This window comes from Paenibacillus hamazuiensis (assembly GCF_023276405.1).
Lineage (GTDB): Bacteria > Bacillota > Bacilli > Paenibacillales > NBRC-103111 > Paenibacillus_AF > Paenibacillus_AF hamazuiensis.
The window spans coordinates 6,942,748-7,058,090 of the sequence record NZ_JALRMO010000001.1 but is presented as its reverse complement, the minus strand read 5'-3'; the positions used below and the strand labels follow the sequence as shown (position 1 = coordinate 7,058,090).

90 protein-coding genes and 1 pseudogene (2 of these 91 only partly in view) are annotated in these 115,343 nt (G+C 49.4%); 16 read left to right on the top strand and 75 right to left on the bottom strand.

Features of this window, described 5'->3' with window-relative positions; genetic code table 11:
• Nucleotides 1–1,176, bottom strand: the start of a protein-coding gene (locus tag MYS68_RS30910; protein ID WP_248929479.1) for a U32 family peptidase. The gene continues 1,344 nt to the left of window position 1, outside the view; only the first 1,176 of its 2,520 coding nucleotides appear in the window; the start codon lies at nt 1,174–1,176; its stop codon lies off the left edge, out of view.
• A gap of 202 nt (nt 1,177–1,378) precedes the next feature.
• Between MYS68_RS30910 and MYS68_RS30905 the strand changes: the two genes are divergently transcribed.
• From MYS68_RS30905 to MYS68_RS30870, 8 genes are all read left to right on the top strand, one after another.
• Nucleotides 1,379–2,866, top strand: a complete 1,488-nt coding sequence (locus MYS68_RS30905; protein WP_248929478.1) for a diguanylate cyclase — start codon at nt 1,379–1,381, stop codon at nt 2,864–2,866.
• Nucleotides 2,867–2,980: 114 nt separating this feature from the next.
• Nucleotides 2,981–6,172: an FG-GAP repeat domain-containing protein gene (locus MYS68_RS30900; protein ID WP_248929477.1), complete on the top strand. Its 3,192-nt coding sequence runs from the start codon at nt 2,981–2,983 to the stop codon at nt 6,170–6,172.
• A gap of 77 nt (nt 6,173–6,249) precedes the next feature.
• A complete protein-coding gene (locus tag MYS68_RS30895) occupies nt 6,250–6,495 on the top strand; it encodes an acyl carrier protein (RefSeq protein WP_248929476.1) in 246 nt (81 codons plus the stop codon).
• A 6-nt stretch (nt 6,496–6,501) separates the two neighbouring features.
• Nucleotides 6,502–7,698, top strand: a complete 1,197-nt coding sequence (locus MYS68_RS30890; protein ID WP_248929475.1) for a class-II aminoacyl-tRNA synthetase family protein — start codon at nt 6,502–6,504, stop codon at nt 7,696–7,698.
• Nucleotides 7,699–7,710: 12 nt separating this feature from the next.
• Nucleotides 7,711–8,688, top strand: coding sequence for a hypothetical protein (locus MYS68_RS30885; RefSeq protein ID WP_248929474.1), 978 nt, complete (start codon nt 7,711–7,713; stop codon nt 8,686–8,688).
• A gap of 120 nt (nt 8,689–8,808) precedes the next feature.
• Complete coding sequence (locus MYS68_RS30880) at nt 8,809–9,957, top strand: MBOAT family O-acyltransferase (RefSeq protein ID WP_248929473.1); 1,149 nt, start codon at nt 8,809–8,811, stop codon at nt 9,955–9,957.
• Between the two features lie 402 nt (nt 9,958–10,359).
• Entirely contained in the window at nt 10,360–12,564 is a 2,205-nt protein-coding gene (locus tag MYS68_RS30875) for a methyl-accepting chemotaxis protein (protein ID WP_248929472.1), read from the top strand.
• A gap of 190 nt (nt 12,565–12,754) precedes the next feature.
• The gene (locus MYS68_RS30870; RefSeq protein WP_248929471.1) at nt 12,755–13,723 is read left to right on the top strand and encodes a sugar phosphate isomerase/epimerase family protein; all 969 of its coding nucleotides are present in this window, start codon (nt 12,755–12,757) and stop codon (nt 13,721–13,723) included.
• A gap of 88 nt (nt 13,724–13,811) precedes the next feature.
• Here MYS68_RS30870 and MYS68_RS30865 read toward each other — a convergent pair whose 3' ends face one another.
• On the bottom strand, nt 13,812–14,027 hold the full coding sequence (locus MYS68_RS30865; RefSeq protein ID WP_248929470.1) for a hypothetical protein: 216 nt from the start codon (nt 14,025–14,027) through the stop codon (nt 13,812–13,814).
• Nucleotides 14,028–14,275: 248 nt separating this feature from the next.
• On the opposite strand from MYS68_RS30865, the pseudogene MYS68_RS30860 reads away from it, so the two are divergent.
• Nucleotides 14,276–15,532: pseudogene (locus MYS68_RS30860) on the top strand (nitrite/sulfite reductase); the annotation flags it as partial.
• A gap of 1,004 nt (nt 15,533–16,536) precedes the next feature.
• Here MYS68_RS30860 and uvrA read toward each other — a convergent pair.
• Both uvrA and uvrB read right to left on the bottom strand, forming a co-directional pair.
• Nucleotides 16,537–19,419, bottom strand: coding sequence for an excinuclease ABC subunit UvrA (gene uvrA / locus MYS68_RS30855; RefSeq protein ID WP_248929469.1), 2,883 nt, complete (start codon nt 19,417–19,419; stop codon nt 16,537–16,539).
• A 67-nt stretch (nt 19,420–19,486) separates the two neighbouring features.
• Nucleotides 19,487–21,484: an excinuclease ABC subunit UvrB gene (gene uvrB, locus MYS68_RS30850; protein ID WP_275983563.1), complete on the bottom strand. Its 1,998-nt coding sequence runs from the start codon at nt 21,482–21,484 to the stop codon at nt 19,487–19,489.
• A 221-nt stretch (nt 21,485–21,705) separates the two neighbouring features.
• Between uvrB and MYS68_RS30845 the strand changes: the two genes are divergently transcribed.
• Complete coding sequence (locus tag MYS68_RS30845; protein ID WP_248929468.1) at nt 21,706–22,491, top strand: flagellar motor protein; 786 nt, start codon at nt 21,706–21,708, stop codon at nt 22,489–22,491.
• Nucleotides 22,475–23,248 carry a flagellar motor protein MotB gene (locus tag MYS68_RS30840; RefSeq protein WP_248929467.1) on the top strand — a complete coding sequence of 258 codons (774 nt, stop codon included), beginning with the start codon at nt 22,475–22,477 and terminating at the stop codon, nt 23,246–23,248. The genes MYS68_RS30845 and MYS68_RS30840 overlap by 17 nt, the downstream gene beginning before the upstream one ends.
• 51 nt (nt 23,249–23,299) lie before the next feature.
• Here the strand turns inward: MYS68_RS30840 and MYS68_RS30835 are convergent, their stop codons facing one another.
• The 5 genes from MYS68_RS30835 to ftsE form a co-directional block, all read right to left on the bottom strand.
• Entirely contained in the window at nt 23,300–24,586 is a 1,287-nt protein-coding gene (locus tag MYS68_RS30835) for a PDZ domain-containing protein (RefSeq protein ID WP_248929466.1), read from the bottom strand.
• A gap of 112 nt (nt 24,587–24,698) precedes the next feature.
• Nucleotides 24,699–26,144 (bottom strand): S41 family peptidase, encoded by a 1,446-nt coding sequence (locus MYS68_RS30830; protein WP_248929465.1) that lies wholly within the window; start codon nt 26,142–26,144, stop codon nt 24,699–24,701.
• Nucleotides 26,145–26,251: 107 nt separating this feature from the next.
• A complete protein-coding gene (locus tag MYS68_RS30825) occupies nt 26,252–27,442 on the bottom strand; it encodes a murein hydrolase activator EnvC family protein (RefSeq protein WP_248929464.1) in 1,191 nt (396 codons plus the stop codon).
• A gap of 314 nt (nt 27,443–27,756) precedes the next feature.
• The gene (gene ftsX / locus MYS68_RS30820; RefSeq protein ID WP_248929463.1) at nt 27,757–28,674 is read right to left on the bottom strand and encodes a permease-like cell division protein FtsX; all 918 of its coding nucleotides are present in this window, start codon (nt 28,672–28,674) and stop codon (nt 27,757–27,759) included.
• Nucleotides 28,664–29,350 carry a cell division ATP-binding protein FtsE gene (gene ftsE / locus MYS68_RS30815; protein WP_248929462.1) on the bottom strand — a complete coding sequence of 229 codons (687 nt, stop codon included), beginning with the start codon at nt 29,348–29,350 and terminating at the stop codon, nt 28,664–28,666. Before ftsE ends, ftsX begins: the two co-directional genes overlap by 11 nt.
• Before the next feature lie 258 nt (nt 29,351–29,608).
• Between ftsE and MYS68_RS30810 the strand changes: the two genes are divergently transcribed.
• Complete coding sequence (locus tag MYS68_RS30810) at nt 29,609–31,054, top strand: VanW family protein (protein WP_248929461.1); 1,446 nt, start codon at nt 29,609–29,611, stop codon at nt 31,052–31,054.
• 728 nt (nt 31,055–31,782) lie between these two features.
• Here MYS68_RS30810 and argH read toward each other — a convergent pair.
• The 7 genes from argH to argC all read right to left on the bottom strand — a co-directional run bounded on the left by argH (nt 31,783) and on the right by argC (nt 40,255).
• The gene (gene argH / locus MYS68_RS30805) at nt 31,783–33,198 is read right to left on the bottom strand and encodes an argininosuccinate lyase (protein WP_248929460.1); all 1,416 of its coding nucleotides are present in this window, start codon (nt 33,196–33,198) and stop codon (nt 31,783–31,785) included.
• Between the two features lie 235 nt (nt 33,199–33,433).
• The gene (locus tag MYS68_RS30800; protein ID WP_248929459.1) at nt 33,434–34,672 is read right to left on the bottom strand and encodes an argininosuccinate synthase; all 1,239 of its coding nucleotides are present in this window, start codon (nt 34,670–34,672) and stop codon (nt 33,434–33,436) included.
• A gap of 36 nt (nt 34,673–34,708) precedes the next feature.
• Complete coding sequence (gene argF / locus MYS68_RS30795; protein ID WP_248929458.1) at nt 34,709–35,668, bottom strand: ornithine carbamoyltransferase; 960 nt, start codon at nt 35,666–35,668, stop codon at nt 34,709–34,711.
• A 36-nt stretch (nt 35,669–35,704) separates the two neighbouring features.
• Nucleotides 35,705–36,895, bottom strand: a complete 1,191-nt coding sequence (locus tag MYS68_RS30790; protein ID WP_248929457.1) for an acetylornithine transaminase — start codon at nt 36,893–36,895, stop codon at nt 35,705–35,707.
• Between the two features lie 97 nt (nt 36,896–36,992).
• Entirely contained in the window at nt 36,993–37,784 is a 792-nt protein-coding gene (gene argB / locus MYS68_RS30785) for an acetylglutamate kinase (RefSeq protein ID WP_248929456.1), read from the bottom strand.
• A gap of 163 nt (nt 37,785–37,947) precedes the next feature.
• Nucleotides 37,948–39,168, bottom strand: coding sequence for a bifunctional glutamate N-acetyltransferase/amino-acid acetyltransferase ArgJ (gene argJ, locus MYS68_RS30780; protein WP_248929455.1), 1,221 nt, complete (start codon nt 39,166–39,168; stop codon nt 37,948–37,950).
• 37 nt (nt 39,169–39,205) lie between these two features.
• Complete coding sequence (gene argC, locus MYS68_RS30775; RefSeq protein ID WP_248929454.1) at nt 39,206–40,255, bottom strand: N-acetyl-gamma-glutamyl-phosphate reductase; 1,050 nt, start codon at nt 40,253–40,255, stop codon at nt 39,206–39,208.
• Between the two features lie 328 nt (nt 40,256–40,583).
• On the opposite strand from argC, the gene MYS68_RS30770 reads away from it, so the two are divergent.
• Nucleotides 40,584–41,510: an IS110 family RNA-guided transposase gene (locus MYS68_RS30770; protein WP_248925012.1), complete on the top strand. Its 927-nt coding sequence runs from the start codon at nt 40,584–40,586 to the stop codon at nt 41,508–41,510.
• 834 nt (nt 41,511–42,344) lie between these two features.
• On the opposite strand, the gene MYS68_RS30765 is transcribed toward MYS68_RS30770, so the two are convergent.
• The 5 genes from MYS68_RS30765 to MYS68_RS30745 all read right to left on the bottom strand — a co-directional run bounded on the left by MYS68_RS30765 (nt 42,345) and on the right by MYS68_RS30745 (nt 48,198).
• Complete coding sequence (locus MYS68_RS30765; protein WP_248929453.1) at nt 42,345–43,217, bottom strand: YitT family protein; 873 nt, start codon at nt 43,215–43,217, stop codon at nt 42,345–42,347.
• Nucleotides 43,218–43,314: 97 nt separating this feature from the next.
• Nucleotides 43,315–44,434 (bottom strand): peptide chain release factor 2 gene (prfB, locus tag MYS68_RS30760; RefSeq protein ID WP_248929452.1). Its coding sequence is split into 2 segments (ribosomal slippage): nt 43,315–44,361 and nt 44,363–44,434, totalling 1,119 coding nucleotides; the frame shifts between segments, so codons are not numbered across the junction.
• Between the two features lie 93 nt (nt 44,435–44,527).
• Nucleotides 44,528–47,032 (bottom strand): preprotein translocase subunit SecA, encoded by a 2,505-nt coding sequence (gene secA / locus MYS68_RS30755; protein ID WP_248929451.1) that lies wholly within the window; start codon nt 47,030–47,032, stop codon nt 44,528–44,530.
• A gap of 180 nt (nt 47,033–47,212) precedes the next feature.
• Nucleotides 47,213–47,755, bottom strand: a complete 543-nt coding sequence (gene hpf / locus MYS68_RS30750) for a ribosome hibernation-promoting factor, HPF/YfiA family (RefSeq protein WP_248929450.1) — start codon at nt 47,753–47,755, stop codon at nt 47,213–47,215.
• A 245-nt stretch (nt 47,756–48,000) separates the two neighbouring features.
• Nucleotides 48,001–48,198 (bottom strand): cold shock domain-containing protein, encoded by a 198-nt coding sequence (locus tag MYS68_RS30745; protein ID WP_248929449.1) that lies wholly within the window; start codon nt 48,196–48,198, stop codon nt 48,001–48,003.
• Nucleotides 48,199–48,537: 339 nt separating this feature from the next.
• Here MYS68_RS30745 and MYS68_RS30740 point away from each other — a divergent pair, with 339 nt between their 5' ends.
• The 3 genes from MYS68_RS30740 to MYS68_RS38695 all read left to right on the top strand — a co-directional run bounded on the left by MYS68_RS30740 (nt 48,538) and on the right by MYS68_RS38695 (nt 52,179).
• Nucleotides 48,538–50,154 (top strand): flagellinolysin, encoded by a 1,617-nt coding sequence (locus MYS68_RS30740; protein ID WP_248929448.1) that lies wholly within the window; start codon nt 48,538–48,540, stop codon nt 50,152–50,154.
• A 185-nt stretch (nt 50,155–50,339) separates the two neighbouring features.
• Nucleotides 50,340–51,986 carry an IS1634 family transposase gene (locus MYS68_RS30735; protein WP_248924599.1) on the top strand — a complete coding sequence of 549 codons (1,647 nt, stop codon included), beginning with the start codon at nt 50,340–50,342 and terminating at the stop codon, nt 51,984–51,986.
• Nucleotides 51,987–52,062: 76 nt separating this feature from the next.
• Entirely contained in the window at nt 52,063–52,179 is a 117-nt protein-coding gene (locus MYS68_RS38695) for a flagellin (protein ID WP_275983561.1), read from the top strand.
• Nucleotides 52,180–52,253: 74 nt separating this feature from the next.
• Here MYS68_RS38695 and fliT read toward each other — a convergent pair whose 3' ends face one another.
• From fliT to MYS68_RS30460, 54 genes are all read right to left on the bottom strand, one after another.
• Nucleotides 52,254–52,589 (bottom strand): flagellar protein FliT, encoded by a 336-nt coding sequence (gene fliT, locus MYS68_RS30725; RefSeq protein WP_248929447.1) that lies wholly within the window; start codon nt 52,587–52,589, stop codon nt 52,254–52,256.
• The gene (gene fliS / locus MYS68_RS30720; RefSeq protein WP_248929446.1) at nt 52,582–52,977 is read right to left on the bottom strand and encodes a flagellar export chaperone FliS; all 396 of its coding nucleotides are present in this window, start codon (nt 52,975–52,977) and stop codon (nt 52,582–52,584) included. Before fliS ends, fliT begins: the two co-directional genes overlap by 8 nt.
• 31 nt (nt 52,978–53,008) lie before the next feature.
• Nucleotides 53,009–54,538 (bottom strand): flagellar filament capping protein FliD, encoded by a 1,530-nt coding sequence (fliD, locus tag MYS68_RS30715; protein WP_248929445.1) that lies wholly within the window; start codon nt 54,536–54,538, stop codon nt 53,009–53,011.
• 27 nt (nt 54,539–54,565) lie between these two features.
• Nucleotides 54,566–54,973, bottom strand: coding sequence for a flagellar protein FlaG (locus tag MYS68_RS30710; RefSeq protein ID WP_248929444.1), 408 nt, complete (start codon nt 54,971–54,973; stop codon nt 54,566–54,568).
• 109 nt (nt 54,974–55,082) lie between these two features.
• Complete coding sequence (gene pseC / locus MYS68_RS30705) at nt 55,083–56,273, bottom strand: UDP-4-amino-4,6-dideoxy-N-acetyl-beta-L-altrosamine transaminase (protein ID WP_248929443.1); 1,191 nt, start codon at nt 56,271–56,273, stop codon at nt 55,083–55,085.
• A 39-nt stretch (nt 56,274–56,312) separates the two neighbouring features.
• Complete coding sequence (locus tag MYS68_RS30700; RefSeq protein WP_248929442.1) at nt 56,313–57,260, bottom strand: dTDP-glucose 4,6-dehydratase; 948 nt, start codon at nt 57,258–57,260, stop codon at nt 56,313–56,315.
• 29 nt (nt 57,261–57,289) lie between these two features.
• Nucleotides 57,290–58,024, bottom strand: a complete 735-nt coding sequence (locus tag MYS68_RS30695) for a formyltransferase family protein (RefSeq protein WP_248929441.1) — start codon at nt 58,022–58,024, stop codon at nt 57,290–57,292.
• A gap of 68 nt (nt 58,025–58,092) precedes the next feature.
• Complete coding sequence (locus MYS68_RS30690; protein ID WP_248929440.1) at nt 58,093–59,421, bottom strand: DUF4910 domain-containing protein; 1,329 nt, start codon at nt 59,419–59,421, stop codon at nt 58,093–58,095.
• A 46-nt stretch (nt 59,422–59,467) separates the two neighbouring features.
• Nucleotides 59,468–60,520: a pseudaminic acid synthase gene (pseI, locus tag MYS68_RS30685; protein WP_248929439.1), complete on the bottom strand. Its 1,053-nt coding sequence runs from the start codon at nt 60,518–60,520 to the stop codon at nt 59,468–59,470.
• 30 nt (nt 60,521–60,550) lie between these two features.
• Nucleotides 60,551–61,213 (bottom strand): HAD family hydrolase, encoded by a 663-nt coding sequence (locus tag MYS68_RS30680; RefSeq protein WP_248929438.1) that lies wholly within the window; start codon nt 61,211–61,213, stop codon nt 60,551–60,553.
• Nucleotides 61,210–63,120, bottom strand: a complete 1,911-nt coding sequence (locus MYS68_RS30675) for an NAD-dependent epimerase/dehydratase family protein (protein ID WP_248929437.1) — start codon at nt 63,118–63,120, stop codon at nt 61,210–61,212. Before MYS68_RS30675 ends, MYS68_RS30680 begins: the two co-directional genes overlap by 4 nt.
• A complete protein-coding gene (locus tag MYS68_RS30670) occupies nt 63,107–63,682 on the bottom strand; it encodes a GNAT family N-acetyltransferase (protein WP_248929436.1) in 576 nt (191 codons plus the stop codon). Before MYS68_RS30670 ends, MYS68_RS30675 begins: the two co-directional genes overlap by 14 nt.
• 16 nt (nt 63,683–63,698) lie before the next feature.
• On the bottom strand, nt 63,699–64,421 hold the full coding sequence (locus tag MYS68_RS30665; RefSeq protein WP_248929435.1) for a glycosyltransferase family protein: 723 nt from the start codon (nt 64,419–64,421) through the stop codon (nt 63,699–63,701).
• Entirely contained in the window at nt 64,418–65,590 is a 1,173-nt protein-coding gene (glf, locus tag MYS68_RS30660; protein ID WP_248929434.1) for a UDP-galactopyranose mutase, read from the bottom strand. Before glf ends, MYS68_RS30665 begins: the two co-directional genes overlap by 4 nt.
• Nucleotides 65,591–65,605: 15 nt before the next feature.
• On the bottom strand, nt 65,606–66,091 hold the full coding sequence (locus MYS68_RS30655) for a glycosyltransferase family 9 protein (protein ID WP_248929433.1): 486 nt from the start codon (nt 66,089–66,091) through the stop codon (nt 65,606–65,608).
• A gap of 19 nt (nt 66,092–66,110) precedes the next feature.
• On the bottom strand, nt 66,111–67,010 hold the full coding sequence (locus MYS68_RS30650; RefSeq protein WP_248929432.1) for a glycosyltransferase family 2 protein: 900 nt from the start codon (nt 67,008–67,010) through the stop codon (nt 66,111–66,113).
• A complete protein-coding gene (locus MYS68_RS30645; protein WP_248929431.1) occupies nt 67,007–69,448 on the bottom strand; it encodes an HAD family hydrolase in 2,442 nt (813 codons plus the stop codon). Before MYS68_RS30645 ends, MYS68_RS30650 begins: the two co-directional genes overlap by 4 nt.
• A 16-nt stretch (nt 69,449–69,464) precedes the next feature.
• Entirely contained in the window at nt 69,465–71,105 is a 1,641-nt protein-coding gene (locus MYS68_RS30640) for a glycosyltransferase (protein ID WP_248929430.1), read from the bottom strand.
• The gene (locus MYS68_RS30635; RefSeq protein WP_248929429.1) at nt 71,102–72,775 is read right to left on the bottom strand and encodes a glycosyltransferase; all 1,674 of its coding nucleotides are present in this window, start codon (nt 72,773–72,775) and stop codon (nt 71,102–71,104) included. Before MYS68_RS30635 ends, MYS68_RS30640 begins: the two co-directional genes overlap by 4 nt.
• Nucleotides 72,776–72,794: 19 nt before the next feature.
• Nucleotides 72,795–73,790 carry a UDP-N-acetylglucosamine 4,6-dehydratase family protein gene (locus MYS68_RS30630; protein WP_248929428.1) on the bottom strand — a complete coding sequence of 332 codons (996 nt, stop codon included), beginning with the start codon at nt 73,788–73,790 and terminating at the stop codon, nt 72,795–72,797.
• A gap of 162 nt (nt 73,791–73,952) precedes the next feature.
• Entirely contained in the window at nt 73,953–75,299 is a 1,347-nt protein-coding gene (locus MYS68_RS30625) for a glycosyltransferase family 2 protein (protein WP_248929427.1), read from the bottom strand.
• 17 nt (nt 75,300–75,316) lie between these two features.
• Nucleotides 75,317–76,207 carry a transketolase family protein gene (locus MYS68_RS30620; protein WP_248929426.1) on the bottom strand — a complete coding sequence of 297 codons (891 nt, stop codon included), beginning with the start codon at nt 76,205–76,207 and terminating at the stop codon, nt 75,317–75,319.
• Complete coding sequence (locus MYS68_RS30615) at nt 76,188–76,991, bottom strand: transketolase (RefSeq protein ID WP_248929425.1); 804 nt, start codon at nt 76,989–76,991, stop codon at nt 76,188–76,190. Before MYS68_RS30615 ends, MYS68_RS30620 begins: the two co-directional genes overlap by 20 nt.
• Nucleotides 76,973–77,881, bottom strand: a complete 909-nt coding sequence (locus tag MYS68_RS30610) for a class I SAM-dependent methyltransferase (protein ID WP_248929424.1) — start codon at nt 77,879–77,881, stop codon at nt 76,973–76,975. The genes MYS68_RS30615 and MYS68_RS30610 overlap by 19 nt, the downstream gene beginning before the upstream one ends.
• Before the next feature lie 199 nt (nt 77,882–78,080).
• Complete coding sequence (locus MYS68_RS30605; RefSeq protein ID WP_248929423.1) at nt 78,081–79,010, bottom strand: NAD-dependent epimerase/dehydratase family protein; 930 nt, start codon at nt 79,008–79,010, stop codon at nt 78,081–78,083.
• On the bottom strand, nt 79,007–80,224 hold the full coding sequence (locus tag MYS68_RS38960; protein ID WP_248929422.1) for a class I SAM-dependent methyltransferase: 1,218 nt from the start codon (nt 80,222–80,224) through the stop codon (nt 79,007–79,009). The genes MYS68_RS30605 and MYS68_RS38960 overlap by 4 nt, the downstream gene beginning before the upstream one ends.
• The gene (rfbG, locus tag MYS68_RS30595) at nt 80,193–81,344 is read right to left on the bottom strand and encodes a CDP-glucose 4,6-dehydratase (protein WP_248929421.1); all 1,152 of its coding nucleotides are present in this window, start codon (nt 81,342–81,344) and stop codon (nt 80,193–80,195) included. Before rfbG ends, MYS68_RS38960 begins: the two co-directional genes overlap by 32 nt.
• Entirely contained in the window at nt 81,310–82,080 is a 771-nt protein-coding gene (gene rfbF, locus MYS68_RS30590) for a glucose-1-phosphate cytidylyltransferase (protein ID WP_248931064.1), read from the bottom strand. The genes rfbG and rfbF overlap by 35 nt, the downstream gene beginning before the upstream one ends.
• Before the next feature lie 241 nt (nt 82,081–82,321).
• The gene (locus MYS68_RS30585; RefSeq protein ID WP_248929420.1) at nt 82,322–84,187 is read right to left on the bottom strand and encodes a motility associated factor glycosyltransferase family protein; all 1,866 of its coding nucleotides are present in this window, start codon (nt 84,185–84,187) and stop codon (nt 82,322–82,324) included.
• Entirely contained in the window at nt 84,174–84,779 is a 606-nt protein-coding gene (locus MYS68_RS30580; protein ID WP_248929419.1) for a hypothetical protein, read from the bottom strand. The genes MYS68_RS30585 and MYS68_RS30580 overlap by 14 nt, the downstream gene beginning before the upstream one ends.
• 164 nt (nt 84,780–84,943) lie before the next feature.
• A complete protein-coding gene (locus MYS68_RS30575) occupies nt 84,944–86,173 on the bottom strand; it encodes a flagellin N-terminal helical domain-containing protein (RefSeq protein WP_248929418.1) in 1,230 nt (409 codons plus the stop codon).
• 179 nt (nt 86,174–86,352) lie between these two features.
• Nucleotides 86,353–86,586 carry a carbon storage regulator CsrA gene (gene csrA, locus MYS68_RS30570; protein ID WP_248929417.1) on the bottom strand — a complete coding sequence of 78 codons (234 nt, stop codon included), beginning with the start codon at nt 86,584–86,586 and terminating at the stop codon, nt 86,353–86,355.
• Between the two features lie 20 nt (nt 86,587–86,606).
• The gene (gene fliW, locus MYS68_RS30565) at nt 86,607–87,047 is read right to left on the bottom strand and encodes a flagellar assembly protein FliW (protein WP_248929416.1); all 441 of its coding nucleotides are present in this window, start codon (nt 87,045–87,047) and stop codon (nt 86,607–86,609) included.
• 83 nt (nt 87,048–87,130) lie between these two features.
• On the bottom strand, nt 87,131–87,697 hold the full coding sequence (locus MYS68_RS30560) for a DUF6470 family protein (protein ID WP_248929415.1): 567 nt from the start codon (nt 87,695–87,697) through the stop codon (nt 87,131–87,133).
• Between the two features lie 14 nt (nt 87,698–87,711).
• Nucleotides 87,712–88,626, bottom strand: coding sequence for a flagellar hook-associated protein FlgL (gene flgL / locus MYS68_RS30555; RefSeq protein ID WP_248931063.1), 915 nt, complete (start codon nt 88,624–88,626; stop codon nt 87,712–87,714).
• 35 nt (nt 88,627–88,661) lie between these two features.
• Nucleotides 88,662–90,266, bottom strand: a complete 1,605-nt coding sequence (flgK, locus tag MYS68_RS30550; RefSeq protein ID WP_248929414.1) for a flagellar hook-associated protein FlgK — start codon at nt 90,264–90,266, stop codon at nt 88,662–88,664.
• 46 nt (nt 90,267–90,312) lie between these two features.
• Nucleotides 90,313–90,810 (bottom strand): flagellar protein FlgN, encoded by a 498-nt coding sequence (locus MYS68_RS30545; protein WP_248929413.1) that lies wholly within the window; start codon nt 90,808–90,810, stop codon nt 90,313–90,315.
• Nucleotides 90,811–90,846: 36 nt separating this feature from the next.
• Entirely contained in the window at nt 90,847–91,116 is a 270-nt protein-coding gene (gene flgM / locus MYS68_RS30540) for a flagellar biosynthesis anti-sigma factor FlgM (protein WP_338043632.1), read from the bottom strand.
• A gap of 91 nt (nt 91,117–91,207) precedes the next feature.
• On the bottom strand, nt 91,208–91,534 hold the full coding sequence (locus MYS68_RS30535; protein WP_338043631.1) for a flagellar protein: 327 nt from the start codon (nt 91,532–91,534) through the stop codon (nt 91,208–91,210).
• A 213-nt stretch (nt 91,535–91,747) separates the two neighbouring features.
• Complete coding sequence (locus MYS68_RS30530; RefSeq protein ID WP_248929411.1) at nt 91,748–92,518, bottom strand: ComF family protein; 771 nt, start codon at nt 92,516–92,518, stop codon at nt 91,748–91,750.
• Nucleotides 92,519–92,522: 4 nt separating this feature from the next.
• Nucleotides 92,523–94,361: an ATP-dependent helicase ComFA gene (locus MYS68_RS30525; RefSeq protein ID WP_248929410.1), complete on the bottom strand. Its 1,839-nt coding sequence runs from the start codon at nt 94,359–94,361 to the stop codon at nt 92,523–92,525.
• A 27-nt stretch (nt 94,362–94,388) separates the two neighbouring features.
• Complete coding sequence (locus tag MYS68_RS30520) at nt 94,389–94,790, bottom strand: hypothetical protein (protein ID WP_248929409.1); 402 nt, start codon at nt 94,788–94,790, stop codon at nt 94,389–94,391.
• Between the two features lie 97 nt (nt 94,791–94,887).
• Nucleotides 94,888–95,610, bottom strand: coding sequence for a response regulator (locus MYS68_RS30515; RefSeq protein WP_248929408.1), 723 nt, complete (start codon nt 95,608–95,610; stop codon nt 94,888–94,890).
• Nucleotides 95,582–96,772, bottom strand: coding sequence for a sensor histidine kinase (locus MYS68_RS30510; RefSeq protein ID WP_248929407.1), 1,191 nt, complete (start codon nt 96,770–96,772; stop codon nt 95,582–95,584). The genes MYS68_RS30515 and MYS68_RS30510 overlap by 29 nt, the downstream gene beginning before the upstream one ends.
• 93 nt (nt 96,773–96,865) lie before the next feature.
• Nucleotides 96,866–99,505: a stalk domain-containing protein gene (locus MYS68_RS30505; RefSeq protein ID WP_248929406.1), complete on the bottom strand. Its 2,640-nt coding sequence runs from the start codon at nt 99,503–99,505 to the stop codon at nt 96,866–96,868.
• Between the two features lie 156 nt (nt 99,506–99,661).
• Nucleotides 99,662–100,867, bottom strand: coding sequence for a methionine adenosyltransferase (gene metK / locus MYS68_RS30500; protein WP_248929405.1), 1,206 nt, complete (start codon nt 100,865–100,867; stop codon nt 99,662–99,664).
• A 161-nt stretch (nt 100,868–101,028) separates the two neighbouring features.
• Nucleotides 101,029–101,301, bottom strand: coding sequence for an alpha/beta-type small acid-soluble spore protein (locus MYS68_RS30495; RefSeq protein WP_248929404.1), 273 nt, complete (start codon nt 101,299–101,301; stop codon nt 101,029–101,031).
• 91 nt (nt 101,302–101,392) lie between these two features.
• Entirely contained in the window at nt 101,393–101,917 is a 525-nt protein-coding gene (locus tag MYS68_RS30490) for a hypothetical protein (protein ID WP_248929403.1), read from the bottom strand.
• Nucleotides 101,918–102,026: 109 nt separating this feature from the next.
• Nucleotides 102,027–105,332 carry an S-layer homology domain-containing protein gene (locus MYS68_RS30485; RefSeq protein WP_248929402.1) on the bottom strand — a complete coding sequence of 1,102 codons (3,306 nt, stop codon included), beginning with the start codon at nt 105,330–105,332 and terminating at the stop codon, nt 102,027–102,029.
• A gap of 532 nt (nt 105,333–105,864) precedes the next feature.
• Nucleotides 105,865–108,708, bottom strand: coding sequence for an S-layer homology domain-containing protein (locus MYS68_RS30480; protein ID WP_248931061.1), 2,844 nt, complete (start codon nt 108,706–108,708; stop codon nt 105,865–105,867).
• Nucleotides 108,709–110,048: 1,340 nt separating this feature from the next.
• Nucleotides 110,049–111,152, bottom strand: a complete 1,104-nt coding sequence (locus MYS68_RS30475; RefSeq protein WP_248929401.1) for a glycosyltransferase family 4 protein — start codon at nt 111,150–111,152, stop codon at nt 110,049–110,051.
• Between the two features lie 249 nt (nt 111,153–111,401).
• The gene (gene csaB / locus MYS68_RS30470) at nt 111,402–112,538 is read right to left on the bottom strand and encodes a polysaccharide pyruvyl transferase CsaB (protein WP_248929400.1); all 1,137 of its coding nucleotides are present in this window, start codon (nt 112,536–112,538) and stop codon (nt 111,402–111,404) included.
• Nucleotides 112,511–114,583: a DUF5693 family protein gene (locus tag MYS68_RS30465; protein ID WP_248929399.1), complete on the bottom strand. Its 2,073-nt coding sequence runs from the start codon at nt 114,581–114,583 to the stop codon at nt 112,511–112,513. The genes csaB and MYS68_RS30465 overlap by 28 nt, the downstream gene beginning before the upstream one ends.
• A gap of 75 nt (nt 114,584–114,658) precedes the next feature.
• Nucleotides 114,659–115,343, bottom strand: partial view of a phospho-sugar mutase gene (locus MYS68_RS30460; RefSeq protein ID WP_248929398.1) — the final stretch only. The gene runs 1,022 nt beyond the window's last position; only the last 685 of its 1,707 coding nucleotides appear in the window; its start codon lies off the right edge, out of view — the gene reads right to left on this strand; the stop codon is at nt 114,659–114,661.

Below are 115,343 nucleotides of genomic sequence, written 5' to 3'. Positions count from 1 at the left end.
ATCGACGTCGCTTCGCCCCGGCACAATCTCCACCAGACCTCCGGGCGCCTCGCCCTCCAGCTTTTGCCCTTTACGGCGCAGGTCGTAGACGCGACCGCCTTCTTCCTTCTTCGTCGGATCGCCCGCGTCGAAAACGATGCCGTCCCCGCGCTTCAGCGGCGATTCAAGCTCGCACAGCACCGCATCCCGCAGCACCTGCTTCACCCGGCCGAGGAAGACGCCGCGGCTTTTCGGATACGTTCCTTCGACCAGCTGCTTGTTGTTCGTCCCTTTCAGGAAGCCGTACGTGAAGCCGCGCGAGAAGCTTTGCTCCAGCTCCCGCAGCTCCTCCTTCGACGGCTGCGGATCCTGCCCTTCGAAATAACGGTCGATAGCCCGGCGGTACTTGCTAACCACGTTGGCCACGTATTCCGGGCTTTTCAGCCGCCCTTCGATTTTAAACGAAGTGACGCCCGCTTCGATCAGCTCCGGCACGAGCTCCAGCGCGGCCAAATCCTTCGGTGACAGCAAATAAGCGATGTCGCCCATCGGCTTGTGCACGCCGTCCACCATCAAATCGTAAGGCAGCCGGCACGCCTGAGCGCATTCGCCCCGGTTGGCCGAGCGGCCGCCCCACATTTCCGAGGTGAGGCATTGTCCGGAATACGAGACGCAGAGTGCGCCGTGTACGAATACCTCCATCGGCAGCTTGGCCTGCTCGCCTATTTGCCTGATCTGCTTCAGGTTGTTTTCCCGGCCGAGCACGACGCGCTCCAGATCGAACGGCTTCGTAAACTCCACCGCCTCCGGCGACGTAATCGTCATCTGCGTCGAGCCGTGAATCGGAAAATCCGGCGAAATGTCGCGAATCATTTTGACCAGGCCCAAATCCTGCACAATGACCGCATCCACACCCGCTTCGATGCACGCCTCCACCAGCTTTTTCGCGTCCTCCAGCTCGTCTTCGAACACCAGAATATTAAACGTCAAAAAACCTTTAACCCCATAGAGATGAAGGAACGACATAATGTCGGGAAGCTCGTCCGTGACGAAATTTTTGCTCCGCGCCCGTGCATTGAATTTCTCCACTCCGAAAAAAACCGCATCGGCACCGTTCGCAACCGCCGCCCGCAGGCAGTCCCAATCCCCAGCCGGGGCGAGCAATTCGATATCTTCCTTGCGCAATCGCTGCGTCATGTAAAATCCTCCGCTTTTCTTTCATGATAATCGTAGTGTACCAGAAACAGGCGTCTCGAATCCAATCGAAAACGGGTTTTAAAGCAATTCGATGTAAGGAAAATCTTACAACCTGCCGATCGCGCGAAAAACAGGAACTATGTCATACGATGTCGAATATAATCGAATACGATGTTTTTTGGGGCAAAAGGAGGTCAAGAGCTTGCTTCGCGACTTCATCGTTAACATCTCGCTGCTCGTCACGTCTTTTTTTATCATGGGACGCATCTATAAATTGAAGCTTTTTTCCAAAACGCTGTATCCCCGTTTAAGCCGTCTGCTCGCCGGTCTCGTTTTCGGGCTCCAGGGACTTCTGCTCCTGGCATTCAGCATTAATATTGCGCCGTCGGTCATCGTCGACTTGCGGCATCTCTCCATTATCGTCGCGGCTTTGTACGGCGGGCCGGCTGCGGCTATCGCATCGGCCGTTGTGATTGCGGCGGGAAGACATCTGTTATTCGGCATGAACGTCTCGACGTTAATTGCCGCAGCGGGCGTTCTGGCTTGCGGCGCGGCATGCGCCCTGCTTTCGCTGCGTCCGATGCATTATATGTACAAGATGCTGGTCATGAACGTGGCCTGCCTCGCTTGCATCTCCTTCGTCATGTATACGATAACTCCGGACAAATCCACCGCCTTCGAAGCCATCGGCTTCCATTGGTCGGTTTCGATCCCGGGCGGCATCCTCGCCTTGTTTTTAGCGCATTACATCCATCTATCCAACGAAGCGATAGAACGTCTTGAGCAGAGCGAGGAGCGGTACAAGCAATTAATCCTGAATTCGCCGGATGCCGTGCTGGTCCATTCCGGGGGGGTCATCCGGTTTATCAACGAAAAAGGGGTTAAGCTGCTGGCGGCGGAATCGCATAAAGACATCGTCGGCAAGCCTGCGCTGAGCATCATTTATCTGCCTAACGTGAGGCAGGCCCAGGAACGGTTTCAATATATCATGGAGAACCAGAAGCCGCTGGAGGCGGTGGAGGAAAGATTTGTCCGCATGGACGGCAAAATCGTCGATGTCGAGCTGTCGACATCCCCTATCGTATATAAAAACGAACCCGCGATCATGACCTCGTTTCGGGACATTACCGATCGCAAACAGACCGAGTACAAGCTGCAGGAAGCGTTGGAAGCGCTGCAGCGGCTGTCCGAACAGGACGGCTTGACCGGTGTGGGCAACCGGAGAAGCTTCGACAGGAAGCTTGCGGAGGAATGGCGAAAAAATGCCCTGCAAACCAGCCATCTTTCGCTCATCCTGTTCGACGTGGACGGGTTCAAAGCCTATAACGACGCTTACGGCCATCAACGCGGCGACGACTGTCTCAAAGCGATCGCCTCGACCGTAGACGAAATGCTTCAAGGCTCGAACCGTTTTTTGGCCCGTTACGGGGGAGAGGAATTTGCGGTGATTTTGCCGGATACGGGGCGGCAAACGGCGGCGGCCGTTGCGGAAAGCGTCCGGAAGAAGGTCGAATCGATGCGAATTCCCCACGAATATTCCCCGGTGGGCCCGCATATCACCATAAGCCTCGGCACCGCCTCGTTGATTCCCGTATCGGTCGCCGGACAGAAGGAGCTCGTGGAGATGGCCGACCGGGCGCTTTATAAAGCAAAGGCGGAAGGCAGGAATCGGATTGTCAGCGTCCCCTAGTCCGGTCGTGCTTACGGCGGCACGCCGGTGGGGCGGCCGACAAAAGTTAACAAAGATCGGCATCCATGCTATAATGTCTGGGGTAGACCACCTTAATAACAGAGGGATATTCGCTTGAAACGGACATCGAAACTATTTCGTCTATGGATATATGTGGCCTGCGTCATTGCTATCGTAGGGGCCGCTTCTTTTTTTATCGAAAGGGACGAATCGGTCCGTTTGCTCTACGCCACGAACGGCGCTGATGCGGATCCGTCCGCATACGACCATTTCCGGCAGTCGCTCGTCGCCAATGTCCGGACGGACAAGGCGAGTCTGGAGGGCATGAGCTTAAGCCAGCTTCAGCGCTACGATGCCGTCTATCTGGACCCCGGCCTGCACGAGGCGGGCGCGAAATACAGCGCTTTGCTGCAGAGCTACGTCGAAAAGGGCGGCTATCTGTTCTTGGAAAACGTGTTCGCCGCCGACTTTCCGCCGGCTTTTCTCGGGGGACAAGCTGTCGTGAATGCGCCGGCGGTCAGCGGCAAACCTCAGTTCGCCTATCCCGAAACGGATGCCAATTTGCGGGGCTTGCAGGACGTATTTCGCCGGTTTGCAGCCGATTATTTCAAACGGACGGATATGAGCGCAATGCCCGGGTTTACTTTGGGCCAAGGCCTCGTCCCGTCGACGGCGCAGACGCTCGTTTCGCTGCAGGACGTCTCCCTGGTTACGATGAACCGCTATGGAAAAGGCTCCGTGCTGCTCAGCAGCGCTTTTTTGCCGAACCGTTACTTCATCACGGGCGCCGATTTGAAAAGCGGGATGGACCCGAAGCTCGGTTTCTCCCTGCTGGCGCAGCAGGTAAATGCGGCGAAAAAGCCGGTTCCCGGCGCGCTGTACTTTAACCGCGAGCAATTGCCGCTGGAGCCGTATTACAACTACTCTTTTGCGGCGGCCAATGCGCTGTTCCGCGACGAATTCGCCGCTTACGTCTCCAAACGCAAGCTGGGCTACAGCATCAAAAAGGTGCTCGGCCCGTACGGGCGCCCCGCGATGGCGCATCAAAACCATTTCGAGGCGATCCAGGCGATCCGCGACGGAGAAGGCATTCAGTGGGCGGAGCTGCTGAAGAAGTATCATCAGATCCCGTCGTTTTCGCTGGTCCGCTCCGCCTTCACATGGGGCCACTGGCAGGAAAGCATCGTCGTGCACCTGAATGCGGGAAGCTCAGCCGAGCCCAAATTCGCCGGAGAAACGCCGAATTCGTTTTACTCGAGCGGGACCCGGCTAATGGCGGGCGGCAAGGAGGTCGCGCTGGCCGATTATCCGGAGTACAAGTCACTCGGCGATCCGATCGACAAGCCCTACCGCGCGGCGCCGGCAATGGCCGATGCGGATGGCGACGGTCGGCCGGATCTGATCGCAGGCTCGGCGGACGGCCGCGTCATGGTGTACCGGAACGCGGGCGTTCAGCCGGACGCCTACCGCGGCCAGTCGCTGCCGCCGGGCCTTGCGGCGCCGGATGCGTTCGAGCCGCCGCAGCCGCTGCGTCTCGCCGGCGGTGCGGCGCTTACCGCCGCAGGCGGCTTTGCCGCGGTCGCCGCGGGCGACTTAAGCGGTGACGGCCGCGCCGACCTGGCCCTCGGCGACGGCACGGGCGCCGTCACGGCGCTGCTCGGCGGCGCAGACGGCTTCGCGGCGCCTGCCGCGCTCACCGCCGGCGGCGCGCCGCTGCGCGTGGCGGGGCCTGCGGCGCCCGCGATTGCCGACGTCGATGGGGACGGAGTCCCCGATCTCGCCGTCGGCGGCGGGGACGGCCGCGTCACATGGTTTCGCGGCATCAAGGGCAGGCCCCTCGCTTTCGACGAGGGGCGGGAGCTCGCGCGCGTGGGGGCGGCTTTCGCCGCGCCTTCGCTGCGCGACATGAACGGCGACGGACGGCCCGACCTCGTCGTCGGCACCGTCGAAGGCGACCTGCGCGTGTTCCTGCAGGAAGCCGGCGGCACCTGGAAGCCCTCCGGCGTGGTGGAGGGCGCCACGACGAACCAGCTCGGCAGCAAGGCGCTCGTCGGCGGGCATAATGCGGTGCCGCTCTGGTACGATCTGAATCACGACGGCAAGGACGATCTGATCGTCGGCCAGCTCGAATTCGGCATGCCGGTGACGATCGACGACCCGCAGTTTCCTTATAAAGAGCAGCTGAATGCGTTTATTCAATACAGCAAGGACAACCATCTGGAGCTTTATCCGCACGTATTCGTCCACAACTTCACAGGCGACGAGCAGGAAAAGCAGGAAATCGCGCTGCAGCGGAAGGCGTTCGACACGCTTGGCATCCCTTGGGGAACGCCGGGCACGAACCAGCATACGTGGCGCATCAATCATCCGGACCGGACGCAAACGTTCCGCAACGAGCGGGACGCCGGCATGTGGTTCAACTTCGGCTATCGGCCGTCGTTTGCGCCGAACGATCCGAGGCTCGGCACAACGCCGGAATATATATGGGGATTGCCGTTTCTGCTGAACGATCCGGCAGTGAAGCAGCCGATGCTGCTGTATACGCCGGCGCCGGTGCTGCGGCTCGATCCGACGTATTCGACCACCGATCTGTATAATACCTATGCGGCGTTCGATCTGCCGGTCGATTACTTCGAGCATATCGAATACCATTTCCCGACACGGGTCGGCGAATTGCTCGAATTCGTCAAATTTCTGGACACGATGCGAAATAAAGAAGACTATAACTTTATGACCGAGCCGCAAATGGCTCAGTCGTTTCTCGCGGCGCTCACCTCCGAAGCGAAGGTGACCCGTTCCTGGGGCGCGGTCGCCTGGGAAAAGCTGAAGCGGCTCGCCGGGAGGAATCCGGCGCGCACGCTGACGATCACGGCCCGGACGGACGGCGTGCCCGACCAGGCCGGCGGCTACAAGCGCGCCCTCGGCTACGTCATCGAGCCGGGGGCCGCTTTCGCGGACCGTCCGCTGTCGACCGACGCGGACGTGTGGCTCTCGCGCGGAGGCCGGCTGTACGCCGGCGCCTTGGACGGCTCCGCGCGCGTGCGCTTCGGCGCGGCGCTGGAGGCGTCGCGCGGCCCGCACCTCGTGCGCGCGAACGTGCCCGTGCGGCTGACGCGCAGCGGCAGCCGCTGGACGCTCGAGCTGCAGGCGGCCGGCCTGCAGCAGGTGAAGCTCGCGAGCGCACGGCCGATCGCCGTGCAGGGCGACGGCGTCGAAGTCGAACGCGACGACGCGAGCGGCACGTATACGCTCACCCGCTATGGCGCGGAAACGACTATCACGATTGATTTTGCGGCATCGCCATAAGGAAACGAACTTTATACGAAAAGTCTTGCAGACGTTGACTGACTTTGAATGCTACGTTTAAAAACAGGAGGTAACCCATGTCTATCCTCGCAGAGCTGGAGCGGCATATCCGCGACCGTTACGAAATCGAAGAAGACGATGACGACTTTACGGTCGACGTCCATTTATTCGACTACGGCTACATTGATTCGATCGGCGCGACGGCGCTGATTGCGCATATCGAGAAAACGTACGGCATCCAGGTCACCAATCAGGACCTGATGCTGTATCCGCTGAACACCGTTCGGGAAATCGCCGATTTTATCGAAAAGAAAAAGGGGTAACGAAGGATGGAATGCGTTATATCTTTGGAGGGACTTCCCGAAAGCCAGCACGGACAAGTCAAATACGCCGCCGCATTTGTCGATGAGCACATTCAGGAGATCCGCCTGGAGGGCGGCCAGCTGCACATCGTGCATACTTCCCCGAAGCCTGAGGAAGTAATTCGGGAGCGCGTACAGCGGCTCATCGACCGTTTTTCCCACGGCGACTTCGGCTTTAAGGAAAACGTGCTGTTCGAGCATCGCGGACCGAAGCCTTACGAGGGCGACATTATCGCCGAGCTCGTGGAGAAAAAAATCATCAAGGTGCTCGAGCCGGGCCTGTTTATTTTCCGCGAGCCGTTTTCGAGCCTGATGCGCTTTTTCGATTATTCGTTCGTCACCCGCATTGCCGGCAAATTTGCCGGTTTGACCGAGGAGCAGTACCCGGCGGTCATTCATGCCGATACGCTCAACAAGACGAATCACTTCACGTCGTTTCCCGAGCATATCCACTTTTTGACCCATCTTCGCGAAGACCTCGACATCATCGAGACGTTCTCCCAATCAATCCGCGAAGCGGGCGGTTGGAGCGGCGACGCGCCGCTCGATCTGAACGCAACGATGCCGAAGCCGCGTTTTACGATGAACCCTTCGACCTGCTACCACTGCTACGAAGGGCTGCAAAACGAAACGCTCGAGGGCGAAGGCCGCGTCGTGACGGCGATTTCCAAGTGCCACCGCTTCGAGTCGAAAAATCACGGCGACTTCGGCCGCCTGCTCGATTTCAGCATGCGCGAGATTATTTTCGTCGGCAAGCCGGATTTCGTGAAGGAAAACCGGCTGCGGTCGATCGAGTACTTGAAGGAGCTGGCCGTCGAATGGAACGTGGACAGCATGCTGGAGATCGCCAACGATCCGTTTTTCACGAACGATTTTCAGGTTAAAGCTTCGTTCCAGCGCAACCAGGAGATGAAATACGAGCTCAGACTGACGGTCCCTTACGTGAAAAAATCGATCGCCTGCAGCTCCGTCAACTTCCACAGCAACACGTTCGGCAATGCGTTTAATATTAAAATGGGCAAGCGCCCCGCCGTTACCGGCTGCGTCGGCTTCGGCATCGAGCGCTGGACGTTCGCGTTCCTCGCCCAGTTCGGACTCGACGAGGCGCAGTGGCCGGCATCGTTCCGTGAGCAGTATCACGCCTGGCAGCAAAAATCTTTGTAAGATGTGATGAAGATGAATGTAGCGAGCGCTTTGCGCCGAAACGGCTTCGTGCTGCTGCTGCTTGCAGCGTTCGTCCTGTCGGACCTCGCGATTTCGTGGTGGAACCCGATGGTGACCTCGCGCCGTTTTTATAAAAACGACTTTACCAAAACGCTGTACCACCACAACTGGGCCGATTCCGGCCCGGTTTTCTTCGGCAATTCGGCGGTGACCGGCGCTTATATCGAGGAAGAATCGAAGGTGCCTCTTGTCGAAATGGGGCTTTCTTACGGCAAGCTGACCGATTTGAAGGAAATTTTGGACAGGCAGCTCTACCATGTGGAAGGCCAGCTGGTGGTCGGCATCGACGTGCATACGATGATCGACAGCCTGCAGACCGATCCGACATACCAATGGTTCAAGCCGTGGTATCAGCCTTACGTGTACGCTTACCGCGATTATTTTCGCGATACGGGCACCGAGTTTGCCTGCGCGCTTTATCAAGGGCTGCTGGGGCAGGACGCCGCGAAGTTCGAGGCGTGCGCCAAATTTCCCGGAACGCTGAAGCTGAGCACCGCCAATCCTTTCGCCTACGAACCCAGATGGATCGATAAAGAGCTGTATTTCGGACAGCAGCCGGCGGATAAGCTCAAAGAGAAGGAAGCCGAGTACGACAGCCGGTTCGGCTGGATGTCGGTGCAGCGGGATTTCAAGGAAAACCTCGCGGCGCTCGATTGGATTTTGAATTATGCCGAGCAGCGACATCTGCCGCTTCGCGTCGTCTGGATGCCGTGGAACCGCTCCTACGAGCTTCCCCGCTATATGCCTGCGCTGAAAGCGGAGGTAGACCGCCGGCTGCAGCAGCACGGCGTGCCGACGCTTGATTTGCTTACGGCGTACGACTCGAAATATTTTCACGATCTCGTGCACTTAAGCCGCAAGGAAGGGGCCCCGGTGTTTACGAAGGAGGTGGACACATGGCTCCAAAAGCTCGCAAGCTCCTCGAAGTGATCGTATATTTGGCCATGCTGATCATGGTCCTCATTTATTTTACCGGCAAAGGCTTGTTCATTTATGAAGGTTTCTGAATGAAGTCAGCTTTCCTGCGGAAAGCTCTAAGGAGTCCTCTCTATGTGGTACTTGAATATGAACGCGGTTGTGGCGATGATCGGCATGGCCGTCGTTCTCGGCATCACCCGCCGCTGGACGCTGAACAAGCGGGTTTTGCTGCTGCTGTTCAACCTCGGTTTTATCGCCCTATTCAGCAAGCAGCTGTTCGTCTTTCACGTTCTTTATACCGCCGTGAACTTTATCGGCTTTCGCTATTTGTGCGGCGCGTCGGCCGGACGCAAACCTGCCTTTATCTCGCTAATCGCTCTTAATGTAGCCGGAGTATCGCTGCTGCGCATTTACGGCATGCTGAAGCTGGAACACCCGCTGTTCGACACGGTGATGCTGCTCGGCTTGATCTACAACGTGCTCAAGGTGATCGACGCCTATTACTTCGCTTATTACCTGGGTAAGGACGCCAAAGCGCCGGCCATCGACTATGCGAACTATATTTTATTCGTACCGACCTTCACCTCGGGTCCGATTTTGAAATTCCGCGATTTCATGGCGGATACGAAGCAGCCCTACAAGGTGGATGCCGCAACCGTCGAAGCCAGCGTCAAGCGGATCATTCTCGGCATGTTCAAAAAAATCGTCGTCGTCACCTGGATGACCGATGTGTTTAACGTCATGCAAAAGCAGGAGCTGCATACGCACGAATCGCTGTTTTTGATGGTCTGGTTTTATGCGTTGATCTTTTTCGATTTCTCCGGCTACTCGGACATTGCGATCGGCTTCGGCCGTCTGATGGGGTACAACATCCCGGAAAACTTCAAAAAACCGTTCCAGTCGCCGACTTTAACGCAATATTGGCGCAATTGGCACGCAACGCTCGGAGACTGGTTCCGCGATCATATCTTTATGCTGTTCTCCCGGCAAACGCCGACCAAATGGACCGCCTCCGGGCTGTCGATCCTGATTATGGTGCTGATCGGTTTGTGGCACGGCTTCAGCTGGCTGTACGTGCTGTGGGGCGTGTATCACGGCATCTTTCTTGCTTTGGAAAACCTGCTCGGCAAATCCACCGTCAACAAGAAAAAAGTATCGCGCGGATACTTCTACGCCCGCTGCGCTCTGACCCAGCTGATTGTAACGATGGCCGTCATCGTCTACAGCGGCAGCTCCGAAACGGTGCTGCACATCTACCGCGGGTTGCTGAACTGGCCTTGATTACCCTTCCGTTTTTCGGGAATGCCTCCGATACGGGACGGGTAATTTTTTTTTCGCAGGATAAACGCCTACTACGCTTTATGACTCAAGCTATCTTCGCTCAAAATTTCCCAGATTATCCCGAATTGCCCCCTTTTTCCGAACATCAAGCAGCCGCTGTCTTCCAAGCCAAATGAAATGTAATTTTCTCTTACACATTTCACGAACATTGAAATATTTTTTTTGGAATTTTGTTCGCATTTCTATGAAAATTCAACATTTCCGCTCGAAATATAACACATATTGACATTTTTATTTACGTTTAAGTACAATATAATCCAAGCTCACACGAATAATACATAGATAGATTACATTAATCATTCGGAAAATGGGCTAAATTCGGAAAAATGGGGTGGGGGCGTCATGTTCGATTGGTTAGGTTTCAAAAAGGGGCTGCCCTTATGGTGGTCGTACCGACTAAATCGTCATCAGAAGCCGGTTGTGGAAGATATTTTCGAAGGGATCGCACAAACGCGCCTTGACCTGATGAACAGCTGGGCAATGGAATATTGGTCCCATTTGGGCCGGCTTCGCCAGCAAATTGAAGCTCATTTAACCGCTCCTTTCGGCGAGGAGGCCGTGAAAAACGCAGCGACTTTGTTTGAAGCGGCACTAACCCGCGGCAGCGACTTTTCGGAGCTTTTTTTGCTGAATGAGCAGGGTCATGTCATCTTTTCTACCTATTCGCCGCATATCGGCCGTGCACACTCCTGGGAATCGCCGATGTATTTGGGCATCTACCAGGCTGGCAAAGGGGGACGCTGCCTGTTCGGTCCTTACGCGGACCCGCTCACGCTCGAAATCGGGCCAAGCACCTCCAAGTTTCACGATGAGATGACTCTGATGTACATTGAACCGGTTGCGGGGCCTGAGGGGCTGGCTTATTTGCTTTGCGGCCGCGTGCCGAACGATGTGATCGGCGATTTGATCCAGCGCGAGTCCGGCCATGTTTATCCCGATTCGGGAGACAACTATTTGTTCATGGCCAAACCCGTGCTTTGCAAGCATATCCAGCCCGGAACCGCGCTTTCCCGCAGCCGTTTCGAGGATTTTACCTTTACTCATGGCGAAAACCTGAAGGACGGCGTCAAGACGGACTGGGGCGTTGTCCGTGTAAGGGAACATACCGAACTGGAGCTCATGTTTACCGACCCGGCGACCGGCGAGCTGCATCCCGGAGTCGCCAATACGATCGCAAACGGAAGCAATTTGTTCGTTCAATTTCCAGGCTACTCGGACTATCGGCATATTCCCGTTATCGGCAAAGGGGTAACGTTCCAGCTCCCCCATTGCCCCGACGTGTGGGGGATGATGTGCGAGGGCGATCTGGAGGAAGTGTACCGCATCCGCAGCATTCATCTGCGCCTTGTCCGCATTTATTCCTTGATCTCGGTTTTTACGGCGTTGTCCAGCGGTATCGTGCTCGGCCTCGTCGCCGCGAAATGGGGGGCCGGCCCGACCGCCGCCGCTGCCGTATTATGGATTCTTTTGCTCGGATGGATCGGCTCCCGCGTTTTGACGCAAAAAGGTACACGTCCCGTCAGCTTGGCTATTCACGCGATTCATGAATTCATCCGCAAAGTGGCCGAAGGCAAGGGAGATTTGACCCAGCGGCTACCGCTCTCCGATTTCAATAACGACGAGCTGAAAGAAATCGCTAAATGGATCAATAATTTTATCGACTCGCAGGAAGGGATCATTTCGCAAGTCAAGCTCGCTACGCTGGATGTGCAGACCAGCCAAACCGCACTTCGCGGGAACACGTCCTCCTCCGAACGATCGAGCCACCGGGTGAAAAGCAAAATCGACGATATGATCACGGGTACATTGAGCCAGCTGAAAGATATCGATTCCGCCAAAGATGTCGCCCAGCAAATGAGCGTCACGCTCGAATCGCTGGAACAGGCGGCCTCAAACCAAATCGTGGTCGCCCAATCGGAGGTCGGCCATATCGGTGAAAAGATGAGGCAGATTCAAGATAAAGCGCTTGAGACGAACCGTACGATCAGCGCATTTCTCGAATCGACGCAAAAGATTACCGAGTTCCTGCAGGTCATACGCGAAATCTCCGCGCAGACGAATTTGCTGGCGCTTAACGCTTCCATAGAAGCGGCCCGGGTCGGTGAGCATGGCAAAGGTTTTTCCGTCGTCGCCGGCGAAATCCGTAAGCTGGCCGATATGACAGGCCATTCCGCCGCTGTTATCAATGATACGATCGCAGGCATCCAGCAAAATGCCGCCGTCGCCCTTGCTTCCATGGAGGAGGGAGACCGGGCGGTTACCGAAGGCGCTCGCCTTGTGGCGGCCACGACGGAGCTGCTGCAGCATGCCGGTCAGCAGGACACCGTCAGGCTGCAGGTGGTGCAGGACATGGTGAAGCTGATCGAACAGGTCGCCGCCGTCAGCATCGAAAACCGCCAAATCTCCACCGATGTGGAGAAGACCGTTCAGGAGTTGATCAGCGATATGTCAGCCGTACGGCATACATCGACCGATGTGGAGGCGATCACCGATTCGCTGCTGCAGCTTGTGAACCAGTTCCATCTCACCGAGAGTCGCAGACGTTAACCGGTCTTACCCACCGGTTTTCCCTTAGTTGCGGTTAAACATGGCATCCGTCAACCGGGTACGCATTTCTTATCCGATTTTGCCTTATTTGTATACGATCTCGCACTTTCTCCTTATCCTCAAATAATGGTATAATTCGGAATGACTGCACGTACACGCGTACAGTCTTACCTATTACGGAGGTGTACCTATGAAGTTAGGCGTTTTTACCGTACTGTTCGGACAAAAACCATTGGAGGAAGCGCTCGATTACATCGCATCCAAGGGACTTGACGCCGTCGAGATCGGTACCGGCGGGTACCCCGGCAACTCGCACTGCAATCCCGACGTGCTGCTTGCCGACGAAAGCAAGCTGAAAGCGTTTAAGCATGCGGTCGAATCCCGCGGCCTTATGATCAGCGCCCTGAGCTGTCACGCCAATCCGCTTCACCCGCAGAAGCAGATCGCCAAAGACTTCCACGATACGATTATAAAAACGATCGACCTGGCGCAAAAACTGGAAGTGCCCGTCGTCAACACCTTCTCGGGCTGCCCCGGCGACCATGAGGACGCGAAATACCCGAACTGGCCCGTCGCTCCTTGGCCTCCGGATTACCAAGAGATTTTGAAATGGCAGTGGGAGCAAAAGGTGATCCCTTATTGGACGGAAACCGGTAAATACGCATCGGACCGCAATGTCAAAATCGGCCTCGAGCTTCACGGCGGCTTTTCCGTGCATACTCCGGCGACGCTGCTCCGTCTGCGCGAAGCGGCCGGCGAAGTGATCGGCGCCAACCTCGATCCGAGCCACATGTGGTGGCAGGGCATCGATCCGGTGCAGGCGGTGCAAATTTTGGGCCGCGCCGGTGCGATCCACCATTTCCACGCCAAGGATACGTCGATCGATCCGATCAACGTCAACAAACACGGCGTCACCGACATGCAGTCATATACGCAAATGCTCGACCGCGCCTGGCAGTTCCGCACGGTCGGCTACGGCCACGATCTTAAAACGTGGGCGGACATCATCAGCGCGCTCCGTCTCGTCGGCTACGATTATGTCGTCAGCATCGAACATGAGGACGGCTTGATGTCGGTCGACGAAGGTTTTACGAAAGCCGTGCAAAACCTGCAGCAAGTGCTCATCCGCGAACCTCTGACGGAGATGTGGTGGGTGTAACAGGTTCGTTCGGAACATTATAAACAGCGAAAAGCCCTTTCTCGCTCTGCGGAGCGGTAAAGGGCTTTTAGTTTGATATCGTATGCAATTAAATCCGATCCATCCAGTGCATCACCATAACAACATCCATGAACAAGAACGTTGCCAGACTGACCAACCCGAAACCGATGGCAAAAGGATTTTTCTTCGAGGCCGCCAGCAATCGAATTACGCCGATCGCGATAACTATCGTAAACAGAATGACAAACACGTCAAAACCGTTGAAATTGCTGGCTGTTGCCGCCGCTTCTGCAGCCAAAAACATCGGTAGACCTCCTTTTGTGTACAAAAATGCCTAGTATCAATCTTACCTTGACTTGTAGGCTTATGCAAGTCATCCTCGCCAAGTGTAACAACTTTGTCACCAATTGCAGGCAGGATATCCATATTGCCCGAATCCTTTTGCGGGATGGACCGGATTTCTCATTTACGCTAGCCCACAAAAGTGGTACTATGATGATAGTTTTTCTTACTAATTTCATCGGAATAATAATAGATTGAGGGGGAAATGCACCGGACATTTTCAAACGTCTGGAAGCGGTCGGTTTATATTCATGGGAAGCTTGCGGCGACTGCCCGCGTACGATTGTCGGTAACCGGCTGGCCGGTATCGACAAAGACGAATTGATGGACACGACCGACATCGTGGACCAGGTCAACGATTTCTTCCTGCTGAACCGGGATTTTTCCAACTTGCCGCGCAAGTATAAAATGTCCATTTCTTCGAATATTTATAACTCCGGCCATGCCGAAATTCTATGCCTGGCCTTCACTCCGGCCACCAAGGTACTTGACGGACAAGAAGCGCTCGGCTTCCACGTATGGGTTGGCGGTGGATTGTCTGCCAAACCTCATTTGGCAAAACGGCTGGATATGTTCGTTCGTCCGGAAGACGTGCTGAAAGTTGCTGTCGGCGTTACGACCATTTACCGCGACTACGGATACCGGGAGAAGCGCCATCATGCCCGCTTGAAATTCCTCGTTGCCGACTGGGGCGCGGATAAATTCCAAGGGAAGCTGATTGAGCTGATCGGCGATATGCCGACTTCCGGTGAAGATAAAATCGTCGGCTGGACAGCCGCTTATTTCGACGGCGTTCATCCGCAAAAGCAAGAAGGCTTGAGCTATATAGGGCTTAACGTTCCGGTAGGCCGTCTGAGCGGCGACGCATTCATCGACCTTGCGAGAATTGCCGATGAGTACGGGGACAAAACGATCCGCACGACCGTTTCGCAAAAAATCATCTCCGGCGTTAAAAATGAAAACATCGACAAGGTGCTTGCCGAACCTTTGCTGCAGCGCCTAAGCCCAAATCCGAACCGTTTCATGAGCCGTACCGTTTCCTGTACAGGCAACGAGTTTTGCAACCTGGCGGTTGTCGAAACGAAGGAACGCGCTCGCCGCGTTGCCGAATATCTCGATTCGCAAATCGAGCTGGACGAAGACATTCGCATCCACTTTATCGGCTGCCCGAACTCCTGCGACCAGAAGCATATCGCCGACATCGGACTGCAAGGCGCACTGGTGAAAACGCCGGAAGGGATGGTCGATGCTTTCGATCTCGCGATCGGCGGCACTCTCGGTCCGAACGCCAAGTTCAACGAAACGCTTAAAGGCCGTGTTAAAGGCGATGACGTCGGACCGGTGCTCGCCCAACTGATCCTGTTCTACAAGGAAAACCGCAGCGTGGAAGAAACATTCCACCAATTCGTACAGCGCGTCGGCGTACCTGCGTTTCAGGAGAAGCTGAATCAAATTCTTGCATCGTAATAATAAAGGAGCCCCAATGCTTACTGGATGGAATGATCGTATCTGCATTTAGCGTGCCAGGTGTGGTTTTTGCATTTGCAAAAACCTACGCCGGGCACTTTTTTTACGCTGCAAATAGTTCGCTTTACTGGCAGTCTACTCATCCAACTTAGCTGCCTTTCCCCTGTGCCTCTCTTTTTTCCAAGGATTATCCACACGATTTTTGTTTTATCCACTGGAATAACGCAAGTTATACACAAAGTATCCACATGCTCCACAATTTCATCTCACATTTATAAAAGAATCCGCAGCATTCTGCACAATATTCAGACATTTCTGTGATTATTTTTGCGAATTATGCACATATCCGCTCGCTTTATCCACAGATTGCGCACAGTTTCCAATGAGATTATCCACAGCCAATGATTAGAACAGCGGTTTTGATCCGCCTGCGATCGCATAAGCAAAATAAAAAATAAATATTGTGGAAATACTCACATCTTTTTGTTGAATAATGCCATATAATAAGTGGCGTTGTGATTTTGGCGCTGCAATCGACTACGTCATTTGAAATTGAATTATGGGAGAAATGGGCTTTGGAACAACAAGTTTTAGTGGATTGTAACACATGCGAATTTTTGGTGGAAGGTATTTGTAGAAATCATAACGGGGTTCATGGACATGGATGGAGACCTGCAAAAACGGATCGTCCCAAAATATGCTGGTCCATCTCTATGACTTATTTCATAGAGCTCGTTTCACAGCTTCCGGAGAACGAACGGAAATGGATGCGCGACAACGAAAATATTACGGTTAACGATCTTCTCCATAGAGTGGAGTCAGGATATTGGCGTCCCAGCGTACTTAAGAAAACTCGAATCAACAGCTACGATTCATTCTCTTGTGTATATCCGGATTTGCCTTCTTATATTTGACAGGCCATAACCTGACAAGCAAAGAGAGCTTGCCGCAACGGGCAAGCTCTCTTTTTGCATATATCAGGGCCATTTAAAATCGGCCTTCACTTACACTGCAGCGTTTTCGATCTGCTTGAGACGGGATTCGTAGTCTGCCGAGCGGGCTTTGTCGCGCTCCAAAATCGGCTTCAGGTAATGTCCGGTGTAAGAAGCCTCGACTTTGACCACCTCTTCCGGCGTTCCCGTTGCGACGATCGTACCACCTCGGCTGCCGCCTTCCGGTCCGAGATCGATGATATAGTCGGCCGTCTTGATCACATCGAGGTTGTGCTCGATAACAAGCACACTTTCGCCGTTTTCGACCAATCGATGCAGCACCTTCAGCAAACGGTCAATATCGTCGATATGCAGACCTGTTGTCGGCTCGTCGAGGATGTAGATCGTTTTGCCGGTGCTGCGGCGGTACAGCTCGGCCGCGAGCTTCACGCGCTGCGCTTCGCCGCCGGACAGCGTCGTTGCCGGCTGGCCCAGGTTCATGTAGCCCAAGCCTACATCAAGCAGAGTGCTGAGCTTGCGATGAATGCGCGGGACATTTTTGAAAAACTCGCATGCGTCCTCGATCGTCATCTCCAGCACTTCGGCAATGTTTTTGCCTTTGTAGCGGATTTCGAGCGTTTCGCGGTTGTAACGTTTGCCTTTGCACACCTCACAAGGTACGTATACATCGGGCAAAAAGTGCATTTCGATCTTGATGATACCGTCGCCGCGGCAGGCTTCGCAGCGTCCGCCCTTGACGTTGAAGCTGAAGCGGCCTTTTTTGTAGCCGCGTACCTTGGCTTCGTTCGTCGCTGAGAATAAGTCACGAATATCATCGAACACCCCGGTGTAGGTGGCCGGATTCGAACGCGGCGTGCGGCCTATCGGCGATTGGTCGATATCGATGACTTTATCGAGATGCTCCAGTCCGCGGAACTCCTTGCATTCGCCCGGTCGAACCTTTGCACCGTTTAATTCGCGGGCCAGCATCTTGTACAATATTTCGTTGATCAGCGTACTTTTGCCGGAACCGGAAACGCCGGTCACACAGGTGAATACGCCGAGCGGAATCTTTACATTGACGCCTCGCAGATTGTTTTCTTTCGCCCCTTTGATCTCCAGCCACTTGCCGTTCGGCTTGCGGCGTTCCGGAGCGATCGGAATAAACCGGCGGCCGCTCAAATATTGCCCGGTGAGCGAGTTCGGATCCTCCATAATTTCCGCGGGCGTGCCTTGAGCGATCACCCGACCGCCGTGAATGCCGGCTCCCGGCCCGATATCGATAATATAATCGGCCGCCATCATCGTATCCTCGTCATGCTCGACGACAATCAGCGTATTGCCGAGATCCCGCATATGCTCAAGCGTCTGGATCAGGCGGGTATTGTCCCGCTGATGAAGGCCGATGCTCGGTTCGTCCAGAATGTACAATACACCCATGAGGCTGGAGCCGATCTGCGTCGCCAAACGGATGCGCTGGGCTTCTCCCCCGGAAAGCGTTCCTGCGGAACGATGCAACGTCAAATAGTCCAGTCCGACATTGACGAGGAACCCGAGTCGGGCGTTAATCTCTTTCAAAATGAGATGCGCAATCGTCATCTCGCGCTCCGTCAGCTTCATCTGATTGAACCATCCTTGTGCTTCTCCGATCGAAAGCGACGTGATGTCAGCGATGTTCCTTTCATTGACGGTGACCGCAAGCACTTCCGGCTTGAGCCGCTTCCCTTTACACTTGCCGCAAGGCTTCGCGCTCATATACGATTCGATATGCTCGCGAATGCCATCCGAGAACGTATCGCGGTAACGGCGCTCCAGGTTGTGGATGATGCCCTCGAACGGAACGAGCGCTTCCTTCGATTGCCCGAAGTCGTTTTCGTAGCGGAAGCGCACCTTTTCGCCCCCGGTACCGTACAGCAGCTTTTTCATATGCTCTTCCGGAAGCTCGCTCACCGGTACGTTGCGCGGAATGCCGTAATGCTCGCAAACCGCCGCCAAAAACTGCGGGTAATAGTTGGACGTGCTGCCTGCCCAAGCTTCAAAAGCGCCTTCCTCAATCGTCAGCTTCGGATTCGGAACGAGCAGATCCGGGTCGACGATCATTTTCGCGCCGAGACCGTCGCACTCCGGACACGCCCCAAACGGGCTGTTGAACGAAAACATGCGCGGCGCCAGCTCCTCCATGCTGAATCCGCATTCCGGACAAGCGAGGTTTTGGCTGAACAGCAGCTCTTCCTTCTCCATGACATCGACGATAACTCGGCCATTGCCGAGTTTCAGAGCCGTCTCCAGCGAATCGGCGACCCTCGTTTGCACGTCGTCCTTGATTACGATCCGGTCGACGACAACCTCAATGGAATTCTTTTTGTTTTTCTCGAGCTCGATTTTCTCGGAGAGATCCATTACTTCGCCGTTAACCCGCACGCGGACAAATCCCTGCTTGCGGATGTCGTCCAGAAGCTTCGTATGTTCCCCTTTGCGTCCGGAAACGATCGGAGCGAGAATTTGCAGCCTCGTGCGCTCCGGATATTCCATAACCCGGTCGACCATCTGCTCGACGGTTTGCGACGTAATTTCGATCTTGTGCTCCGGACAATGCGGACGGCCGATCCGTGCGAACAACAGACGCAAATAGTCGTAAATTTCGGTCACGGTGCCGACCGTCGAACGCGGATTGCGGCTCGTCGTCTTCTGATCGATGGAAATGGCCGGAGACAATCCTTCGATCGAATCCACATCCGGCTTGTCCATTTGCCCCAAAAACTGACGGGCATAAGCGGACAGCGACTCCACGTAACGGCGCTGCCCTTCCGCATAAATCGTATCGAACGCCAGCGACGATTTTCCCGAGCCGCTGAGCCCTGTCAGCACGACAAATTTATCGCGGGGGATCGTAACGTCGATATTTTTCAAATTGTGCGCTCTTGCGCCTTTTATGACGATTTGGTCGCGTGCCATCGGTTCCACCCTTCGTCCCTTCGGTCTGGGAATTTCTTTTCAACGATAATCCGGCTGCTGCCTCGCCTTACAGCTCCGCTTTCATTTCCAAAATGGCGTCGCGCAGCTCGGCGGCCCGCTCGAACTGCAGGTTCTTCGCCGCTTCTTTCATCTCCTGCTCCAAACGTTCGATCAGAGACAGGCGATCCTTCTTCGACATCTTTGCTTGCTTGACTTCCGTCAAATAATCCGCCTTTTGCTCGGCCACCTTGGTCGCTTCGATCACGTCGCGAACTTTCTTTTGAATCGTTTGCGGGGTGATGCCGTGCTTCTCGTTGTAAGCAAGCTGAATCGTGCGGCGGCGGTTCGTTTCCTTGATCGCCTTGTCCATCGACTCGGTAACCTTGTCGCCATACATGATAACGCGGCCGTTCGCATTCCGGGCGGCGCGGCCGATCGTCTGGATCAGCGAACGCTCGGCCCGCAGGAAGCCCTCTTTATCCGCGTCAAGTATCGCCACCAGTGACACTTCCGGCAGATCGAGACCTTCACGAAGCAGGTTGATGCCGACCAGTACATGGAAAGTGCCGAGCCGAAGCTCGCGAAGAATTTGCATCCGCTCCAGCGTCTTGACGTCCGAGTGCATGTACCGTACTTTGATGCCAACATCTTTCAAATAGTCGGTCAAATCTTCGGCCATCTTCTTGGTGAGCGTCGTGACGAGCACACGTTCGTCCTTCTTGATGCGGTCGTGAATTTCCCCGATCAGATCGTCGATCTGACCTTTGGTAGGCCTTACTTCTATTACAGGATCGACCAAACCGGTCGGTCTTATAATCTGTTCGATCATTTTCGGGCAATGCTCCAGCTCGTAAGGTCCCGGCGTCGCCGAAATATATACCACCTGCTTCACCTTCTGCTCGAATTCATCGAACTTGAGCGGCCGGTTGTCAAGCGCCGACGGCAGCCGAAAACCGTGCTCCACGAGCACTTCTTTCCGGGCGCGGTCCCCGTTGTACATCGCGCGAATCTGCGGCAGCGTCGCATGGGATTCGTCGATCATGAGCAGCATGTCGTCCGGAAAATAGTCGAACAGCGTATAAGGCGTTGCGCCTCTCTCCCGGAAGGTGAGGGGCCCCGAATAGTTCTCGATGCCGGAGCAAAAGCCCATCTCCTGCATCATCTCTATGTCATAACGTGTCCGCTGCTCCAGCCGCTGTGCCTCCAAAAGCTTGCCTGCGCCGCGCAGCTCCTCGAGCCGCTCTTCAAGCTCACGCTCGATGTTGACGAGCGCCCGCTTCATCGTCTCTTCCTGCGTGACGAAGTGAGAAGCCGGGAAGATGGCCACATGATCGCGCTCGCCCAGTATCTCGCCCGTCAGCACGTCGATTTCGGTGATCCGCTCGATCTCGTCGCCGAACAATTCGACGCGAATCGCCTGTTCCCCACGCGAAGCCGGGAAAATCTCAACGACATCCCCGCGAACGCGAAACGTGCCGCGAACGAAGTTCAGATCGTTGCGCTGGTACTGGATATCGATCAAACGGTGCAAAATTTCGTTGCGCGGCTTTTCCATGCCTTTGCGCAGCGACAGCACGAGGCTGCGGTATTCCATCGGCGAACCTAAGCCATAAATACAGGATACGCTTGCCACAATGATGACGTCCCGCCGTTCGAAGAGCGAACTTGTCGCGGAATGCCGCAGCTTGTCGATCTCTTCGTTGATGCTGGAATCTTTCTCAATGTAAGTATCCGAAGACGGTATATACGCCTCCGGCTGGTAGTAGTCGTAATAGCTGACAAAATACGAAACGGCGTTGTTCGGGAAAAACTCCTGAAACTCGCTGCACAATTGTGCGGCGAGCGTCTTGTTGTGCGCGATGATGAGCGTCGGTCGGTTCAGCCTGGCGATGACTTGCGCCGCCGTAAACGTTTTGCCCGTTCCCGTCGCTCCGAGCAGCGTCTGGTGTCTGTTGCCTGCCTCAATGCTGCGCACCAGCTCGTCGATCGCTCTGGGCTGATCGCCCTGGGGTTCGAACTCCGAAACGAGCTCGAACTTCCTGTTCATTTGAACGACTTCATTCATGTAATCACCTTCGAAAAGTGGATTTTCCTCTAAACTTTTGCAATCCGGTGTCCGATATATATAGAGTCATCTGTCTCTCAGGATTCGACTTGGTTCGACGCGAGGGATAAGAATATTTGTTCCCATATATTATACCTTTTTTGGAGCAGCGTTGCAAACATATAAAGTTTCCTGCACCTGCGGCAAGCTGACCTTTTAAAGACGATCTAGGGGTGGTTCTAATGGATTTGACAACAATTATCGGCATCTTATTCGGCTTAGGCGCACTGGTCGGCGGCTATGTGTGGGACGGCGGCCACGTTAGCGCACTCATCGTGCCAAGCGCCGCCTTGATCGTTCTCGGCGGTACGATCGGAGCGGTTGCCGTCAGCTTCCCGCTCGCCCGCTTGAAGGAAATCGGCAAAGCGCTCAGCATGGGCTTTAAAGAAACGAAGCGCGATCCGGCCATCATCATCGAGGAACTGGTCGACATGGCCACCATCGCCCGCCGGGAAGGCGTTCTTGCCTTGGAACAGCGCGCGCAGGAGCATTCAAACGCCTTTTTGAAGGACGGCCTAATGATGGTCGTGGACGGAACGGATCCGGAGCTGACGCGGCAAATTCTCGAGCTCGAAATGGACGCTCTTGAGCATAAGCATGAAGGCTACGCCAAAATATTCGAAGCCGCGGGCGGCTATGCACCGACGATGGGGATCATCGGTACAGTTATGGGTCTGATTCACGTGCTCGGCAATCTGTCCGACCCGTCCAGCCTCGGTCCCGCGATTGCGGTCGCTTTTACCGCTACATTATACGGCGTATCCACGGCTAACGTGATCTATCTGCCGCTGGCCAACAAAATCAAAATCCGCAGCAAGGAGCAAATTTCCGAAATGGAACTGATGCTCGAAGGAATTCTCGCTCTGCAGGCCGGAGAAAATCCGCAGCTGATCAAGAAAAAGCTCGCTTCGTTCCTGCACGACAAGCATAAAGAAGGCGAGGTTGCTGACAGTGGCGCGGAAGAATAAAAAGCACGGAGCTCATGAAAATCACGAACGCTGGCTGATTACATACGCGGATCTGATCACGCTGCTTCTCATCTTTTTCGTCATCATGTACGCCATGAGTAAAATCGACGTCGATAAATATTCCGTTCTCGCGCAGGCGCTCAATATGACGTTTCAAAAGGCGGACTCCCCGCTTCCGCAAGGCGAAGGCGTACTCGGCCGGGTGAATGTGGCGAAGTCCAAAGAAGAAGGCAACAAGCCGAAGAGCGACCAGGCCGAGAAGGAAAAACGCGAAAAGGAAGAGCAGCTGCAAAATCTTTTGCAAAAGGTACAAGAATACATACAACAGGAAAATTTGTCCAGCCAGGTTTCGGCAACGAACACCCCCCGCGGCGTGGCGGTTACGCTCAACGATTTGTTCCTGTTCGACCTGGGAAGGGCCGATCTGAAGCAGGCGTCCTACCCGATTCTGAACAAGCTGGCGTCTCTGTTCCCTACGCTGAACACGACGATCAGCATCGAAGGCCACACCGACAATTTGCCTTTATCGACAGGTTCCGTTTATAAAGATAACTGGGGTTTGTCCAACGAACGGTCTTTATCCGTACTCCGCTATTTTATTTATAACGCCGGCCTGGATCCGAAAAAGTTTATCTCCACCGGATACGCCGACACCCGTCCTGTTGCCGACAACAATACCGCCGAAGGCCGTTCCAAAAACCGCCGCGTGGAAATCGTCGTGCTCCGGGAAGACGGCAAAAGCACTCCATCCAATTGAGAAAACCTTGTCCTCCGCGGCATGCCGCCGGAAGACAAGGTTTTTCTTTGCCTACGCGCTGTGGCTCGGCGGCTGTTTGCTGATGAGCCCGACCAGCTTGCGGCGTACATATGCGATGATACCAGGGGGCCTTTCCTCGGCAAAATAAAGCGCGTCCTGGTCCGGCGCCAACACGATGCCGAGCTGGTGATGCTCTCCGGCATAAAGCGGCTTTTGCAAAAATTTGCTCTGGCCGTCCAGATTAAGAACCTCGAGCTTGCAAAACGCCGAATTTTGCCGCATGGCGAAATGCAAATCCTGCTTGCTGAGTACCGGGAATCCGTTCACTTTATGGATGATTTCGCCGGTTTTCAGTCCGAGCTGCTCCGCGGCGGAATCCGGCAATACCGCGAGAATCATCAAACCTTTGCGGTTATGCACGAAATAAGGGCTGCGGTCCGCCTCATCCATCCGGCTCAGCGCAAGCATCGCCTCATGCAGCCCGATGCAGAGCAGCGAAGCGGCGATCGTCAGCACGCTCATCCATTCCGCCGCCAGTGCGCCAAGAAAGACGAGCAGCGCGTAGGCTATGAGCAGGGTCGAGCTCCATCGCACTTTATCCTGCGGCAGCCGGGTGACGGTCCGCTCGGCAAACCCCAGCATGAATGGGAACCCGGCGACGGCCCAGCCGTACTGCCAAAGCTCTCCTCCGAGCAGCGGCTGCCAGGGAAGCTCCATCCCGCCGCCCTGCAGCGGAACGACCAAAAACAACGGAACCGGCCAAAATCCTTGCAGTTGGTACCCTCCGACAATTTTCCCCCGCTTGCTCTCATAAAACATCGGACTTCCCGATCTTGCCCCCTGCAAACGAACAAGCAGCGCCTCCAGCAGGTGCAGCACCGCGACCAAAGCAAGCAGCGGCGGCATATCCACACTCAGCAGAACGTTAACGAGCCATTTCAAAGGCTCGACGGTTTGCAGCTGCGGCACCCAGATCAGCACCGTTTGCAATATACCGATTACGCCTACGGCATAAGCGAGGCACAAATACCGCACCCTGACGAATACGAGCAGCAGCGAAATAACCCAAAGCAGCAGGAGCGCCTCCGGCTGCAGCGTTGCACCGACAAAGGCGAGCACGACCGAAGCGCACAATCCTCCGACCAATCCCCAAAGCACGGCGCGCCACGTCTCCGGAACGATGGAGTGCAGCTTGACGGAAAACAGCTTCCGTTCGAACATGATTTGCCTGCGGTATTGCAGGATCACAAATAAAATGCCTACGTAATAAAAAGGATGCGTAATGAGCTGCACGACGGCGGAAAGCAGTTTCTTCCCTATTTCAACGGCCACATCCATCCAAATGACTCCTTAAAATAAAAGAATAAGAAGGCGAGACCTTGCAGCCTGCCTTCTTATTCTCATTCGACGCCGCTTTGCCGGAATCCTGCTCCGGACGCCAATTTCCAGTTTATTTCACTGCCGTCTGCATGTATTGGACGGCCGCCTTCAGCTGAAGGTCGTTTTTCGGATCGCGGATTAAAGCAAGGATCCCCTTCTCTACCTTGTTCGCCGTATCCGTATCGACTTCGCCTGTCATCGGCAGCCCGTTTACACGCTGGAACGCTTTGACCGCCGTGGCCGTTTGTTCACTGAAATAGCCGTCCGTCCGGCCCGGATCAAAGCCGAGACCCGTCAGCATCAGCTGCAGGTTTTTCACATCGTCTCCGGTCGTATCCGGCTTCAGCGTCGCTTTTTTGCTGAGCGGAAGCACCTTGTAGTAAGCCGGCTGCTCAACCGGAATGTCCGGCTCGATGCCTTTTTTATGAATCCATGTGCCGTTGGGAGTGAGCCATTTGTAGACGGTCATCTTGATATTGCTTCCGTCGCCCATCTCCTTCTCGAACGTCACCTGGACGGTACCCTTACCGAACGACGTTTCCCCGATCAGCTTGCTGCCGGCCGAGTCATGCAGCGCCCCCGCCAAAATTTCCGACGCGCTGGCGCTCCCCTTGTTGATGAGCACGGACACCGGATAATTTTTCGTGCCGCCGTTCGAAGGGGTTTGCTCCCGCTCGCCCTTCCGGTTCTCGATCTGGACGATCGGCTTGCCTTTCGGCACGAACGGCTCGACGATCTCCACCACGGACGACAAAAGTCCGCCCGGATCGTTGCGCACGTCGATGATCAGACCTTTCATGCCCTTATCCTCGAGAGCCTTTAACTGCTCCTTGAACCGCTGCGCGGTATTGCTCGAGAACTGGCGGATTTCGATTTTGCCGATGTTATTGTCCAGCATTTCGCTGAATACCGTCTCCACATCGATGTCGTCGCGCACGACGATGAACTGGATTGGCTCCGTCGACCCCGCGCGAATCACTTCCAGCTTCGCTTGCGTGCCTTTCGGGCCGCGGATTTTCATGACCGCCTGATTGAGCGTCAAGCCGTCCAGCTTCTCTCCGTTGATGGAAACGATGATATCGTTGGCATGAAGCCCCGCCTTGTCGGCCGGCGAGCCTTTGATCGGCGAAACGATGGTCACCTTACCGTCTTCCAACGATACCTCCGCCCCGATGCCCTGGAACGAAGACGTGATGCTTTCGTCAAATTGCTTCGCTTCCTTTTGATCCATATAGACCGTAAACGGATCGTCCAGCGTAGCAAGCATTCCGTTAATCGCGCCGTTGATCACCTTATCATGATCGACCTCGCTCAAATATTTGCTTTCGATGAGCTGAAACGTGGTCGACAGCTTGCCGATGTCTTTGGAGGTGAGCCCTCCCGATCTGACCGCCGCCGACACTTGGCCTCCTTTTTCCGCAAGAAAGGAAGGCTGCACCAGCGTCAGCGTCATGATGCTGCTGGCAAACATCGCCAGTAAAATAAATGCCAATACCGTGCGACCTTTAAATGTCATTCAAGTTCCACCGCCTTTTGCTTAGCCCGTCAAGCTATCGTCCTTTTAGTATATGACAAGCTGTACCCATTTATTAACTGGAATACGGCCCGCTTCTCGAAAAAAGCTTATCGCAAATAAGGCTTAGGGTCAACCGGCTCCTCATTGATGCGCACCTCGAAGTGCAGATGATACCCGGTCGAACGGCCCGTGGAGCCGACTTCGGCGATTTTTTGCCCCCGTTTGACGGTCTCGCCTTTCTCGACAACGATGCCGTCATTGCGGATATGGCCGTATAGCGTCCAGACGCCTTTGCCGTGGTCGATGATGACGGTATTGCCGTAACCGCTCCACCAACCGGCCATAATGACGACGCCGCCTTCCGCCGCCAAAATGTCCGTACCCTGCGGAGCGCCTAAATCGATGCCGGTATGTCCGGCTTGTTTGCCCGTAAACGGATCCTTTCGAACTCCGAAGTCCGAGGTCATCGGTGCCTGTTTGACGAGCGGATAGCCGAATTTTCCGCCGCTGTATGTAAAATTGACCGTTTTCTTTTTTGATTTCACCTGTTCGGCAAGCAGCTGCGATTCCTTCTTGGCGAACTGCATGAGGAGACGTTCCTGCTCCTCGGAAATATCTTCGAGGTCCTTTTCCTTTTTGGAAAGGCTCGCGATCTTAACCTCTTTTTCCTTTTCCTTCGCAGCCAGATCGCTTCTGACCGCCTCGGCGTCGCTGTACAGCTGCTTGACTTCAGCGAGCTGAAGCTCGACCGCCTTCTTTTTCTCGGCGATCAGGTCGCGGTCCCGCTGGTTTGCTTCGAGTATTTCCTTATCCTGACTTACGATCGTCTTCAACGCGTTCAGACGATCGAGAAAATCGGTGAAGCTGGTCGAGCTGAGCAGTACGTCGGCGTACGAGACGACGCCGTTCATGTACATCAGGCGAAGCCGGGACTTCAGCATCTGATCGCGCGCGGCTACCCGGCCCTCGGCATCCTCGAGGTTTTTCGCGCTTTCTTTCAGCTCGGCCGTCGTGTCCTCTACTTTTTTATTCAACTCGGCCAGCTTTTGATTCGTCTCGTCGAGCTGATCCATAATCGTATCGATATCTTTGGCAGCTTGCTGCTTTTCCTGCTGCACTTTATTGATTTGGCTTTGCGCTTCGTTCGCTTTTTGCTGAGCGGCCGCCTTCTGCTTCTTGAGCTGGGCCAGTTCCTGATCGATTCGCGCCGATTCCGACAAGGCAAGCCCGAGCTGCGGCGCTATCAGCGTTCCTACTAATGCTGCCGTAACCGCCCAGGGCAGTATGGACTTTTTCACGGTAATAATACCTCCCCCTAAAGGTTCGTCCCCCCTAAATCCCCCAAAGGGGGACCCCAGGCGCTCGGGCGCCCCGGACCCGCCCGATTGGAGCGGCAGCTCGCTTCTAGTCCGCGTTTGTCAGGAATGGACTTTTACCTTCGGGTAAAAATCCCATGCCTGACACGCTTTACTTTTGGTGCGATGCCTCGGGAGCTATAATGTGACTCAACCTCGCGCCGGTCGTCACACATTTTGCTTGTGCAAAACGATGTGTCTCCGCGCTCCACTGTCTGCTAATGTGAAACTTGAAAACCTTCAACCACTGTTGCCTATCACACCCGCAAATACTTGCGTACCGACAGCAGACTGCCCCAGATGCCGATCATGATGCCGATGCCAAGCAGTAGTCCCGTCAGCACGTATCCGATTTCCTCAAACGGCTTCAGCTTGATGAGCAGCAAGCTGAGCTCGAGCTCGGTTGCGTTCATCAGCTCCCAGTAGCCGTAAAGCAGCGCGCCGGCGGGAATGATCGAGCCGATCGTGCCAAGCAGCGCTCCTTCGATGAAAAAAGGCCAGCGAATGAACTGGTTGGTCGCGCCGACCAGCTTCATGATGGCGATTTCACGGCGGCGGTTTAAAATCGTCAGCTTGATCGTATTCGCGATCAAAAACATCGCCGTCAACGCAAGTCCCGCGACCAGCACCAGGCCGATATTGCGGACGATGCCGGTTATTTTGAACATCGTTTCGACCGTGCCTTGTCCGTAGCTGACTTTATAGATCGGCTTCGGGTTTTTGCCGTTGTTCAGTTCGGTGATTTTTCCGGCTACGGCAGCCACTTCCCGCGGTTCGGTCACCTCGATCGTAAACGAATCGTTAAGCGGGTTGTTTTCACCTTCGAAGCCGTCCAACAGCGCCTTGCCGCTTTCGCCAAGCTTTTCCCGCAGGAACTTTAAGCCTTCTTCTTTGGAGACGAAGGTGACCTTGGCCACATTGGGTATCGCGGTAATATCGCTTTGCAGCGATGCGATCTGCTCTTTCGGCGTGTTGACTTCCAAATAAACGCGGATCTCGACCTGGCTTTCGATTTGCTGCGCCAAGTAGTTCACATTCAGCGTCAAAAGCAAAAACACGCCGAGGATGAACAAGGATATCGAGATCGAGCTGATCGAGGCAAACGACATCCAGCCGTTGCGAACGACGTTTTTGCAGCCTTCGCGGACGTGTCGGGCGGCGGTGCTAATCCTCATAACCGTAGTCACCCCGGATCTCGTCGCGAACGATCTTTCCCTGCTCGATGGCGAGTACCCGCTTGCGCATCGTGTTCACGATTTCTTTGTTGTGCGTTGCCATGATGATCGTCGTTCCGCGGAAGTTGATCTCCTCGAGCAGCTTCATGATGCCCCACGAAGTTTCGGGGTCGAGGTTGCCTGTAGGCTCGTCCGCGATAATAACGGACGGGTTGTTCACAATTGCCCGGGCAATAGCGACCCGCTGCTGCTCGCCTCCGGACAGCTGCGTCGGCAGCGAATTTGCCTTGTCCTTCAGCTTGACAAGCTCCAGCACCTCGGCCGTGCGCTTCTTGATGATTTTCTTCGGAGCCTCGATCACTTCCATCGCAAAAGCGACGTTTTCATATACCGTCAGCTTCGGCAGCAAGCGAAAATCCTGAAAAATAACCCCGATATTTCGGCGCACGTAGGGGATTTTGCGCTGCTTGAGCTTTTCCAGGTTGAACCCGCTCACGAAAATGCTTCCTTTTGTCGGGCGCTCTTCCCTATATATCAATTTCATAAATGTCGATTTTCCGGCACCGGAAGGGCCAACCACATATAAAAATTCGCTCGGATCGACTTTCACGCTGATTCCTCTGAGCGCATGAGTCCCGTCGGAATATGTCTTCCATACGTCCTGCATCTCAATCACAGTATCACATCCTGTATTTAGGCCATTATTTCGCTGTCGTCGCAACCGAAAAAATTGTTTAGTCAGCCTATATAAGTTCGACACTCATCCGCAAAATCCTTTAAATCCGACGGGTTTTCCAAATCTTTTCACAATTTCGCCGGCCCGTGTAGAAATCGGTCTTATTTTTACAGACAACTATTGTCCGGTGCCCGCATATATTTAGCTCGTACCGTTTGTTGGGACATCCATCCGCATGAAAAAAGGAGCCTGAGTACGATGCTGGGTCTGCGCAAACCTGAAACGGCAGCGATCCTGATTCTTTTGGTCGTTGTGTTTTCCGCGGCTGTGGCGCTGATCGTTTACGGGGGAAGCAAGTCGATGCCGGCAGGGGTCACGATATCCGGCTGGTCCGTTAGCGGGATGAACATCGAGTGGGTGGAAAAAAAGCTGGATGAGCATGCGGAGGCGCTGCGCAGGCAGCGAGTCGTTTTGCAAATGGAACGGGCAGATCCGAATGAGGCAGCTTGGCTTATGGAACAGCTCGGACTGACGACGGGCACGGATCAGGTGCTCTCCGCCCTACGCCCGCTCAAGGAAGGATCGTTATGGTCCCGCGCGAAGTATCGCTGGCAGATGCAGGGGCGCGAGCTTATCTTTGCTATCTCTATAGACGAATCAGCGCTGAAGCAAACGCTGCTTCGCGTCTGGGCCAAGGTGTACGATGCGAAACCTGCGAACGCCCAGCGGATTGTCGAGGGGGACGACACCATCCGCTACGTCCCTGAGCAAAATGTCGAACGCATCGATGAAAGCAAGCTGGCCGCGCTTCTTAAAGATCAGCTGCCTCCTCCGGGCCAGGCGCCTCCGTCCGCTTCGATTGCCGTTAAAGTGCCGGTGATCGCGGTATCCCCCGAAGTCACGCTGCAGAAGCTGAAGGCGGAGAAAATCGAACGCAAGCTGGCCGAGTTTACGACCGTGTATCCGCTTCTGAACAACAGCGAAGGCCGCATTCATAACGTGCGCTCCACCGCCGCCTCGATTCACGATGTTGTCTTGCAACCGGACGAAATATTCGACTACGGCAAGTTCATTCAGCTGACCGAAGCCAAATACGGGTATAAGGATGCTCCGGTCATTCTGAACGGAAAGCTTGTACCAGGCATCGGCGGCGGCATTTGCCAAGTTTCGTCAACGCTGTACAACGCGGTGCTGCGCAGCGGCCTCAAAATCGTGGAGAGGCGCAACCATTCGCTTCCAGTCAGTTACGTGCCGCTTGGGCAGGACGCTACCTTTGCGAGCGGCTACATCAATTTCAAGTTCCGGAACACAACTGGCGCCCATCTGCTTATCCGCACTTCGACGACCGATTCTCAGGTGACCGTCAAGCTGTTCGGCAGTGCACCGGAGAACATCACCTACGACGTCGAGTCGAAAACGATCGAAACCCTTGAGCCGCCGGTTAAATACGTGCACAACCCGCAGCTGCCGCGCGGCAAGACCGAGCTGCTCAGCAAAGGCAAGCCGGGCTATAAAGTCGAGACTTACCGGATTAAAAAGGTGGACGGCCGCATCGTCGGCCGCGAGCTTGTGTCCAAAGACACGTATTCGGCTCAACCGACACTGGTGGCTGCCAATCGAGGAGGACAACCGGAGGATATCCGGCAGGGCGAGGAGACGCGGCCATTCGTGGAGGATGGAGTGAAGGGGCCGATATTCCGCTGAGGCGTAGGCCCCTTAAATCGCTGGAGCCCCCCTAAGTCCCCCCCACCGGAGGGACCCAGGCTTCCGAAGCTGGCTTCGCTCCGCAAAGCTCTCAAGTCGCCCGGGCAATGTTGTCAGGTTAACGCTTTCGATGGATCTGGGTCCGAATCTGATAGGTCTTGCTTCTAAAACAAGCAGCTTATAGCTTCTGAAAATAGCGGAACGCATGTTCTCTATTCTCGAAAAAATTGCTGCATCGGAAAAATAAAGGAACTGAGATGCGCTAAATCGATGGAAAACGGCATTTATATCGGACGAACAGGCAAATAGAACACCTGAGTTCCGCTAATTTCCAAAAATACCTGAAATGGACCGATATAGCGCACCACAGTTCTGTTATGGTCGCACTTAACTTGCGCAGCATTGGGCGCTCGGGCGTCCCGGGCCCGCCCGTAATGCAGGACTGCTCGCTTCTAGTTCGCGTTTGTCGGGACACGGCTTTTTCCTTCGGGTAAAAAGCCAGTCCCCGACACGCTGTACTTTTGGAGCGACGCCTATGGAGCGACCGAGTGCCTCTTGCCCGCGTTTGGCGGCATGGGTTTGCTCACGCAAAATCTCATGCCGCCACGCGTTGCTGTACCCGTTGGAGGGCGGATACTTCTTGGAGAAATGCCGATATGCACAAAATCCCCCAAGCGCCTTGCCAGCGAGGCAATGCGGCTTGAGGGATTTTTTTATTAATCTGCTGATTAACGGCTTTTTTGGTAATACTGCTCAAACCACGCTTCATTCTGCTCCAGCTGCTTCTCGGCGCGGCCGATCGCGGCCTCCACTTGATTCGCAGCGGTGCCGCCGTAAACGTTGCGCGCGTTGACGACGCGTTCCGGCTGGAGCACATCGTAGATGTCGGCTTCGAACATCTTCGAGAACTGGTGGAACTCGTCCAGAGTGAGATCGAGCAGGAACTTCTTTTGCTGGATGCAGTACAGCACCGTTTTACCGATCACCTCGTGCGCCTGGCGGAACGGAAGTCCTTTGTTCACCAGGTAGTCGGCGATATCGGTCGCGTTGGAGAAATCCTGGTTGACCGCCTGGCGCATCCGGTCCTTGTTCACCTTCATCGTGCTGACCATCGGCGCAAACAGCTGCAGCGCTCCCTGCAGCGTGCGAACGGTGTCGAACATGCCTTCCTTATCCTCCTGCATGTCCTTGTTGTACGCCAGCGGCAGCGATTTAAGCACGGTCAAGAGGCCGAACAGGTTGCCGTACACCCGGCCTGTTTTGCCGCGCACGAGCTCGGCCACGTCCGGATTTTTCTTTTGCGGCATAATGCTGGAGCCGGTGCAGAACGCATCGTCCAGCTCGACAAAGTGAAACTCCGTGCTCGACCACAGCACCATTTCTTCGCAAAAACGCGACAGGTGCATCATGATCATCGACGCGTTCGACAAAAATTCGAGGATGAAATCGCGGTCGCTCACCGCGTCCAGCGAGTTTTCATATACGCCGTCAAAGCCGAGCTGCTGGGCTACAAAATGACGGTCGATCGGGAACGTCGTCCCGGCTAAAGCGCCCGCTCCGAGCGGCAGCACATTGATCCGCTTGTAGCTGTCGATGAGACGTTCCGCGTCGCGCTGGAACATCGAAACGTACGCCATCAGGTGATGGGCGAAAAGAACCGGCTGCGCCCGCTGCAAATGCGTATAACCCGGCAAAATCGTATCGAGGTTGTTTTTCGCTTGTCCGATCAAAGCTTCCTGCAGCTTGTTCAGCAGCCCGACGAACTCCACCACCCGCTTGCGCAGGTACAAGTGCATGTCCGTCGCCACCTGGTCATTGCGGCTGCGGCCCGTATGCAGCTTGCCGCCGACCGGTCCGATCTCGTCGATCAGCGCTTTCTCGATGTTCATGTGGATGTCTTCATCGCCGATGGTAAACTCCATCTCTCCGCGGCGGATCATCCCCTGCACCTTATGTAAGCCGTCTTTGATTTTCTCTACATCGTCCGCCGGCAGTATTCCGCACTTGCCCAGCATCGTCACATGCGCCAGACTGCCCTGAATGTCCTCTTCGGCGAGCTCCTTATCGAACATGATCGATGCGGTATATTCCTCCACCAACTGGTCCGTCTTTTTCGTAAAACGTCCACCCCAAAGCTTTGACACCGAAAATTGCCCCTTTCTCTTTAAAAGCACACTACCACTAACTATACCATAATGCTGCATAAAAGGGCAGGCTTTCCCATCGGTTGGGAAAGCCTGCTTGTGAAGGCAAGAACGGTATCCGCCGCCTTAATTCGCTGATGGTCCGGCTACGCGCGTGCCACGCGCCGGAGAAGCTCATTGTCGGAATGCAGCTTCAAAATCGCCGATTCCCGCTTGCCGCTATCCTGCATACGTATTACTTGCCTGCGTTCTGCTGCACGCCGGAAGCGACCTTGAGACGCAGCGCATTCAGGCGGATGAAGCCCGTTGCGTCGTTTTGATTGTACGCCTGCGTCGGATCGGCTTCCATCGTCGCGATGTTCGGGTTGTACAGGCTGACCGGGCTTTTGACGCCGGCGCCGATCACGTTGCCTTTGTACAGCTTCAGACGCACGACGCCGGTTACGTTTTTCTGGCTCTCCGTTACCAGAGCTTGCAGCGCAAGGCGTTCCGGCGCGAACCAGAAGCCGTTGTACACGAGCGACGCGTATTTCGAGATGAGCGAGTCGCGCAGGTGCATGACGTCGCGGTCCATCGTCAGCGACTCCATTTTGCGATGGGCGGTAAATAAAATCGTGCCGCCCGGTGTCTCGTACACGCCGCGGCTCTTCATGCCGACGAAGCGGTTCTCGACCATATCGACGCGGCCGATGCCGTGTTTGCCGCCGATTTCGTTCAGCTTTTCCATCACGGTCAGCGGGTCCATCCGGTCGCCGTTAATGCCGACGCAGTTGCCTTGTTCGAACTCGAGCTCGACGTATTCCGCTTGATCCGGCGCATCCTCGGGAGCAACGCTCAGCACGAACATATCCTTGTTCTCATCCGCGCTCGGATCGAACCACGGATCCTCCAAAATGCCGCTTTCGAAGCTGATGTGCAGCAGGTTGCGGTCCGTCGAATACGGCTTCGCCGCGGAGGCTTGGATCTTGATGCCTTGCTTCTCGGCGTAAGCGATCATTTCGGCGCGGCCCGGGAACTGCTCGCGGAACTCATCCAGACGCCAAGGGGCGATCACTTCCAGCTCCGGAGCGAGCGCCGCCGCCGTCAGCTCGAAGCGCACTTGGTCGTTGCCTTTGCCGGTAGCGCCGTGGGCGATGGCAAAAGCGCCTTCCGCGCGGGCGATCTCGACCATCCGTTTGGCGATCAGCGGGCGGGCGATCGACGTGCCGAGCAGATATTGCCCTTCATAAAGCGCCCCCGCCTGGAACATCGGGAAAATGAAGTCTTTCGCGAATTCCTCGCGCAGGTCGTCGATGTATACTTTCGAAGCGCCGGTTTTGAGCGCTTTTTCCTCAAGCCCGTCGAGCTCGTCTTTTTGTCCGATATCTGCGGTAAACGTAATGATCTCCGCGTCGTATTTTTCCTTCAGCCAGGCCAAAATGACCGACGTGTCCAAGCCGCCGGAGTAGGCCAGTACGATTTTTTGCTTAGCCATGTGCTCTCTCCTCTTCCCTCGTTAAATCGTTTCAAATTACATGATCGCCGCCATGACCGCTTTTTGCGCATGCAGACGGTTTTCCGCCTGGTCGAAAATGATCGAATTCGGTCCGTCGATGACACCCTCGCTCACTTCTTCGCCGCGGTGCGCCGGCAAGCAGTGCATGAACAAGTAATCCTGCTTCGCGTATTTGACGAGCTGCTCGTTTACCTGGTAGTTCTTGAACGCGATTTCCCGTTCCTTCTGCTCCTCTTCAAAGCCCATGCTCGCCCATACGTCCGTATAGACGACGTCGGCTTCGGCGATCGCTTCCTTCGGGTCGCGCAGCAGCTGGATCGTTGCTCCCGTCTGGCCGGCGACATCCCGGGAAATTTGCAGCACTTCCGGATCCGGATCGTAACCTTCCGGCGTCGCCGCCGTGAAGTGAAGCCCGAGCTTCGCCGCGCCCATCATCAAAGAGTGAAGCATATTGTTGCCGTCGCCGATAAAAGCGAACTTTAACCCGCGCAGCCGGCCTTTTTTCTCGAAAATCGTCTGATAATCCGCCAGTGCCTGGCAAGGGTGAGATAGATCCGTCAGCCCGTTGATGACCGGGATCGTCGCTCCCCGAGCGAGCTCGACAATCGTTTTATGCGCGAATGTGCGGATCATGATGCCGTCGAGATACCGCGACATCGTTTGCGCCGTATCCCAAATCGTCTCGCCCCGGCCGATTTGCAAATCGTTGCGGCTTAAGAACAGCGCATGCCCCCCGAGCTGATACATGCCCACTTCAAAGGAAACGCGCGTCCGTGTGGACGATTTTTCGAAAATCATGCCGAGCGTCTTTCCCTTGAGCGGCTGGTACACCTCGCCCGCTTTTTGCTTCCGTTTCAGCTCGATGGCCAAATCGATCAAATATTGAATCTCTTCCGGTGTATAGTCCACCAAGCCGAGAAAATCGCGCCCTTTCAATTCCAACGCCATATCCTGTTGTTCTGCGGTACCTGCCAATACGTCCCTCCCCTTTCTTCCGTGCAAAAATAAGAGCTAAACGGCCGCTGTCGCCTTTTTCGCGAGCACGCCGCAAATCACTTCGATCCCGCGGTCGACGTCCGCCTTGTCGATGACAAGGCTAGGCGCGAGGCGGATGTTGTTCGGTCCGGCCGGCACGACGAGCACGCGCTGCGCGTGAATCTCGGCGATCAGCTCCGCCGCCGGCTGGTGGCACTCGATCGCGATCAGCATGCCGAGCCCGCGCACTTCCTTCACCAGCGGGTTGCCGGCGAGCTTCGCGGTAAGCGTGCTGACGATGTACTGCCCCATCTCGGCGGCGCGCTCCACGACGTTTTCGCGGAGGATCGTCTCGAGTGTGGCGAGCCCTGCCGTCGACGCCAGCGGCGTTCCGCCGAACGTGGAGCCGTGGCTGCCTGCCGAGAACGCCTCGGCCAGCTTTTCCTTGCCGAGCATCGCTCCGATCGGGAAGCCGCTGCCCAGCCCTTTGGCCAATGTAAAAATATCCGGCTCGATGCCGTAATGCTCGTACGCGAACAGCTTGCCCGTGCGGCCCATACCGGTTTGAATCTCGTCGACGATGAGCAGCAGTCCGTGCCGGTCGCACAGCTCGACGAGCCGGTTTACGAAATCGCGGTTCACCGGATTGACGCCGCCTTCGCCCTGCACCATCTCGATCATGATCGCGCACGTTTTGTCGCCGATCAGCTTTTCCACGGCTTCCGCATCGTTGTATGGAGCGTAAACGAACCCTTCCGGGAGCGGATAAAATCCTTCCTTTACCTTGTCCTGACCGGTCGCGGTCAACGTAGCCAGCGTCCGCCCGTGGAACGACATGTGAAATGTAATAATTTCGTAGCGCTGCGGTTGGTTCAGCACCTTCGCATAATACCGGCGCGCCAGCTTGATCGCCGCTTCGTTCGCCTCGGCCCCGCTGTTGCAGAAAAACACCCGGTCCGCACAGCTGTTGTCCGTCAGCAGCTTGGCGAGCTTTTCCTGCTGCGGAATGTGGAACAGGTTGCTCGTGTGCCACAGCGTATCGAGCTGTTCCTTGAGCCGGTCAGCCACCTGCTTAGGCGCATGCCCGAGGTTCGTCACCGCAAGCCCGCACATCAAATCCAAATATTCGTTGCCGTCCTCGTCCCACAGCTTGCTGCCTTCCCCTTTCACAAACGCTTGCGGGTATCTGCCGTAGGTCGGGAACAATGAGCTTTTTCCGTCTCCCATCTGATTCACTCCTTAACGATAAAATCAAACACCTCTGCCACTCACGGAAACTTACTTTCCGCCAAAGCGATCAGATCAGCCTGCAGCGAACGGGCGTCTATCTGACAATCCGGGTGCCGACCGTTCCTTCCTTCAGCACCTTGCTGAGCACTCCGGGCTCCGCTCCGTTGACGATGACGACTTCCCGCACCTTGCCCTGGATGCACTGAATCGCTGCGCGCACCTTCGGGATCATGCCTCCGTAAATTTCGCCGGAAGCGATCATCTCTTCTATCTCCTGTACCGTCACGGACGGCAAAACGACCTTTTCCCCGTCCACCGTCTTCATGATGCCCGGCACGTCGGTCACGACGATCATCCGTTCGACGCCAAGATGAGACGCTACCGCGCCGGCCGCCGTATCCGCGTTGATGTTATATCGCTGACCGCCGTCGGCGCCGAGGCCTACCGGTGCAATGACCGGCATGTAGCCCATCTTGACGATACCTTCGATCAGCTTCGCATTGACGTGGGTCACGTCGCCGACAAGGCCGACTTCGTGGGCATTGGCGACCGGCTGCGCCTGGATCAGATGTCCGTCGACACCGGACAGCCCCAGCGCTTTTGCGCCGGACAGCTGGATTTTGCGGACGATCTCCTTGTTGATCTGGCCCGACAGCACCATCTCGACGACGTCGAGCACCGCTTCGTTCGTTTTGCGCAGGCCGTTTACAAACTCCGTCTCAATGCCGAGCTTCTCAAGCGTCGACGAAATCGCCGGACCTCCTCCGTGCACGATGACCGGGATGAGACCCTCGTCCTGCAGCCTTTTCATATCGTCAAAAAACGCATCGGGCAGCGCCGCCAGCGTGCTGCCGCCGCATTTCATCACAAAACAGTTTCCATTCATCCGTTCGTTTCCCCTTTGGCTGACCCGGAGCTAAGCTATTTCCCGCAGCAGGTACCTCTCCGTTCCTTTCCCTGTCCCGGGTGAGGATCGTACCCGGCTGCCGCCAGCCCGGATTTTTATATCTATCTGAATCGATCGCGGCTTATTCCGATTGTTATGTCCGTTACGTCCGGTATGCCGCATTAATGCGGACATAGTCGTAAGTCAGGTCGCAGCCCCAGCCGGTCGCTTTGCCCGAACCCATGTTCAAATTCACATGAATGTGGACGAAGTCGCCCTTCAAGTATTCTGCGGCCTTTTCTTCGTCGAACTTCACCGGTCGCGACTGCTCCAGCGTCACGATATCTCCGAGCCGGATATCCACCGTCTCGGTGTTCACAGGCTGTCCGGCACGGCCAACCGCCGCGATGATGCGGCCCCAGTTGGCATCGGCGCCGAAGCAGGCTGATTTTACGAGGCTTGAGCCGATAACCGTCTTGGCGATCGCCTTGGCCGCATCGTCGGACACGGCGCCGACCACGGTCACCTCAATCAGCTTCGTCGCGCCTTCGCCGTCGCGGGCGATCGCTTTCGCCAAGTACTCCGCGACATATTGGAACGCAGACTCGTAAGCCGCCCAGTCCGGATGAGCCGACGTCAGCGGGTCGTTCCCGGCAAAACCGCTCGCCATCGCCACAACCATATCGTTCGTGCTTGTGTCGCCGTCCACGGTGATCATGTTGAACGTGGAATCGGTCACGCCGCTCAGCAGCTTTTGCAGGTTCGCGCTGTCGATGTTCGCGTCCGTCGTAATAAACCCGAGCATCGTCGCCATATTCGGATGAATCATGCCCGAGCCTTTGGCCGCTCCCGCGATATGTACCGTTTTGCCGCCTACGGTCAGGCTCACGCACGTTTCTTTCTTCACGAGGTCTGTCGTCAAAATCGCCTGGCTGAAGTCGTCCCCGCCGGCTTCACTTACATGCTCCGGCAGCCGCTCGATGCCGGCCGTCACCTTGCCCATCGGCAGCAGCTCGCCGATCACCCCGGTCGACGTCACGCCGACGTGGTGCTCCGCGACGCCGAACGCCTTGGCACAGGCGGCGCGCATCGCCCGGGCGTCGTCTTCGCCCTGCTTGCCCGTGCACGCGTTGGCGTTGCCGCTGTTGACGAGCATCGCCTGCAGCTTGCCGCTTGCGGCGATGCTTTCCTGCGTCACGCGCAGCGGCGCCGCTTGAAATGCGTTGAGCGTGTAAACGCCGGCCGCCGCTGCCGGCACCTCGCAAACGATGACGCCGAGGTCATGGCGCTCCGTTTTTTTCAGTCCGCAGTGCAGTCCGCCTGCCTTAAACCCTTTCGGCGTCGTGACCGAACCGCCTTCCACTACCGTAAACTGCTTGCTCACCTTGTTTGTCTCCCTCCCATGGTTTTGCGCCGACCGATTATGGATATACCGGGGTCAACTTCAGCCCTTCCGTTTCGTCCCAGCCCATCATTAAATTCAAGTTTTGCACGGCCTGCCCGGCCGCGCCCTTCATCAAGTTGTCGATTACGGAGATGATCGTCAGCCGTCCCGTCCGCTCATCGAGCGAGAAGCCGATATCGCAGTAGTTCGAGCCCCATACTTCCTTCGTCGCCGGGTACTTGCCCTTCGGCCGAATCCGCACGAACGGACGCCCTTCGTAATACTGGCGGTACAATTCGATCACTTCATCTTCGGAGTGCCGCTCCTTCATGTTCACGTAGATCGTGCTGAGAATGCCCCGCGTCATCGGAACCAAATGCGTCGTGAACGTCATCACGATATCTTCGCCCGCGATGCGGCTCAGCGTTTGTTCGATCTCCGGCGTATGCTGGTGTTTGTTCACTTTGTACGCCAGGAAGTTTTCGTTGATCTCCGAATAATGCACAAGCAGGCTGAGTCCGCGTCCCGCGCCGGAAACGCCGGATTTGGCATCCACGATGATCGATTTCGGATCGATCCAGCCCGCTTTGACGATCGGCACGAGACCGAGCGACGTAGCTGTCGGATAGCAGCCCGGGTTCGATACGAAATCCGCGCCGCGCACCTCGTCGCCGAATACTTCGGACAAGCCGTAAACCGCCTTTTCCACATAGGAAGCGGCCGCCGGCTTATGTTTGTACCATTTTTCATGGACCTCCGCATTTTTCAAACGGAAATCTCCCGAAATATCTATCACTTTCAGTCCGGCATCGACCAGCTTCGGAGCGAGCTCCGTGCTGACGCCATGCGGCGTGGCGAGAAAGACGACATCCGCCTTTTGCCGCATCAGCTCCACGTCGACGCCATCCAAATGATCCAGCAAAATTTGATTCAAATGCGGATACCCGTCCGCAATCGGAGTTCCTGCGCTGGATGACGATACCACCGATGTGATCGTCACCTTCGGATGCGTCAAAAGCAGCCGAATCAGCTCCACTCCGCCATATCCCGTCGATCCGACGATCGCCGCGCGCAACTGTTGAGACATACCGTTCCCCTCCCGAATCATACGAAAAACTATGTATTATTATACAGTCGTTGGAATAATAATTCAATGACTTTTTCCCCCTAAACAAGATGACAGAGCGTCACAATAAGATATGAAAATGTTCGAGCGGTTCACGGTTTAAACTCTGTTTAAACCGTGAATTCTTTTTACTACACAGTGCAGGTAAGTCGCCGGGATTTTGAGTGTACGACCTCGCCCCCTAAACTGACTTACCACACCCTGAGAACAAATCTTTGTCGCCACGAGCACACCCATCAAATTTCGGTCTGGGAGGGTGTTGGTAGCCTGTGTAGAAAGGATGATCTATTTGGATGCGATTCGTACTTGCTGCGCCGGCCTCGATGTTCATCAGGCCAACGTTGTTGTTTGCTTGTTAAAAGGCCCTCTTCATCAAAAGCCGACGAAAGTGATTCGGGAGTTTTCTACGGTACTCTCCGGCCTGCTCGAACTAGCCGACTGGCTCACTGAAGAAGGATGCACAGAGATCGCCATGGAAAGCACCGGCATCTTCTGGCAACCTGTTTACAATGTACTTGAAGCTTCTTGCACCATCACTCTGGCCAACGCTGCCCATATTAAAGCCATCAAAGGCCGTAAAACCGATATGAAAGATGCCCAATGGATCGCAGAACTTCATCGGTGCGATTTAATCCGCGGCAGCTTTGTGCCTCCTGTGGAAATCCGCGAATTGCGAGATTTGACGAGATACCGCAAAAAACTCGTTGGGCACGCTACCGCCGAAAGAAACCGCATCTTGAAGGTTCTCGAGATGGCTAACATTAAGCTCTCCACCTTTATGAGCGATGTTTTTGGCGTTTCCGGCCGTCTCATGCTTCAAGCTCTTGTGAATGGCGAAGTTATTGAACCCGCGCAAATCGCCGATCTTGCCAAAGCCTCTCTGCGCTCCAAGATTCCGCAACTCGTTTCTGCTCTCAATGGTCGCGTCACCAAACACCATCGTTCCATGATCGCTAGATCGCTCAAACATCTCGAATTTCTCGAACAATCCATCGCTGAGTTAGAGGCCGACATGGAAGTATACTTCGCACCGTATCAGCGGCAATTAGAGCTATTGGATAGTATTCCTGGTGTTGGCGAGCATACCGCCAAGATCATCTTGGCTGAACTGGGAACGGATATGTCTGTATTTCCCACGGAGATGCACCTATCTTCTTGGGCAGGGCTTAGTCCGGGCAATAATGAGAGTGCCGGTAAAAAAAAAGTACTACCATAACCAAAGGCGATAAAATTCTTAAGTCTGCTCTCACAGAAGCAGCCTGGGCCGCCAGCAACACGAAATCCTACTTAGGTGCAAAGTTCTGGTCCATTACAAGTCGGCGCGGGAAAAACAAGGCTGTCATTGCGATCGCCCATAAGATTCTAGTCATTGCGTACCACATCCTATTGAAGAACGAACCGTACAAAGAACTTGGTGCGGACTATTTAGAGAAACGACGAAGCATTTCCAAGGAAGAGCTAATGATTCGTAGGCTACAAAAATTAGGTTACTCGATACAAAAAGTAGACGAACTTCCCTCAACCAGTTAGGCTCTTTTAAAAAATATTCATTATGGGGACCGGGCATCCTATTGCCTTTTTTCGGCTTTTGACCTCATTTCAATCCATTTTCTCTTCGAAGTGACCTCGAGCTAAACGTTATTTTCCCATCAAATCCCCCAAGGGGGGGGACCCCGGGCTTCCGAAGCCGGCTTTGCTCCGCAAAGCCCTTAAGGCGCTCGGGCGCCCTGGACCCGCCAGCCGGGAGTGACTGCTCGCTTCTGGTTCGCGTTTGTCGGGGCATGGCTTTTTTGCCTTCGGGTGAAAGCCTATGCCCCGACACGCTGTACTTATGTAGCGATGCCGTTGGGAGCTTCTTTATGCCTCGTACCCGCGCCTGTTGTGCATGGATTTGCTGGCGCAAATCCTATGCACGCCGCGCTTCACAAACCCGCACCAAAGCAGTGTCGTAAAACCATCCTGCTTGTACATGAGCTTAAAGCCTCATTCGTACCCCAAGGCTGTCGCACCGACGCCTGACCTTCACCACAGCGAGACCGCCTTGCTTTACTCACACCGGCCCGTGAAGCTTAAAGCCTTCCCCGAGCACTTCGTTCGTATCGCTCAGGATGACGAAGGCGCCTGGATCGCTGGCTTTCACGAGATCCTTCAGCTTGCTTACCTCAGCTTGGTTGACGACCACCATCAGCACGGTGCGCTCTTCGCCGGTGTAGCCACCGGTTCCTTTCAGCCGGGTTAAGCCGCGGTCCAGCTCGTGCAAAATCGCTTCATGGATGGCATCCGTATTTTTCGAAATGATAAAAGCGACTTTCGAGTAGCTGAAGCCGATCTGCACGACATTGATCGTTTTGCTCGTTACATAAAGGCCGATCAGTGCGTAAAGCGCCTTTTCCGCCGAAAAAACGAGCCCTGCGGAAAGGATGACCAGACCGTCCAGCATCGCCACGGACAGCCCCAGGCTGAGGCCCGTATATTTATGAATAATTTGCGCCGCCAGATCCAGCCCTCCGGTCGACCCGCGTCCGCGGAACACGATGCCGAGCCCCACGCCGATCAAAATGCCCCCGTAAATGCTGGCCAGCAGCACGTTTTGCGTTGGAGAGGGAAGTCCTTTGGTGAGCAGCACGAAAAGAGGAAGAACGACGGAGCCGACCGCCGTCTTCAATCCGAACTGCCCGCCAAGCAGCCAGGTTCCCGCAATAAACAGCGGAATATTGAGCGCCCATTGGGTCAACGCCGGTTCGATGCCGAACAATTGGTTAATAATAATCGAAATGCCGGAAACGCCGCCGGAGGCAACCTGGTTAGGACTCAGGAACATATTGAAGCTTACGGCAATCAGCAGCGATCCCATGAGCAGCAATCCATACTCGCTCCACTTGCGCATCGGACGAGCCGTTCTGCGGTTTTTGCCCACCCTCATCCCCCCTGACGTGAAAGAAAAACATCCTATTCCGCCGCTTGATTTCGCTTAAGAATAGGATGGGCTTGTCGTCATGGATTTATTTATCCGGGTTGGTTTATTGTTCCTGTCCTTGCCCCTTGATCTGCCATCTCAAATACGCATCGATGAACATATCGAGATCTCCGTCCATCACCGCTCCGATATTGCCGGTTTCCGCACTTGTCCGGTGATCCTTGACCATGCTGTATGGATGAAACACATAGGAGCGGATCTGGCTGCCCCAGGCGATGTCGCTTTGCTCTCCGCGCAGTTCGGCCAGCTCCTTCTCATGTTCCGCAATTTTCAGCTCGTAGAGCTTGGAGCGGAGCATTTTCATCGCGCGGTCGCGGTTCTGGATCTGGGAACGTTCCGTCTGGCATGCCACCACGATCCCTGTCGGGATATGGGTGATCCGGATGGCCGATTCCGTCTTGTTGACGTGCTGACCTCCAGCGCCGCTGGAACGGTACGTATCGACCTTCAGGTCCTCCGGACGAATTTCGATTTCAATATCGTCATCGATTTCCGGCATAATGTCGCACGATACGAACGACGTGTGGCGTCTGCCGGAAGCGTCAAACGGGGAAATCCGCACGAGCCGGTGCACCCCTTTTTCCGCCTTCAGATAGCCGTATGCGTTGTAGCCTTTGATCAGCAGCGTCACGCTTTTAACCCCGGCTTCGTCGCCTGGCAAATAGTCGATCAGCTCGACCTTGAAGTCCCGCTTCTCGGCCCAGCGCCGGTACATCCGGAGCAGCATTTCCGCCCAGTCCTGGGACTCGGTGCCGCCCGCTCCGGGATGCAGCTCCAGAAACGCGTTCATCCGGTCATACGGCTGATTGAGCAGCAGCTGCAGCTCGAAGTCTTCGAGTTTTTTGACAAGCGCTTTCGTGCCTTCCTCGATATCGGCCGCCATGCTCTCGTCCTGCTCTTCCTCCATCAGCTCGATCATGACCTCGAGGTCGTCATATTCGCCGGACAGCTTCTGAAACTGCTCCACGACGGCCTTGACCGCGTTCGCCTCGCCGATCAGCTTCTGCGCTCTTTCGTTGTCGTCCCAAAAATCGGGAGCGGTCATTTTTTCCTCAAAATCGGCAATTTGCTCCAGCTTGAAATCTAAGTCAAAGAGACCCCCTGAGGGCTGCGAGTTTCTTCGACATCTCTCGCAAATTTTGCTTCACTACCGGATCCAGCATCTTTTTCCACACACCTTATCGCAATATTGTTGGGATAAATATAGACAAAAGGAAGACCAGCTTCATGGACTGGCTGGCCCCCTTCTAAAAAACTTATTTGCCGTGGCAGTTCTTGAACTTCAGCCCGCTGCCGCACGGACAGTCGTCGTTCCGACCGATTTTGTCCGGCACCAGAACCGGCTTCTTTGGCATCGCCTCTCCGCTCGAATCGACCGCTTGCCCTTCCGCCACCGCCTGACGCTCCAGGTTCATTTCCACATGCGCCTTCATAATGTATGTCGCGACTTCCTCCTGAATGCTTTGAATCATCGCGTTAAACATTTCGAAGCCCTCAAACTGGTATTCGCGCAGCGGATCGGTTCCGCCGTAGGCGCGAAGGTGGATACCTTGGCGCAAATGGTCCATCGCATCGATATGGTCCATCCATTTGCTGTCCACGGCTCGGAGCACGACAACCTTTTCGAATTCGCGCATAAATTCGGGACTGATCGCCGCTTCGCGCTCCTCGTAGAGGCGCAGGACGAGCTGCCAAATATGCTCGACGATTTCTTCTTTTTCCTTACCCCAGATTTCCTCCGAGGTCAGCTGGCCTTCATGAAGGAACGTGCCGTTCGCATAATCGATTATCGCCTGCAAATCCCATTCTTCCGGCACCAGATCGTCCGGGCAGTGCGCTTCGACGATCCGTTCGATGACCGGCTTGATCATGCCGAGCGAAATTTCCTTGATGTTCTCCGACTCGATGACCTCGCGGCGCTGCTTGTAGATGATCTCGCGCTGCTGGTTCATCACGTCGTCGTACTGCAGGACCACCTTCCGCACGTCGAAGTTGTTGCCTTCCACCCGCTTCTGCGCCGACTCGATCGCCCGCGTAATCAGCTTGCTCTCGATCGGCTGGTCCTCCTCAAAGCCCAGGCGGTCCATCATGCCCATGATGTTCTCCGCCCCGAAGCGGCGCATCAGCTCATCCTCGAGCGACAAGTAAAACTGCGACGAGCCCGGGTCGCCCTGACGTCCGGCGCGTCCGCGCAGCTGGTTGTCGATCCGGCGGCTTTCATGCCGCTCCGTACCTATAATATGCAGGCCGCCGAGCTCCGCCACCCCAGGCCCCAGCATGATGTCGGTACCGCGGCCCGCCATGTTGGTCGCAATCGTGACGGCGCCGTGCTGTCCGGCTTGAGCGATAATTTCCGCTTCCTCCCGGTGGTATTTGGCGTTCAGCACCTTGTGCTTGATGCCTTTTTGCTTCAGCATGCTCGACAGCCGCTCGGAGTTCTCGATCGATACCGTACCGACGAGCACCGGCTGGCCTTTGGCGTGCCTTTCGGCAATTTCATTTACGACGGCGCGGAATTTGCTTCCCACCGATTTGTAAACGACATCCGGCATATCGATGCGGATCATCGGCTTGTTGGTCGGTACCGTGATGACTTCCAGGCCGTAAATTTTCTTAAATTCTTCCTCTTCCGTCTTCGCGGTACCGGTCATACCGGCAAGCTTGCGGTACATCCGGAAATAGTTCTGGAACGTAATCGTCGCAAGCGTCATCGACTCGTTCTGAACTTCCAGCTGTTCCTTCGCTTCGATCGCCTGATGGAGTCCCTCGCTGTAACGGCGGCCCGTCATCAAGCGCCCGGTAAATTCGTCGACGATCATAATTTCGCCGTCCTGCACTACATAGTCGACGTCCCGCTTCATGATCGCGTGCGCCTTCAGCGCCTGCTGAATATGATGGTTCAAAGTCACGTTCGAATGATCGAAGAGGTTCTCAACGCCGAACGCCTGCTCCGCTTTGGCCACGCCCGCTTCGGTCAACGCCACGGAACGTACCTTGATATCGACGGTGTAATCTTCCTCTTCCTTCAAACGGCTGACAAAACGATCCGCGGCATAATACAGCTCGGTCGATTTGGCGGCTTGTCCGGATATGATAAGCGGCGTTCTCGCTTCATCGACAAGGACGGAGTCCACTTCGTCTATAACGGCGTAGTACAATGGCCGCTGCACCATCTGCTCTTTATACAGCACCATGTTATCGCGCAAATAATCGAACCCGAACTCGTTATTCGTTCCGTACGTAATGTCGCACGCATACGCCTGCTGCTTCTCATGATGCACCATCTGCGGCAAATTCAGCCCGACGGTCATACCGAGAAAGCTGTAAATCTGTCCCATTTCGGCACTGTCCCGCTGCGCCAAATAATCGTTGACTGTCACCACGTGGACGCCTTTGCCCGTCAGCGCGTTCAAATAGACCGGCAGCGTACCGACGAGCGTTTTACCTTCACCGGTTCTCATCTCGGCGATACGTCCCTCGTGAAGCACCATCCCGCCGACGAGCTGCACGTCATAGTGGCGCTTGCCCAGTACCCGCTTGGACGCCTCGCGAACGACCGCAAACGCTTCTTCCAGCAGGTCGTCGAGCTCTTCTCCGTTCTCCAAACGGCCGCGGAATTCCGCGGTTTTCCCCCGTAATTCGTCGTCCGATAACGGCTCTACGGAGCTTTCCAATTCATTAATGCGTTCGACCGCTTTTAAATATCGTTTAATTTCACGTTCATTCGAATCGCCGAATATCTTTTTTACGAGTCCAAGCATGGGCTAAACCCCTTCCCCTGTTCAATAACGGTTTGCCTTAAATTGTAGCAGTTATGGCCCCAAGTCGCAAGAAAGCGGCGGAAGTCATTGACAGCCCGTTTTCGGCCTCCCATTAAAAAAAGCCCGGGCCACCAAGGCCTAGGCTTAAGTTAACTAAAAAACCATCCAATTATTCCATAATTACCGTGCCGGCTCGATCAAACCGTATTTTCCGTCGTTTCGTTTATATACCACATTGACCTGCTCCGTATCGGAATTCGCAAACACGAAGAAATTATGGCCTACCATATTCATTTGCAAAATCGCTTCTTCAATATCCATCGGCTTCAGCGTAAAACGCTTCGTGCGCACCAATTCAAAATCGTCCTCGTCTTCAAGCGCATACGACGTGTCCACCCGCAGCAAATCCCTCATGCCGCTTTCCTGGCGCACCTTGCGGTTCACCTTCGTCTTATGCTTGCGGATTTGTCTCTCCAGCTTGTCCACTACTAGGTCAACGGATGCATACATATCCGCGTGGCGTTCTTCGGCGCGAAGCATGACGCCCGGAAGCGGGATCGTCACCTCGACGCTCTGCATGCCTTTAACAACGCTTAGTGTAACACTCACTTCAGATGTAGGGGGAGCCTCGAAATATCGTTCTAACCTGCTCAGTTTCTTTTGGGCATGTTCCTTCAGCGCCTCGGTAACCTCGATGTGTTCGCCTCTAATGTTAAACTTCATAGGTAAACTCCTCCTTCCTCGCTACACTAATATATATTCGATCCGATCTTAAAAAATCCTTCACAATTCGCCTATAAATTTCAGAAAATTCGGTGAAATTTATGTGACATAAAAAAAAGCTTCTGAACGAAGCTTTTTCGATGATGATGCGATTCCGATTCTATAAAAAAACCGAGAACCGATCGGTTCCCGGGGATGCTGCTAAACGAATCGTCACTATGTATGTAACGGCTGAAGCCGCCTGATTACAATTTGATTACGTTAGCTGCTTGCGGACCGCGTGCGCCTTCCACGATGTCGAATTCAACCGCTTGGCCTTCTTCCAGCGTCTTGAAACCTTCCGCTTGGATAGCCGAGAAGTGGACGAATACGTCGCCGCCGTCTTCGCGCTCAATGAACCCGTAGCCTTTTTCTGCGTTAAACCATTTTACTTTACCTTGCATGCCATACATTCCCTTCGTCGTCAAATAACTGGGCGATGCCCACATTTCGAATATATCACCGCTCCCGCCGGAATGTCAATCGCTCCCTGTTTGTAAACGAAATATTTCGAAAATTTAGGTATTCACATCCTCTTAATAATTCATTCACAGGCAAAAACCCCGATTTCTCCCCTTTTTTCGACATTTTTCAGGCAAGTTATCAACAGAGTTATCCACATTATGCACAAGCGCAATCATCTATAAATTATTCATGGCCGTATAACAGTATTTACCCGACTTGCCGATATTAGATTCAGGACCACGGATGGTCCTCACGTTTAACCACAGGGAGGTGAATCTATGCGAATCAATCATAACATTACCGCTTTGACCGCCTGGCAGTCCAATCTTAAAAATCAGAACAACACCGAACAATCCTTGCACAAGTTATCTTCCGGTCTCCGAATCAATTCGGCCGCCGACGACGCAGCCGGATTAAGCATCTCTGAGAAAATGCGGGGACAACTACGAGGACTCGGACAAGCATCCCGCAACATTCAAGACGGCATCTCCCTTCTCCAAACGGCAGAAGGAGGTTTAAAAGAGACTCATGCTCTGCTCCAAAGAGGTCGGGAACTGGCCGTGCAAGCTGCAAACGATACGAATTCGGAAGATGATCGTAAACAATTGCAGTCCGAAATGAAGCAAATCATTAAGGAAGTCGACCGAATCGCCAATACGACCGAGTTCAATACTATAAATTTATTGAATAAAGACAGCGTTTCGGGCGCAACGATGGCTATTGTCAAGAAATTAAAGGAGCAGTGGTTGAAGAACAGTGTGGATCGAATTCAAACGCAGTTCGGTCTCACCGGAACCAATGTGGCTCTTGATATCAATGTCATTCAAGGAGCGGCAGGGGGAAAACTGGCGTATGTGACCTCATACGGCAACGGATCCCCGGGTCCGGGTTCCAACCTGTCCTTGACCGTTGAAATGGCTGACTACAATTCAACCGATGACACCATCGGCGGATTGGCTGCAGACCGAACCATTGCACACGAAATGGTTCATGCCGTCATGGCCAGTCGAATGAATTGGAGCCAATCGGTCAACGCTACGGAAACGACCGGTATTTCGACCTGGTTTAAAGAAGGGACCGCCGAATTTATTCACGGCGCAGACGAACGCGTTGTTGGAGATTTGGCGGCATTGGGCGGAGATACGGCAGCTAACAGGCAAGCTCTGGTCGATAATCTGGGCTCGGCCGGTGCAGCCTGGGTTAACGATAGCGCCCATTACTCGGCAGCCTATCTTGCCGTGAGGTATATGGATAGTGAGCTTAGTGGGGTAGGCGGTATTAAAAACGTCATGACCTACTTGGCCGCAGACTCGACCCGAACTCTCGCCCAAGCTATTCAAAACGCTACAGGCGGCAGATGGACGGATTTGGCCGACTTTAAAAACGATTTTAAAGCCAATGGGGCCAACTTTGCCAGCTATGGCGTAAACTTATCCAATTCGGATACAGGGGCTATCGGCGGATTGGACAATGGCGGCAGTACTGCACTTACCGATACTACAGTTATCGCCGACACTATTGGTACAGCGGATCCGACTCCGTTTGACGAGAAGTTTCCGTCAGATAAAGGAGCCGAGCCCCTTTTATTCCATGTCGGGGCCAACACCGATGAGAATCTAAGCGTTACTTTATCGAAAATGGACAGTAAAGCTTTAGGCATTGATCAGATTGATCTCGTCACTGACGCTAACAATGCCATTTCTACATTAGATGACGCCATCAATTCGGTTTCTGCCAACCGTTCCAAATTCGGCGCACTGCAGAATCGCCTGGAACACGCTTTATCGATCACGTTAAACTATCATGAAAACTTGACTGCCAGTGAGTCACGCATACGCGATGTTGATTTGGCTAGAGAGATGACCAGTTTTACCAAGACCCGGGTTCGACAGTAACCCTCGAAAAGTAGGCACCCTTTTGGGTGCTGTGGACAACTGAAATCCAGATTTGACGCGGCTTTTCGGACTTTTCCACAGGCACTACGACGCGAAAAAATCCAAAAAACTGTAGGCACTAAATTTTTGTGGATAATTAGATATTTTTGTTGCATTTCTTGTAGTATATATTATATCCTGTAGATATGTATATACGAACAATCTCTCGTAAAAATAAAAACGGTTCGATCACCCGTTACGTACAGCTCGCCCATAATGAGCGAAATCCTGTGACCGGAACTCCACAAGCGAAAGTCCTGTACCATTTCGGCCGCGCTGACGAACTGGACATGGAGGGCTTGAAACGTCTTGCCGCCAGCATCCACCGTTTTATTGGCGAGCCGCAAGCGCCCTCTCCATCTTCAGCGCAACCCGCTTCGGTTACGCTCCTTAGCAGTCGTTCGCTGGGCGGCGTATGGCTGCTCGATCAACTTTGGAAGAAGCTTGGTATCGGCGAAGCGATTACACGACGACTTGCCGACCGGGAATACCGCATGCCGGTTGAACGCGCCATCTTTGCCATGGTGGCCAATCGGGCGCTGGCACCAAGCAGCAAGCTGGCGATTGAAGATTGGGTGGATCGTGAAGTGGTCATCCCGGACCTTCCGGCGTTTGACGTGCAGCATGGCTACCGGGCAATGGATTTTCTGCTCACGTCGGAAGAAAGCATCCAGCGTGAAGTGTTCCATACGGTAGCGGATTTGCTGAATCTGGAAGTCGATCTGCTGTTCTTCGACACGACCTCCACGTATTTTGAGACGGAAGAGGACGACGAAGACGATTTTCGCAAAACCGGTTATTCGAAAGACCATCGCCCCGACCTTCCGCAGGTGGTCATCGGTTTTGCTGTCACGCGTGAGGGCATCCCGATTCGTTGTTGGGTGTGGCCGGGCAATACGTCGGATATGAACGTTGTGCCGCAGGTGAAAAAGGATCTGATCGGGTGGAAACTCGGGCGTGTGATTACCGTCGTCGACCGCGGTTTCTCCTCCGAAGACAATCTGCGCGTACTGCAACAGAGCGGCGGCCACTACATTGCCGGGGAGAAGATGACGTCGGGCAAGCCGACCGTCGAAGCGGCACTCGCGCATCCGGGACGTTTCAAAACGATCCGAGACAACCTGGAGGTCAAGGAGATCGTCGTGGGGGATGGCGAAGCGCGCAAGCGATACGTGCTCGTTCGCAATCCGGAAGAAGCAAAGCGGGATGCCGCCCGGCGCGAAGCGCATCTGGAGCAGCTGCGCACGGAGCTTGCCCGGTTGAAGGAACTGGACGGCGAAGCGCATACCGGGGCACACTGCCGTCTACACAGCCATCCGACGTACAAACGGTATCTCAAGACCGACAAGCGCGGCAATCTGCGTATCGATCTGGCCGCCGTCAAAGCGATGGAGCATCTGGACGGCAAATACTTGCTGCGCACCTCTGACGACACCTTGTCCACGGAAGACGTGGCACTCGGGTACAAGCAATTGCTTCAGGTGGAAGCAGCGTTTCGGACACTCAAGCAATCGCTGGAACTGCGGCCGGTCTACCACCGGAAAGAAGAACGGATTCGCGCACATGTCCTGCTTTGCTGGCTGGCCTTGATGCTCATCCGGATTGCAGAAAACCAAACCGGTCAAACGTGGCGCGAGATTCGTTCGCTCATGCAGACGCTGCATCTGGTTGAGTACCGTTTGGATGGTGGAAAGCTGCGGCAACGGACGGAATTAACGGACGAACATCGGGCAATTGTTTCGGCCTTGCAAATCGCAGAACCCCAGCAAATATGGGATATTTCGCTCTCTTGACCCCCAAAAGATGTAGGCACCACACGTAGTTATCCACAACTGCCGCATCCCTTGTCCCGCTTGGGTTTGAGACGGATTGTGCATCTACCGACTGTCGAACCCGGGCAAGAATAATCTATTGAATCAAACATCGCTTGCCATGTTATCACAGGCAAACCAATTCCCGCAAAGCGTGTTGCAGCTCCTTCAGTAAGATCCGGAATCAACTAAAAAAGGCAGTTCCCCTGTCAGCAATGACCTGAGGACTGCCTTTTCATTATGTTTTTGCTATTTGCGCTTATCTACAAAAGCACTTTCCCATGCATAGTTGGCTTCATAGGCGTTCTTTTGCATTCGGGCTTGATCGAATTTCATAAGTCCCGCACTCGCTTCGGATTTTAACGTCATCATACGAGCCTTGATGGAATCGTCATAACTTAGCACCGATTGGATACGTTGACCGAGTTTTTCCAGCTCTTCCGAAGAATATTCGGATTGTTTCATTCGGGAGACGATTGCTTCCCTTGCTTCTACAAATTGGACGATTTCCTCTTCAGCGGCTGTCTCCAATTTCGCCACAAAAGCAAGGGTGAGTTCCTCCAGCTCTTTAACGAGTTCATCCATGCTGCGCCCCCGTGGCGGCACCGCTTGTTACCATTTTGGCTGCTTGGACCCAGGCTTCTTTTAAATCGACCAAGTAACCCATCACTTCTTCCACAGGCTCAGCAATTTTTTTCGTATTTGCCTCAATCAAACGAAAAATATAGTAATCGTAAAGTTTGACCAGATCTTCCGACATCGACACAGATGGATCCAGCGTAATGGCCAATTCTCTAAGTATAGCTTGAGCCTTGCCCAGATTATAGTTGGCTTCTTCGTACTTTTTTTGTTTGATAGCTTCTATACTCAAACGGCAAAAGCGAATGGCGCCGTCGTACAGCATAATCAGCAGCTGAGCAGGAGTCGCAGTTTGTACCGCTGTTTGCAAGTACTTATTTTGAGCCGGTTTCATGGAAGTTCCCCCTAATACAACTTAGCTTGCTCTACCTTAAGAATTGCGACAAATAGGATGATTGGGAATTCAAACCGTTAATCGCTTTTTCCATTGCCGTGAACTTTCTGTAATAGTTATCCTCCAGCGTATTGATGCGGTCATTCTCGGCATCGATTTGAGTGGCAAGCGAATAGAGCTTCTTACCGATGATGCTTCCATCGAAATAGTAACCCGTCGTGCCGGCAGTTCCCGCTTTTTCGGTCAGGCTCGTAATCGCCGTTTGCATACCGTCATACAGCCGTTTGGCGATGCCTACATCCGAAGTGTCGGAATCCCCGTTCCCGGTTGCCGTAAACAAGGCCTTGATCGCTTCCGGATCAGCTTCGATCGCATTCCGCAGCTTTTGTTCGTCGGATAGATAAAGCTTTCCCCTCTCGCTGTAATCTCCGGTAGTAATACCGATGGAAGCAAGAGTCTTGTACTTGTCGCTCCCGGTCTCGACCTGCGAATATACGCCCATTCGCATGTCGTTTACCGTTTGGGACAGGATTGAATCGTTTCTGAGCAAGCCGCTCTTGGCTTTGCTTTCCCACAGTTCGATATCGCTGTCTTTCATATCTTTTTTCTGTTCGTCGGTTAACGGGGGAAAATCTTTATATCGTTGTTCCGTTAATTTATCGTTAAGCGTCTTGAGCGTGTCGTTGTAATCCGCAATAAAGGATTTGACCGCTTCGACAATTTTGTCCGTGTCGGTCTTAACGGTCAGAGTCGCCGTTCCCGTATCTTTTAACGTGATGGTGACGCCGTTGACCGTAATGGTGTTGCTGTTATATGTACTCTGAGTCAATCCGTTAACTTCAACCGCTGCTGTGACCGCCGCATGCTCGTTACCGGCAGCAGCGACTCCAGTCTTCACATTTAACGTATTGGTCAAAAAATTTCCCGAGAACGTAATATTGGCGCCGCCATTGGAAGCCGCATCCGTCGGATTATTGACCAGACCGGTATTTTTGGAAATAAAAGATACTCTGCCCGATGTGGAGTCGTAGGAAGCATTGACATCCGTTTGGGAGTTGATCTTTTTAATAACGTCATTGAGCGATTCCTTGGTCGGATCGAACGTAATTTTTGTCCCGTTAATGTAAAAGGTGGTATCGGCCGTGTTGTAATTGATTTTCGAGGTTTGAGTCGAAAGAGCCGCTGTAGGATCGAAGCTTGTGGACGTTCGGATATCGGCCGTACTGCCATTGGACGCGGCTGTAGCGACACGGTTTACTTTGATGGTCATCGTCCCCGCCAAGGCACTGCCGGTCGTCGCAGCTGAAATGGCGCTCGGATTGGTTCCGGAAATATCAACCGTCTTGGCGCCGAAAGTGCCCTCGAGACGGTAGTTGCTGAGCTTATTATTACGGAAATCATAAAGCTTGCTATTGATAGAACGATAGTCGTCCTTCTGCCACTGCAAAGTTTGCTCCGTTTGTTTCATTTTATTTAGCGGGGCGCTTTGAGCTTTAATGTATTGACTTACTATGCTGTCTACATCAATACCCGAAGCCAGCCCACCGACACGCATTACCATTGCTTTTCCTCCTATCTCATTTGGCTTTTACCTGCGTTCGTCTACCAAAATGCCGGCCATCTCCCACAGTTTTGCAAGAAGATCAAGCTTCTTTTCCGGCGGTACTTCTCTGATCACTTTGCCGCTATCCTTATCGATAACTTTAACCATAACTTCTTCCGTTTGCTTATGAATGGAGATATCCAATCTGAGCGAATGTCCCTGCGCCGCTTTTACCGCCCGTTCGATCGCCTTGACTAGTTGCTCCTCGCTGATGGACATATGCTCGCCGTTCTCTTCAGCCGATTTTAACTCTTGGAATGACGGCGTAATGCTAGCGCTGGCATTTGATTCGAAAGAAGTATCTGTTTCCGCTTTTGGCTTGCCTGGGCCCTCGACCGGCAATCTTTCCGTCCCGCTCTGGGGGAAACTATTAATGGAAAAACCCGAATTCACTGGTCGTCCCTCCGATCAAACAAGTTTGTTTTACTATTTATATCGGACAAAGACTTCCCAGGAATTAGAGCAATTTATGAAAATTCCACTTTTTAATGAAATTCCTGCATCAATTGCGATAGTGAGCATGCACTTTTTGGACCGCATGTAAAACATCTTTTACATCGTTATCCGACATCTTGGAAAACAACGGGATGGTGATCGCTTCCTCATAAAAAGCTTCGGCCTCAGGATATTCTGTTCTGTCATACCCCAAGCGCTGATAATAAGGCTGGCGATACACAGGGATATAATGTACGTGAGCGCCGATGTTTTCAGCGCGCAATGCCTCGAATATCTCCCTGCGTCCGACCCGGAAGGCGTCTTGCTGAAACCGTAACATGTACAAGTGCCAGCTCGAATTCGCGTAGGAAGCTTGATATGGTGTGCGGATGCCGGACATTCCCTGGAACGACTCGTTATAAGCAGCCGCAATGAGACGGCGTCTGCGCACGAACTCATCCAGCTTCTTCATTTGTGAAATACCGAGTGCAGCCTGCATGTCGGTTAACCGGTAATGATACCCCAGTTCGTGCATCTCGTAGTACCACGGGCCTTCGTCCTTCAAGAGCATCCCTGGATCCCGGGTGATTCCATGACTGCGGAACAGCTGAAGCTTCTGATATAGATCTTCACGGTCCGTAGTAATAACGCCGCCTTCCCCGGTTGTCACATGCTTGACGGGATGAAAACTGAACATCGTCATGTCGGCCAGAGTCCCGACCTTGCGCGCATTGTATTCCGCTCCAAGCGAATGCGCCGCATCTTGAATCACGGTCAGGTCGTGCCGGCGCGCGATGTCCATGATCCGCTCCATATCGGCCGGTTGGCCGGCGAAATCGACCGGTATGATCGCCTTGGTGCGGGAGGTAATCTTTTTTTCAATTTGAGCAGGATCAATGTTGTAGGTTTGCGGATCGATATCGGCAAATACGGGAGTTCCGCCGCAGTATAAGACGCAGTTGCTGCTGGCGACAAACGTGATCGGCGACGTAATCGCCTCGTCTCCCGGTCCGATTCCGGCTGCGTGACACGCACCGTGCAGCGCCGCGGTGCCGCTGGAAAATGCGACTGCATATCGGGCTCCGACGTATTCGGCCACCTCTTTTTCAAATTGGGCAATATGGGGGCCCTGCGTAATAAATGGGCCGCGCAGCACCTGAACGACTGCATCAATATCGCTTTCATCGATCCATTGCTGGCCATACGACAGCATCGTGGAACGGACGGGCGATCCCCCGTGTATTGCGAGCTTTTCCATTGCTGTGACCCTCCTATCGTTAAAAAGAAAACCACCTTTTTACATCAGGTGGCTGGTGCGAATCCACTCGGTCGTTCTGCGAATTCCTTCCTCGAGCGAAACTTGCGGTTCCCAATTGAGCAGTCTCTTTGCTTTCTCATAGTTGCACAGCAGCTTGGGGATTTCGCTCTGCGGATGAATATGGGGAACGTGTTTGATTTTGTTCTCGTCCTGAGCGATCAGCTTGGCCAAATCATTGATCGTTATGTCTCGTCCCAGTCCTGCGTTCACAATTTCCCCGTTGATCTTGTCGGAATAGCCGGCTGTCACCACAAACCTCGCGCAGTCTTCCACGTAAAGGAGGTCGCGGGTTTGCGTGCCTTCGCCGTAAATATTAAGGTCTTTGCCGGACAGCGCATTCCGGATAAAGATGGCCACTACGCCGCCTTCCCCGCCGGTTTTTTGAAACGGGCCATACGTATTGAAAGGGCGGATGACCACCGTCGGCATTCCGTAAGCGTAGTAATAGGACAGCACCATATTCTCGGCGGCAATCTTCGCCCCTGCGTAAGGAGAAGCCGGTTTGATCGGATGCGATTCGGTGATTCCTTTATCGTCCATACAGCGATCATACACCATGCAGGTGCTCATAAAAACCATTTTGACATTGTGCTTTCGGCATTCTTCCAAAACGTAAAACGTTCCGACCGTGTCGTTATTAAACGTCGTCTCCGGATCATCAATGGAGTCCTGCACATTAATTGAAGCTCCAAGATGATAGCATATTTCAAAACGGCCTTCGGAGAAAAGTTGGGCAAGCAATCCTCTGTCCTTGATGTCCCCGATGACGACTTTCTTCAGACCCGCTTCCGCTGCAAATTCATCCAGGTTATCTTTGCGGCCGTTCGACAAATCGTCCAGCACCCAAACCTGATGTCCGTCATTCAACAGCCGCTTGACGACCCAGCGGCCGATAAAGCCCGCTCCGCCCGTGACAAGTACGTTCATGCTCTTTCCCCCTGTTATTTTCCGTATATTTATTTTTCGAAGGCCCGGATTAAAGGAGGTTCCTGATGGCCCAACTCTCCATCCAAGTATTTATCCACGATGTCATTGTTGAAGGTGTTGTAAATCAATCTCAAATGCTGCGGGGTCCAGTCTTTCGCCAAAAACAGCTTGCCGCTTGATTTTTGGGGTACTTTAGGCAGCTTTTCGCCGTTTCTCAGCATATCGATTAGCCTCGTTACATCTTCCGCAGCTTGGATTACGGCCTTGCAAGCGACATCATGAATACCGTCCCCCCTGGATAACTGCGGAACCGAATGATGAACGATTTCGCCGGCATCCAACTTCGAAGTCAGATAGTGAATGGTCATGCCTGCCCAGTTGGGCTGCAAAAAGTACAGCGGCCAAAATAAAGTGATAGCTCCTCTGTACCAAGGGGACAATCCGCCGTGAATATTCCACGAGTAGTCCGGAAACCGGGCCAATAAGGAATTGTCCAGCTTGTGTACACCATAACTTAGGGCGATGTCCGGCTTACATGAAGTTACCCATTCGGCCACCTTATCGGAATTTAATTCCTCCGGAGTGACTTCCATTATCGAAACCCCGCTCCAGTCATAGGCAGTCGCAGGATTAAACCAATGTTTTTCCGCTGCATCTCTGTCTGCAAAATGGCGGATAAAATTATTTTTATCGATTTCTTCCAAGCCGTCCGGCGGGGAAGGAACGAATTCTTCTCTTTTTTCGATCAAAAGTCCTTGCAGCATTCCAGCCTCTTTAAGCTTATTTGCCACGTATAGATGTCTCGGGTGCGATCCGGTTAAGAAAACAACTCTCATTCGATCATCTCATTTCTTGGTTCCAAATAAGGGCCTTGTAAAAGCTGCTTCTCCTTCAAAATGCGGACGATCGGCTCCAGCTGCAAGATGGAACAGCCGCATTTGTCAGCAATATCGAGCAGCGAGTGTTCGCCGTCGCAGTAGTTCAGCATCACTAGAATACGGTCTAATTGAACACGGTTATCCGCAACGTTATTGCTCGAATAAACTCCGTTTAGAGGAGAATTGAGGTCCGGGTAAAGATCGTGTTTGTCCAGCTTGACTTCGCCGTACGGGTTTTGATTCACGTAATAACCGTCAAGCTCTATCGCCCGCAATAATTGCTCCAGTTCATCGACACTTTGCTGCAGCGCCTCGATTGTCATGGTTTCCTTCGTATCGAAGGAATTGTGATAACCCGGATAACAGTTATAAACCATTCTGGACATTTGACCGACGGGAAGGTTAAAGCCTGGAGAACAGTATTGGCGTTCGTCTGAACCGTTGATGGGCGTAAACCCTCGGATATCCCCTTGCAGCGCCTGGAGACGGAATAAGTGCTGGACCAGCCTGTCTGTCGGCACGTTCCCTCTTCTCGACATTTTGTAGCTAAGCCGATGCTGCGCCCCACCCAGGCAGGTCAGCACAAGCCCCGTATGAAGCTTCTCCTTCAAGTGCTTGCCGAAACGGTGCAAATACGTGATGCTCCCGATGGTCTCGGGAACGAACACGAACCGATACGTAAATCTCCGCTTGGTCCATGCCGCTAATCTGCGATACAAAAAAGCCGCCGTCACCGGACCGCTGAGTTCATTGTTCGCAAGCGAAGGGTGGCAGACATAGGTGCTGATCAAAATTTCCTTGTTGCTTTCCCCCGGCAGGATGGCATGGCCGAAGTTCAGTTCGCCGTCTGCCAGTTCGCTGTCAATGTAGGCATGGTACGTCCCCGGCTCAAGCTGCTCCAACTGACGATGCGGCAGACAAAACCCCCATCTTTCCTTGTAATAGGAAGTTACGTACGGGATGGCTTCCGGCATATGGGGCAGCGAATACAAATGCTCCTTTAATTCATCCAAACCCATTTTACGGTTAACGGGAATGCTGTAATTAAGCACATGCAGGTTGCTTTTTTTAAAATCGATGATCGTGGAACCGTCGGGTCCTTTAACCCAAGCTTCCCGAATTCGCCATTCTTTGGGAATCGTCCAATCGAATACGGAGCTTCCCGTCGGTTCGCCCAACTGCTCGAGCGGCAAATATTCCGACAAGATCGATAAGGTCTCTCTTAGCCCCGGCCCCGTGATGCTTCGACATATCGGGAACAACCGGTCGAATAATTCGTCCATGCTTCGAAGCTCTTCATTTTTCATCTGGACGTTAAAAATCCTTTCTTTATAAAATGGTGTCCCAGGTCACCGGAGTTCCTTTCTTGATTTCGCGGTTCACTTTTCGCCCAAGAAGAATGTCATAATATTTCGGCGCTAACCCGAGTCCGGGGCGAATAGCCCTCAGATTTTCCTTGGTCAACACATCCCCCGGCTTCAAATCTTGAGCAAAATACAGGGAGCGGCGATGTTTAAGCGAGCCTTCTTCCTTGGCTTGCAGGCCATACTGCACTTTACCCAGCGACTGCCAAGCCCGTTCGCTCTCCACCACCAGCGCACGCATCTCTTCCGGTTCCATGGAAAATACGGAATCAACCCCTCCGTCTGCGCGGCGAAGCGTGAAATGCTTCTCTATGACGGTGGCGCCGAGCGCCACACCGGCGAGCGGTGCACCAATGCCGAATGTATGGTCGGATACCCCGACCTCGCATTCAAACAGCTGTCTCATATGGGGGATCGTCAGCAAGTTGGAATCTTCCGGTGTCGCCGGGTACGAGCTGGTGCATTTCAACAAGACCAGCTCCTTGCATCCCGCCTCCCGAGCGGCACGTACCATTTCATCCAGCTCGGCAATCGAAGCCATGCCTGTGGAAATAATTAATGGTTTCCCTGTAGATGCCGCCTTTCGGATTAACGGGAGATCCACATTCTCGAAAGATGCGATCTTATAACAAGGAGCATCCAGCTGCTCCAAAAAATCGACGGCCGTCTCGTCGAACGGAGTGCTGAAGCATATCAAACCAAGCTCCTTGCAGCGTTTGAAAATCGGCTCATGCCACTCCCAGGGCGTATACGCTTGCTGGTATAAAGAATAAAGCGAGCTGCCTTTCCACAAGCTGCTTGGGTCGTCGATAAAAAATTCGCCTTCATTTATATCGAGTGTCATCGTTTCCGCTGTATAGGTTTGCAGCTTTAACGCATCCGCCCCCGCTTCCGCCGCGGCTTCGACAATTTGCAGCGCTCTCTCCAAAGATTGATTGTGATTGCCCGACATTTCGGCGATAATAAACGGGCGATGCGCCGTACCGATCTTTCGGCTTGCTATCGTAATTTCTGACATGGGCAATCCTCCGCTCTCCTCGTTTCTTTTTTATAAAAGGGAAAGCAGTTCATCCAGACTCGTGATCCGATGATCCGCTTCATACTTGCTTGGTTTGGTCAACTCTCGAAAAGATCCCCGCAAGATTCGTACCGTATGAAAACCTAGCGGCTTAATCCCGACGAAATCTTTATTCGGGTTATCTCCAATATAAACGACGTCCCGAGGTTCCACTCGCTCCCGCTCGCATATTTTCATAAAACAATACGTCGAGGGCTTCTCATTCTTAATGCCGTACCTTCGCGTAATAAAACAATGTCGAATCGCCTCGTGATGGTATAATCCCAGTGCTTGCAGCTTATTTTGTTGGACAAGCTTGTTTCCGTCCGTAACGATGTAAATGGGTCGTCCATTCAAAGCATCGATGCAGCGGACGGCATCATCAAGCAGCGTAATATTCGGCCGATGCAGCCGGTAAATGGTCAAACAACGCTGGATATTGGATTTCGTCTCAAGGCCGTTCTCAGCTAAAACCCGGTTAAAGACCTTTCCTCTTCCGCTTCGCTGAAGCTCGCCCCACATGAGGTCAAAAGCTTTCAGCCGGTCCAGGCCATAGGTTATATGCAGATGCTGTGCTACCGCCTGGAACCCGCTCTTCACAAAAGTTAACTCTTCATATAAGGTATCGTCCAGATCGAAAACGACGACCTTCATAATATCAAATCCTCGGCAAACCGAACCAGCTGTTTTTCTTGGGCGGAACGAAGGAATGGGTAATCCTTAAGATCTGCGCCTGCCGCCTCCAGCAGGAACCAGTAAAAGCTTTCAAGTCCCGCTTCAATGCTTAATTTGGAGGCTCCGCCAAATCTAGTGTTGCATTCTATGATATGGGGCATACCTTGTTGATCCACCAATACTTGAAGCACGGCATGCCCGTATAAATCCAGACGGTCCGCCAACTCGGCTGCCAGCTTCTCCAGCTTAGGGTTCTTTTCCGTTCTCGTAACTTGCGACTCGCCGCCAACGACCAGATCGCGGGAGCGAACGACTGCCCCTTTCACTTTGCCGTGTCCGTCCCGATACAAATCGATCGAATATTCCACCCCGTCGATGAAAGGTTGAAAAATCGGCTGCCGCAGCTTTTTCGCATGGAGAAGTGCCTCCTCTTTCCCAAGCTTCAAGCCCAGGCTTTGCGAACCCGCGCCGAATCGCTCTTTGACAACATAAGAAGCCGTCTCGAATGCATCGATGTCTCCGGAGGTTGGAATGACCGGGAACCCTTCCGCTTGGAGCTTGTCATAAAACAACTGCTTGTCCAAACAGGTTTGAACCGTTTCCGCGGACGAGATCATGACATGAATCCCATTGCGCTCAATTTGTTCTTTGTGCTCTGCAAAATAAGGCAATTCCCCGTCGCGAGTCGGGACAATGCATTTAACCCGATGATCCTTACAATATCGGAGGAAGTCTGCAATTGAAAGCTGGTCCAATCGCGGCATTTCCCAAAACAAATCCGTAAAATGTCTGCCGATGCTGTTCCGATTATGATCTGCACCGATAATCTCCGCTTGGACACCCAGCTTCTGCACGGCCTGTTTTACCGCTTTGACCAACGGAACCTTTTTGGATACGCTGCTGATCAGGATGCGGGTTGGCTCCGCCGCTTCGCCCTGTTCCTCGGTCTGACCGCGCCGCCGCTCAAACTCGATCATCTCCGGAATCGTATCCTCCAGATGTCTTTCCGGCGCCCAGCCGGTTATTTCTCGGAACAAAGTCATATCCGCCTGCGAAGCTTCATACGGAATGTCGCTTTCTCCTTCCACAAGCTTCATTTGCGGAAAATGGCGCCCCAAAATGTCGAGCACTTCCTGAACCCTGCGGGCCTGTCCGCTGCCTAAGTTGACGATGCCTGTGGCATCGCTTTCCGCCAAACGGATTAAGCCTTCCGCTCCGTCCTCCGCATAGATGTAATCGAACATGCCTTCTTTTCGAAAAACGGTAATGGTCTCATCTTTAAGCAGCGCACGGATCCAACGCGAAATGATATCGCGCGAATTTTTCCCATAGCTCCTATAAATGCGCGCGCTCACCGTCTGAAGCTCGGCGCCGCGGAAATGATGCAGAAACTGCAGCTCCATCTCATGCAGCAGCTTGGCAACCCCACACAAGTTCCTCGGGTATATTTCGCCGCCCTCTTTCAGGCTTACGGCCTTCTCAGCCGGTTCAGGGAACGTATAAGTGTCCGGGTTATAAATCAAGTAGCTCGACGCAAAAACGACCTTGCGGAGCGATTTCACATCTTTAAGACAGTTCATTACATGATGGCTTAAACGAACGTTATGTTCGTAGTTTTCGTTCCAAAATTCATAAGTTTCCACCGAACGTTCGAAGGTTGCTGCCAGGTGAAACACATATTCCGGCTGAAAATGCTCCATTTCCTCGGCCGTCAAATAATTGAGATCCCCCTGTTTATAAAGGAGATTTTCCGAAGTCCACTGCACAGGCCGGGGCTTTAAATCCCCTACCATCACCTGCGCACCGCGCCGCAGCAGCTTCTCGACCAGAGCGGTGCCGATCACGCCGGCTCCACCGCTCACAAACACTCTTTTACCGGTTAGCATCATAAAACTCCTTTAGACACCCATGTAATAACGAGTCCACAAATCGGCCGTCAACCACCGCATGCTGTCGCATCCGGCCTTCGTACACAAAACCGTTATCCTCAAGAATCTGTACATGATGAGGTCTTATATCATATGTTTCGGTAAAAAGCCGGTTAAAGTGAAGGTCTTCAAATGCCACTTTCTTCATTAACGTGAGAAAAGCGGTAAAATCGTTTCGGTAACCGGCACGATCCGTTGTGCGAGCCGTATTTAACAGAAACGAGATTTCCGCTCTCTGGCAAATCCATTCATTATTGGTTAAACCGCCATAACCTATACATTCGCCCCGATATAGAAAACTGAACAAAATGATCCGCGGCTGCTCCTGATCAAAGGTTGGAAGGACGACATGCTGATAGTAATTCCGCTGATCCTCGTCTGTCAACACCTTATTTTGGCGCAAAACAGCCATCTGTTCGTTTCTCCACTGCTTGATGGACATGATGTCTTGCTCTCGCAAAGAAACCGCCTCATAGTCTCCGAAACGGTAGGCGGGTTTTTGTAGGCAGCGATATTTCATAGAAAAGGACTCCTGTCTAAACAACGGGTTTTTGTTGAATATGGGCATTAATAGCCGCTACTTCGGGATTGGCCAGCAAATAACGTACTACCTCTTGGGAGGGCACCAGCTTGTCTTGAAAATGATCAGCGATCGTTTGGAGCAGCTCATAATCCTCAGGCGTATCCAGCGTGATTCGCAGCTCCGGATGCCGCATCGACTCCGGAACCTGGCAATGGACCGCTTTAAATGGTTCCGGAAATTCATAAGCGTAATAAGTCACATGCTCGCGGTGCCGGTTCTCATGCCCATGGACGTACATGTACTCAAGCGCTTGGAAGGACACCATTTCGATGGCTAGCCCCCGCGGCAGCTGACCGTCCAAAAGTACGATATCGGCCGGGTTGTCCAGCATCGTTTGAACGACCTTGCTTCCCAAGTGGTAGTCAATAAACGGACAATCACTCGTCACCCGAATGACATAATCCGGGTCATATGGTTTCGCACATTCGTAATAACGCGCAAGCACATCGTCCTCCGAACCGCGGAAGCAAGTCACCCCGTGTTCCCGGCACCAATCCACAATGGCCTGATCTTGCTCAAGCGCCGATGTAGCCACGATCACTTCCTGTACATGATCGATTTGCCTGCACCGTGTTACATCGTAATCAAGAACGACCGTCGATCCAAGCGGCCTTAAAATTTTGCCCGGCAGACGGGTCGAACCCATTCGAGCTTGAATGATTAAAATGATCTTCATTCGTTCGCTCCACCTTTGATTTTTTCGTCAAACAACCTCAGCGCCCGGGCCACGCATGCATCCATGTCATAGTACTTATACTCGGCTAATCTGCCCAGCAGCACAAGCTGATCGAACTGTTTGGCCTTATCGCGGTATTTTTCGTATCGCTCCTGATTTTCCGGACGTGGAATCGGATAATAAGGAATATTCTTTCCTTCCACATCCTTCAAGTACTCCTGTGGGTATTCCCTGACAATAGAGGTGTACTCGTGTTTCTGTCCGGTTAAATGCTTGAATTCCGTAATCCGGGTAAAATCATACTCATTCGGGTAATTCACGGTCCCGACATCCTGAAACCTGTCTTGATGCAGCGTCTCAAACTGAAACCGCAGGGACCGGTACGGCAACTCACCATATTCGTAATCAAATAACTCGTCAATTTTCCCGGTAAAAATCAGCTTGCCTTCAAAAGGGACGCCAAACAACCTCACACTCTTGCTGTGCCAATCCGTTGAAATAACTTCCTTGTAATCGGTATTCAGCATGACCTTAATGTTCGGATGGTCCAGCATCTTCTCGAACATTGCCGTGTACCCCTTCAGAGGCATACCTTGGTAGGCATCCTGAAAATACCGATCATCTCTGGAGACATATACAGGAACTCGTCCCGTCACCATCGGATCGAGCTCCTCCGGCTTCATTCCCCACTGTTTGGACGTATAATTCAAAAATACTTTCTCATATACATACTCCGCCAGCCATTTCAGATCATCGTCGTCCGTCTCGCGCAGCTTCAATATCGGCACTTTTACATTATAGCCGAACGTCTGAACAAGTTTGCTTTCCAGCTTGCCCGCGAGTTCGCCCGGCAGCAAAGCATGCAGCGTATTCAGGTTGAAAGGAATCGGCACTTTACGGCCGTCGATGCTTCCGAGCACATGATGGTGGTACAATTGCCATTCCGTAAATTGAGACAAGTAGTCCCACACATATTTTACTCTTGTGTGAAAAATATGAGGTCCATATTGATGAATGAGGACTCCCGCTTCGTCATACCGATCGTATGCGTTACCGCCGATATGGCGCCGCTTCTCAATGATGAGCACTTTCTTGTTCAGTTCGTTCGCGATCCGTTCCGCCATAACGGCACCGGAATAACCCGCGCCTACGATGATATAGTCGAACATAAAGGGACCTCCGGTTTATTTTTTGGCTAATCTCCTTAATAATAACGGCAATCCGAGCAATAACGGTACAACTGCCAACGCTGTAATCAAAACAGAGATGAACGAAAATACAATGCTCTTGATTCCCATTCCTACTATGTTTCCTGCACTTATTAACTTAAGTTCACCTACTAAATTACACAGATAACGCTGTTCCGCAGAAATTGTTAAGGAATATAACAGGACATTTAAGAATCCTGCACCCGTTAGATTCGAAACGGGTATAATCAAACTATCGAATTTTTCTTTTTTCAGTTCAGGAACTTGTCTCCAAAAAGAAAAACTTTTTTTATGCGGATAAGTTATTATCCGTTCTAACACTTTATATTTTCTGGCCAACTGGATACCGTGCTCATGAGTCAGCATGTGGAATTGATGTTCTGGAAAAGCATTCATTAATAAGGGTAAATTCTTGTCCAATTGTTGAAAACTGGCCGAACGAATAATTAATAAATCCTTCAAAATGTAAATCCCCTTCCTGTCAACGATAAAACGTAAAAAACACGTCAAAGGGAACTCTTAGTTTTTCTACAATTTCTCTGCCGACTGCTTTTCTTTTGTTTTTGATCCAATTGGATTGCACAAAAGCATCAAAACAAGCTTTTATATAAACGTTTGTTCTTTGTTCCAAAGAAGCGAATAAACAATTATAAACTAATGAAATCGTTCTTATGATGGCCGTCCCGGCAGGGTAATTTTTCCAAACGATCCAAAAAGCGTTCCTCGTATAGTAATATGGTGCCCTCCATGATGATCTGTTCTTCGGCGAAAACTTATGATATGCTACAATTTCTGCAAAAGATTCAATTTTGTAACCTAGGTCAAATATTCGAAATGAAACATCCAGTTCGTTGTTGTATAAGAAAAATTCTTCCGGATAATATCCGGCCAACTTAAAAACAGACCTACGTACCCCCGCTCCTGCGCCATTAAAAGCCATTAAATAATCATTGTTCACTATTGGCGAATGAACTTCCTTCCGGTTCTCCTCCATCTTACTTACATCATCGTAATTATAAAAATTCCTAACATCGAAAGCAACAACACCTAATCTCGGATCCTTTTCGAATTTATCGACCATAAGACGAACTGAATCCTTTGCGGGAAACGAATCATCGTCAATGATGATCATATATTCCCCTGATGCATTTTCAAATCCTATATTATAGGCTTCAATCCCCATATTTTTGTACATGCGTATTACTTTCACTTCTTGAAATTGTTGATCTAACATCTCTAAGGTACCATCTGTAGAGCCATTATCGACCACAATTATTTCCAGATTGCCGTATTCAATCTCACGGATTCGTTCCAGGCTTTCACGAACGTCATCCTTGCGATTCCAACAAAGCATCACGATGCTAACACGAGGTTCGATCACCCCTTCATCTCCTTACCTAAACCAAGACTAAATATTCGTGGGGAACCATCCGTACATTGGTACTGTGCCTCAATATCCGCGACTATATCTTCTATAAAGGAAAGCGAGCCTACTGCATATACATCACTAAAACCTCGATCGACGGCTTCTTTTAGAGGGATAACCTCTACTCCATCAATCAATTGCCCCCACAAAGACATCTTTCTGTCTATAAAACAGGTTACTTTAATCTGGTTCAAGCGTGCCAATTTCAGCAAAGATTGTCCTACTTCCCCCGCACCGTAAATCATGATTTGATTGATATTCGCTTGCCGAATCATTGCAACAAGGTGACTCATCATGAAAAGATAACTGCTGGAACTATTTTGTTTTAAATTCTGTTGAAAAATAAAAGCGGGGTCTTTTCGCGTCACAATACCTTGAGGCCAATATACCTCCGAAGCTTTAAAACCAAACTGACCCAGCTCCAGGAACCGTTCAATTCCCAACTGATTCAACAATTCCAAATCTTTATCCTCACAAATGCGGCTGGCATGCTCGCTACCAAAATTATCATCATGTGTTAAATTCCCTAAATTCTCAGCTTCTTCACTGGTGGGCATATCAATGACTCTATGAATCATTTTCGCAAATTGTCGACAATCTTTATATAATTGTTCTTTTAAACCGGTCTTACCCTCCAACAACCGGTACCAATACGCTTGGAAAGCCAGTACTCCTTGTTGGCAAACCGTTTTTTTTCTAATCTCATCCGGTCCGTATTTTAAATCTCCCAATATGGGTTCTATAAATCCAGAGGATTGCATATAACCGAGAGTCGAACCAACATCGCCCATAAGCAATTCTTCTAGAAATTCCGGACTTCTCATGATCGCGCGAATTAAGTCCTGATTCTCCCCACTATTGCCGACAAATCCCCGAATGTCCATACCGGATAATAGATGATGTTTGGTTTCTTCTCCGCCAATGGCCAAGACATGGCATATATCAAAATGAATCTTCGTTTTTTCTAATGCAGATTCGATAGATTTTTGTATAGTACCTTTGAATCCTAAATCGACCGTCATGATTCGATCAAAAGAAGAACAGGTTTGTTTCAAATATTCAACCAAAAGATATCTTTTATTTTCAATCGTTTTACATATTTTGTTTTGAATCTTTTCCTCTAAAAGAAAACTAACCAGCCTTTGTTTTAAAGTGACTTGATCTGAATATGGAGTGCTCGCCGTTTCTTTTAAAGTGAGGTGACCATATTTCGAATAACCCTGAACATCAAGGTCATCATCTAAGTGTAACATTCGAAACAAATCCGAAACCGTAAAGTGATTTCGTTCAAATAAATGATTAAAGAAATCCTGATCGAACAGATCTACTCCAGCTAAGTAAGTCGCTTCTCTGGAAACATATAGAGGTTCCACTCTCAGATTTAACTTTCGCTCTTGAATGGCGATTTTCAACAATTTTGATAACAATATGCCTTCTCTCATAAACGGAAATATCGCGGTTCTTTGTTCCTTTATACAGATATCAAGTACCCAATCACAAAAAGCAGTCAAAAAAGGACCTAGAATTTCAGCACCAAATCGATACCAAAATTTATCATCACTGTCGTATTCGGCAGAGGCAGCCCCCGCTAACTTTCGTAAGGATTGTATTTGAGGAAGGATGGAATGATGTCTCATTTTCTCCCACTCAAAAACTCCCTCAAAATTTGAAGGTATTACTTTATAATGGAGCGATTTAATCCCGGATGCACTTGCGCCTTGTACGTCGGCATCGGCATTATCGCCAATGTGTAAAATTGACTCCGCTTTTTCGTCGGAAAAAAAACCTAAAAGTTTTTGATAAAGCGTTCCTTTTATTTTACTGCCGCCTTCTTCACTTGAAACGAATAAGCAATCAATAACAGATACGTCCATACCCGAAGAAATAAGGAGTGACCTGATTTGCTCGGCAGAAAGATACATATCGGAAAGAAGCGCAATTTTTGTCCCATTACCTTTAGCGTAACTGATTAAAGAGACAATATGAGGGTTGATATAACACAATTTTTTTTCTATTTCGATCTCTAGATCCATGAGCTTCCAGGTATCACCGACGTTTTGAGGAAGCATTTCATAGATTTCTTTTAAATTAACCTCATCTGTGCCACTAGCATTTTTTTTATTACTTCTCGCTTTGCGTTCGGCCAATATCCGAATTTCTTGAAACTCTTTTGCAGTTAATCCGGCCCTAATCAAATTGGTTCGTTTCGCTTGCTCTCCCAGTTCGTAGAAAACATCAACCGGTTTCTCACAAGTTCTTAACAATAAGGTATCGAACACGTCTAGACTTAACACTTTAATACCAGTTATGAGTTCACTAAGATTGTTTAGGAAGTGGTCTTTTTTCCAAAGCCATTGATTGTTCTGTTGATTCCACTCCTGGACAAAATCCATGCTCTTCCCTCACTTTTTATATTGAGTAACTATAGAATCCTATTTTAATTGCGGAGCTTTCTATATTTTTCAATTGATCAAGTATTTCCGTTTCCCAGTCAGAAACTACTAGTATGATACTCAAACCTGACACGCCTGAAATTTGATTTGGCGAGATTACGGTAATTCCATCGATATCGCTTCCCCATTTATTGGAATCGTTATCAATATAGTGGATAATCTGCATGCCGCGATTCATCAAATAACTTCCTACATGCCGCCCCAGTTGCCCCGTTCCGAAAATAGCTATTTGGGCTTCCCTGTAAGTGTCGAGATAATTCTCAATTCTTCTAATTTGCTTTGGAATGATCGGCTTTCTGAGGAATCCTTTATCTTGCGGTCCTAATAGTTCCAAGTGGCTCTTATCTACGTTATACTTCGAATCCGCCCTCCCGACTATTCTTCTATAATATTCAAAAACATTCAAAATAAAATGTTCAACGGAAGGTAGTCGCGGCATATGATCGATCCAAGATCGAATGATTTCCGGGTCCTCGGTGACCTTTTGAAGCAATCGCTGAAGCTCTTCTACATGACCCGCTTCAAAAAGGGCACCAAAGTCATTGTTCACCATTTCGGGTACGCCGCCTAAATTTGAAGCTATAACCGGAGTTCTATGCTGAAGTGCTTCTAGAATGACAAGCGGTTGTTCCGGACAAACGGTAGGAACAACAAGTACATCAATTTCATTGAAGATGTCGGCTAATTCATTCGCTTGATACGAACCTCTAAACTCAATATTTCCATTACCATCCGCCAGACCGTATAATGTTGAACGGTATAGGGGATCAATGGACCCGTACATGATCAATCGGGCTTTCGGTGTCTTTAATCGTTGAAAAGCCTCAATTAAAATATGCGGCCCTTTATGGACAAACATATTCCCGATAAATCCGAATGTTATTTGATCCTTTGGATCGCATTCCGGCTTATGGTCCTGTTCTTTAATCGCTTCACCTAAAGAAGTACGAATGGTTACGACTTTATCCGCCTTCCAGCCTTCTTCGACAAACCGATTCCTTAATGCATCTGATACAGTGATGACCAAGTCTGATTTTTTATCTATGATATCATTTATATATTTATAGCGATCTACAAACGGAGTCAGTTCCTCTAATCTTGTATTCTTTGAGTCGTTAAAGCAATTCACGCACCTCAACCCCAAATTGGGGCCGTTACAAAGCTCCAAGTCGGAATTAATCAGAAAGCTTCGAGGACATATAGCCCAGTAATCGTGCATGGTAACAATAGTAGAAATCCCGAGTTCCTTAGCCGATCCGACTAATGATACACCGATATCCGACAAATGCTGAAAGTTAATAAGATCGGGTTTCTCATCTAATAAAATTTGCTCAAACAAATCCGCCGCCACTAAATTGGGAACAACATCCGACATTGGATCGTAATTAAGATTCATACCCATTTGACTTTCAATAAATCGGTAACGAATCCTCGGATGATTGATTTTCTTATGTTTTACGGTTTCTTTATTGGAGCAAAAAATAATATTTACGATTTCAATATCGGGGACCAATTCCAGTAAACATTCATTTAGAATTGATACGTAACGATTCACACCGGTAACGCCATGATACGGAAAGGCATGTATGACTTTCATTTCTGGTCGTCAACTTCCTTTCGTCTTATCTTATCAATTCTCTTTTGAGATTCATGGTCTACAACTATGAGATGGCCAGCCTCTCGATAAGCCTTGTTTTCCATAAAACTAAAGTATTTATATATAAAACTGTGCTCATCAACCTTTTCAATTGCCGCTACTTCCTTTGCCAAATCGCCGTGTTTTGTCAATACAATTCCAATACCCAATCTCTTGCACAACGGCTTAAGTACATGGTATCCCATCACATCGTGGACATGAATGACATCCGGCTTATCTCCAAACAGAAGTTCCTTAAATGTAACAATCCAAAGTAAAAATTGTCTAATCGTAATAGCCGCAATTTCCCCACCTTGTGGAAAAAGGGAAACAAACCGTTTGTGAAATTGAATTAAGAGCAAAACTCTTAAATTCAAATTAATCTGTCCAATCGAAACTATCTTTAAACGAGGACCTTTGTTTAAAGAGAAGCTTTCTAACAAATTTATATATGCCTGTAATCCGCCGTACGTCATATCATAAATTGTCGTCAAGAAAATATAAGGTTTATCTTTTTTTTGAACCAGTGATTTCTGATAGACCTCCATATGCTTCCCCCAAAAAACATCAACCGAAAAATGCTCTTGGTAATATTTAAAAGCATTCTTACCAAGCAAGATCCTTTGATCAATATTGTTTATCAAAGTCAACATAGCGTTGGATAATTCCTCGGGCGATTTGGGGTTTATTAGTAAACCGTTATTACCATCAGCAATAATATGGGGAATGCTGCCGGTACGGGTAGCAATAATAGGTTTTTCAGCAGCCATTACTTCAACGATTGAAATCGGCATAGCTTCATTTAACGAAGGAAGAACAAAAAAATCACATGTTTCAAGGAATGGTCTAACATCAGCTTGATAGTTAAGAAATGCAACATGTGATTGAATGCCCAATTCTTCTGAATAACTTTTTAAAAATTCTGCTTCAGGCCCCGTTCCGATAAGCAATACTTCAAAGTTTTGGTTTATTTTCAATAATAAATGAATAGCCTCGAATAAATACCGATGGCCTTTGATCGGATCCAGTCTCGCGATACAACCAATTTTGACTCTATCGTTTACCGGTTTCGTACGATTTATTGTGTCGCTTATGCGAGTTGTTCCTCCAATGACTTTAACAGGTGTTAAATTCAACCCGGATTCGCTAAGGTTGCGATCATCAGCCTTAGAAATCAATGCTTTGGTGTATCTAAAAAAACACATCGGGATAATCAGTGTTAACAGCAGCAAACAAATAAAATACTGCAGCCACAAATTAATCATTAATCCACTAGGTTTTCCTTGAGTATCTTCTCCATTGTCATTAAACAAAATAACACGTTTACAATTTACTTTACTGGCAATTTGCAGGAGATTTTTATGGGTGGACGTTCCGTATAAGCTATATGGAAAAATAATAATCTCGTATTTATTTTCTCTGAGCTCATTAAGTATAGCCTTGGGAATCTTGCTTAAATCTAAAAAACCTTTATAATCCAGCAAATATTCTTTATGAATATCCTTTTTATCTGATTCAAATTGAATATTTGCCAGATAATCAATCGTTGCATCCGGGTACACATTTTTTATATGATTAAGAGAAGCATCGAAAATCTTCTTAGGAGCAGTTCGAAACAATAATATTCTCATTCTATAATGTCCCTCTTGATTAAAGAAGATTTTCAGTAAGCAGCCAGTCCCTAAGAACCTCTATCTGGATACTCTTTTCTTTCAATACATCAGGTTTTCTCACTTGTACATTCGAATTCTTCTGTTCTTTAAATAACGAAGGGATTACATACATATCTGGTAATTCCGCAGAGATTCTTGCCTCATCATCCGTCATTAACTCTTCGTACATCTTTTCCCCAGGCCTAAGACCCGTTTCTTTCACTTTAACCTCGCGAGGATCAATATTATTTTTTAAAGAAATCTCTTCAATCATTACTTTTACTAAATCCGATAATTTCACAACCGGCATTTTTAAGACAAATACCTCACCACCTTCTGCAAGAATATTTGCCTCAAGCACTAAAGAAGTAGCCTGCGATGGCGTCATCATATATCGGACCATATTTAAATCAGTTACAGTAATAACCTTATCCTCGATAATTTGCTTTTTAAAAAGGGGAATCACTGATCCACGCGAACCCATAACATTTCCAAATCTTACAGAAGAAAATATCGTTGTTTTCGGGCCTTTTTGATACTCTGCAGCTGAAATCAACCTCTCTGCCGTTAATTTGGTCGCGCCATACGTATTTGTTGGTGAAATTGCCTTATCCGTACTTGTAAACAATACTTTCTTTACACCGGCTTGTATCGCTGCCTGTATAACATTTTGAGTTCCTATCACATTGGTTTGTACCGCTTCAAATGGATTATACTCGCATGCCGGAACATGCTTCATTGCGGCTAAATGAAAAACGTAATCTATATCTTCCATTGCTCGCAGTAATCTTTGGTAATCCCGTACATCGCCAATTAGAAATCTCAGTCGATCTTGATAATCTCGAAAATCAATATTCATCTGAAACTGTTTATGTTCATCGCGGCTAAATATACGAATGACCTTGGGATTGTCTTCAAGCAGCCTTTTGGTTAAGTGATACCCAATCGTACCTGTGCCCCCAATAATCAAAATTTTCTTATTTTGGTAAATCATTTCGCATTCGCCTCGTTTTGCAATTTTATTTTACGACACGTTCCAATTATATAAGGCAGTATTATATGAGCGTCTTCTAGACATCCTTCAATATATGCTCTGAAATTTTCGGCAATATTTTTCTTTAATTTTTACTTTTAAGACAATCTTGTGGGAAGATTATCATATATTTCCTACACTTATAACTTTAGATTTTATATCAAGTTGATTGATTAGTGACATGATCTCGTCGACATATTTTATAGATGCGATAATGACAACATCAACTTGATTATTTATTAAGTAAGTTGGAGATTGAATTTTATGTTTGTTTTTAAATATTGTACCTTGAACTTTAGGACTACTATCCACAATAACTTCAACTCTCTTAGCCAATTCAACTGAGCTTTCGTATAAAAATTGTCCGAGTTCTCCAGCCCCCCAAATTGCGATGCTAAGGTTATCTTGATCATTTTCATTTAATAACGTACGTATTAGTAAATCGATCAGGTATTTCTGATTATTTTTATTCTTATGAAGTAAAAGCTGCATTTCTTTAAGAAAAGAATTTACTATTTCACCATTGAGATATTCAAAATCAAATGCTTTATTGAATAGTTCAAGTGAACAATCGTCATTTTTTTCAAGCAATTTAGCACAGATAGTTCCATACTGTATATAATAGTGTTGCCGTACAATATTAAGATATTTTTCAGATACTCCAATTTGCTCGTATAAAATAATCGCATCTCTTAATCTGTATAATAACAGTTTGGGTAATAAATGAAACCATTCCTGGCTCCCTTGTCCTAGCAGCACTATTGGATCTCCAATATAATAAACACTTTTGTTATGCATAGATAGTGCAATTACTTTCAAATGAGGGTATGCCGTATCTAAAGTAGAAAACATTTCAGCATTATTATCAAGACAAATTGCCTTTGAATATTTAATCCATGTGGATCTTCTAAAAAGACTCGAAACGATTGCCGTAAAAAGATAAGATGGCATAAAAGTTTGAATACCAAACAATTCTTCCCAAGAGGATAATTGCTTATTTACAAAATCTTGTAACATACATTCCTCAAACGAAGGATGATATATGGAATTATTGTTATCGATAATATCATTTCGTTCTTCAATTGATTTAACAAAATAATTAATGAAAAAATAGTCAAAATTATTGTTTTTTTTAATTGTTTCAATTAGTTCATGCAATTTCCCATTGAGAACCATATCATCATCGCCTAAAACCCAACAAAACTCGCCAGAAGCAATATCTTGTATAGTTTTAAAAATATTACCTACTGGCCCTATGTTAAAATTATTTTTATTATAAATAAATGACTCTTTTTTTAGAGCACTTTCAATTACATCTTTCGTGTGATCTGTTGAACAGTTATCAGAAACTATTAATTCTATTTCATCTTTATAATTTCCAATTTGAGGCAATAAGGATGTTAGCATTTTTTCTAGCAAATTTGCACGATTATATGTCGGAATAATAATTGAAAGTAGAGGTTTTCCCATGCTTAAACTATATCTCCCTATATCAAAGGCTTTATTAGGCCCAGTTTTTCTCTTAAAAATTTTTGATCCCCGACATTATGAGAAAAACTATCCGGCAATCCGATTCTTTTAAACTTAATCTTTTTATCAGACTCAGCAATGATCTCAGCTATGGCTGTACCTAATCCTCCAATAATACTATGTTCCTCTAAGGTATAAATTGGTATACCCTCTTGTATAAGATTAAAAATCGCCTCTTTATCTATGGGCTTTACTGTTGGCATACTAATCAGTCTTACTTGCAAGTCTTCATTGGCCCATTCTTTTACCCATTGCATTCCTAACTCAAGTGTATTACTTGTAGTAATTAAAGCTAAATAGTCACCTTGTGTTACTTCCACGGCTTTGCCAATCGTTATTTGCGTGTCAGGTTTGTGAATACGAGGTTCATTATTTTTACCTAGTCTAATATACATCGGCCCTTTGTAGTTTATACTTGCTTTGGTTATTTCTCTTGCTTCCAAAGGATCGCCGGGGCAACAAACTGTCATGTTTGGAAGAGCTCTCATTAGTCCAATATCCTCTATTGCATGATGCGTAGCGCCCTGTGGGCCATAAGAAAGTCCAGCACCAACGCCTACTAATCTTACATTTGCATTCAAATAAGCAACATCAATTCGTATTTGTTCAAAGCATCTCATAGTTATAAAGGGAATTATGCTATATACATAAACTATTTTCCCGGAAAGAGCCAACCCCGATGCTATACCGATAGCATTTTGTTCTGCTATTCCTACGTTTAAGAAACGCTTCGGAAATTTTTTTTGAAATTTCTCAAGAACAGAGAAACCCAGATCCGGTGTTATCAAAAACACTCTTTCGTCTTGTTCGGCTTCATCAATTAATGTTTCAATAAAAGTAGTTCTCATAAGTCTTATCCAACTCACTCAGTGCGAGATTTAATTCTTCATCATTTGGAGATTTATAATGCCATTCCAACTTATTTTCCATAAATGAAATCCCTTTTCCCTTAATTGTATGAGCGATTATCACTTTTGGTTTATTTGATATAATTTTAAAAGTTTTTTCAAGATCTATTAGGGAATGACCATCTACTTCGAATACTTCCCATTCAAAAGATCGCCATCTCTCAGCTAAATTTTTCTGGTTAATAATATCCTCTGTTCTTCCAAATCCCTGTAAATTATTGTGATCTACAATTGCTGTAATATTGCTGAGCTTATGGTGAGAAGCAAACATAATTGCTTCCCACACACTACCTTCATTGCACTCACCATCACCTAACAACACATAGATATTGCCTGGATTTCTATCAACCAAATTACTGATCGCCATTCCTACACCAACCGATAGACCATGACCCAATGAACCTGTCGATAATTCAATACCAGGAACTGCAGTCATATCCAAGTGCCCTGGTAGAACCCCGCCATTAATGTAATATTGTTTTAAAACATCTTTAGAAAAAAAGCCTTTCTCTGCTAGCACTGCATATAAAGCTGCACTTCCATGTCCCTTACTTAAAATAAATTTATCTCTGGTAACATTATTCGGAAATTTAGGATCTACATTCAGTATTTTAAAATAAAGTACATATAAAATATCAACAATAGATAAACACGTTCCTACATGTGATGATTTTGAATAATGAGTCATTTTTAGAATTGATTTTCTTATATTTTTAATATACATGGTTCACCTTCCAAAGACATAACATACCCCTGGAAATTATAGTTATTTTTTAGTAAACTTATGATTTCATCTTGATAGGATACTGCAAATAGTATTATTAAATCATTTGAACAAATTTTTTCAATTGAAGGCGGGACAATTAGAGCAGAACTATTACATATATATTTATTATGTTTATGGGGATCGGAATCGAAAATGTATTTTAACTCCAAATCCAATCCGATGGCTGTTAAAATAGATTGGGCCTTGGCTCCAGCTCCCCAAGCTGAGACTTTGCGATATTCTCTGGACTTTGTTTTAATAAATTGAAGGTCTTTTATTTTTTTATCATTTAGAGATTGTATTGTTGTTTTTTTTCTTAGATATATCTCTAAATAATCACCACCAAAACTCTCTTGGATTTTAATTACATTAAAGTTGCATTTTTCTGCCAAAGCGCATAAACTTTGTGGAGTAAAGTAATTTAAGTGATCTGAAAACAAATCAAAATATCGATTTTCTGCCAACATTTTTTGTGCATTTGGCACTTCTATTAAACCAACTGCTCCCTCGTTTAATAATGGGAATATTGCATCTAATGTTTCAAAAGGATTAGATAAGTGTTCAAAGACCTGTCTTGAAGCAAAAACACTAAACTTGACATTTAACTTTATATCTTTTGTTAAATACTCGTTTATTACGTTAAGACCTTTTTTACAACATTCAAGATAGAACGCTTTTGATGGCTCAATTCCAATTACTTCTGTAAAAACTTCCTTTGCAAGAATAAGAAAATTACCATCGCCACAACCAATTTCCAAAAAGTTATTTGATTTATTGCTTAAATAAAATAACTCATTAACTTGGCTTTTTTGATGGCTTTGCATCTTCTCCGAATAGCTAGCAGTCATAAGATAGTCATCATAATAATCTGATTCATTGACATCTTCAATTTGATAATGATTACACTTATTACATCTATACAAATCTAGTGAAATGCCCTTTTTATTATACGGTTCATTATAAAGTCTTGATACTTGTTGTGCGTTATCAGCGACCGTTAGACATATACTTGTCTCGCTTCCACATACTCTACAGATCAAAAACGAATCATCTCCAATTAAGTTGCTTCATATAGTCAATCATTCTGTTTAGTCCGTCTTCTAATTTTATGTTAGGTTTCCATTTTGTATCTTTTTTAATTTTTTGAATGTCAGCTTCTAAATGCATCACTTGATCATGACGATATGGAATTGTTCCAAAACCCAGGGCAAGCTGTGGATTAATCATATCTCGTATAAGTTCTACAACATATCTAATTGTATAACTTTCACCAGAACCAAGATTATATATCCCTGAAGCTTTTGACTCCAAGAGTTGAATCAGTGCATCAGCCGCATCTTCGACATAAAGATAATCCCAAAGTTGTTCACCCAAAGTTAATTCCGGCACTTCATTCCTCAGGAGTTTGCGAATCACATCGGTAAGTAACCAACCGCTATTATCTAAAGGCCCATAAGTACTAAAAACTCTTACCCATACTACTTCTAAATTCAATTCAGAAGCCAATAATAAAGAAGAAGTTCCTGTCGCGAGTTTGGCTATACCATACAAAGTTGTTGGTCTGGTATAGTCTGTCTCGCTAATTTTTTTGTTTAAAGGGCCATATTCAGCTTGCGATCCAGTACCTATCCATTTTCTGCACTGTAATTTTTTCGCGAGATAAAGTGTTTCAAGGCTAAATTGTATATTACTCATTTGCTCAAGATCATTTCTTTTATTATTACTGACTCCATTCCATGCTAAATGAAAAAAAGCCCTATAGTCCAACCCGAGAGATAGAAGTTCTTCATAACATTCTTTTATAGAGCCTAGTGATCCCCTAACTATGTGTAGATAAGGAGTATCCGGTAATCGTCCTAAATTACTCTGGTTGCGTGTTATTACAACAACCGTATATTCTTTATGTATTAATTGCTTTACCAAGTATGAACCAATAAAGCCTGATCCGCCAGTTACAATTACTGCTCTTTGTTTCATAATACTTCTATGAGTGAAACAATTTTTTGAGGTGCATTGGGTAATGATTTAATGGATTTGGTAATTTCGTCCATATATCCGTAACTAAAAACTAAGAGAGTATCAACTGGATTATCAATCAATTCTTCTATCGATTTAACTGGCACTTTTGACTTGGGAAGAAATTTTCCATGGAAGCTTTGATTTTGATCACATAAGTATTCTAGCTGAGAAGCATTTCTTAATGATGCTAACGTCATAACTCCTCTACCTCCTGCACCATAACCAGCTATTTTTCGATTCTCGTTTATTTCCGTGTCAATAAAAGATTCTATTCTATTAATTCCTCTTTTCAATTTTTCATTGAATTTGGATAGATCTTCCTTATCAGGAAACGTTGGAAACTCATTCAACTCTGATACTAATTCAGAATTATTATCTGCCGCCACAACAAGCATCGAGTTCCCTCTTCTCTTATGAATTGGAACAAGATTATCGGTAATTATTTTAAAACCTGACTTATTTAACAAATCATTCATAGTTTTTAAAGATAAATAAATAGAATGCTCATGCTCAAATAAACAATACTCACATTTATTTATAATTTGAGCCAAATCATGAACTTCAACAATTAGAAGTCCTTTTTGAGGATTTAATATTTTCTTCACGGTAGACAAAAAGTTTACTGGGTCAGGAATATGATCGAAAGTATAAGTTAACAATATTACATCAGTGTTTCGAAAAGATTCCGGAATTTTGCCAATCACATCGGTATCAAACAATCCTGTATATACTTCAATCCCCCTTTCTCTACTAACTTTAGTTAGAATTTCAGAAGGTTCAATACCAAAGACATCTGCTCCCATTTTTCTGAAAGAAAGCAACTGACTTCCATCGCTTGATCCTATTTCTAATACCCTTGTTCCCTTTTTTAATTCAAATTTTTGAAATGTTTTCTCAGCTAATTCATTCATGAAGGAAATGGCGAATTGAGAATTTGTAATACTGTACGCATAATCTTTATAATAGAGGCTGTAGTCTATGTCATGAATAGTTTGACTTATACCACACTCCAAACAAACATAAATATCAATATCATATAAAAATGATGGACTATCAACACCAACTCTTAAATCGTCGGTCAGCGGCATGTCGGGCAAATGAATCCATTTTTCTAAATTGCCACTTTCACATATTCTGCACTTACTTCTTTTTTTTATCTTTAATGTTGTCACTCATTTCAACTCCTATGTTGGAATCAATATAATAATCTTGTATTTGATCTAATGTAAATTGAAACATATCATCCTTGTTTTCTAAATATGCTTTGGACCACTGAACCACTTTACTAATAGATTTATTGATATCCCATAACGGACTCCAGCCTAGTTGATAAAACGACTTGGAACAATCTAGTCTCAAAATAGTTGCCTCATGCATAAAATTATCCGAGTCAATTTGATATTCACCATAACCCCAATGTTGGATTAGTTTTTCGACCAATTGATCTACAGTTACTACATCGCAATTTCTCGGTCCAAAATTCCATGACCCGGAGTACTTTTGTTCATTGATATATAGCCTTTCTGCAAGAATTATATATCCAAACAATGGTTCAATGACATGTTGCCATGGTCTTATAGATTTAGGATTTCTTATTATTATATCTTCGTTTTTGGAAAGGGCATTTATACAATCTGGTACGATTCTTCCCACAGACCAATCTCCCCCTCCAATCACATTGCCGGCTCTTGCAGTTGCAACACCAACTTTATTCTCTGCGAAAAATGACTTTCTATAGGAAGCGGTTATTAACTCCGAACAAGCTTTACTAGTCGAGTACGGATCATATCCTCCTAGAGTATCTGATTCCCTATATCCCCATACCCATTCTTTATTTTCGTAAACCTTATCTGAAGTTATGTTAACAATAGATTTAATACTGGTTATTTTTGTTAATGCGTCTAGCAAATTAATTGTACCCATGATATTTACAGCATAGGTCTCCACAGGCTTTAAATATGATTGCCTTACTAATGGCTGAGCTGCCAGATGAAAAACTATCTCAGGCTCAAAGTCAATTATGCTTTTTTCAATCTTTTGATAATCCATAATATCGCCATATATTGTAGGTATTACTTTTGGTAAAGAACATATATTAAACATGTTTGGTTGCGTTATAGGTTCTTGAGCGTATCCTAGAATTTTTGCACCTAATGAATGTAACATAATTGATAGCCATGACCCTTTAAAACCGGTATGACCAGTAAGGAATACTTTCCTATCTTTCCAAAAAGCTTTATCGATCATAACAACCTCTCTATTCCCAAAATTTCCAGGGAGCTTTATTCTCATTCCAAAGCTCCTCTAACTTTATTTTATCTCTAAGAGTATCCATCGGTTGCCAGAAGCCATTATGTCTATAGGCCGAAAGCTGGCCTTCTCTAGATAATTTTTCTAAGGGTTCGTGTTCCCATATAGTAAAATCTCCAGAAATATAATCAAAAACTGTTGGTTCTAGAACAAAATACCCACCGTTTATCCATGCTCCATCGCCCCTGGGTTTTTCCTGGAAGCTAGTAATTTTATTCTCATTAAAATCAAGTGCACCAAATCTGCCTGGCGGCTGGACTGCAGTTAACGTTGCATATGTAGCTTGCTTTTTATGAAACTCAATTAACGTTTGTATGTTCACATTCGACAATCCATCTCCGTAAGTAAAGCAAAATGTTTTATTTCCAACGAAATCTTTAACTCTTTTTAATCTTCCACCTGTCATTGTTTGGTCTCCGGTATCTACCAATGTAACTTTCCAAGGCTCCGAATTATTTTGATGGACTTCCATTGTATTATTCTTCATGTCAAATGTAATATCAGACATATGCATAAAATAATTTGCAAAGTATTCCTTTATCATATAACCTTTATAGCCTAAACATATAATAAAATCATTAATACCATAATAAGAATATATCTTTAAAATATGCCATAGAATCGGTTTGCCACCTATTTCAACCATCGGCTTCGGACGAATCGAGGTTTCTTCACTTATTCTTGTACCTAAACCTCCCGCCAATATTACCGCTTTAATTGGAATCACCTCTTCGCATGTTAGATTAAAAATTAAATCAAATTAATCTTACCACCTTATATTCACATGCTGGCACATGTTTCATTGCGTAATCACTGTTCTCCATTGCTCGTTTTTAATCAAGGATTATCCCTTACATCACTGTAAGAATCGCAATTTATAACTTACCTTGAAAAAGTCTCTTATTGATATCCTATCGTCCCCGTACCGCCGGTTATCAATATCTTTTTATTCTGGTACATTATACCGCCGCTCCATGTTGAGTTAATAGTTTATCTGCGACCTCATTAAAGATGGGAGTTACTATATCTAAATCTCCTAAGCAGCCTTCAAAATATGCTCTTGAAAGTTCCGAGATTCTTTTGGCCCTTGACACCTTATTCTTTTCAAGGCGAACTGCTTTGGCTTCTAATGCCCGAACAAGCAAATTTTTTTGCAAACGGTTCATCGGTTGAATAATGGTCTGGTAAAAAGCATTTGATTCCAACACTTTCATCATACCTTCAAATTCAGCCATCTTTTTATCCAACTTACTTGATGAAGACAAGATTTGGGGGCTCTTTAAATCTTTCAACAATCTCAGCATGGAATCTAGAATACTTTTTAAAAGATCCTTTTGCAGGACTAAATGCCGAAGCCTATTTATCATAAATTCAGTGCTGTATTTGCTCTCCTGCTTAAACCATCCCGGATTTACCTTTTTATCCTGCAACTTTTTTACTAGTTCCTCTATTTGAATAAAGGTTGTACCTTCGATGTGTGCTCCGCCTTTTGTTGTATTATAAACATTGTTAATTCCAAACTGTTTAATCACATATTCCATTTGAATCCTCATGCGATCGAAACCAGGACTGGTAAGAATGGTGTTGCCATATACATCTTTTATCTTTTTTGCACTCGCCACTTCTTCTACCGTTAATCCGGCTGGCCGATACTCATAGCCAATTCCTTTTGAATAAAATTGATCTCCTTTATAGGCCAAGTTTTGCCCAGCTAAAATAATCGGATTACATCCTAACCGGTGTAGTAATTCTAAGGTGACGATCGCAATGGTAGGCGCATCAAAAACTCCTTCCAATTGCCGGTTATCAGTTCTTTTAAGAAAGTAAGCCGCTAACGTATCCTGGCTTGTTATCATATGTGCCAATGGACCGGGATAAAACTCCAATGTTTCATATCCGACGCTCGTTCCATAGAAAAGCGGGATGGAATCGATGTTCTGATTGGTAACGTCTTCAAATACCATATGGTTCCATGGCATTGGATCGTATGTGCATGCAGCATCCGGGTGTATGCCATTTTTTATCAACGCTTTGATGGCAGATCCCACACTAAAGATGTAGGCCATTCCATTTTCTTTAATCTTACGAATTATGGGAATATCCTCTTCTAGTGACGGTCCGGCAGCGACTATGATTGCAGGTTTATCTTTAAACACATCGGCAAAATCCAAAAGAACGTTCGGGCTTGTCAATGTATAGGGCAAATTCTTTAAAGAGTTTACTGCCCATCGCTTTTCAAATCTAAGATCTGCTGAGAAAGAAAACAATTGATGATTTAAAGTTTCCCTAAATTGGGTTACAAAATTCGAAAATCGAGTCGGATTCACTAATTCATATACTGGTAATGCTATAAGTAAAGTTTTACCGCTTACCCCCGAAACAAAATCCGTAATGAATTCGGTCTGATCTTCGGCTTTTCTCTCTATATAAATATTACGTAATCTTTTAACAGGAAGGTCAGACAAGAGTTTTTGCGCGATTAAATGCCTGAATACTTCTACCTCAGGTTCATATATGGAAAAGGTCAGGTGTGGATATTTTTGGAGAAATAAGTCAATATGATACCCCAACCCCACGCCGTAGAAAAAAATATGCTCGTAGTCATTCAATTGCCCGAAACTTTGAATGAATGCTTCAGCTTCATTCAAAGGATTATATTTGCTGTGCAAATAAACAGGACGTTCTTTCCCTGAAAACACAATGGTGCATTGTCCGTTTTTAGCGGTTTCTATTTGAAATGAATCCACTTCTTTCCGGCCGTTCAATTTCTCCAATGCATTAGGGTAATTTTCGTCAAGCCACTTGAGATTTTTAGTTAAGATCATCTCGGATAACCTCTTGATCTATCATTTTGCTTATCTCACTTTGCAAAACTTCATACCTGGGACCAATTTCATACATAAACAAGTCCCCTAATAATGTGAAATCCTCATGCCTAATTGCTTCTTCCAGCTCAAGTAAATACGGATGAATTTCAGTGAGAATCTGTTTACAACTCGTCATATCTAAAGTGCTATTCTGAGTCGAAATGAGCTCTACCATTTGAGAAATCCACCCATATCCTTCAGACCATTGATCGAAGGAAACCCACGTTTCTTGTGTCGGTTTTTTATAAAATTCGTTGGCCATTTGCTTAAGAGCGGGATTTGCACGAATCAGATATCGTTGCGCAGTAACAATGATATCGTGTCTGACCTTTTCCTTTGTATCTACTATAACTTCTATTTTATTTACAGCATAAATCTTTTCTTCCAGGTATTGCTCGTAATCTTCGTATATTTCGAATCCATCAACCCTCATACCTGTCAATACTAAATTTCGTTCTGAAAGGAGGCGTTCCACATCTTGGATGAAAGCATTTAGCGACACATCATCCGAATCATAATTTATTGTTAATTCTTGAAAAGTCAGTTCCACAGCGAACCCTCCTAAACTTTCATCCTTCTTCGGTCTATATCAAAATTTGTAGAATTGTGTTGATATTATTATCGGTCATTTAGATCCAAAATGTTAGAGGTATTACTGGGCAGAAAAAAGAGACTTTAGATGACCTAAAGTCTCTTTTGCAGTTAAATCTGTTATTAGCCCAGCAATTGAAGAACGCCTTGCGGCTGTTGGTTCGCTTGAGCCAACATTGCTTGTGCAGCTTGCGTAAGGATGTTGTTCTTCGTGAACTGAGTCATCTCTTGAGCCATGTCTACATCGCGAATACGGGATTCGGATGCACTCAGGTTCTCGGAAGCTGTTCCCAAGTTGTTGATTGTATGTTCCAGACGGTTTTGCATTGCACCCAATTTGGAGCGCTCAGCAGATACTTTCTGGATAGCTTCGTCAACAACTTTGATTGCAACGTTCGCTTTGTTTTGCTTATCGATTTTCAGGTCTTTAACGCCAAGTGCTTCAGCGCCCATATCGTTAATGGAAAGCGAGACGTTCTGATCAGTGTTGGCGCCGATATGGAACAGCAAGCTTCCGTCATTGACTTGCTTGTTGTATGCACCGGAAGTTTCAGTAAAGGAAGACAGTGCTTTGGTAGCGGAATTAACTGCATTACCGCTGCTATCCTTAACAGTAAGCGTCAAGCCGTGAATGGCATTGGCCAAACCAGTCTTCGACGTGAAGGTAACATGGCCGGAAGTATCTTTACCAAGTGTAGCACCCAACTTAGTTGCCAGTGTAGAGAACGTATCCGTTCCCTTGAGGTCAACAGTATGGAACGTGCCACTGGAAACCCAGGATACAGTAACCGTTGCACCGCCGCTGATTCCAAGGGATTTGCCGTTTACATCTGTCAAATCCTGCAATTTCGTGCTGTTGCCAATCTGAGAAGTACCGCCGCTAATAGCCGTATTTGCTTGAATATTAGCTCCGGATGCCGCATGCTTAGCACCCAGCGATCCGTCAAGCAAGCTCTTCGTGTTGAACTCCGTGGTATCGCGGATACGGTCGATTTCTTTGACCAGCTGGTTCATTTCGTCTTGCAGGTTTTTACGGTCTTGGTCCGTGTTCGTGTCGGAAGCAGATTGAACAGACAGCTCACGCATACGTTGCAGGATGCTGTGAGTTTCATTCAGCGCACCTTCACCTGTTTGGATCAAGGAAATGCCGTCTTGAGCGTTACGGCTAGCTTGGTCCAAACCGCGGATTTGGCCGCGCATTTTCTCGGAGATTGCAAGACCTGCAGCGTCGTCGCCTGCACGGTTAATGCGAAGACCGGAAGACAGCTTTTCCAAAGATTTGCTTGCTGCATTCGTGTTGCCAACCAATTGGCGATGAGTGTTCAATGCTGCAATGTTGTGATTAATTCTCATTTTTATTCTTCCTCCCTGAAGGGTATTCATCCACTTCCATGTGGATTTTTTATCTATTCGACTAGGTCGGCCGCCCTATTCGAATAGACTCTAATTATTAATATCGGAGGAAGTTTGCCATTTGTTTATAGCAAAATATCAAATATTTCGACCTTTATATAAAAACTTTGTCATCCCCATTATTGATCGCGTTTCTTAAACAGCTCGCCCAAGGCGGTCAGTGCGATCCTACTCTTCGATGCCTCTTCATTGGACTGCTTTATTGCGATAAACACTTCTTTTCGATGAATCTCAATATGCTTCGGAGCATTGATCCCAATTCGAACCGAATCGCCCTCCGTTCCCAGGATGATAAGCTCGATATGATCTCCAATCATGATCGATTCCCCTTTTTTACGCGAAAGCACCAGCACTGTATATCCCCCCTTAGCGATTATTCCGAAACGGATGGTACAAATAAATTATGCCGGGTCGTAAAAACGGAATCGTGAAGAACGACCTGTTTGCCGATCATCTTTTTAACATTAATGACAATAGGGGCCAGAAGATTAGCCGTAGCCTTATCAAGTTTATCTTGGACAGAAACGATCGATCGAATGACCAGTTCCTCGAAACTTTGTATTTGGAGCTCCTCCTGTACGGCTTCCGGTATTTCAATTTCGTATCCGCTGAAGCAGACAAACGGATCCACTAAAATGAATTGCAATTCTCCATTTTGAACAGATTGCAGATAAGAAAAAGGAATGCTGGGATCGGGTTCAATGATGGTGAACCTCTCCATATCTTCAAAGCCCGGAATGCCACTCGGAAAATAAATAATCTTATCGTCGGAAATTTCCATCTCACCAAATAACGAGGTTTCTAATTTGATCAAACCGATTCATCTCCTGTTCTAACGAAATGCATACAATAAAACCAAAAAGCCATAGAACAAATGTCTATAGCTTTTATAAGGGCTTAGATTCTTTCACTGATCCGGGGAGGTATAATATCGATGTCAGCTTTCTGAAGCAAATATACGTCAAATTTGCCGCGATAATAATGATATTCCGGACGATTAGGATGGGTTTGCAAGTTGATGCTGCCTTGCTGCAAGTTAATATCAAGCGGTCCAGGCTCATAATGAACGTCCACATTATCGTAAGAAGGTGTGCCTAGAGGGCGATATTCAAGAGAATCAAATGCCGCATTCTTGGCGAGCTCCGCAAACGCATTGGTCGGGTTGGTTATTTGTGCCATGCGGTTACCGTCGGCAACAATTTTAGCGATCCCTTGCAATCCGATATTGGCGGACCGGGTATAAAGTTGGCTCATTACTTGCAGAAACGGCCCATGTCCCAGACCTTCAAAAGCTTTGCTTTGATCAATGCTCAATTTTCCGTCCTCGGCATCGATCTGTACTTTGGGCAATTCGATATTCATATCAAGCGTTGCTTGCGGCTGCTTGATGCTTTGTTGCCCCAGCTCTGCATCAATACCTATTTGTGCAAACTGCTGATGAATCTGGATTCGAGGGATATTCACCGGTCTGCACCCTCCTATCTCAGGAAGTCTACCAGGCTTGCGCTGATAATTTTAGCGCCTACGGAAAGAGATGCTTGGTACACATTTTCATCCGTTTTCAGGTTTGTAATGACCTCGGAAATATCAGCGTCCTCTGTTTTCGATTGGAGGGATTGAAGATTTACGTTGATATCTTCCAAACGGGATTGCGCCAACTCAATGCGGTTTAACTTCGCCCCCACATCGGATCTGTTTTCCAGAAACACATCCATTCTCTTATCCAAGCGGCCTAGAGCATCCTCGACTCCCGGAATATTCCCGTCACCAAGCGATTTCGAAAGATCATCCAATACCCTGAATATGTTATCGTTGTTCGCTTTTGCCGGATCGTTCGGATCATACGGATCCCCAAATACTTTATTCCCCGGAACATTAACCGATATACGAACTCCGACTCCGATTTCGAAATTGATTTGTCCTGAGTCAGTGGTATCGCCCGCAGCTGTTGCTTGACCATAAGGCGCTTTATCGGTCAGTTGTCCGTTAAACACATACTTCCCGTTAAATTCGCTATTGGCAATGTTAACGAGTTGGGCCTTTAACTGATCCACTTCGCTTTTAATGGAGTCCAAGGCCGTTTGAGGATTGGTTCCGTTGGCGCCTTGAACGGCAAGTTCCCTTACACGCTGCAGAACATCCCCCGACTGGGATAACATCGTATCCGTATATTCCAGCCAGGAAACGGCACCCGCTACATTACTCTCATACTGGTCATTAACTGAGAGCTCGCTGCGGTATCTTAAAGAAAACGTCATACCGACCGGATTATCCGAAGGCTTATTAATTGTGCGGCCGGTTGACAATTGATTTTGATGATTGTTAATCCGATTTAAGTTGGAACTTATATTTCTTAATAATTGGTTATTGAGCATCCCTTGCGTTACTCGCATTGTCATCGGACTTTGTCACCTCATCATATTACTTATTAGCGTCCAACAACGCCCATACCGTTGATAACCTTATCCAACATTTCGTCAAACGTTGTAAGCGCCCGTGCCGCAGCATTGTAGGCATGCTGAAACTTGATCATGTTCGACATTTCCTCGTCCAAGGAAACGCCGCTCACCGCCATTCGCCGGGATTGGACTTGCTCGACCAAAATTTGCTGGTTCGTTGCCTGACGGGTAGCCTCCTGGCTTTGAACCCCCAGCTCACCCACGATAGATCGGAAAAACTCATCAAATGTGCCGTCCGTCAGCGATGGCCTTCCGGTTTTGGAAGGGTCAAAATTAACGCGAATGTTGCTTACGTTTGCCGCAAGGAGCGCCATATCGTTATTTCCTTTGACCACCTTTTCAACGCCGTCCGTATCGATAAAAGTTCGCATCGCTGTAGACACGTTCGAGGGATCGTTTACAATATCGGGATTCACCGTGATATTGGCAGCATTAAATTCCGTCGTTCCCGGCTTAAGCGTAAAGAATGGGATGCCTGTCTTGGGCGGGTTGGAACCGGCATACCCCAGCTGATGAAGGCCATTAAATCCTTTTACAATAACCGGAGTATCGTCTGCTACCGTGCGCTCCTCCAGCGTCCCCGTAAACGTCTTCTCCGTTGTCGTTCCGTCCGCATTGACCACAGTCAATTTTGTTCCTTCTGCCATGACTGCGCCTTTAGGAATCGTTACTTTCATATCCCCTTGCACAAGAGCTTTCAGCATGGAGTCCAATTGGAATTGATAGTCGGCTACGGTCTTATCCCGGGAATAAATCATGCCGTAGACTTCGCCGCTGTTCAAATCCTTTCCATAAGCAGCTTCCAATGTTTGTTGGGTAAATATAGTCGGATTCGTATTTCCGCTTACAAGCTGAACATTTCCCATTTTCACATTGTAGCCTTTATCTTCTTCTGTATAGGAAATATTGACGATCTTCGATAAATCGTCCATTAACAAATCGCGCTGATCCCGAAGATCATTGGCGTCATTGCCGAGTCCTTCAATCCGGTAAATTTCCTCATTCAATTTGGCAATCTGTCCGGTAATCGAATTAATTTCGTTTACTTTGGCACCGATATTTTCCGTCAAATCGCTCGACAAATCGCTAAGCTGCTTCGAAGTATGATTAAAAGCATCCGTCAATGACAACGCGCGTTCTTTGACGAGCACTCGCGCCGTTGTATTTTCGGGCGATTTGCTGAGCTCCTGCCAAGCACTCCAGAAACCTTCGATCACTTGGCGAATTCCCGTATCGGAAGGTTCATTGACGATCGCTTCAAGTTTGTCCAGCGTATCTTTACGCACCGTCCAATCGCCCAAATTCTTATTTTCATTATGGAACTGATTGTCCAAGAACTTTTCACGAACCCGATTTATATGATCGAACTCCACGCCTTGTCCCATCTGTCCAGGGACATTGCTTCGCATTATACCGGGATATTCGATCGGACGGGAAGCCACCATATTGACGACCTGTCGCGAATACCCATCCGTATTCGCGTTCGCAATATTATGACCTGTTGTCGATAAAGCTGCCTGCTGTGTAAACAAGCTGCGTTTGGCTATTTCAATGCCGCCAAATGTCGAGCGCATCTGTAAACCCCCTTAGATTATTTTCAATTTGATCTCGTCCGGAAATTTAAGCTCTTGTATCAAATATCCCGTTCCGTTTTCCATAGGTATTCTGCTGTTGCGGATTATGATAAACCGCCTCTTCGTCGGGTCCCAGTACCAGATCCATCGAATACTGTATGAACGCAAGTGATTGTTCGATCAACGTCTGATTTAACGCATTGATTGCCCGCAGTTCGTTAATGGTTTGCAAAAGTTGATCATGCGCTTCCTGCAGCGGTTTCTTTTCTTCAGCTTTGAAAATTATTTTCATCAAGTCGCTGACGGTTACATTCGGATTCGGACGAAATCCTTTCTCCAACATGTATTTGCCAATGGCGTCAATGCGCTGCCGATCCAGCTCCGTGACTTGCTTCAGCAGCTTGCTTTCTTTTGCCACAATTTGCATCAATTGATCTATCTCATTCCGAACGATCACTTGACGCTTTTCCCCGGCAAGTTGGAGCAGTTCCTGGTGTACTGCATTCAGCTTGTCCATCACATCGAATAACAACGGCAAATACATGTTCGTTCACCCGCTCCGTTTTTTAAATTATTCAGATCAATTCTCGATAAAAGGGAGCAGCTTCTCTGCAATTTTCTTGGCTTCAACATGATAAGTACCCGCGGCAACGGAATTTTTCAGTTGTTCGATTCGCTCTTTGGCTTGTTCCGTTCCTTGCGAGCCGAGCAGTTCTTTGGCTGTAGCGGAAATTTCAACCTGGTCCTTGGCCTTGTCTTTTTTGCCGGCGGTGTTCGCGGTTCTCGACTCCAAGGACTTCTTATATTCGTTCACATTTCCGATCCGGTTTGTTCCGTTGATTTTCATCATTCAACACCTCATTTTCCCCCAAATAAATAAACCGATAAAAGCTTTTAATACTCTTATCGGCAGGTGGGTTTTAAAAATTTATATTCGATTATTATTTCAAACGATCTTTTAGTCTGTCCCTAATATTAAAAGACTGTTTTTCCGCTCGTTCTTCCTGCAGCTGCTGTCGTCTTCGCTCGTCTTCGGCCAGATTACTGGCATCTTTAGCCAAGCGGGCACGGCACGATTCGCACATGAGCCCTTCGCGGATAGGAGTGCTGCATACTTCGCAAATCAAGCTCATATTGGGGTTATTTTTAATGGAGATGCGTCCCTCGCGAATAAATCTCGTAATTTGCCGTATCGGCACTTCGGTCGCTTCGCTCAGTTCCTGAAGCGTGCATTCGCGGAATTCTCTTAAATAATTGATGCACTTCATGAGCTGGAGCTCCGTTTCTTTTATACAATTAGGGCACAAGCCGTGTATGTTCTTTACATAAACTTTCCCGCATTTGGGACAATTTCCGACGTTCAGGCTCATCCGAATACCCCCAGCTTTCCGTGGTCCGATAATTTATTGTACACCTAGTGTAGCTTAAATTCTGTGAATTTGCATACTTTTTTTTGCAGTTCAAATTTTTTTCAAAACTGCTTACCTGGACCAACTGATTCCGAAAACGTCGCAGTCTAACTCTTCCTTTATCGTTTTGGCACATTGATTGAGCGTGCTTCCGGTCGTATACACATCGTCTACAATCATAATGTGCAATCTGTGACGGCCAAGTAGCCGCCTTGCAGCCGGAATGAAATTCTCATCCAGAATAAAAGCTCCTTCCAAATCGCCCAAACGTTGTCCTCTTGTTTTAAAGCTTTGTTTATCCGTATGCCTTGTCCTTCGCAGAAAAGGCCAAACAGGTACTCCCGTCATCATTCCCAAATCTTCGGCTAGCTGACGTGCCTGGTTAAAGCCGCGCTCTTCCAGCCTTTGCACGCTTAACGGTACATAGGTGATGACACTGACTGCCTCTTCGGCCGGAGCCGCCTCCCGGTGCAGATGAAATGCGTGAAGCAAAATAGTTCCCATCAGGTGCCGCAGCCGCTCCGAGCCGCGGTATTTATATTGGGCGAGCAGTTCCTTCATCATCGGATTGTATTCCACCGCACTGCGGTTATGTACGAAGTAGGTTTGAGTCCGTCGTTGACAGTCGTGGCATGTCTCATAACGTCCACATATGCCGCACTGCACGCTGCGAATCCAGGGGATCGCTTCCGCGCATGCGGGGCACAAATGGAGCGGATGCTTCCCTTTATACGATCTGCGGCAGTACAGGCAGTCATACGCTTTCGGAGCCATCCAGCTTTCCGCCCGGCCGACTGCCTGACCGAACACCCGGCTTGTCCATTTTTTCCAATCCGTCTGCAACCGCCTACCCCTCCTTTCCGCCGCGGAGAAGCAAGTAGCCTTTTTTCCAGGCGATCTTGTTCATGTCGGTTATCTGTTTGATTGCTTTCACCTGGGCCGCGGTTTTCTCCTGCCTGGCAAAATATACGTTCCCTGCGGGATCGTCCTTCGATCTTCCAGCCCGTCCTGCCATTTGCACTAACGCGGCCGAATCGAAAATGGGAGCGTCCGCATCCAGGATAATCACATCCGATTTGGGGATCGTGACTCCCCGCTCCAGGATGGTGGTCGTAACGAGCATGCGAACATCGGTGGCGCGGAATTGCACGACTTTAGCGCCTCTCCCCTCGTCTTTGGAAGATGTGCCTTCTATGGGCAAGCCTGGAAAATAGGTGCGCAATAGGCTGACAAGTGGGTCGACCAATTGAATTTTCGGAACAAAAATAAACAGCTGCGCCCCACGGTTTATCGATGATTTCATGGCGTTCAGCAAAGATGATGGGATACTCCGGTTTTTGAGCAGCATTCTTAGAGGTTTGACGGTCAAAATCTTGGGGACCGGCAGCGGATGCCGGTGATAACGCGCAGGTACTCTGGCACAAGCAACGTCACGTCTTCGCACCGCTTTTTGAAGCGGCTCCGGCGGTGTCGCGGAAAGATATATGTAGGAGCCCCCGGGAACCAATGCTCTTCGGGCGGCATGCTCCAGCATGGGATTGTTGTGATACGGAAATGCGTCTATTTCATCGATAATGATCAGATCAAACGCCTCGGCAAAACGCAGCAGCTGATGCGTCGTCGCTATTGTCAGCTCGCCGCGCTCCCAGCGTTCCTTGCTTCCGCCGTACAGCGTGACGACTTTGATGTCGTGGAAAGCTCTGCTTAACCGCGGCTCCAGTTCCAGCACGACATCTTTGCGCGGCGTGGTCACAAGCACTCTTCCACCATGCGAGAGCTCAAAAGCGATCAGCGGAAAAATCATCTCCGTCTTGCCCGCTCCGGTCACCGCCCAAATTAAAAAACGTCTGGGCTCACTCGTCACTGACGTGCCGGTCGTTTCGGCCAGAAACCGCAGCGCTTCTCCCGAAGCATCCGCTTGAATATCGCTTAATCCCCACGAATCGGTATAGACGGTCAAATCCTGCACCGGAACCGGTTCCCGAACGGCAGACTCTCTTTTGACCGAAACGAGCGGGGAGCAGTAACGTATTTTTCCCATATTGAGACATTGCTCGCAATAAGGGCAAAGCGTCTCGCAAAACAGACATTCCGTGTAAAAAAGATGCTCACTGCCGCCGCATCTGCGGCATACACGCTCCGAGCGGCCGGTCAGACGCGCCCACCACGTTTTTGGCTTTGCGAAAATGCCCTGCTCGAGATCGAGCCAGCCCTCCAGGTATCCTCGCTGGATGAAATACTTCGGACGAGCGGGGATTTCACGCAAACCGCCGTAAAAGCCGATCAGCTGCACGATCTCTTCGTAGTACAGCGACCTTCCCTGCATGCACTGCCGGAACGCTTTCATTTCGGCAGCAGCTCGTCCGGTCATAGCTTCCCCAGGTGGATATGCGCTACGCCGCATTGTCATGTGGCGAATTAAGTTCTCCGGTAACGAAATTCGTTTAGCCGCATGTTGAACCGCCGTCAGCAGCTTATGTTCTTCATCCCGATCAACCCCGCCTTGTCTTCCGAGCGCCGCTTTCAACTCTACGGCTTGTCCGAATGAAACGGACGGTTCCAACCATCGGATTTCCGCTTGCTCACCCGACCGTTCGAACCAATAATCCAGATCCGCATTCATGTCCAGGCTGATACGCCAGTGCCATTCCCGCGGTCCGGCAATCGCATAAAGCCATGCCTTCATGTTTCACCTGCCCTGCATTGTAAGCGGTTACTGCAGCAACAAAGGCGCTTTTCGTATGTCATCTACACCGCTCAGTTTCACAACAACGACTTCTTCATCCATATGTTCCGCCATATAGGAATCGAATCCTTCAAAACCCTCTTCCACGCGAATGAACACGTCTTTCTCATGGCTGATTCGCCTGGCGATATCGAGCGTTTCGTCCGTCGAGCCTTCATCTACGATGGTAACGGAAATGCTGCGTCCTTTCATCCGCGAGAAAAAAAACAAAGAACGCAAATACCATTCCATTTGCAACTGGTTGTTTAGCGTGACGAGGACATAGTGCGTCAATCGCTTCCGCTTGCCTCGGCTTATCCGATACATCCAATGAACGAAAGCAATCGCAGCAGCATAACTTCCTACAATCCACAGTAACCCTACCATCATTGCGGCTCCCTCCCTTAAAAACATTATATGCCGCAATGACGCAGTTGGTTCCTGCTTGCCGAAACGCTTCGAAAAAATGCCTCGCCTTAATCCCGTTCTACAATGTGACCCAGCCGTTTTTAATGGCGATGATGACTGCTTGCGTGCGATCGTCCACTTCCATCTTTTGCAAAATGCTGCTGACGTGGTTTTTAACCGTTTTTTCGCTGATGAACAAAAACTCCCCGATCGACTTGTTGCTCTTGCCTTCCGCCATCAGCCTCAGCACTTCGGCTTCCCTGCGGGTCAGCGGACTATTGTCGGAATGCACGTACTTGACGCCCGCTTCTTTGGTCGAAGAACCTCCGGCAACACCGGCCTCGTCCAGATAAGTCATTCTTCGGAGCTGATTGATCAGCTTGCCGGTGACCTTCGGGTGAATGTAGGCATGTCCGGCCACTACGGAGCGAATGGCGTTAATAAGCGATTCGGCTTCCATATCCTTGAGCAAATATCCGCTCGCGCCTTTGCGGAGCGTTTCAAAAACATAACTCTCATCATCGTGAATCGATAAGATGATGACCTTGATGTCAGGGAAAATTTCCTTCAGTTTCTCCGTCGCCACGACGCCGTTCTCGATGGGCATGTTGATGTCCATCAGCACAATGTCCGGATGAAGCGCGTTGCACAGCTCCAGCACCTGAATGCCATCGCCGCATTCGCCGATGACTTCAAGATCGTTTTCCATATTGAGAATGCGTTTGACGCCTTCCCGAAACAGCTGGTGATCATCCGCCAGCACCAACCTGATATTACGTTTCGTATTCCCCATGAAGTCCATTCGTCTGTTCCTCCTTTTGCTCCGATGAAATTGGAATGACCATAGATATTTTCGTTCCGGCCCCTTTGGCCGACACGATGTCTATTCGACCCTCCAGCAGCTCTACGCGCTCCCTCATGCCGACCAAGCCGTAATGTCCCGCGCCGCGCTGAATTTGCGTGGACACCGTGTCCACCTGGAACCCGACGCCGTTGTCGGCTACCGTAATTTTTACCATCTGCTGCTGAAATACGAGCTCCAGCGTGACGAAGGACGCGTTTGCATGCTTGACCACATTGGAGAAAGCTTCCTGGACGAGGCGGTACACCGCCACCTCCATTCCTGAAGGAAGACGGATTTCCTTGCCAGCCATTTCGAATTTGGTGCGGATTTTCGATTTGTCTTCAAAATCCTGCACAAATTTGCGCAGCGTCGGCACAAGCCCCAAGTCATCCAGCGCCATCGGGCGGAGATTGAAGATAATTTTGCGCACCTCTTCAATCCCGCTCCGAACCTGGCCTTTAAGGTCAGCCAACTCCTCCTTGACGCTGGAGTATGCCTGCTTGACGAGCATCCGTTCCGTGATTTCCGTCCTCAGAACAACGTTCGCTAGTGTTTGCGCCAAGCCGTCGTGAATTTCCCTTGCGATCCGCTTCCGCTCCTCTTCTTGGGCCAAAATGATTTTGAGCCCCAGCAGCTGCCGGTTTTTCGCCGATTCGATAATTCGTGTCACCTGGTTTAAGTCGCCGGACAAATACTCCAAAACGACGTTCATTTGAGAAACGATCGTTTCCGCCCGTTCTACTTGTTTATCGACACTTTTAATTCTTTTTTGCAGTTCATCCCGGCGAGATTTTAAATGGATCTCTTTTTCCCGGTATAAGGTAAGCTGAGTTTGAATGAGAGTTGCCGCTTCATACGCAATTTTAATGTCTTCTTCCTTGAATTTATGAAAATCTCTGCTCACCTCGGTCAGCCGCACGCGCGCTCTTCGGTAATCTATCTCGAGTTTGTCAACCAGATCGATCGTCATCGTAGTTTCCTGGATAACCTCTTCCAGTTCCTTTTTTAAAGCATCGCGTTCGGTGCGCGAGGTTTCGCATATTTCGAAAATTTGATATTTGCTGCTTTCCATCACATTGATGGCGTTTTTAATGATGCGATCCAAGGCATCGGGCTGCATGAAATGACCTGGCTCCTTTGTGAGCGGACTAGTTTACCATAAACTTATAGTATCACACCTGTAGCCCTTTTGTACTGCTCACATAGCACTATTTTATTCCAGTGTGATCTGCTGGGTTTTTGCATCCCAGGTCACTTTCCAACCGAGTTTTTCCGACAAAATGCGCAGCGGTACCATCGTCAGGTTATTCATGATGCGCGGTGCGACTTCCGCGGTCACGCGCTCACCGTTAATGAGCAGATCGGGATTATCGATCCACAGATCGATCATTTTGTCGCCGCGGATGATCGTCACCTTGCGCTCCTTGTCGTCCCAACGAACCGTCCCACCCAATGCATCGGTCACAAAACGAATCGGAATCATCGTATTGTCCTTAATAATAACCGGAGCCTGCTCCAGCGTCATATTTTTCCAGTTCACGGAAACCGCGGTTTTGTTGACCGTCAGCTTGACACTGTTGTTGCTGACGCCGGAAAGCTTCCCTTTGTACGTGAACGTGATATCGTCGAGCTGGATGCTGCCCTTCGGCTGCCGTTCGTCCTGCCCTTCCTCGACGCTGACGACATAAATGCTTTTCAGCGTGATCGGATATTTGAGGTTATAATCGGAAAAATCGACGGTAAGCAGCTTCCAGCCCTTCCAGTTGATATTTTTTGCAATATCGATATATTGCAGCGCACCGGAACCGTCGAGCACTTCCGCCCGCAGCCAGTTCAAGCTCTCGTCTCCGTTGACTTTAAGTTTCATAAACTGCGGCTGGTCTTCGATTTGTATGCCCGTATCGAACGAAGCGTAAGCGGCTCTTGTGTTTTTGCCGCGGCCCAGGTCGTAATCGAGCTGCAGCACCTTGTTGCCCCACGGTGTAGGCACAATATTGACGGAAGCCTGAATTTCTTCCATGGATGTTCGAGACATGGTCATTACCGCCTTATTGTCCAAGTCGTACCATACCTTGTCTACACCGATCGGAACGGTCAACATCGTGCTGTAGCCGTCGTACCTTGCGATGAGCTGGGCGGTGCTGCTTCCGGCCAAGCTTTTGACCGTGAGCACGCCTTTGTCTACGCTGCCTTGAATCCCCAGCACTTCCCATTGCACGAGCTCCGGTGGAATTTCCCGCGTTTTGCCCGATTTCGACGTTGCAATAACCGGAAGCTTGTAGCTCTCTCCCTCGGTCAAGACCAGATCGTTCGCATTGATCTTCATGCCGGAAAGCTGATCCCGGCCTACCACCTCGACGTCCATGCTGTTCGTTCCTTTGCCGGACGCTACTGTAATTTTGGTGATACCTGCTTTGGTCGGCGAGAAAACATTATCTTTAAACGTCCCCAAATCGGCGGGAGCGCTCCATTGCGCCGTCACCTTATCGGTAACAACCGGGTTGTAATATTCGTCATAAGCCTTAAACGAATAAGGGGCTTGCTCGTTAATAAACAACAAATTAGGCCCTTGAATCGTAATCCCCTTCACTTCGCCCTGAGGAGCTGTCGAATAGACGCCGACTCCGTTGACAACCTTTCGTTCGATGCCGGTTTCCGTTTTGTTGACGAGCTTCGTCTCAAATTCGCCGAACGGCCTCGCCACCATCTGTGTCGAACCTCCGCCGTCCAGCGTCATTCCCTTCCAAACCCCGACTTGGATCATAAACTGCTGGAGCTCGGGCATCGTCATCCCTTTGCTTTCTCCGGCATTGTCGACAGTGATGAGGTAAGCCTTTTTCTGATCCTGGGAATAACCGATCGCCGTGCGGGAGCGGTAGCTGTAACCGCCGATTTCCTTAATATCGATCGTAAATGCAGACGGCTGCCCTTCATGGACCAAAATCGTATGACCGCCGATCATCATTTTGAAATTTTTAACGTCGTAATTTTTATACGAGTCTTTCGGAAGTACGGCATAATCGGCTTTCAGCGGTTCGCCTTCTTTCAAATGTGCTTTGACAAATTCAGCCGCTTTCCCCGCCGCGCGCAAAATGTATCCGTCTTTGGGTGCGATCATTTGTATGACGCTATCAGGTGCGATCTTCGTAATGATCCCTTTTTGCACGAGCACCTCGGTCGGCACGCTCGTGCCGTTGTTTGACCGGTCGATTTGTCCCCATGCATCGGTATACATGAACAAACCGTCGACATGCGTGTCGTTGCCGGAATCATCAGGCCAATAATAGGTTTTATTGATCCCGCCCAGCGGGAAGGTCGTGCCATCTTTCGCCGTTACTTGACCTTGGAAAATAAACATATCCACGATGGGCGTATTGTTTTTGTCGATGGCAAACGAATATTGTCCGGGCAGGTTAGGCGGCGTCGCCATCAACTGGCCGCCTGCAATTTCCGGCCCGTCCGGAACACCTTCCGCCTGCGTATTATAAAAGTCCCCGTTAATGCCGGCGACCGCTTTCGTTTCCTTGGCCATAGCATTGACGGTCTGCTTTTTCGTAAACTGATTGTTCGTACCGGTCATGACATCCAGCTTGACGTTCGGATTCGTTAAGTCTACTTCTATCACATTCCCGTTTACTTGCACTTCTTTTTTGTTTCTGACCGTTTTCCATACATATTTTTTCAACACCGCTCCGGATGTCAAAATGTCCTCGCTCACCTGTGTAACGGTTGGCGCATCAGCGGCATACGCCGCAGGAACTGCATATAAACTTAAGCCTGGCGTCTGTATGATGACGAGCCCCGCCACAACCGCTGGTATAACTTTCATCCAAATGCGTTTTTGTAAAGCCATGATGTTGTTTTTCCCCTTTCACTTTCACTCTCCCTAATAATAGACTCTATCTCTATGAAAAAAGTTCCGATACAAACTTCTATTAATTTTGACGGAAAAAAGAAAAAACCACCCTTCGGTTGGAAGGATGGTTCCGTGCTTCGGTAACCTGATTTTTTATTTATAGGCGTCTGCCTTGAGCAATTCCGCTTTGTCCGTGCGCTCCCAAGGAACGTCCAGATCATTGCGGCCAAAGTGGCCATAAGCGGCAGTTTGCTTGTAAATCGGCTTCCTCAGATCAAGTGCTTTAATAATGCCGGCAGGGCGCAGGTCGAAATGCTTGCGAATCAGCTCGACAAGTTTCTCTTCGCTGACTTTGCCCGTACCGAAAGTATCGACACTGATCGATACCGGCTTCGCTACGCCGATTGCGTAGGCTACCTGCACTTCACATTTGTCTGCAAGGCCGGCTGCCACGATGTTTTTCGCTACATAACGCGCCGCGTAAGCGCCGGAACGGTCCACCTTCGTCGGGTCCTTCCCGGAGAATGCGCCGCCGCCATGGCGGGCATAACCACCGTACGTATCGACGATAATTTTACGGCCGGTCAGGCCGGCATCACCATGAGGACCGCCGATTACAAAACGGCCTGTCGGGTTGATGTAGTAGTTCGTTTCGGCGTCCAGAAATTTCTCCGGTACGATCGGTTTGATCACATGTTCCTTAATGTCCGCCTGAATTTGCTCCAACGTTACATCTTCGCTGTGCTGAGTGGATACGACGATCGCATCGACGCGTACCGGCGTGTCGCCGTCGTATTCTACCGTCACTTGAGTTTTGCCGTCCGGACGCAAATAAGGCAAAGTACCGTTTTTACGCACTTCAGTCAATCTGCGAGCCAGTTGGTGTGCGATAGAAATCGGAAGCGGCATCAGCTCCGGCGTTTCATTGACTGCAAAACCAAACATCAGCCCTTGGTCGCCGGCTCCGATCGCTTCGATCTCATCGTCGGTCATTTGCCCTTCGCGCGCTTCCAACGCTTTATTTACACCTTGAGCGATATCCGGGGACTGTTCGTTCAAGGAAACGAGAACTGCGCAGGTTTGCGAATCGAAGCCGTATTTGGCGCGGGTATAACCGATATCTTTAATCGTTTGGCGAGCGATTGATTGGATGTCTACAAACTCGGATTGGCTGCTGATCTCTCCAATGACCAGAACCAAACCCGTAGCTACCGAAACTTCGCATGCCACACGTGCATTAGGATCATTTTTCAAAAATGCATCTAAAACCGCATCGGAAATTTGGTCACAAATCTTGTCCGGGTGACCTTCCGTTACCGACTCCGACGTAAACAAACGTCTGCCGCGCTCTACGGACATATTCTCAACCTCCAATAATCAAAATCACCTTACAAAAAATGAACCTTTTCCGATTGGAAAAGGTTTGTCTTCGGACCTTCAATTTTATATGTTACTGGATTTGTCGAGGACTGTCAATAATTCCAACGGCAAGGTAAGAAAATTAATGAATTTATAACAATTTACAGCGAAAACAACATTTCTTCCGCTTTCCGGATAAGCCGGCTTGTAATGGCTCCACCGACGGCTCCGGTATCCCGGGACGCAATATGCCCCCAATAATCTTCCTTGACTGAAGATGCCGGAATAGCTCCCAATTCCGTTGCGAATTCGACATTGGAATTCCCGATTTGTTTACCTACAGGCAGCCCCATCTCGGCGGCAATTTCATACTTCAGTGCATCGAGTGCTTTCTGGCTTTCAGGTACAACCTTTTTGTTGTTGTTTCTGGCCATAACGTCCACCTCCTGAAGTTTTCGAGTACATCTTTATTATGGCCTGCGGGGTCGGGACAAAACGAATAAGATGTTGTCAGCACGGGCAAAATTATGGTGTTGGCGCTGCCTTGGTTCCATCCGGATTCGTGATGGTAAAGCTTCCGCGAACCATGACATATGTATCCTGTTTCAGTTTTGGATCGCTTTTGATGCCCCTGCCTTCCTTAGGGAAGATCAGCAGATGGTTTAGTTCCACCGCAGATCCGGCCTGTATGTCTTTTCCGGATGTTACGTCGGGGATCCCGTTTTCGTCGGAACTCACCGCCGTTACTTTTCCGGTGCGTATGATGATTTCTGTCCCCGCATCTGCGTACAGTGTTTGTCCGGGGGTGAGGTTGATGACGGTTAACCCCGCATTATTGTTAGCTGCCGACGATGGCTCCTTTGCTTTTGATGGATCGTTTGCTTTTCCCAGTTCCTCAACTATTAATTGTTTGACCTTTTGCTCAACATAACTACGGGTAACCAAAGGATCGTCTAAAGTACCGGTTATGGGATCAGCAGCATTTACAACCACCGTACTCATTGATAAGAATACGACAACTGCGATAACTTTGGGAATGATATGTTTCATAATTCATCTCTTTTCTGATGGTTATAGTTTACTCACAGTTTGTTTTCCGCTTAGCTTTTTAATGAAAAAAGAAGACCCCGAAGGGTCTCCTTTTTTTACTAAAATGATATTACTTGATAGTTACGCCGAAGGAAGCTGTTACACCGCTCGGTGCTTGTGCATTTACAGTAAAGCCTGTAATCTTTCTAGCATCTGCACCATTATCAGTGTAAACCACTTTGCCGGTATTCGGATTAACTGTGACTGCGTCAGACTTATCTGCAGTGCCGCTAGCGTAAGTGATGTCGCTGACGTAGAAGGTCACCTTCAGCAGATCGTTGATGTTCTTGCTGCCAGACGCATTAGGATCAGCGATCAAGAATTGATCGGCATCTTTTGCTTCTTCACTGTCTTCGCCAGGAGAGAAGTTAGATACTACTTCATCGCCGTATTGGTCTTTAACAGTGATCTTCTCAGCAAGCTCTTTAGCCCAGAGGTACTTACCATCGCCTGTAAGGATGCTTCTAGCAACATTCTTACCAGCCTTAGCAAGAGCGATACTTGTTACAGAAGGACCTTCGTTCTTCGAAGTAACATCAATCGACTTAGTTTCTTGTTGGCCTTTAGCATTCTTGAAGATAACGCTGACTTTTGCAGTACCAGCTTCCAAGCCGCCAACAAATTTACTATTTGCAATGTTAGCTACTTTGGTGTTGCTGGAAGAAGCGGATACGATATCTGTTGGAACTGCGACATCTTCTCCACCGTTTTTCTTAGCTCTTACCTTGATTTCTTTCGTCAGCTTCGGATACTTGCTGTAGAGAGTTGCGATATCAAGATCAGCAAAATCGTCTGCAGCAAGGATCGTGTTGTTAACGCCTTTGTCAAGGTATGCTTCATAGGTCAACTTGTTGTCGGACTTGTCAGGATCGAGAAGTTCGATAGTTGTCGACAGGCTATCGATTTCAGATACTTTGGAAGTTTTGACCTCTTTCTTATAAAGAGTAGCTTTCAACGTCCAAGTACCTACAGGTGCATTAGGAGTCGAGTAGAACTTGAAGGATTTGTTGAAGAAGTTCTTCCACTCGTCTTGTACAATGCCCTTATCGTAGTTGTCTTTATAATCTTCAATTCTGATCATGTTGAAGTCTTTCGTGTTCGTTGCGCCAGAGCCATATACAGTAGTGAGAACTGTAGCTTTGTTGCCATAGTAGTTCTTGTAGTTCGTATTATTCGGAGTAGCCAAAAGTTCCTTAGAACCGAGGTATACCTCTTCCGTATATACCGAACTTGTAACAGCAGGAGTACCAGTGTAAGTCAATGTTACGTAGTAATCATTGTCTACGTCGGTATCATATTTCATTTCTGTACCGTTTTGGTCGTAGATCTTGAACTTCATTTCAGTGTCCGTGCCGCGAACCATGTATTTCTTCGGCGTAGTAGCGAACTTGATAGATTCAGCTTTACGCGCTTCACTTACCGGAATGCTAAGCTGTGCTTTTTGGTTCGGATAATCTTCCAGTTCAACAGTAATTTGTTGGGAACCTTTTCTGCTTACGCCAGCAATTTTGATTTGGCCTTTATGAGCGCCCGTTGTAACGATCTCTGCATTTCTGTCCAGATCGATACCGCTGGTCGAGTTGATTCTGAACTTGTTGTTCTTACCGCCGTTGTCGAATGCAGTTACGATATCGTCAGCGTCGAGCACTTCGCCCTTGGAATCTTTGACAACCAACGGAACATAGAATTTAGCATCTACATCTTCGTCGTTCGTAATTACATCGTCTTCAGCCAGTGTGTAGTTGTAAGAACCGAATTCTACAGTTGCAGGCACTTTGGAAGCTTTGACTTTGATCGTTTTCGATACGGAGTTACCGCCGCGAGCAAATACCGTCACAACGATATCTTTCTCTTCGTTGTTTACGGAACGAAGCTCAACGTCAGCTGCGTCGTCACCGATGATGTCGTCCACAAATGCGTCTTTATCGTCGGTACCAACTTCCATATCGCTGTCGCTAGGATTAATTCTTACGTCATCGTTCAAGAGATCTTTCTCTTGTACACGGAAACCATATTGGTCGTAAGCTTTAACGTCCAGGTAAGCAGCGCTGTTAGCTTCCAGATAATCCAACTTGGTTCCAGCTGCGTTATACAAATCGCCGATTTCAACTTTGCTTACAAGCGACTCATCACCAACGGTGAAGATTTTGCTTGCTTGCGTACCGCTGTCTTCGTGCAGGATGTTAACGGAAATTCTGTCGTTTCTTTCTGTTCCTTCTTCTTCGGTCAAGAGAATGGCTTGCTCTCCAGCAACCGTCGTGAAGGTACCGCCGTTAACGCGGATATCGAAGTTGCTTGCGTTCAGCTTCGACTGCGCACCATATTGGTTAGTGGCTTTGAAGTCGATGCGAACTTTTTGCAGCAACTTGTCACTCTTATCTCTTGCCAACGGAATTGTTTCGGAGGCAGTCAAGAATTCGATTTTGGTGATTTTCTCAACCGTTGTGTTAACGGACGCCGTTTTGTTAGCGTCATCCAGGTTGCTTACACCGCTGATTGTTACTGTGTAAGTGGAGTTTTGGAATTTGCCGTCGAATGTCAGAGTCGCAACGGTTTTCTTGTCGTCCCACTTTGTAGTGTAGCCGGAAGAAAGCACCACTCCGTCTCTCTTAACTTCGATTTTCAGATCTTTAGCCGCTTCTTCAGTCAAAGCGCCGTTCAACTCAAGCTTCAGAACGTTAGCGTCAGTTGCTTTCAAGGAAGCAATTGCATACTTGCCGTTGAATTTCGGCTTGTATTGTTGCTTAGCTTCGTAGGAGCTAAGCACCAGCAGATCGCGAGTTGCGTTCGTTTGGCCGCCGAATTTGCCGTCAGCGCCGTTGCTCATAATCTTCAATTGAAGCGCAAGAGCTACGTAACCTTTAGCCCAGTCGGAAACGGTGGAGTCATTAACGCCAGGAGTTGCTTTAGCGTCTTTGTCCTTATCCAAACCGCGAATCAAGAAAGTAGCCAGTTGTTCTTTGGTTACTTTGCCAGCCGGGTTGTAGATGCCGTCGCCGTAGCCATCAGTGATGCCTGCAGCTTTAACAGCTTCGATGTAAGGCAGAGCGTATCCGTTAGCCGGATCGTCAGCTTTAACGTCGCTGAAGCTGGAAGACTTCAAGGAAGTGTCAACTTTAAGACCAAAGATAAGTGCTGCAACCTTTGCGAATTGCGCGCGGTTCATTTCTTCTTTAAGGCCAAACTCGCCTTCTTTCACACCGTCAAAAATGCCGGCGGAAATCATGGCGTCGAACTTCGCTTTTTGGTCTGCAGTAAGATCCTTAAGGTCGCTGAAATCAGCGGAGGTCTTAGCAGGGTCAGCAGCAAGAGCTACGGACGAGAAAGCGGAGAACGCCATAGCCAAGGCTAAGATCGTAGATAAGCTTTTCTTCATAACCTTTTTTTCTCCTCCTCGAATATCTTTCGGTTGTTGAGAGTTTTGTGTAGAAAAATTATAGCTCGATTCCCTCATTAGCCGAGTCACCCCCTTTCCAGAGTTGAGCGAAATTATAATTTTTGAAGTCTGCGAGCTCAAGGCCGCAGAAACTAGTAAACTAGAAATGGGAAACAAGAGCCTCGCGCGCCCTTAACCATTATACACTGGCGTACTAGCGAGGTAAAGAGTTAATTTTGTGAATATTATCCATGAGAACCATGGGTATTAACTCTTTCTGTTTGTTTTTCAATGTATTAAACGCTGCGTTTCATAAAAAGTTGCGCGCTTTGAAAAAACTTTTTTGAAGTTTTTTCGCTCAACTTAGGCGACGCGATATTCGAGGGGTTTGTATCTATCCGACCCGTATATCGTTCTTCCACGAGTTTTAGTATACAATGATATATCACTTGCGTCATTACTTATAATTTTCCATCACTCCAAGTATAAAACCCCCGCCAATCTGAGTGATCGGCGGAGGTTTTATGTCATATTAAGGGATTTTCTTCAGCTGTCTTAATATTCTTGTCGCAATGACAGCCGCTTCGGCCCGGGTCATGGGAAGTTCCGGCTCGAACCGGTATGTCGCCTTCTTCTGTCCGGGGAGCAAACTATTCTCGATCCCTTGCATAAATCCGGCCTTCACTACAGCTTCGACTGCAGGAACCGCATAGCGGTCGCTGGCTGCCAGCGCAGGAGCATCTGTGAACTGCTTCGTTAATGCCGCAATGGAATTCGTGATATTGTTGTTCAACTTCAAATTGGCTGCCCTCGCCAGCATTTGCGCGGCGTCCTTCCGTTTGATGGATTCACCGGGAAGAAACGCACCGGAATCGGTTCCGCGTACGATCCCCGCTCTTGCGGCCGCCTCAATGTGAACAAAATCATAGAGCCCGTTGCTATTAAGCAAATTTTCCCCTCGCTGCACATCACTGAAGGTACCCTTGGAGGAAGGATCTTGAGGATCCGCCGAACGGTTTGTCGTATCCCGGTTTTCCAGGGGAATATCATATATTTTCACCAGCATGGTGACGAATTCCCCTCTGGATATGGCATCATTCGGTAAAAAATCGCCCGGCGACTTATTCATCATGATAAATCTGGAATACAGCATATCGAGGTCATCCCTGGCCCACGCATGGTCTCTGACATCATCAAAGCTATCATACATATACATGACCATAAAGTAGCCAAACTTATCGAAAGTTGCCGTTATCGTATTTTTACTTGTATCGATTTTGCCTCCAAGATTTTTCCATTTCATTTCAGGCGGGTCGTCTTCCCCGTTTTCCTTTTCTACAAAAGTCAATTCGAAAATAGATAAATACTTCCAGGAATCGCCGCGAATGCTTGGATCATATTTAAGGGTAATAGTCCCTTGTTTATTCGGAATGACGGTGTCCTCGAAATCTCTGGAATAATATTCGACTCCGCTTCTCGGCAACGGCAATGTTCCGCTGCCCTGAAGTGCATCCTTCAGATCAACCGTCGTACTGGTTGGATCGGGTATAGTTCCGCCATCCACCCAGAACAGCTTACTGGCAGGCTTGAATCGATCAATCGCCGCGTCATTGAATTTATCCCTCGATGCCCCGTCGTTTAAATCTTCAATGTCGTCGCCATTCGCATCTTCTGATTTATCTACGGCACCGTAGTCCGACAAGGAAGCTATGCCGAAGAACAAATCTCGATCCGCCGATACAAACTGGTTGGCCGGATTCATGTCGTTTCTCATTAACTTGGTATCCTTAGGGAAGCTGATCTCCAGGTCGCCGCCAAATACCTTCATCTTGTTTGCGATATTAAGCTTAGCCTGCGCACCTTCGATCGCCGTATCCACATTGTTTAAAATCAACGTTCCGGATTGTTTGGTCGTTCCTCGGTTAATTGTAAATTTAATCGAGTTTTGTCCAGCCTTGAGCTGCTTGGCTTCATATTTAAAAACGTCCATATTCGTATAGTCTTGGCTTTTCAAGACCGTATCCTTGCCAAATACGATATTATCTGCCCCGTCTGCACGGATCAAAATTTCCTGGAAATTTTTATTGATATTTGCTTGCACATTTCCGGTTTCGTTCGTAAAGACAGGCGGGTACATAATAATGTATGGCGTTGCCTGCCGCGAAATGGTGATGGTTTTGCTTACGCTTCCGTTGCCGGTTTTCGCATCCAAACGGAATGTATAATCGCCATATTTCGGCAGCGGTATCTTTTTGGTTTCAAACGTTTGCGGCGACATTCCCGTGTAAACGGGGAAATCCGTTCCCGCCGTTTTCAAAACAACCTGGGTCGTCGAGCCAACTTGATTATATGTGATTGTATATTGCCCTGATGCAATATCGGCATTTAATATAGAGCCCGTCAGTACAACTTCGGTTTCGTCCGTCACATACGTGTCCGGATTGGCTCCGGGCTTAAATTTCGTATTATCCTTCGGTTCGAACGCTTGAATAACCGGGACCTGTTGGCTGAATACGAAAATATCAACACTCGTTTCCGTCACGAGCTGCCTGGTACCGGACGCGTTTTTCCGATAAATGGAAACTTTAATCGTCTTCTTTCCATCGGCGAAAAGGTTTGGTATGTCATTGTTGTCTTTATCCTTAAAATCGGTGATTTTAAAATTCCCTGCGCCATCTAGCGTTACCGGCTTAAGCTCCTTGCCGTTAATGCTAACGACAGCGTCGTAATCGGCTGGTGTAAAGTTGACAAACCGTCCTTCGATACATGGTCCTACCGGCGTCGATCCACAATATAATTCGCTTAACGATTTGACGCTCATGCCGTTATAAATATTGGACAAGATGACGTACGGCGAGCCGAATAAGGTGATATCATAATTTTTTTGGCCGGCCGGATATCTCGAAAGCGAGCCCAACGCTCCGGTATATGGAACCACTTGCACCTTAATGGCCCCATCCGGAATTCCCTGCAATGTAATTGGCACTTTTATATTGCCTTTATCGTCCTTAACTTGAAGAGCAGGGTTCTGTTCAACCGCATAAACCTTACCTTGGGAAGGGTCGTCAGCTGCGGCATGACCACCAACGTTATCATTGTAGTCCACTCCGTTCAGCTTCACCTTTACATAGGTTGTCGGCGAATTGACATAAATATTCAAGTCCGCAGGAAGTGAGTTGATCTGCGTGACTCCGGTGTTGTTTAGTTTTGTCGTTACGCCGCCGATCACTCTTTCTACATATGCAACCGCCGGGCGGTCATATTGTTGGAACGAGAAATCGTATCTGGATTCTACGAAGGTTCTGAACGTTAAATCGGTATAAAACCGAACGATAAATTGCTGATTCAATGCATTGTTGTCCGTCGGCAGATCCACCAGCAAGTTCGATACGTCATAGTTGGATGTGCTTGCCGTATTGTCCAAAGCGAACGAAACTTGCTTCGCAGCATCGACTCCCGGCGAGCCGTTCACGAACTGCTGCGAGCTTCCGTCCATCAAGTTCAAGCGAACCATATAGTTGTTGTTGGTATTTAATGTAAATACATCGGCATAAACATATTGACGAGCGGATGTACTCGTATTGATCGGATTTTTCAAGCTGGCTTTCACCGTTACATCGGTGGTTGTAGCTCCGCTGCTGTTGCTCAAACTCGGAGAGGTTGCAAGCTTCTCATATGCTGTAGTATCAGTCGGATCCTTCTGCCTGATATTCGCCTTATAAGCAAACGCCTTGCCGTCATCATAAATAAAAGATTTTTCTACCTTATAATAATTGGTAGTGTTTTTCGCAATAAATGTGATCAAGTTATCCCCTGGAGAAAAGTTCAAACCGGTGGAACGGCCGGTATTGGTTACAAATGTAAAATTACCCCGGGAAAATGAAACCGGGTCATATACGATGCCCCTTACGGTTGCCTGCAGCTGAGAGGCGTTGCTGGCGGTACCGGTAATGGACAGTCCGGTATAAGGAGCTTGCGTCGGATACATCATATCGTCGACAAAGTCGACCCCATTCACTTTAAGGTTCGAAATGTTCGTAACCGCCGTGAAGTAGACCCAAGCCGGCTTAGAAGCCGATACGGTGGACGATTGATATTTTACCGTAATCCTATTAAGTCCTTCGGATAAGTTGATGTTATTGAAAACCAATTCACCCGTATTTGCGGTACTCTTCACCGCTTTATTGGTGTTATTGACTTCCGTAGCTCCTGTCGTTGCATTGAATACTTCGTAAAATACATTCGTGATTTGATCATCCGGAATGTCCAGTGTCGGGTAAGTCACGGACAAAGTCAGCGGGTTAACCGTCAAATGATCAACCGGATCGCTTGGCCCCGGCGGATTGTAATCGACATACGTGATCCCGTTGATGATCAGTTGGGTCTCCGCAAAAGCCGTCGCCGGCGGCAGTATACCGACGAGCATCGCGATAATAATCGCCAAGCTTGTCCATTTGCTTGAGAAGCGCTTCAAGATGGATTCCTCCTTGATATGTATTGATACATTATGTATGTGCTGCTTCTACAACCATTGGTAAAACAAAAAGCTACCTCCCTTGCGTAAATTTGTTACATGAATAAGCCTGGTGTTCCAAAAAAAGTTGCAAGTACTTTAATTATCGGTAAACGCCGTGCGATTTTTTAGAGAAACATGTCAATTTATGCAAAACAAAAAAATTCCAACCCGAAGAGGTTGGAATTGCCGGCAAACCAAGCTTATTTGGAAACGCGAGAGCTGACCTGTACCATTTTGGCCAGCTTCTGCAAAAACTGCAAAACCGGCTTGCGGCTTTTGCTGATAATGCCGATCGCTTCAGCGCCGACGACCATGACGCTGAGCAGAATAGCGATCAAAATGACCATAGCCCATAAGGTGTCCTGAATTTGCGCAAAAAGCACGGAGCATAGGCCGAAAATGAGCGAAATGCCATAAATGACGAGCACCGTTTGCCGGTGGCTCAGACCAAGCTGCAGCAAGCAGTGATGGAGATGGCTTTTGTCCGCTGCGGAAATAGGCATCTTGTTAACCCAGCGGCGCATGATGGCGAAAAACGTATCCGAGAGCGGAACGCCCAAAATCATAACCGGTATCAATAAGGACACGACCGTGGCTTGTTTAAAGCCGAGGATCGACAAAGTGGCCAAGCTAAAACCGAGGAATAAAGCCCCGGAATCCCCCATAAAAATTTTCGCCGGATGAAAGTTGAAAAATAAAAAGCCAACGATGCTGCCGAGCAAAATAACGCTTAGCAGCACTACCGTTACGTTGCCCATCATCAAAGCGAGCACCATTATGGTGGCGGTGGCAATTCCCGAGACACCGGCGGACAAGCCGTCCAGCCCGTCAATCAGGTTGATGGCGTTCGTTACGCCGACGATCCAGAGAATGGTGAGCGGTACGGCAAGCCAAGTCAGCGAAATGGTCATATCGCCAAAAGGCACATTAACGAGGTCGATCACGACTCCGGAGTAAACGACGACGCATGCCGCCAGGATTTGTCCGAGCAGCTTCACTTTAGGAGACAAATCGAACCTGTCGTCCAGCGCGCCGACCAACACAACGATCGCGCCGCCCACCAATAAGCCGACGGCGACGTCGGACTTATGCGTTTCGATAGCCGGTGAAATGATAAAATATGCTCCAACGAAAGCGAGAAAAATCGCCAACCCGCCCAGACGCGGCATGATACGGGTATGTACCTTTCGCTGATTCGGCGCATCGACAGCGCCCACCCAGAAAGCAAATCGCTTGACAAACGGAGTCAGCAGCAATGCGATCAGACAAGCAGCTATAAACCCGACCACGTACAACATATTCATTCTATGTCCACAACCCCTTTTTCTCTATGCAAACCCAGCACTTTCAATTATACTCTCAAACGCCGGGGAAAACCATCGTGAAATTCAGTAAATTTCCCGGTTTTCGGGCGATTTTCAAAATGGGAAGCTTGCTTTAAGAACTCTCTCTTTTCACGAATGGGATTCACTGCGTATTTCAGGTGCAGGGAGTTCCTATGAGAAGGTTTATGTTTTATTATTTTGCGGTGGACGGTTCTTGTTTATCCAATTTCAGCCCGAGGTTTTGAAAAAAAACGCGATGCGCCGCGCCGGCTCCCCGGCTTCAGCTTTCAGCCGTTCGATTGCTTCCTTCTTCTCCTGCCGCCACTGCTGCCTTGCTTCCAGAAGGTCAAGAGCATGCCGGGCGAACGTTCCGGGGTGAAGCAGCTTGGTGGAGGCCGCCGCTTGCATCTGAAGCCGGTTCAAAAACTGGTCGATCTTCGGGTCGTACGATATGCCGATCATCGGAACATATTGTCCGGCTGCATAAATCAAGGAGTGAAGCCTCATCCCGATCAGCAAATCGCACCGGCTCACTTCGGCTAACATGTCCTGCGGATGAAAGGCATCCGGAATAACCGTTATTTGCTGCTTGTATTTGTCGCCCATTCTCTGAATGACGTGCCGGGAAGCAACTTCGTCGGAAGGCAGGTGGAATGGCAAAAACCGCAGCTCCATAGGCTGGCTGTCCAGCATGTGGGTCAGCGCTTCCGCCAAAGCGTCCAGCTCCGTACGGTCCGGATTCCAGAAACGGACGGAGACGCCTATCACTGGCAAACGGGTACCGGCGGATCCGGCATCCGCTCGTGCCGGCGGCTCTGCGCCATCCCGCAGCTTGAGCCCCATGACCGGATCGGGCACAACATGAATACTGTCACCGGAAAGTCCGGTTTCGCGAAGCAGCTCGGCAGACTCGGCATCGCGCACCGAAATATACTTGCACTTACGGAACGTGCCGCGGATCCACGGATAAAACATTTTGCGGTGGACCGGACCGATGCCCTGCGAATAGACGAACGTCGGCTTGCCCAGCCATTGCGCGAGCTTAAGAACAGCCAGGTAGTACGGAATCGTCTTGCTGCTCGTTTCGTCCTGCAGCAAGCTGCCGCCGCCGCTGATCAGGCCGTCCGCCTCGCGGAGGGCGCCGAACACCGCGCCCGGCTTCATGCGGTGAACAGCCCGTACGCCGTAGGCCCGGCTTGTTTTAGCCGGGTCGATCGACAATACGACCGGGTCGAACTGCAAGTCGTGAGCGCGACCCTGCTCCTCCAAAGCGAGCAGGATCGACTGCAGTACGGCTTCGTCGCCACTGTTGTCAAAGCCGTAATAACCGGAGAGGGCTAACGTGATGCGGTTGTTTTTGCCCATGCGCGCCATCTCCTCGCTACGATTTCCCAAACGATGATCGCCGCGTAACCGATAAGGGCACCGAACGTAATCCCATATACGACTCGGGTCAGCGAGATCAAAATGGGGGTATGCAGATGACAAAACGTATCTACGATCGAAGCTTGCCCGATGACGCCGAGCAAGATCAGGATCAATGCACCGCGATAGCGGGCAGCCAGAAAGCCGCCGAGCAGGAACAGCGGATGCGCAAACAAAAACTCCTTCGTCCGCGGACGGACGCCGAGCGTATTTTCCAGGAAGGAGCGGAAAAGCTTCTCGATAGCCGAAGCTTGTCCCTCATTGCCGGTACGGGACAAGTAATACAGGCCTGCCCCGACGATGACCGCAGCGCACAGCACCCATACAACGCTGATATAGGAAGTGAGCAGCTTGCGGACCTGGGCCCATTTTTCCTTATAGGTCGAAGTCTCGCTGAAAAACAAATAATAAATCACGACTACGACGATTGGAATCAAATGAACGGCGCTGACTCCTCTGAATTGCTCCAGGACGAGCGAATACGTAATCTGATTGAGCAAGCCAATGATAAATAACGCGCCGATCAAAGAGATACCCACCGTTCGTAAGAGAAGGAGAATGGCAAATGCGGCGGACGAGGAGACGCGTCCCCCTCCTCGAGCCGCTTTATTCCGCTCTTTGGCAGCACGGACAGCAAACATCATCGCCAGACTCGGAGCGCATACCCCCGCTCCGAGAGCGAGCCCTTGCGCAAACAAGCTTTGGGACAGAACGAGCAGCCCCGCGGAGCCGATCATGCCGAGCACAAACAATGCCAACGTCATCTCCGGTATAAAATACGATGCCGTCAGCGCAATCAAAGCGACGGCTCCGGCCCACAGCAGCCCTTTCGCCGCCTTTTGCCATACCGAATGGAACGGCCAGAAACGCTCCGCGATACCAAACGAGTAGCCGGCATTTTCAATGCGTTCGAGCGCCCCGTCGGGGCCTTCCAAGCTTTTGTACAGCGGCTCGAGCGGGTTCAAAATCTTTCCTTTGTCGGCGTTTTTGACGGCCCGGGCGTTCAAAAATACCATGCGGATGTTGCGGTCTTTCACGGCCAGTACAAAGCGGTCGGCGACCCCTTGAACACGATCCGCCAGCTCCGCTTCCGTCAAATTTTCCGTCAGCTTCTGGCCGTCCTGTTCCGTAAACGAATGCAGTCGGACGACATCGTAATTAATGTTTTTAGCGAGGCGGTTGAAGCCGCGCTGCGGTGCTTTCAGCAGTTCAATGGCGGCCAGGCCCATGTTGTACTTCTTCATCAACTCGGCCATTGTGTCGATGTTTTCGAAGTTTTTATCGTTGACAAAGCCGGGCACCGTTTCTCCATCGATGATGAACCGCTTTACGCCGAAGCTTTTCAGCTGGGCAAGCAGCTTGTCCATATTGGCCGCGTCAAAAGGTCTGCGGTTCGACATCCGCACGACGATCTGGAAGCCTTTATCCTTCAGCATCTGCAAGGTGATCGGATCCGGATCCATCGTTTTGAGCATCGCTTCTTCCATGCCCATTTCAATGATCATGCCCTGCTGGTTTTTGAAGCTCCACGGACGCATGCCCACCTTCAAGCTGCTGAACGTATTCTCGATGAGCGGCTGCAGCCTCTGCTGGGCCGTTTTATCTGCAAACAGGATGTACGTAAAGTTTTCGTTCGGCGATATCGGACTTTGCGTGAGCGCGGTCGCTTCGTGCGTGGAATATACCTCAATTCGCCGGCTCAGCCGGAATTCGGACAACGTCGACTCGTACACCGCCAAGGAATGAATTCCCGCCGCCTTCATTTGGGTCAATTGATCGTTGACGAATTTTTGCGGGTCCGGCTGCAAATCGGAAATTTCCAGCAAATCCCGGTAGTCGAAGACAAACTCGACTTTGCGGGCGGATTTTTGTTCGGTTTCTACCCTTTCATAGGCGATGCCGAGAGAGGCCAGCATGCCGATAATGACGAGCCACCACAGCGGTCTCATCAATTTGCGGTTCCAATCCAGATAACGATGGATCAAGCGATTCACTCCTATCTGCCCTTTAACATTCTGAAACCTCTTTAAGGCCAAAGCCCTAAAGAGGTTTGGTAGCCGCTATTTGCTTAAACTGTCAACGCGGGACATGACGTTCTGTACCAAAGCCGCTATCGCGTCCTGCGCACCTTGGCTGGACCGGCCCCGCACCGCAAAGTACACTTTGATTTTCGGCTCGGTGCCCGACGGGCGGAGACAGAACCAGGAATCGTCTTCCAGCGTGTACTTCAGCACGTTTTCTTTAGGTAATCCATACAACCCTTGGGAAAAATCTTCGGCTTTGGTCACTTTCAAGCCGTTGATGTCCGCAGGCGGGTTAACGCGCCAATCATTCATGATCGCCTGAATTTGCTCTACGCCGTCCTTGCCCTTGAGCGTGCGCGACTCCAGCCTTTCCTGGAAATGTCCATGCCGCGCGTACAGCTCCTGAAGCACCTCGTACAGCGTTTTGCCCTTGCTTTTATAGTAGGCCGCCGCTTCGCATATAAGCATCGAAGCTACAACAGCGTCTTTGTCGCGGGCGTATGTACCCGCCAAATATCCGTAGCTTTCTTCATAGCCGAACAAAAATTCGCGTTCCCCGGATTTCTCGAACTGCGTCATCTTCTCACCGATGTATTTGAAGCCGGTCAGCGTATCGAGCGTCTCCGCACCGTAATGACGGGCGATAACTGCCCCCATCTCGCTCGTGACGATCGTTTTGATCACCACGCCGTTCGCGGGCAGCTGCCCGCTTTCCTTCAAG

Bases quoted from the DNA above. Each gene is read 5' to 3' on its own strand.
- MYS68_RS30790 (WP_248929457.1), bottom strand. From the start codon at position 36,895: ATGGGAGACGGAAAAAGCTCATTGTTCCCGACCTACGGCAGATACCCG.
- MYS68_RS30535 (WP_338043631.1), bottom strand. From the start codon at position 91,534: ATGAAGTGCATCAATTATTTAAGAGAATTCCGCGAATGCACGCTTCAG.
- glf (WP_248929434.1), bottom strand. From the start codon at position 65,590: ATGTTCGACTATATCATCGTAGGCGCGGGTTATTCCGGTGCCGTTATG.
- MYS68_RS30740 (WP_248929448.1), top strand. From the start codon at position 48,538: ATGCGAATCAATCATAACATTACCGCTTTGACCGCCTGGCAGTCCAAT.
- csaB (WP_248929400.1), bottom strand. From the start codon at position 112,538: ATGGGCAAAAACAACCGCATCACGTTAGCCCTCTCCGGTTATTACGGC.
- MYS68_RS30665 (WP_248929435.1), bottom strand. From the start codon at position 64,421: ATGAAGATCATTTTAATCATTCAAGCTCGAATGGGTTCGACCCGTCTG.
- MYS68_RS30810 (WP_248929461.1), top strand. From the start codon at position 29,609: ATGCTGGGTCTGCGCAAACCTGAAACGGCAGCGATCCTGATTCTTTTG.
- MYS68_RS30745 (WP_248929449.1), bottom strand. From the start codon at position 48,198: ATGCAAGGTAAAGTAAAATGGTTTAACGCAGAAAAAGGCTACGGGTTC.
- MYS68_RS30695 (WP_248929441.1), bottom strand. From the start codon at position 58,024: ATGCTGCAAGGACTTTTGATCGAAAAAAGAGAAGAATTCGTTCCTTCC.
- uvrA (WP_248929469.1), bottom strand. From the start codon at position 19,419: ATGGCACGCGACCAAATCGTCATAAAAGGCGCAAGAGCGCACAATTTG.
- flgL (WP_248931063.1), bottom strand. From the start codon at position 88,626: ATGCGAGTAACGCAAGGGATGCTCAATAACCAATTATTAAGAAATATA.
- MYS68_RS30495 (WP_248929404.1), bottom strand. From the start codon at position 101,301: ATGGCCAGAAACAACAACAAAAAGGTTGTACCTGAAAGCCAGAAAGCA.
- MYS68_RS30510 (WP_248929407.1), bottom strand. From the start codon at position 96,772: ATGCAGCCCGATGCCTTGGATCGCATCATTAAAAACGCCATCAATGTG.
- secA (WP_248929451.1), bottom strand. From the start codon at position 47,032: ATGCTTGGACTCGTAAAAAAGATATTCGGCGATTCGAATGAACGTGAA.
- MYS68_RS30830 (WP_248929465.1), bottom strand. From the start codon at position 26,144: ATGACATTTAAAGGTCGCACGGTATTGGCATTTATTTTACTGGCGATG.
- MYS68_RS30630 (WP_248929428.1), bottom strand. From the start codon at position 73,790: ATGATTTACCAAAATAAGAAAATTTTGATTATTGGGGGCACAGGTACG.
- MYS68_RS30835 (WP_248929466.1), bottom strand. From the start codon at position 24,586: ATGGATGTGGCCGTTGAAATAGGGAAGAAACTGCTTTCCGCCGTCGTG.
- metK (WP_248929405.1), bottom strand. From the start codon at position 100,867: ATGTCCGTAGAGCGCGGCAGACGTTTGTTTACGTCGGAGTCGGTAACG.
- MYS68_RS30890 (WP_248929475.1), top strand. From the start codon at position 6,502: ATGGAATGCGTTATATCTTTGGAGGGACTTCCCGAAAGCCAGCACGGA.
- MYS68_RS30880 (WP_248929473.1), top strand. From the start codon at position 8,809: ATGTGGTACTTGAATATGAACGCGGTTGTGGCGATGATCGGCATGGCC.
- flgK (WP_248929414.1), bottom strand. From the start codon at position 90,266: ATGCGCTCGACATTTGGCGGCATTGAAATAGCCAAACGCAGCTTGTTT.
- MYS68_RS30870 (WP_248929471.1), top strand. From the start codon at position 12,755: ATGAAGTTAGGCGTTTTTACCGTACTGTTCGGACAAAAACCATTGGAG.
- MYS68_RS30680 (WP_248929438.1), bottom strand. From the start codon at position 61,213: ATGAAGGTCGTCGTTTTCGATCTGGACGATACCTTATATGAAGAGTTA.
- MYS68_RS30485 (WP_248929402.1), bottom strand. From the start codon at position 105,332: ATGAAGAAAAGCTTATCTACGATCTTAGCCTTGGCTATGGCGTTCTCC.
- MYS68_RS30800 (WP_248929459.1), bottom strand. From the start codon at position 34,672: ATGGCTAAGCAAAAAATCGTACTGGCCTACTCCGGCGGCTTGGACACG.
- MYS68_RS30505 (WP_248929406.1), bottom strand. From the start codon at position 99,505: ATGGCTTTACAAAAACGCATTTGGATGAAAGTTATACCAGCGGTTGTG.
- MYS68_RS30515 (WP_248929408.1), bottom strand. From the start codon at position 95,610: ATGGACTTCATGGGGAATACGAAACGTAATATCAGGTTGGTGCTGGCG.
- MYS68_RS30625 (WP_248929427.1), bottom strand. From the start codon at position 75,299: ATGGGAAAACCTCTACTTTCAATTATTATTCCGACATATAATCGTGCA.
- MYS68_RS30635 (WP_248929429.1), bottom strand. From the start codon at position 72,775: ATGAGAATATTATTGTTTCGAACTGCTCCTAAGAAGATTTTCGATGCT.
- MYS68_RS30670 (WP_248929436.1), bottom strand. From the start codon at position 63,682: ATGAAATATCGCTGCCTACAAAAACCCGCCTACCGTTTCGGAGACTAT.
- MYS68_RS30895 (WP_248929476.1), top strand. From the start codon at position 6,250: ATGTCTATCCTCGCAGAGCTGGAGCGGCATATCCGCGACCGTTACGAA.
- MYS68_RS30875 (WP_248929472.1), top strand. From the start codon at position 10,360: ATGTTCGATTGGTTAGGTTTCAAAAAGGGGCTGCCCTTATGGTGGTCG.
- MYS68_RS30575 (WP_248929418.1), bottom strand. From the start codon at position 86,173: ATGAGAATTAATCACAACATTGCAGCATTGAACACTCATCGCCAATTG.
- MYS68_RS30525 (WP_248929410.1), bottom strand. From the start codon at position 94,361: ATGAAGGCATGGCTTTATGCGATTGCCGGACCGCGGGAATGGCACTGG.
- fliD (WP_248929445.1), bottom strand. From the start codon at position 54,538: ATGGTAATGCGTGTCGGTGGGCTGGCTTCGGGTATTGATGTAGACAGC.
- MYS68_RS30545 (WP_248929413.1), bottom strand. From the start codon at position 90,810: ATGTATTTGCCGTTGTTATTCGATGTGATGGACAAGCTGAATGCAGTA.
- MYS68_RS30640 (WP_248929430.1), bottom strand. From the start codon at position 71,105: ATGAAAGTCATACATGCCTTTCCGTATCATGGCGTTACCGGTGTGAAT.
- MYS68_RS30605 (WP_248929423.1), bottom strand. From the start codon at position 79,010: ATGAAACAAAGAGCAGTAATTGTAACTGGCGGATCAGGCTTTATTGGT.
- MYS68_RS30490 (WP_248929403.1), bottom strand. From the start codon at position 101,917: ATGAAACATATCATTCCCAAAGTTATCGCAGTTGTCGTATTCTTATCA.
- MYS68_RS30675 (WP_248929437.1), bottom strand. From the start codon at position 63,120: ATGCTAACCGGTAAAAGAGTGTTTGTGAGCGGTGGAGCCGGCGTGATC.
- hpf (WP_248929450.1), bottom strand. From the start codon at position 47,755: ATGAAGTTTAACATTAGAGGCGAACACATCGAGGTTACCGAGGCGCTG.
- MYS68_RS30735 (WP_248924599.1), top strand. From the start codon at position 50,340: ATGTATATACGAACAATCTCTCGTAAAAATAAAAACGGTTCGATCACC.
- uvrB (WP_275983563.1), bottom strand. From the start codon at position 21,484: ATGAATGAAGTCGTTCAAATGAACAGGAAGTTCGAGCTCGTTTCGGAG.
- fliS (WP_248929446.1), bottom strand. From the start codon at position 52,977: ATGAAACCGGCTCAAAATAAGTACTTGCAAACAGCGGTACAAACTGCG.
- ftsX (WP_248929463.1), bottom strand. From the start codon at position 28,674: ATGAGGATTAGCACCGCCGCCCGACACGTCCGCGAAGGCTGCAAAAAC.
- MYS68_RS30585 (WP_248929420.1), bottom strand. From the start codon at position 84,187: ATGATCTTAACTAAAAATCTCAAGTGGCTTGACGAAAATTACCCTAAT.
- MYS68_RS30645 (WP_248929431.1), bottom strand. From the start codon at position 69,448: ATGGATTTTGTCCAGGAGTGGAATCAACAGAACAATCAATGGCTTTGG.
- MYS68_RS30610 (WP_248929424.1), bottom strand. From the start codon at position 77,881: ATGACTGCTAGCTATTCGGAGAAGATGCAAAGCCATCAAAAAAGCCAA.
- pseC (WP_248929443.1), bottom strand. From the start codon at position 56,273: ATGGAAAAGCTCGCAATACACGGGGGATCGCCCGTCCGTTCCACGATG.
- MYS68_RS30690 (WP_248929440.1), bottom strand. From the start codon at position 59,421: ATGGACGAATTATTCGACCGGTTGTTCCCGATATGTCGAAGCATCACG.
- MYS68_RS30885 (WP_248929474.1), top strand. From the start codon at position 7,711: ATGAATGTAGCGAGCGCTTTGCGCCGAAACGGCTTCGTGCTGCTGCTG.
- argB (WP_248929456.1), bottom strand. From the start codon at position 37,784: ATGAATGGAAACTGTTTTGTGATGAAATGCGGCGGCAGCACGCTGGCG.
- MYS68_RS30700 (WP_248929442.1), bottom strand. From the start codon at position 57,260: ATGAACGTACTTGTCACGGGCGGAGCGGGCTTTATCGGCCGCTGGGTC.
- rfbG (WP_248929421.1), bottom strand. From the start codon at position 81,344: ATGAGAATAAAGCTCCCTGGAAATTTTGGGAATAGAGAGGTTGTTATG.
- MYS68_RS30520 (WP_248929409.1), bottom strand. From the start codon at position 94,790: ATGATGGTAGGGTTACTGTGGATTGTAGGAAGTTATGCTGCTGCGATT.
- MYS68_RS30765 (WP_248929453.1), bottom strand. From the start codon at position 43,217: ATGAGGGTGGGCAAAAACCGCAGAACGGCTCGTCCGATGCGCAAGTGG.
- argC (WP_248929454.1), bottom strand. From the start codon at position 40,255: ATGTCTCAACAGTTGCGCGCGGCGATCGTCGGATCGACGGGATATGGC.
- flgM (WP_338043632.1), bottom strand. From the start codon at position 91,116: ATGATGAAAATCAACGGAACAAACCGGATCGGAAATGTGAACGAATAT.
- MYS68_RS30620 (WP_248929426.1), bottom strand. From the start codon at position 76,207: ATGAGAACTACTTTTATTGAAACATTAATTGATGAAGCCGAACAAGAC.
- MYS68_RS30475 (WP_248929401.1), bottom strand. From the start codon at position 111,152: ATGAATATGTTGTACGTGGTCGGGTTTATAGCTGCTTGTCTGATCGCA.
- MYS68_RS30615 (WP_248929425.1), bottom strand. From the start codon at position 76,991: ATGTATATTAAAAATATAAGAAAATCAATTCTAAAAATGACTCATTAT.
- MYS68_RS30845 (WP_248929468.1), top strand. From the start codon at position 21,706: ATGGATTTGACAACAATTATCGGCATCTTATTCGGCTTAGGCGCACTG.
- MYS68_RS30865 (WP_248929470.1), bottom strand. From the start codon at position 14,027: ATGTTTTTGGCTGCAGAAGCGGCGGCAACAGCCAGCAATTTCAACGGT.
- pseI (WP_248929439.1), bottom strand. From the start codon at position 60,520: ATGTCAGAAATTACGATAGCAAGCCGAAAGATCGGTACGGCGCATCGC.
- fliT (WP_248929447.1), bottom strand. From the start codon at position 52,589: ATGGATGAACTCGTTAAAGAGCTGGAGGAACTCACCCTTGCTTTTGTG.